This window comes from Enterococcus sp. AZ088, from assembly GCF_051714845.1.
Lineage (GTDB): Bacteria > Bacillota > Bacilli > Lactobacillales > Enterococcaceae > Enterococcus > Enterococcus faecalis.
On the sequence record NZ_JBIOSQ010000001.1, the window covers coordinates 1,621,847 to 1,737,189 of the forward strand.

116 protein-coding genes, 1 other RNA gene and 1 pseudogene (2 of these 118 running past the window's edge) are annotated in these 115,343 nt (G+C 36.3%); 30 read left to right on the forward strand and 88 right to left on the reverse strand.

Annotated features, from left to right (window positions below; all coding sequences use genetic code 11):
* Nucleotides 1-125, reverse strand: a pseudogene (locus tag IGL17_RS07950) (bacterial Ig-like domain-containing protein); it reaches 2,535 nt to the left of the window's first position.
* Nucleotides 126-352: 227 nt separating this feature from the next.
* On the opposite strand from IGL17_RS07950, the gene IGL17_RS07955 reads away from it, so the two are divergent.
* On the forward strand, nucleotides 353-1,810 hold the full coding sequence (locus IGL17_RS07955; protein WP_010710266.1) for a helix-turn-helix domain-containing protein: 1,458 nt from the start codon (nucleotides 353-355) through the stop codon (nucleotides 1,808-1,810).
* A gap of 108 nt (nucleotides 1,811-1,918) precedes the next feature.
* Nucleotides 1,919-3,841, forward strand: coding sequence for an FUSC family protein (locus IGL17_RS07960; protein WP_010828828.1), 1,923 nt, complete (start codon nucleotides 1,919-1,921; stop codon nucleotides 3,839-3,841).
* A 184-nt stretch (nucleotides 3,842-4,025) separates the two neighbouring features.
* On the opposite strand, the gene larE is transcribed toward IGL17_RS07960, so the two are convergent.
* The 5 genes from larE to IGL17_RS07985 form a co-directional block, all read right to left on the reverse strand.
* Nucleotides 4,026-4,862 carry an ATP-dependent sacrificial sulfur transferase LarE gene (gene larE / locus IGL17_RS07965; RefSeq protein WP_002374609.1) on the reverse strand — a complete coding sequence of 279 codons (837 nt, stop codon included), beginning with the start codon at nucleotides 4,860-4,862 and terminating at the stop codon, nucleotides 4,026-4,028.
* 105 nt (nucleotides 4,863-4,967) lie between these two features.
* On the reverse strand, nucleotides 4,968-5,681 hold the full coding sequence (locus tag IGL17_RS07970) for an ABC transporter ATP-binding protein (protein ID WP_016618295.1): 714 nt from the start codon (nucleotides 5,679-5,681) through the stop codon (nucleotides 4,968-4,970).
* 1 nt (nucleotide 5,682) lies between these two features.
* Complete coding sequence (locus tag IGL17_RS07975) at nucleotides 5,683-6,468, reverse strand: energy-coupling factor transporter transmembrane component T family protein (protein ID WP_016618294.1); 786 nt, start codon at nucleotides 6,466-6,468, stop codon at nucleotides 5,683-5,685.
* Complete coding sequence (gene cbiM, locus IGL17_RS07980; protein ID WP_010717638.1) at nucleotides 6,468-7,454, reverse strand: cobalt transporter CbiM; 987 nt, start codon at nucleotides 7,452-7,454, stop codon at nucleotides 6,468-6,470. Before cbiM ends, IGL17_RS07975 begins: the two co-directional genes overlap by 1 nt.
* 18 nt (nucleotides 7,455-7,472) lie before the next feature.
* Nucleotides 7,473-8,129: a Crp/Fnr family transcriptional regulator gene (locus tag IGL17_RS07985; RefSeq protein WP_002361998.1), complete on the reverse strand. Its 657-nt coding sequence runs from the start codon at nucleotides 8,127-8,129 to the stop codon at nucleotides 7,473-7,475.
* A gap of 159 nt (nucleotides 8,130-8,288) precedes the next feature.
* On the opposite strand from IGL17_RS07985, the gene larA reads away from it, so the two are divergent.
* The 4 genes from larA to larD are packed head-to-tail and all read left to right on the forward strand — an operon-like array spanning nucleotide 8,289 to nucleotide 12,340.
* Nucleotides 8,289-9,563: a nickel-dependent lactate racemase gene (larA, locus tag IGL17_RS07990; protein WP_033624263.1), complete on the forward strand. Its 1,275-nt coding sequence runs from the start codon at nucleotides 8,289-8,291 to the stop codon at nucleotides 9,561-9,563.
* Between the two features lie 37 nt (nucleotides 9,564-9,600).
* A complete protein-coding gene (gene larB / locus IGL17_RS07995) occupies nucleotides 9,601-10,344 on the forward strand; it encodes a nickel pincer cofactor biosynthesis protein LarB (RefSeq protein WP_002362000.1) in 744 nt (247 codons plus the stop codon).
* Nucleotides 10,341-11,615 carry a nickel pincer cofactor biosynthesis protein LarC gene (gene larC / locus IGL17_RS08000; RefSeq protein ID WP_016618292.1) on the forward strand — a complete coding sequence of 425 codons (1,275 nt, stop codon included), beginning with the start codon at nucleotides 10,341-10,343 and terminating at the stop codon, nucleotides 11,613-11,615. Before larB ends, larC begins: the two co-directional genes overlap by 4 nt.
* A 14-nt stretch (nucleotides 11,616-11,629) precedes the next feature.
* A complete protein-coding gene (gene larD / locus IGL17_RS08005; RefSeq protein ID WP_002357197.1) occupies nucleotides 11,630-12,340 on the forward strand; it encodes a D/L-lactic acid transporter LarD in 711 nt (236 codons plus the stop codon).
* Nucleotides 12,341-12,542: 202 nt separating this feature from the next.
* Here the strand turns inward: larD and IGL17_RS08010 are convergent, their stop codons facing one another.
* The 4 genes from IGL17_RS08010 to IGL17_RS08025 are packed head-to-tail and all read right to left on the reverse strand — an operon-like array spanning nucleotide 12,543 to nucleotide 15,215.
* The gene (locus IGL17_RS08010) at nucleotides 12,543-13,412 is read right to left on the reverse strand and encodes a PTS system mannose/fructose/sorbose family transporter subunit IID (RefSeq protein WP_002419912.1); all 870 of its coding nucleotides are present in this window, start codon (nucleotides 13,410-13,412) and stop codon (nucleotides 12,543-12,545) included.
* Nucleotides 13,387-14,238, reverse strand: coding sequence for a PTS mannose/fructose/sorbose/N-acetylgalactosamine transporter subunit IIC (locus tag IGL17_RS08015; RefSeq protein WP_438760134.1), 852 nt, complete (start codon nucleotides 14,236-14,238; stop codon nucleotides 13,387-13,389). The genes IGL17_RS08010 and IGL17_RS08015 overlap by 26 nt, the downstream gene beginning before the upstream one ends.
* A 33-nt stretch (nucleotides 14,239-14,271) precedes the next feature.
* Nucleotides 14,272-14,769 (reverse strand): PTS system mannose/fructose/N-acetylgalactosamine-transporter subunit IIB, encoded by a 498-nt coding sequence (locus tag IGL17_RS08020; protein WP_002357192.1) that lies wholly within the window; start codon nucleotides 14,767-14,769, stop codon nucleotides 14,272-14,274.
* A 14-nt stretch (nucleotides 14,770-14,783) separates the two neighbouring features.
* A complete protein-coding gene (locus IGL17_RS08025) occupies nucleotides 14,784-15,215 on the reverse strand; it encodes a PTS sugar transporter subunit IIA (protein ID WP_016618290.1) in 432 nt (143 codons plus the stop codon).
* Between the two features lie 581 nt (nucleotides 15,216-15,796).
* Between IGL17_RS08025 and IGL17_RS08030 the strand changes: the two genes are divergently transcribed.
* The gene (locus IGL17_RS08030; RefSeq protein WP_002369241.1) at nucleotides 15,797-16,084 is read left to right on the forward strand and encodes a hypothetical protein; all 288 of its coding nucleotides are present in this window, start codon (nucleotides 15,797-15,799) and stop codon (nucleotides 16,082-16,084) included.
* A 245-nt stretch (nucleotides 16,085-16,329) separates the two neighbouring features.
* On the opposite strand, the gene lacB is transcribed toward IGL17_RS08030, so the two are convergent.
* Entirely contained in the window at nucleotides 16,330-16,845 is a 516-nt protein-coding gene (lacB, locus tag IGL17_RS08035; protein WP_002357189.1) for a galactose-6-phosphate isomerase subunit LacB, read from the reverse strand.
* 25 nt (nucleotides 16,846-16,870) lie between these two features.
* Entirely contained in the window at nucleotides 16,871-17,299 is a 429-nt protein-coding gene (gene lacA, locus IGL17_RS08040; RefSeq protein WP_002357188.1) for a galactose-6-phosphate isomerase subunit LacA, read from the reverse strand.
* A 222-nt stretch (nucleotides 17,300-17,521) separates the two neighbouring features.
* Between lacA and IGL17_RS08045 the strand changes: the two genes are divergently transcribed.
* The 3 genes from IGL17_RS08045 to IGL17_RS08055 all read left to right on the forward strand — a co-directional run bounded on the left by IGL17_RS08045 (nucleotide 17,522) and on the right by IGL17_RS08055 (nucleotide 19,818).
* The gene (locus tag IGL17_RS08045) at nucleotides 17,522-18,016 is read left to right on the forward strand and encodes a PTS sugar transporter subunit IIA (protein WP_016618289.1); all 495 of its coding nucleotides are present in this window, start codon (nucleotides 17,522-17,524) and stop codon (nucleotides 18,014-18,016) included.
* Between the two features lies 1 nt (nucleotide 18,017).
* Nucleotides 18,018-18,320 (forward strand): PTS fructose transporter subunit IIB, encoded by a 303-nt coding sequence (locus IGL17_RS08050; RefSeq protein ID WP_002357185.1) that lies wholly within the window; start codon nucleotides 18,018-18,020, stop codon nucleotides 18,318-18,320.
* A gap of 94 nt (nucleotides 18,321-18,414) precedes the next feature.
* Entirely contained in the window at nucleotides 18,415-19,818 is a 1,404-nt protein-coding gene (locus tag IGL17_RS08055; RefSeq protein ID WP_002357183.1) for a PTS galactitol transporter subunit IIC, read from the forward strand.
* A 40-nt stretch (nucleotides 19,819-19,858) separates the two neighbouring features.
* On the opposite strand, the gene IGL17_RS08060 is transcribed toward IGL17_RS08055, so the two are convergent.
* The 4 genes from IGL17_RS08060 to IGL17_RS08075 form a co-directional block, all read right to left on the reverse strand.
* Entirely contained in the window at nucleotides 19,859-20,611 is a 753-nt protein-coding gene (locus IGL17_RS08060; RefSeq protein ID WP_002369238.1) for a DeoR/GlpR family DNA-binding transcription regulator, read from the reverse strand.
* Between the two features lie 335 nt (nucleotides 20,612-20,946).
* Nucleotides 20,947-21,939 carry a DUF4767 domain-containing protein gene (locus IGL17_RS08065; protein ID WP_078126745.1) on the reverse strand — a complete coding sequence of 331 codons (993 nt, stop codon included), beginning with the start codon at nucleotides 21,937-21,939 and terminating at the stop codon, nucleotides 20,947-20,949.
* 90 nt (nucleotides 21,940-22,029) lie between these two features.
* Nucleotides 22,030-22,608 carry a bis(5'-nucleosyl)-tetraphosphatase (symmetrical) YqeK gene (gene yqeK, locus IGL17_RS08070; RefSeq protein ID WP_016618287.1) on the reverse strand — a complete coding sequence of 193 codons (579 nt, stop codon included), beginning with the start codon at nucleotides 22,606-22,608 and terminating at the stop codon, nucleotides 22,030-22,032.
* A gap of 105 nt (nucleotides 22,609-22,713) precedes the next feature.
* A protein-coding gene (locus IGL17_RS08075; RefSeq protein ID WP_202255328.1) for an IS3 family transposase occupies nucleotides 22,714-23,858 on the reverse strand; the annotation gives its coding sequence in 2 pieces (ribosomal slippage) (nucleotides 22,714-23,585 and nucleotides 23,585-23,858; 1,146 coding nt in all).
* A gap of 255 nt (nucleotides 23,859-24,113) precedes the next feature.
* Between IGL17_RS08075 and IGL17_RS08080 the strand changes: the two genes are divergently transcribed.
* Complete coding sequence (locus tag IGL17_RS08080; RefSeq protein ID WP_016618469.1) at nucleotides 24,114-25,019, forward strand: polysaccharide deacetylase family protein; 906 nt, start codon at nucleotides 24,114-24,116, stop codon at nucleotides 25,017-25,019.
* A 251-nt stretch (nucleotides 25,020-25,270) separates the two neighbouring features.
* Here IGL17_RS08080 and IGL17_RS08085 read toward each other — a convergent pair whose 3' ends face one another.
* The 5 genes from IGL17_RS08085 to IGL17_RS08105 form a co-directional block, all read right to left on the reverse strand.
* Nucleotides 25,271-25,612: a hypothetical protein gene (locus tag IGL17_RS08085; RefSeq protein ID WP_438760138.1), complete on the reverse strand. Its 342-nt coding sequence runs from the start codon at nucleotides 25,610-25,612 to the stop codon at nucleotides 25,271-25,273.
* 1,012 nt (nucleotides 25,613-26,624) lie between these two features.
* Complete coding sequence (gene rplS, locus IGL17_RS08090) at nucleotides 26,625-26,972, reverse strand: 50S ribosomal protein L19 (RefSeq protein ID WP_002357176.1); 348 nt, start codon at nucleotides 26,970-26,972, stop codon at nucleotides 26,625-26,627.
* A gap of 143 nt (nucleotides 26,973-27,115) precedes the next feature.
* The gene (gene trmD / locus IGL17_RS08095; RefSeq protein ID WP_002381776.1) at nucleotides 27,116-27,856 is read right to left on the reverse strand and encodes a tRNA (guanosine(37)-N1)-methyltransferase TrmD; all 741 of its coding nucleotides are present in this window, start codon (nucleotides 27,854-27,856) and stop codon (nucleotides 27,116-27,118) included.
* The gene (rimM, locus tag IGL17_RS08100) at nucleotides 27,846-28,370 is read right to left on the reverse strand and encodes a ribosome maturation factor RimM (RefSeq protein WP_002360070.1); all 525 of its coding nucleotides are present in this window, start codon (nucleotides 28,368-28,370) and stop codon (nucleotides 27,846-27,848) included. The genes trmD and rimM overlap by 11 nt, the downstream gene beginning before the upstream one ends.
* Nucleotides 28,371-28,477: 107 nt before the next feature.
* A complete protein-coding gene (locus IGL17_RS08105) occupies nucleotides 28,478-29,839 on the reverse strand; it encodes an Nramp family divalent metal transporter (protein ID WP_002360069.1) in 1,362 nt (453 codons plus the stop codon).
* A 195-nt stretch (nucleotides 29,840-30,034) separates the two neighbouring features.
* On the opposite strand from IGL17_RS08105, the gene IGL17_RS08110 reads away from it, so the two are divergent.
* The 3 genes from IGL17_RS08110 (at nucleotide 30,035) to IGL17_RS08120 (ending at nucleotide 33,142) form a co-directional block, all read left to right on the forward strand.
* The gene (locus tag IGL17_RS08110) at nucleotides 30,035-30,409 is read left to right on the forward strand and encodes a VOC family protein (protein ID WP_002381774.1); all 375 of its coding nucleotides are present in this window, start codon (nucleotides 30,035-30,037) and stop codon (nucleotides 30,407-30,409) included.
* 221 nt (nucleotides 30,410-30,630) lie between these two features.
* The gene (locus IGL17_RS08115) at nucleotides 30,631-31,239 is read left to right on the forward strand and encodes a TVP38/TMEM64 family protein (protein ID WP_002383106.1); all 609 of its coding nucleotides are present in this window, start codon (nucleotides 30,631-30,633) and stop codon (nucleotides 31,237-31,239) included.
* A 100-nt stretch (nucleotides 31,240-31,339) separates the two neighbouring features.
* Nucleotides 31,340-33,142: a glycerophosphoryl diester phosphodiesterase membrane domain-containing protein gene (locus tag IGL17_RS08120; RefSeq protein WP_002364138.1), complete on the forward strand. Its 1,803-nt coding sequence runs from the start codon at nucleotides 31,340-31,342 to the stop codon at nucleotides 33,140-33,142.
* A 45-nt stretch (nucleotides 33,143-33,187) separates the two neighbouring features.
* On the opposite strand, the gene IGL17_RS08125 is transcribed toward IGL17_RS08120, so the two are convergent.
* The 5 genes from IGL17_RS08125 to IGL17_RS08145 form a co-directional block, all read right to left on the reverse strand.
* A complete protein-coding gene (locus IGL17_RS08125) occupies nucleotides 33,188-33,874 on the reverse strand; it encodes a Bax inhibitor-1/YccA family protein (protein ID WP_002357165.1) in 687 nt (228 codons plus the stop codon).
* Nucleotides 33,867-34,352 carry a MaoC/PaaZ C-terminal domain-containing protein gene (locus IGL17_RS08130; protein WP_002357164.1) on the reverse strand — a complete coding sequence of 162 codons (486 nt, stop codon included), beginning with the start codon at nucleotides 34,350-34,352 and terminating at the stop codon, nucleotides 33,867-33,869. Before IGL17_RS08130 ends, IGL17_RS08125 begins: the two co-directional genes overlap by 8 nt.
* A 197-nt stretch (nucleotides 34,353-34,549) precedes the next feature.
* A complete protein-coding gene (murC, locus tag IGL17_RS08135) occupies nucleotides 34,550-35,887 on the reverse strand; it encodes a UDP-N-acetylmuramate--L-alanine ligase (RefSeq protein WP_002357163.1) in 1,338 nt (445 codons plus the stop codon).
* Nucleotides 35,888-36,041: 154 nt separating this feature from the next.
* On the reverse strand, nucleotides 36,042-36,995 hold the full coding sequence (locus tag IGL17_RS08140; RefSeq protein WP_002360064.1) for a hypothetical protein: 954 nt from the start codon (nucleotides 36,993-36,995) through the stop codon (nucleotides 36,042-36,044).
* 117 nt (nucleotides 36,996-37,112) lie between these two features.
* The gene (locus IGL17_RS08145; protein WP_016618464.1) at nucleotides 37,113-38,072 is read right to left on the reverse strand and encodes an aromatic acid exporter family protein; all 960 of its coding nucleotides are present in this window, start codon (nucleotides 38,070-38,072) and stop codon (nucleotides 37,113-37,115) included.
* Nucleotides 38,073-38,174: 102 nt separating this feature from the next.
* Between IGL17_RS08145 and IGL17_RS08150 the strand changes: the two genes are divergently transcribed.
* Nucleotides 38,175-38,786: an FUSC family protein gene (locus IGL17_RS08150; RefSeq protein ID WP_010713300.1), complete on the forward strand. Its 612-nt coding sequence runs from the start codon at nucleotides 38,175-38,177 to the stop codon at nucleotides 38,784-38,786.
* A 40-nt stretch (nucleotides 38,787-38,826) separates the two neighbouring features.
* On the opposite strand, the gene IGL17_RS08155 is transcribed toward IGL17_RS08150, so the two are convergent.
* Both IGL17_RS08155 and yidD read right to left on the reverse strand, forming a co-directional pair.
* Complete coding sequence (locus IGL17_RS08155) at nucleotides 38,827-39,708, reverse strand: ROK family protein (RefSeq protein WP_002365792.1); 882 nt, start codon at nucleotides 39,706-39,708, stop codon at nucleotides 38,827-38,829.
* Nucleotides 39,709-39,710: 2 nt separating this feature from the next.
* A complete protein-coding gene (gene yidD, locus IGL17_RS08160; protein ID WP_002357157.1) occupies nucleotides 39,711-40,013 on the reverse strand; it encodes a membrane protein insertion efficiency factor YidD in 303 nt (100 codons plus the stop codon).
* Nucleotides 40,014-40,190: 177 nt separating this feature from the next.
* Here yidD and IGL17_RS08165 point away from each other — a divergent pair, with 177 nt between their 5' ends.
* A complete protein-coding gene (locus IGL17_RS08165; RefSeq protein ID WP_002362024.1) occupies nucleotides 40,191-40,343 on the forward strand; it encodes an SPJ_0845 family protein in 153 nt (50 codons plus the stop codon).
* Between the two features lie 16 nt (nucleotides 40,344-40,359).
* On the opposite strand, the gene yihA is transcribed toward IGL17_RS08165, so the two are convergent.
* Complete coding sequence (gene yihA, locus IGL17_RS08170) at nucleotides 40,360-40,941, reverse strand: ribosome biogenesis GTP-binding protein YihA/YsxC (RefSeq protein WP_002357155.1); 582 nt, start codon at nucleotides 40,939-40,941, stop codon at nucleotides 40,360-40,362.
* Between the two features lie 97 nt (nucleotides 40,942-41,038).
* Complete coding sequence (clpX, locus tag IGL17_RS08175; RefSeq protein ID WP_002357154.1) at nucleotides 41,039-42,292, reverse strand: ATP-dependent Clp protease ATP-binding subunit ClpX; 1,254 nt, start codon at nucleotides 42,290-42,292, stop codon at nucleotides 41,039-41,041.
* 191 nt (nucleotides 42,293-42,483) lie between these two features.
* Here clpX and IGL17_RS08180 point away from each other — a divergent pair, with 191 nt between their 5' ends.
* A complete protein-coding gene (locus IGL17_RS08180; protein ID WP_002357153.1) occupies nucleotides 42,484-43,512 on the forward strand; it encodes a lactonase family protein in 1,029 nt (342 codons plus the stop codon).
* A gap of 215 nt (nucleotides 43,513-43,727) precedes the next feature.
* Here the strand turns inward: IGL17_RS08180 and IGL17_RS08185 are convergent, their stop codons facing one another.
* The 3 genes from IGL17_RS08185 to rihC are packed head-to-tail and all read right to left on the reverse strand — an operon-like array spanning nucleotide 43,728 to nucleotide 46,571.
* Nucleotides 43,728-44,216 carry a GNAT family N-acetyltransferase gene (locus IGL17_RS08185; RefSeq protein ID WP_010707402.1) on the reverse strand — a complete coding sequence of 163 codons (489 nt, stop codon included), beginning with the start codon at nucleotides 44,214-44,216 and terminating at the stop codon, nucleotides 43,728-43,730.
* A gap of 11 nt (nucleotides 44,217-44,227) precedes the next feature.
* Complete coding sequence (gene dcuC / locus IGL17_RS08190) at nucleotides 44,228-45,601, reverse strand: C4-dicarboxylate transporter DcuC (RefSeq protein ID WP_002360057.1); 1,374 nt, start codon at nucleotides 45,599-45,601, stop codon at nucleotides 44,228-44,230.
* A 16-nt stretch (nucleotides 45,602-45,617) separates the two neighbouring features.
* Nucleotides 45,618-46,571 (reverse strand): ribonucleoside hydrolase RihC, encoded by a 954-nt coding sequence (gene rihC, locus IGL17_RS08195; protein ID WP_002383111.1) that lies wholly within the window; start codon nucleotides 46,569-46,571, stop codon nucleotides 45,618-45,620.
* 146 nt (nucleotides 46,572-46,717) lie between these two features.
* On the opposite strand from rihC, the gene IGL17_RS08200 reads away from it, so the two are divergent.
* Complete coding sequence (locus tag IGL17_RS08200; protein ID WP_010819456.1) at nucleotides 46,718-48,631, forward strand: PfkB family carbohydrate kinase; 1,914 nt, start codon at nucleotides 46,718-46,720, stop codon at nucleotides 48,629-48,631.
* Between the two features lie 118 nt (nucleotides 48,632-48,749).
* Nucleotides 48,750-50,258 (forward strand): helix-turn-helix domain-containing protein, encoded by a 1,509-nt coding sequence (locus IGL17_RS08205; protein ID WP_016618463.1) that lies wholly within the window; start codon nucleotides 48,750-48,752, stop codon nucleotides 50,256-50,258.
* 314 nt (nucleotides 50,259-50,572) lie between these two features.
* Here IGL17_RS08205 and IGL17_RS08210 read toward each other — a convergent pair whose 3' ends face one another.
* The 7 genes from IGL17_RS08210 to IGL17_RS08240 form a co-directional block, all read right to left on the reverse strand.
* On the reverse strand, nucleotides 50,573-51,418 hold the full coding sequence (locus tag IGL17_RS08210) for a hypothetical protein (RefSeq protein WP_002365799.1): 846 nt from the start codon (nucleotides 51,416-51,418) through the stop codon (nucleotides 50,573-50,575).
* Nucleotides 51,411-51,938, reverse strand: coding sequence for a 5-bromo-4-chloroindolyl phosphate hydrolysis family protein (locus tag IGL17_RS08215; protein ID WP_016616926.1), 528 nt, complete (start codon nucleotides 51,936-51,938; stop codon nucleotides 51,411-51,413). The genes IGL17_RS08210 and IGL17_RS08215 overlap by 8 nt, the downstream gene beginning before the upstream one ends.
* Before the next feature lie 286 nt (nucleotides 51,939-52,224).
* Nucleotides 52,225-52,944 carry an MIP/aquaporin family protein gene (locus tag IGL17_RS08220; RefSeq protein WP_002357140.1) on the reverse strand — a complete coding sequence of 240 codons (720 nt, stop codon included), beginning with the start codon at nucleotides 52,942-52,944 and terminating at the stop codon, nucleotides 52,225-52,227.
* A 7-nt stretch (nucleotides 52,945-52,951) separates the two neighbouring features.
* Nucleotides 52,952-54,781, reverse strand: a complete 1,830-nt coding sequence (gene glpO / locus IGL17_RS08225) for a type 1 glycerol-3-phosphate oxidase (RefSeq protein ID WP_016618462.1) — start codon at nucleotides 54,779-54,781, stop codon at nucleotides 52,952-52,954.
* 20 nt (nucleotides 54,782-54,801) lie between these two features.
* Nucleotides 54,802-56,307, reverse strand: a complete 1,506-nt coding sequence (glpK, locus tag IGL17_RS08230; RefSeq protein WP_002357138.1) for a glycerol kinase GlpK — start codon at nucleotides 56,305-56,307, stop codon at nucleotides 54,802-54,804.
* Between the two features lie 276 nt (nucleotides 56,308-56,583).
* Nucleotides 56,584-58,050: a helix-turn-helix domain-containing protein gene (locus IGL17_RS08235; protein WP_016618460.1), complete on the reverse strand. Its 1,467-nt coding sequence runs from the start codon at nucleotides 58,048-58,050 to the stop codon at nucleotides 56,584-56,586.
* Nucleotides 58,040-59,374, reverse strand: coding sequence for an FAD-dependent oxidoreductase (locus IGL17_RS08240; protein ID WP_002374545.1), 1,335 nt, complete (start codon nucleotides 59,372-59,374; stop codon nucleotides 58,040-58,042). Before IGL17_RS08240 ends, IGL17_RS08235 begins: the two co-directional genes overlap by 11 nt.
* A gap of 179 nt (nucleotides 59,375-59,553) precedes the next feature.
* Here IGL17_RS08240 and IGL17_RS08245 point away from each other — a divergent pair, with 179 nt between their 5' ends.
* Both IGL17_RS08245 and IGL17_RS08250 read left to right on the forward strand, forming a co-directional pair.
* Nucleotides 59,554-59,910, forward strand: a complete 357-nt coding sequence (locus IGL17_RS08245) for a hypothetical protein (RefSeq protein ID WP_002357135.1) — start codon at nucleotides 59,554-59,556, stop codon at nucleotides 59,908-59,910.
* A 33-nt stretch (nucleotides 59,911-59,943) separates the two neighbouring features.
* A complete protein-coding gene (locus IGL17_RS08250) occupies nucleotides 59,944-60,105 on the forward strand; it encodes a hypothetical protein (RefSeq protein WP_002357133.1) in 162 nt (53 codons plus the stop codon).
* 45 nt (nucleotides 60,106-60,150) lie between these two features.
* On the opposite strand, the gene IGL17_RS08255 is transcribed toward IGL17_RS08250, so the two are convergent.
* From IGL17_RS08255 to IGL17_RS08285, 7 genes are all read right to left on the reverse strand, one after another.
* A complete protein-coding gene (locus IGL17_RS08255; RefSeq protein WP_016618459.1) occupies nucleotides 60,151-61,818 on the reverse strand; it encodes an alpha,alpha-phosphotrehalase in 1,668 nt (555 codons plus the stop codon).
* Between the two features lie 14 nt (nucleotides 61,819-61,832).
* Complete coding sequence (locus IGL17_RS08260; protein ID WP_029679873.1) at nucleotides 61,833-63,560, reverse strand: PTS transporter subunit EIIC; 1,728 nt, start codon at nucleotides 63,558-63,560, stop codon at nucleotides 61,833-61,835.
* Between the two features lie 140 nt (nucleotides 63,561-63,700).
* On the reverse strand, nucleotides 63,701-64,390 hold the full coding sequence (locus IGL17_RS08265) for a GntR family transcriptional regulator (RefSeq protein ID WP_002393946.1): 690 nt from the start codon (nucleotides 64,388-64,390) through the stop codon (nucleotides 63,701-63,703).
* A gap of 334 nt (nucleotides 64,391-64,724) precedes the next feature.
* A complete protein-coding gene (locus IGL17_RS08270) occupies nucleotides 64,725-65,165 on the reverse strand; it encodes a hypothetical protein (RefSeq protein ID WP_002385841.1) in 441 nt (146 codons plus the stop codon).
* Nucleotides 65,166-65,234: 69 nt separating this feature from the next.
* A complete protein-coding gene (locus IGL17_RS08275; RefSeq protein WP_078126832.1) occupies nucleotides 65,235-65,771 on the reverse strand; it encodes a GNAT family N-acetyltransferase in 537 nt (178 codons plus the stop codon).
* 69 nt (nucleotides 65,772-65,840) lie between these two features.
* A complete protein-coding gene (locus tag IGL17_RS08280) occupies nucleotides 65,841-68,546 on the reverse strand; it encodes a cation-translocating P-type ATPase (RefSeq protein ID WP_010707395.1) in 2,706 nt (901 codons plus the stop codon).
* A 317-nt stretch (nucleotides 68,547-68,863) separates the two neighbouring features.
* The gene (locus IGL17_RS08285) at nucleotides 68,864-69,514 is read right to left on the reverse strand and encodes a YczE/YyaS/YitT family protein (protein ID WP_002366868.1); all 651 of its coding nucleotides are present in this window, start codon (nucleotides 69,512-69,514) and stop codon (nucleotides 68,864-68,866) included.
* Between the two features lie 88 nt (nucleotides 69,515-69,602).
* Here IGL17_RS08285 and yeiL point away from each other — a divergent pair, with 88 nt between their 5' ends.
* The 3 genes from yeiL (at nucleotide 69,603) to IGL17_RS08300 (ending at nucleotide 72,026) form a co-directional block, all read left to right on the forward strand.
* A complete protein-coding gene (gene yeiL / locus IGL17_RS08290; protein WP_016618456.1) occupies nucleotides 69,603-70,268 on the forward strand; it encodes a transcriptional regulator YeiL in 666 nt (221 codons plus the stop codon).
* 71 nt (nucleotides 70,269-70,339) lie between these two features.
* Nucleotides 70,340-70,735, forward strand: coding sequence for a DUF3224 domain-containing protein (locus IGL17_RS08295; RefSeq protein WP_002362038.1), 396 nt, complete (start codon nucleotides 70,340-70,342; stop codon nucleotides 70,733-70,735).
* A gap of 109 nt (nucleotides 70,736-70,844) precedes the next feature.
* Nucleotides 70,845-72,026, forward strand: a complete 1,182-nt coding sequence (locus tag IGL17_RS08300; protein ID WP_016618455.1) for a multidrug effflux MFS transporter — start codon at nucleotides 70,845-70,847, stop codon at nucleotides 72,024-72,026.
* 36 nt (nucleotides 72,027-72,062) lie between these two features.
* Here the strand turns inward: IGL17_RS08300 and IGL17_RS08305 are convergent, their stop codons facing one another.
* Nucleotides 72,063-73,898: an LTA synthase family protein gene (locus IGL17_RS08305; protein WP_002357120.1), complete on the reverse strand. Its 1,836-nt coding sequence runs from the start codon at nucleotides 73,896-73,898 to the stop codon at nucleotides 72,063-72,065.
* Between the two features lie 208 nt (nucleotides 73,899-74,106).
* Between IGL17_RS08305 and IGL17_RS08310 the strand changes: the two genes are divergently transcribed.
* Nucleotides 74,107-74,256, forward strand: a complete 150-nt coding sequence (locus tag IGL17_RS08310; RefSeq protein WP_002357118.1) for a hypothetical protein — start codon at nucleotides 74,107-74,109, stop codon at nucleotides 74,254-74,256.
* Between the two features lie 150 nt (nucleotides 74,257-74,406).
* A complete protein-coding gene (locus IGL17_RS08315; protein ID WP_016618454.1) occupies nucleotides 74,407-74,766 on the forward strand; it encodes an iron chaperone in 360 nt (119 codons plus the stop codon).
* A 199-nt stretch (nucleotides 74,767-74,965) separates the two neighbouring features.
* Here the strand turns inward: IGL17_RS08315 and IGL17_RS08320 are convergent, their stop codons facing one another.
* The 29 genes from IGL17_RS08320 to IGL17_RS08460 form a co-directional block, all read right to left on the reverse strand.
* On the reverse strand, nucleotides 74,966-75,316 hold the full coding sequence (locus tag IGL17_RS08320) for a DUF2200 domain-containing protein (protein ID WP_002360043.1): 351 nt from the start codon (nucleotides 75,314-75,316) through the stop codon (nucleotides 74,966-74,968).
* A gap of 73 nt (nucleotides 75,317-75,389) precedes the next feature.
* Nucleotides 75,390-76,394: an SIS domain-containing protein gene (locus tag IGL17_RS08325; protein WP_002369188.1), complete on the reverse strand. Its 1,005-nt coding sequence runs from the start codon at nucleotides 76,392-76,394 to the stop codon at nucleotides 75,390-75,392.
* A complete protein-coding gene (locus tag IGL17_RS08330; protein ID WP_016618453.1) occupies nucleotides 76,388-77,464 on the reverse strand; it encodes an SIS domain-containing protein in 1,077 nt (358 codons plus the stop codon). The genes IGL17_RS08325 and IGL17_RS08330 overlap by 7 nt, the downstream gene beginning before the upstream one ends.
* 10 nt (nucleotides 77,465-77,474) lie before the next feature.
* On the reverse strand, nucleotides 77,475-78,308 hold the full coding sequence (locus IGL17_RS08335; RefSeq protein ID WP_002384383.1) for a PTS system mannose/fructose/sorbose family transporter subunit IID: 834 nt from the start codon (nucleotides 78,306-78,308) through the stop codon (nucleotides 77,475-77,477).
* The gene (locus tag IGL17_RS08340) at nucleotides 78,289-79,080 is read right to left on the reverse strand and encodes a PTS mannose/fructose/sorbose/N-acetylgalactosamine transporter subunit IIC (protein WP_002357107.1); all 792 of its coding nucleotides are present in this window, start codon (nucleotides 79,078-79,080) and stop codon (nucleotides 78,289-78,291) included. Before IGL17_RS08340 ends, IGL17_RS08335 begins: the two co-directional genes overlap by 20 nt.
* Nucleotides 79,081-79,095: 15 nt before the next feature.
* Nucleotides 79,096-79,566: a PTS sugar transporter subunit IIB gene (locus IGL17_RS08345; RefSeq protein ID WP_002357106.1), complete on the reverse strand. Its 471-nt coding sequence runs from the start codon at nucleotides 79,564-79,566 to the stop codon at nucleotides 79,096-79,098.
* A gap of 11 nt (nucleotides 79,567-79,577) precedes the next feature.
* The gene (locus tag IGL17_RS08350) at nucleotides 79,578-79,997 is read right to left on the reverse strand and encodes a PTS sugar transporter subunit IIA (RefSeq protein ID WP_002389037.1); all 420 of its coding nucleotides are present in this window, start codon (nucleotides 79,995-79,997) and stop codon (nucleotides 79,578-79,580) included.
* Between the two features lie 71 nt (nucleotides 79,998-80,068).
* A complete protein-coding gene (locus IGL17_RS08355; protein WP_025193376.1) occupies nucleotides 80,069-82,840 on the reverse strand; it encodes a sigma 54-interacting transcriptional regulator in 2,772 nt (923 codons plus the stop codon).
* 143 nt (nucleotides 82,841-82,983) lie between these two features.
* Complete coding sequence (locus IGL17_RS08360) at nucleotides 82,984-83,199, reverse strand: hypothetical protein (RefSeq protein WP_002357102.1); 216 nt, start codon at nucleotides 83,197-83,199, stop codon at nucleotides 82,984-82,986.
* A 211-nt stretch (nucleotides 83,200-83,410) separates the two neighbouring features.
* Nucleotides 83,411-84,772 carry a deoxyguanosinetriphosphate triphosphohydrolase gene (locus IGL17_RS08365; RefSeq protein ID WP_002371997.1) on the reverse strand — a complete coding sequence of 454 codons (1,362 nt, stop codon included), beginning with the start codon at nucleotides 84,770-84,772 and terminating at the stop codon, nucleotides 83,411-83,413.
* Nucleotides 84,773-84,788: 16 nt separating this feature from the next.
* Nucleotides 84,789-85,613, reverse strand: a complete 825-nt coding sequence (locus IGL17_RS08370) for a toll/interleukin-1 receptor domain-containing protein (RefSeq protein ID WP_002400675.1) — start codon at nucleotides 85,611-85,613, stop codon at nucleotides 84,789-84,791.
* A 353-nt stretch (nucleotides 85,614-85,966) separates the two neighbouring features.
* On the reverse strand, nucleotides 85,967-87,265 hold the full coding sequence (eno, locus tag IGL17_RS08375) for a phosphopyruvate hydratase (protein WP_002357098.1): 1,299 nt from the start codon (nucleotides 87,263-87,265) through the stop codon (nucleotides 85,967-85,969).
* A 131-nt stretch (nucleotides 87,266-87,396) separates the two neighbouring features.
* A complete protein-coding gene (gene tpiA / locus IGL17_RS08380; RefSeq protein WP_002362045.1) occupies nucleotides 87,397-88,152 on the reverse strand; it encodes a triose-phosphate isomerase in 756 nt (251 codons plus the stop codon).
* Nucleotides 88,153-88,200: 48 nt separating this feature from the next.
* Nucleotides 88,201-89,394, reverse strand: coding sequence for a phosphoglycerate kinase (locus tag IGL17_RS08385; protein ID WP_002357094.1), 1,194 nt, complete (start codon nucleotides 89,392-89,394; stop codon nucleotides 88,201-88,203).
* Between the two features lie 126 nt (nucleotides 89,395-89,520).
* Nucleotides 89,521-90,522: a type I glyceraldehyde-3-phosphate dehydrogenase gene (gap, locus tag IGL17_RS08390; RefSeq protein ID WP_002357093.1), complete on the reverse strand. Its 1,002-nt coding sequence runs from the start codon at nucleotides 90,520-90,522 to the stop codon at nucleotides 89,521-89,523.
* A 39-nt stretch (nucleotides 90,523-90,561) separates the two neighbouring features.
* On the reverse strand, nucleotides 90,562-91,599 hold the full coding sequence (locus IGL17_RS08395) for a sugar-binding transcriptional regulator (protein WP_002357092.1): 1,038 nt from the start codon (nucleotides 91,597-91,599) through the stop codon (nucleotides 90,562-90,564).
* A 420-nt stretch (nucleotides 91,600-92,019) separates the two neighbouring features.
* Nucleotides 92,020-92,898, reverse strand: coding sequence for a YitT family protein (locus IGL17_RS08400; protein ID WP_002357090.1), 879 nt, complete (start codon nucleotides 92,896-92,898; stop codon nucleotides 92,020-92,022).
* 142 nt (nucleotides 92,899-93,040) lie between these two features.
* Complete coding sequence (locus IGL17_RS08405; protein WP_002364165.1) at nucleotides 93,041-93,610, reverse strand: TIGR01440 family protein; 570 nt, start codon at nucleotides 93,608-93,610, stop codon at nucleotides 93,041-93,043.
* A complete protein-coding gene (locus IGL17_RS08410; protein ID WP_002395212.1) occupies nucleotides 93,607-94,113 on the reverse strand; it encodes an ECF transporter S component in 507 nt (168 codons plus the stop codon). Before IGL17_RS08410 ends, IGL17_RS08405 begins: the two co-directional genes overlap by 4 nt.
* The gene (locus IGL17_RS08415; protein ID WP_016618450.1) at nucleotides 94,097-94,933 is read right to left on the reverse strand and encodes a bifunctional hydroxymethylpyrimidine kinase/phosphomethylpyrimidine kinase; all 837 of its coding nucleotides are present in this window, start codon (nucleotides 94,931-94,933) and stop codon (nucleotides 94,097-94,099) included. Before IGL17_RS08415 ends, IGL17_RS08410 begins: the two co-directional genes overlap by 17 nt.
* 153 nt (nucleotides 94,934-95,086) lie before the next feature.
* Nucleotides 95,087-96,856 (reverse strand): aspartate--tRNA ligase, encoded by a 1,770-nt coding sequence (gene aspS, locus IGL17_RS08420; RefSeq protein WP_002360034.1) that lies wholly within the window; start codon nucleotides 96,854-96,856, stop codon nucleotides 95,087-95,089.
* 17 nt (nucleotides 96,857-96,873) lie between these two features.
* Nucleotides 96,874-98,175: a histidine--tRNA ligase gene (gene hisS, locus IGL17_RS08425; RefSeq protein ID WP_016618449.1), complete on the reverse strand. Its 1,302-nt coding sequence runs from the start codon at nucleotides 98,173-98,175 to the stop codon at nucleotides 96,874-96,876.
* On the reverse strand, nucleotides 98,172-98,393 hold the full coding sequence (locus tag IGL17_RS08430) for a hypothetical protein (protein WP_002383130.1): 222 nt from the start codon (nucleotides 98,391-98,393) through the stop codon (nucleotides 98,172-98,174). Before IGL17_RS08430 ends, hisS begins: the two co-directional genes overlap by 4 nt.
* 139 nt (nucleotides 98,394-98,532) lie before the next feature.
* Nucleotides 98,533-98,979, reverse strand: coding sequence for a D-aminoacyl-tRNA deacylase (gene dtd, locus IGL17_RS08435; RefSeq protein ID WP_002357080.1), 447 nt, complete (start codon nucleotides 98,977-98,979; stop codon nucleotides 98,533-98,535).
* A gap of 23 nt (nucleotides 98,980-99,002) precedes the next feature.
* Nucleotides 99,003-101,216: a RelA/SpoT family protein gene (locus IGL17_RS08440; protein ID WP_002357079.1), complete on the reverse strand. Its 2,214-nt coding sequence runs from the start codon at nucleotides 101,214-101,216 to the stop codon at nucleotides 99,003-99,005.
* Nucleotides 101,217-101,430: 214 nt separating this feature from the next.
* Nucleotides 101,431-102,183: a 16S rRNA (uracil(1498)-N(3))-methyltransferase gene (locus IGL17_RS08445; RefSeq protein WP_025193375.1), complete on the reverse strand. Its 753-nt coding sequence runs from the start codon at nucleotides 102,181-102,183 to the stop codon at nucleotides 101,431-101,433.
* A 1-nt stretch (nucleotide 102,184) separates the two neighbouring features.
* Nucleotides 102,185-103,132 (reverse strand): 50S ribosomal protein L11 methyltransferase, encoded by a 948-nt coding sequence (prmA, locus tag IGL17_RS08450; RefSeq protein ID WP_002357075.1) that lies wholly within the window; start codon nucleotides 103,130-103,132, stop codon nucleotides 102,185-102,187.
* A gap of 15 nt (nucleotides 103,133-103,147) precedes the next feature.
* Entirely contained in the window at nucleotides 103,148-103,633 is a 486-nt protein-coding gene (locus tag IGL17_RS08455) for a DUF3013 family protein (RefSeq protein ID WP_033624275.1), read from the reverse strand.
* A complete protein-coding gene (locus IGL17_RS08460; protein ID WP_002364174.1) occupies nucleotides 103,590-104,267 on the reverse strand; it encodes a DNA-3-methyladenine glycosylase in 678 nt (225 codons plus the stop codon). The genes IGL17_RS08455 and IGL17_RS08460 overlap by 44 nt, the downstream gene beginning before the upstream one ends.
* 128 nt (nucleotides 104,268-104,395) lie before the next feature.
* Between IGL17_RS08460 and IGL17_RS08465 the strand changes: the two genes are divergently transcribed.
* From IGL17_RS08465 to IGL17_RS08480, 4 genes are all read left to right on the forward strand, one after another.
* Entirely contained in the window at nucleotides 104,396-105,673 is a 1,278-nt protein-coding gene (locus IGL17_RS08465; RefSeq protein ID WP_002360030.1) for a replication-associated recombination protein A, read from the forward strand.
* 72 nt (nucleotides 105,674-105,745) lie between these two features.
* A non-coding RNA gene (ssrS, locus tag IGL17_RS08470) (6S RNA) lies at nucleotides 105,746-105,939 on the forward strand.
* A 7-nt stretch (nucleotides 105,940-105,946) separates the two neighbouring features.
* Nucleotides 105,947-106,279 carry a hypothetical protein gene (locus IGL17_RS08475; RefSeq protein ID WP_002357068.1) on the forward strand — a complete coding sequence of 111 codons (333 nt, stop codon included), beginning with the start codon at nucleotides 105,947-105,949 and terminating at the stop codon, nucleotides 106,277-106,279.
* Nucleotides 106,280-106,456: 177 nt separating this feature from the next.
* Complete coding sequence (locus tag IGL17_RS08480; RefSeq protein WP_002357065.1) at nucleotides 106,457-106,930, forward strand: universal stress protein; 474 nt, start codon at nucleotides 106,457-106,459, stop codon at nucleotides 106,928-106,930.
* Between the two features lie 111 nt (nucleotides 106,931-107,041).
* Here IGL17_RS08480 and IGL17_RS08485 read toward each other — a convergent pair whose 3' ends face one another.
* From IGL17_RS08485 to rlmN, 11 genes are all read right to left on the reverse strand, one after another.
* Nucleotides 107,042-108,229, reverse strand: coding sequence for an acetate/propionate family kinase (locus tag IGL17_RS08485; protein ID WP_002357064.1), 1,188 nt, complete (start codon nucleotides 108,227-108,229; stop codon nucleotides 107,042-107,044).
* 24 nt (nucleotides 108,230-108,253) lie between these two features.
* Entirely contained in the window at nucleotides 108,254-109,261 is a 1,008-nt protein-coding gene (locus IGL17_RS08490) for a class I SAM-dependent methyltransferase (RefSeq protein WP_002357063.1), read from the reverse strand.
* A 128-nt stretch (nucleotides 109,262-109,389) separates the two neighbouring features.
* Nucleotides 109,390-109,743 (reverse strand): competence type IV pilus minor pilin ComGG, encoded by a 354-nt coding sequence (comGG, locus tag IGL17_RS08495; protein ID WP_016618446.1) that lies wholly within the window; start codon nucleotides 109,741-109,743, stop codon nucleotides 109,390-109,392.
* Nucleotides 109,743-110,177 carry a competence type IV pilus minor pilin ComGF gene (gene comGF / locus IGL17_RS08500; RefSeq protein ID WP_010707381.1) on the reverse strand — a complete coding sequence of 145 codons (435 nt, stop codon included), beginning with the start codon at nucleotides 110,175-110,177 and terminating at the stop codon, nucleotides 109,743-109,745. The genes comGG and comGF overlap by 1 nt, the downstream gene beginning before the upstream one ends.
* The gene (locus tag IGL17_RS08505) at nucleotides 110,167-110,493 is read right to left on the reverse strand and encodes a type II secretion system protein (protein ID WP_010775953.1); all 327 of its coding nucleotides are present in this window, start codon (nucleotides 110,491-110,493) and stop codon (nucleotides 110,167-110,169) included. Before IGL17_RS08505 ends, comGF begins: the two co-directional genes overlap by 11 nt.
* On the reverse strand, nucleotides 110,459-110,905 hold the full coding sequence (comGD, locus tag IGL17_RS08510) for a competence type IV pilus minor pilin ComGD (protein ID WP_016618445.1): 447 nt from the start codon (nucleotides 110,903-110,905) through the stop codon (nucleotides 110,459-110,461). The genes IGL17_RS08505 and comGD overlap by 35 nt, the downstream gene beginning before the upstream one ends.
* Complete coding sequence (gene comGC, locus IGL17_RS08515) at nucleotides 110,902-111,177, reverse strand: competence type IV pilus major pilin ComGC (protein WP_002356991.1); 276 nt, start codon at nucleotides 111,175-111,177, stop codon at nucleotides 110,902-110,904. Before comGC ends, comGD begins: the two co-directional genes overlap by 4 nt.
* Nucleotides 111,177-112,223 (reverse strand): competence type IV pilus assembly protein ComGB, encoded by a 1,047-nt coding sequence (comGB, locus tag IGL17_RS08520; protein WP_016618444.1) that lies wholly within the window; start codon nucleotides 112,221-112,223, stop codon nucleotides 111,177-111,179. Before comGB ends, comGC begins: the two co-directional genes overlap by 1 nt.
* Nucleotides 112,180-113,148, reverse strand: coding sequence for a competence type IV pilus ATPase ComGA (gene comGA, locus IGL17_RS08525; protein ID WP_002364362.1), 969 nt, complete (start codon nucleotides 113,146-113,148; stop codon nucleotides 112,180-112,182). Before comGA ends, comGB begins: the two co-directional genes overlap by 44 nt.
* A gap of 240 nt (nucleotides 113,149-113,388) precedes the next feature.
* Nucleotides 113,389-114,717, reverse strand: a complete 1,329-nt coding sequence (locus tag IGL17_RS08530) for an APC family permease (RefSeq protein ID WP_010816624.1) — start codon at nucleotides 114,715-114,717, stop codon at nucleotides 113,389-113,391.
* A 289-nt stretch (nucleotides 114,718-115,006) separates the two neighbouring features.
* Nucleotides 115,007-115,343: the 3' portion of a 23S rRNA (adenine(2503)-C(2))-methyltransferase RlmN gene (rlmN, locus tag IGL17_RS08535; protein WP_438760150.1), read on the reverse strand. Its footprint extends 737 nt past the window's final position; 337 of the gene's 1,074 nt are visible here — the last part of the coding sequence; the start codon falls outside the window, past its right edge — the gene reads right to left on this strand; it ends in the stop codon at nucleotides 115,007-115,009.

Sequence of the window (115,343 nt, forward strand, 5' to 3'; positions counted from 1 at the left end):
AAAATGCACGCTCAAAAAACAAGAAATCGATACCAATAGTAGACAAGAGTAAAAGAAATAAGCAATGCTTTTTTTCTTTTGTAGGTTGGCATTTTCATTTTTAATTGTTCGTTGATTTTTTTCATTGCTTACTCACCTTGACCTTTTTTGGAATTAGAAACTAAATAATAATTATTCTAACTACTGCTAGCTTATCAACATTGAAATTGCTTTGCCACACACAATTAATGTATAAGGCTGTACATTAATTGTGATGGCCGCTTCTTATTGCGCTTGTGTTAACATATCAATACAAAAATTTAAAGAAAGTAGACTACAATGAACCTAAATTTTACTTTTGGAGGTCCATAACATGTTTCCATCCTACCTAACGAATGAGCTAGAAATTTTATTTTATATAGTCAAGCGAGCTCATACGTCATTAAATGAAATTTCTTCCAATTTAAAAATTTCAAAAAGAACGGTCAAGGAAAATCTGATAAAAATAAATCAAGAATTCGAGGATACTTATCAAATCCAACATTTTATTGTCTCTAACAATAATGGCATTGTTTGTGTAAATCCAGCGTACCGAAAAAGCGCGGTCGAATACGCCTACACGTTAAAACTTAATCTTTTAAAAAACAATGTACAATTTAATTATTGCGTACAATTGGTCACACATTCTTCCATTGATAAAAACGAATTAATTAAAGTTTTATATATTTCTGAACATTATCTGGTAAAAATCACGAAACAACTGAATAACTTTTTTAAAATTTTTGATATAGTAATCGTTAGTATTAAGGGTATTTATCAATTAACTGGCAATGAATTATCGATTCGAGTGTTTTCTTTCATTTTCCTACAAGATTCCTTTCAAGAATTGGCTTGGCCTTTTTCTAAAATAAGTCTTGAAGAAATAAAAAAAAGTCTACCCGATGAACTTCTTGAACGATCCTATAAAAATGTCCGAATGAAGAAAAGAGCGTTTTATATTTTATATGCGATATTTAAAACTAGAACAAGTGCACAAAACTTCTTAAAGATGCCGCACTCTAAAAACCTGCATTCTTTTTTTATTCTGATCAATCAATACAGTCATGTGACTTTATTTTTTCTTGAACACTCTTTCGCTGACATTCAATGCGAAACAAGAAAAACTGAAATTTTATACTTTAATTTTTTATCTCGCATTTTTATCCCTTATATCTTTTCGGAAAAGCAAACGAAACAAATAGAAAAATTATTTATAGAATCTAACCATCCTTATTGTGTCTTATCAAAAAAATTATTTAAGCAAGTAGCCTACTTACTGACAAATCAGCATGATTATCAATACGTTTACTATCTTTCTATTTTTAATGCTTGGTACTTTTTAACGGAGGGCAATTATTATACTTTTTTAACACTTTATTTACCGCAGCCAGAAATTTGTACTCCGTCAGATGTGGCATACTTTAATCGAATAAAACGAACGGTGGCAAAATTAGTTCACCAAGAAACGCATTTAGAGTTACTCAGTCAACTGCTTTACACATTGTCTGTGTCCGAAAAAAAAGTACAAGTGAGAATCTATTTACAAATTATCAAAGATTTTTATGCAAGTTATTTTATTAAAACACGGTTATCCTCCTTATATAATACAAACGCAATCTCTATTACCGAAGACTTCACAAATGCGGATATCATCATCACAGATTCCTTCGAAAAAGCTACTTCTAATCAAGATATTTTCTACTTAGATTCCATTGAAAATGAAGAAAGTTGGCATGAGCTTACAGAATTTATTCAACAAAAATATATGGCTAAACTTAATGTTGGACTATAATTGTGAGTTTTCTTAAAAAGAGCAAATTTGAAAAAAAAATTTAGAGGTGTATACTAGCAGAGGAATAATTTTTTAGCTTTTAATAAATTTTTAAAGAAGGAATGTTTTGTGAAATTATCTATCAAAAATTTTTTTGAGGTCTTCTTAGAATCGTCTTGGGCGTATAGTCGCCCTATACTAACTTTTGATACAAGACAGAACTGGTTTGCCCTTGTTCTTAGTATCATTATTGCAAATGCTGTTGGTGCTGTTCTAACAATAGTCTTTCCTTTCGCTTTTGTTTTAGTAAATGTTGGTAGCTTTTTGGGCACTGTAATTTGTGTCTTACCACGACATAGCTCTCCACAAAGAAGTGCCATAGATGGTATTTTAATGATTTTTCTTGGTGCCAGTCTGGGGATACTTTTACAGTCGTCAAGTATATTCATTATTTTATTATTCGTCCTTGGTTTGTATTTTTCGGGGATTGTAAGAAACTTTAGTATTGGTCTGTATATTCGATGTCTCTTTGGGACCATTTCTTTACTAGCTGGTGCGCAATTAAAAGGCAATTTGTCTATTGGTCAAACTTTTGAAGGTCTGGGTGCAATAATTTTAGGTATGTCCATCCTTTGTTTAATCTATTGTCTTTATTCTAAGCCGCAAAATAATGAAGCACGAAAATTAGTAGCCGATTTATATGAACAATTATATTTATTAGCACAAGGAAAACCCGCACGCTATGTCCATTTCAGAATAAAAGTACGCGAATCTGTTGAAACGATGCCATGGGTCAATCATCAAAAAACACCATGGATTTATCCCTTGGTTTCACAAGCAGATGCAATTGCAGGCTCGTTAGATTCAACCAATGCAGCTGAAAATCTTCCTGCTTTAAAAGCAATTCAACTCTTTTTAAAAGGAGAACAATTAACCCTACCTCTTCAAGAATTTGCTTCAGCAAACACCGAAATAAAATCAGCAATCCTTTTGATACAAAACAAACAAACCTCTAAAAAAATCTCATTTAAATCTTTCTTACCCACAAAAGAAGGACTTGCAGAAGCCAAAGAGATCCTTCATTCTTATAAAGGCAGCTCTGCTAGATTCGCAATTCGTTTAGCTTTAACAGGTTTAGTGTGTCATTTTTGTTCGCTTATACTTAATTACATGTACCCTTTGCCTTTAGCTAATCACGAATTCTGGGTAGTTATTTCTGGTTGTTTAATGGTTATGCCAGGTTATCATGGTACACTCGGTAAAATCACTTCAAGAACTATTGGTTCTATTTTAGGTGGTTGTTTAGGCATTTTTTTGTCTCAATTAATTGCTAACTTAACAAACCTAAATCCTTTATGGCCAATGCTATTGTCTTGTTTGCTAGTTATATTGTATGAAACCGTCCGTAAATTAAGTCAAGCATTTCTAATGCTAAGTGTGACCACTTGGTTAACTTTCACATTAGGTGGTAGTTCTGCAGGCTATACAAGAGTTTTTGATGTAATTATTGGTGCGCTGATTGCTTTTGTTATGTTTTTTATTTTCCCAACATGGCATAGTCAAGTATTACGTAAAAATATCAACAGTTGGTCAAAAACGATCAGCTCTATTTTGCTAGCGTTAATCAATGAAGAGACCACGTTACCAAGTGATGCTTGGGTACTAGCTTATCGAGTACAACGTAGAGTAAACTATTCTATTCAAGAAATTGTTCTTGAATCTCCTATTTATAGTAACGATGCCTCTGCTGAAAGCTTAATGCAACAAAAACAACTAAATGATCAACTGTTGAAAATGCAAACTGCTATGGAAGAGCTTCTTTTAGAACTTATGAAAACACAATACTACTTAAAAAAATTAACGCCAGTTAGGCCGGACACACTAAACACTGAGTTATTTAACTATTCACAGCAAATACTTTCACTCACGAATCCCAAAAATAATCGACTAATCAACCAGTCCGAACAATCCATTTATTTTCCTCAAATTGAACAATCACTGGTAATCTTAAAAAATTCTACAGCTAATTTCTTTTTAGCAAATATCAAATGATTAAATAGACAAAAAGCCTAGGAAAAATCCAAAGGGAATTTTTCCTAGGCTTAAAAGTTGATAATCTACTGGCAGAGTAATCAATGAAAACAACCGACCTAATCGAGCAGAAAATTTGGTTTTTGTAACGGAATACCCCTGTCCTGACTCCGTTACACCGACTCAATTTTATAAACTTATCTGTCTAACATTCACAAAAAACTTTTTTTTCAGTTTCAGTGAGGATATCATTCATTCGGCCAGATTTAAATCCTTCTAAGTCAAAAGTTACATAATTAAATCCTTGTTTTTTAAGATAATCTGCAATTTTTTCTCTGTTTTCTAATAACAGAGAAAGTTTGTCTTCTGGAATTTCAATCCGTGCTAAATCATGATGTGCTCTGACACGGACAATTGGAAAACCTATTTCCCGTAAATATTTTTCACTAGCAAATACTTGATCAATAGCTGAGCGTGTTAACTTAATGCCATAAGGAATTCTTGAAGCAATGCTACATGAGGCAACTTTACTCCAATTGGAAATACCTGCGTCTTTAGCAAGTTGACGTATTTCAATTTTATATAATTTAGCTTGTTGTAGCGGACTGATGACCCCTTCTTGATCTCTTGCTCTTAATCCAGGACGAAAGTCAGTATTATCATCCATAATCATCCCATCGGCCAGAACATCAAATCCCTCTTTCTGAATAGCCGAACGAATAGTTTTATATAATAATTTTTTACTGTAGAACCAGCTATTAGGGTTATTTGCAACAATTCTATCATCCGCTAATTCGCTCATTTCAAGGCCTAACACATTTGCTCCCAACCCATTAGCTAAATCAACCGCTTTATCAAACTCATCATCAGAAAATAATTCTGAATTTACAACAACCGCAAGTACATTTTCAGCACCTAAAGTGTCCAAAGCTTTTTTTAGCAAGTAAGAGCTATCAATTCCACCTGAATATGCAACAGCCAACTTATCCATTTTTTGTAATTCGCGAACTAAATTTTGTTCTTTCGTTTTCATGACAGACATTTAAACCATCTCCTATTGATTTTCTTTTACATAATTAATTATAGACATCTCCACAATAGAAAAAATCACGATTCATAGTATCAATTATTGTCAATATTTGTACACTTAATACCGTTTTAAATGTTGTAACAAGTTAGCATTGGCTTCTATCTCTTCCTTTGAGTACCTTGTAACAGCCGAATCAAACAATATAATGGAATCAGCTTCCTCGCAAATACTCAAATAGTCATGGGCGGAAAGGATAATTGTTTTACCAAGTTGATGCAGATTTTTTATTATCTTTTTAAATAATTTTTCCGATTCTTTTGTCAACCCAGTAAACGGCTCATCTAATAAATACACGTCTGGATTCATTACTAACAGACTAGCAAAAGCCACTTTTTTCTTTTCTCCTCCCGATAATTGATAAGGCACTTGATTGCTTAAATGGGTAATTTTTAATAAATTCAAACAATCATTAATTCTTTTTGCTGTTTCATGCTCGGATAGTTGGAGCTGTCTAGGGCCAAATGCCAATTCGTCATAAACTGTCGCATTAAATAATTGTGTGTCCGTCTCTTGAAATAATATACCCAAATGAGCATAATACTTCTTTTTATGAATAGGGTCTTTTTTCCAGTCCGTTAATGATTGTTCCATAAAATAAATCGTTCCCTCGGAAGGTTTTAAAAAACCTGCGAGCAAATTTAAAAAAGTGGATTTTCCACTGCCGTTATCTCCCATCAAAACCAGATATTCTCCTCTGGCTATTTCCAAATTACAAGGCGAAAAAACAGGCTTCGTTTGATAGCGATAAACCAAATGATTTACTCGATACATATTAGTTCCTCCCTAAATAAAGCAACCCCCCGAAAAATAAAAGATAGACAATACTAACCAAAAAATCTTTCGTTTTTAATGGTTGCTTTACTCGATAATATTGACCAGTATATCCTCTTGCTTCCATCACCATATCCAACTTTTTCCCATACGTAAAAGATTTTAAAGAAATTAGACTGATTAAATTACTACCCGTACTCAACTGGATATTTCCACCAACTGCTCTAGCTTCTACAGCGGCAAGCAGTTGGATTAAGAGATTTCCAAAGAAAAAGATATATTTAATCGTAATATCTAATTGTAAAAGTATTATATTCGGAAAATGAAAGATTTTTAATGCTGCTATAAATTGATTCATGTTGGTTGTTTCCATATATTGACTAATCGCTATGGCTAAAAAAAACAAATGAACAATAAATAATAAACTAAATTGACCTAAAAAAAAGATCGGTAAATAGATAATCAGCGGCATCAAAATGAGGATAGTAGCTTTTTTGACAATGTTTCGTAGAATAGTTGGTTTTTCAACTAAAAGTAACATGCCTAGGTAGATGCCTAAGAGCCACAAAACAAGAACTTTTTGTGTAGTACTGATTAAAACAATTAGTAAAAAAGTACTGATCAGTTGAATTGCTGGGTGTATATCACTGAGAATAGTCTTATTGCGTTTCCCGCTCACCTGAAATTTATTTAATAAAAAAAGGATTCCTTTTCGATTTTTAAGCATAAAGGTTTCTTTTTTATTAGGTTCAAAGGACGTGGAAGATTCTTTCATCCATTCAGGCATCAACTTTTCCTTCTTCCATTAAATAAACGAAAAATGAGTAAAAAAACGATTATGGCTGTTACGCCACTTAAAATATACCCGAGTGCTAATGGTAGTCCTGGAATAAAGTAATCACTGAAAAGTGCATGAAATGAAAAACCATTCACCATACCTTTTGGTTGTACCGCAGGCAAATGATTCTGTTTTAAATTCTTGACTAATTCAGATAAATCCCATTCACCCCAAGCGGTGGCATGATCAATCAAACCTAATGGACATAAAATTACCATAACCAATAACAGTCTCTTTAATCGCAACAACGGAGTCCTTTTCTTCTTTTCTTCGATAAAAATTGCATCTTTTGACACACTTTTTACAAAATTATAGACACACACGGTGAAGAGACCTTCAACAATTCCTATTACTAACAGATGGACACTCATCATTGCTGGTATAGTTATAGAAAGACCATATGGGTTATAAAGTGGCGTACCATTCGCTTCATGGAATAATAAGGGTTGGATACCTAATAATACAGAAGTAGAAAATGCCGCAACATTTACACCAAGATACCCAGCTAAGAAAAGACCCATTGTTTCAAATTTTTTTACACGCGTAACTAGCTTATAAACTCCATATCCCACGAATGGCATCACAAACGCCATAGAAAAGGCGTTTGCACCAAAAGCTAATATACCACCATCACCAAATAAACAAGCCTGTAATAGTAAAGCCACCGAAACAGACAGCGTCGCGGCCCAAGGTCCCATCAATAATGCGATGAGAACAGCCCCAACAGCGTGCGCAGTTGTTCCACCAGGTACTGGCAAATTAAACATCATTATTAAAAATGACAAGGAGGAGGAAATCCCTAACATGGTCCCTGTATCTTTTTTTAATTTAATTTGAACGTCAACTTTTTTTACCGCGCGGTACCAGACAGGTACCATAATCGCGCCCATCACTGCGCAAGTTTGTGGGCTTAAATAATTTTCTGGAATATGCATGTTCGTCAGACTCCTATCTTATCGATCAATATAATCAGCTAAATAACTTTGATCGTAAATCACAATTTTTTGTTTTTTGATATCGATGACTTTTTCCTCTTTTAAATCATGGATAATTCGGTTTACGCTATTTCTCGTTGAAATCCCGCAAAACCCCGCAATATCCTCATTAGTTACTTGAAAATCAATTAATATTCCTTCCTCTGTCTGTACACCAAACAAATCAATTAATTGGTAAATAAAAGTACAAACAGCCCCTTTCTTACCATTCATTGTCATATTCTGTAAGGAACTAATACTCTCCGATAATTTTGCTCGGTAGTAATCCCGTACATAATCTTGAAGAACAGCATCTTCTCTAACATATTCCCAAAATACAGTCCTTGGTATCCGATAAAAGCTAGCCTCTTCCGACTCAATGCGGATATTAAAAGGAGCAGATGTATAATTTGATACTTCATCACGTAACAATGAAATAATGTCAGGAGACACAATATACGACAGATTAAATTCTCGTCCATCCTTTAAAATAATACTCGTCTTAACGACCCCTTTCTTTAATACATAGGTGTACGCTTCCTCCAATCCATGATAAGCGAGATAAGTATGGCGTTTTTTTTTGATAATCGGCGTCTTCTTTCTATCTAAGAAAGCTGTAAGATAATCTGACTCCATAATTGTCACTCCTTTGACTAAGTTTCTGTTTGATTCGTTAACTATTATAAACACTCTCACCAACCTTTTGTTAGCAAATGTTACCCACAATAAGGACTGTGTGATTTCTAAATTTCATTATACTTAGTCTCGTAAAATATTACTTAGGAGATGATTGCTATGGTAGAAATTAACCTACCTTATGACAAGAAAATGATTACTGCAAGAATTCCCGATAAAAATTTTATTGGGCTTCTCGAATCAAAAGCTGAACATTTTTCAAATCCATATACTGAGAAAGAAACAGTCGAAAAATCGCTGGACAAGCCTATTGGAAGCCTTCCATTAGAAGAATTAGCTAAGGGCAAAAAAGACATTGTCCTCATTAGTTCCGATCACACACGTCCCGTTCCTTCACATATTATCACCCCAATTATTTTGCGTAGAATTCGTTCAGTGAACAAAACAGCTAGAATCCGGATTTTAGTTGCTACAGGCTTTCATCGCCCTTCTACACGAGAAGAACTGATTAGCAAATATGGTAAAGCAATCGTAGAGAATGAAGAAATCGTTATGCATATCTCTACTGATGATTCCTCAATGGTCAAAATCGGTCAACTACCTTCAGGGGGCGATTGTATCATTAATCGCATTGCAGCAGAAGCAGATTTACTGCTGGCCGAAGGGTTTATTGAATCACACTTTTTTGCAGGATTTTCTGGTGGACGTAAATCTGTTTTACCTGGAATTGCTTCTTATAAAACCATCATGGCAAACCATTCTGGAGAATTTATTGATTCCTCCAACTCACGGACAGGAAATCTAACGGATAATCCGATTCATAATGATATGGTCTACGCTGCCGCTAAAGCGAATCTAGCTTTTATTGTTAATGTCGTTTTAGATGGTGACAAAAAAATTATTGGTTCCTTCGCAGGCGATATGGTTGAAGCGCATAAAGTTGGTTGTAACTTTGTAAAAGAAATTGCCCGTGTCAAAAAAATACCTTGCGACATTGCGGTTTCAACGAACGGCGGATTTCCACTTGATCAAAACATTTATCAAGCAGTTAAAGGGATGACCGCTGCAGAAGCAACCAATAAAGACGGCGGTGTCATTATTATGGTCGCTGGGTGTCGTGATGGTCACGGTGGTGAAGGTTTTTATGAAAATATTGCCAATGTTAAAAATCCAAACGAATTTTTAGAAGCAGCCATCCATACACCACGATTAGAAACCGTGCCAGATCAATGGACTTCGCAAATTTTAGCGCGAATTTTAGTTCATCATCATATAATTTTTGTTTCAGATCTTGTTGATCCTGAGCTTATCACTTCAATGCATATGGAAATAGCAAAAACGTTTGATGAAGCATTAGAGCGAGCATTTGAAAGAGAAGGTCTAAATGCAAAAGTGACTGTGATTCGAGATGGCTTGTCTGTCATTGTAGAATAATGATCCTTGAGAAATCAGGAATAAGGAGCGTTGTATTATGCAACCGAAAGAAATTTTAGGAGCTTTTAAAGAGGGAAAATTATCTTTAGAAGAAGCAACAAACAAATTAAATGGCTTTTGCGAATTAGACTTTGCAAAAATTGATACGCAGCGTAAAGAAAGAACTGGTTATCCAGAAGTCGTTTATGGGGAAGGGAAAACAATTGAGCAACTCATCAAAATTATCAATAGCTTAAGAAAAGAAAACAATACAATCTTAGTTACTCGCGTTTCACAACAAAAAGCCCAACCTTTAGAGTCGAACTTTCCTCATGGAACCTACTATGAACTTGCACGTTGTTTCGTTATCAACCAAATGGAGACTACAACAAAAAACTATATTGCGATAGTTACTGCTGGAACGTCAGACATGTCCGTTGCTGAAGAAGCAGCAATCACTGCAGAAACTTTCGGGAATCAAATAAAACGTATCTATGATGTAGGCGTTTCTGGCATTCATCGTTTGTTCGCTCACCTAGATGAGATTCAACAGGCTTCGGCGGTTATTGTGATTGCAGGCATGGAAGGCGCACTGGTGTCCGTGTTAGGCGGACTAGTTAGCGTGCCAGTGATTGCCGTCCCTACTAGCATAGGCTACGGCAGCAATTTCCAAGGGCTGACTGCTCTTTTAGGAATGCTAAATAGTTGTTCCTCTGGCGTTAGTGTAGTCAACATAGATAACGGGTTTGGTGCCGCTTATAATGCAAGTATGATTAATCAAATAAAGGAGTCTTCACTATGAAAAGCTTATTTTTAGAACCATTTTCTGGTCTTAGTGGTGATATGTTAAATGGATTGTTGCTTGACTTAGGCGGGGATTTAAACAAACTGTTAATCGAATTAAAAAAACTTCCCATCGATGGGTTCACCATTCAAGCCCAACGAATTGCTAAAAGTTGTATTTACGGAACAGATTTCGATGTTCTCCTACAACATGGAAAAAAGGATTACGGTATAAAACACAGTCTCTCTCCTCACCACGAAAATGAACATCATGAAATGAAAGAACATGCACATCATCATAGCCATTCTAGAAATTTAAAAGATATTTATACATTAATTGAAAAAAGCGACTTGTCCAATTTTGTAAAAAAACATAGTAAAAATGTTTTCTATGACATTGCAAAAGCTGAAGCTGCTGTTCATCAACAAACAATTGACACTATTCATTTTCATGAAGTCGGAGCAATTGATTCAATTGTTGACATCGTTGGCTTTTTTATCCTATGGGAACAGTTAGAGATTGAACAAGTCTATTCAACGCCAATTACAGATGGAAGTGGTACTATCACAATTGCCCATGGAGTCATGCCAATACCAGTTCCCGCGGTGATGGAATTACGTAAAGAAACGAATTTAATCATTCAACAAGACTTTGAGATAAAAACTGAACTTGTCACACCGACTGGCTTAGCTATTTTTAAAGAACTTAGTCCTCTATTTGTCGCACCAGAACAACGATTAATTGAAAAAATAGGTTACGGATTCGGCAAACGGGAAACAGGCAAGTTCAATGCCCTCAGAGGATCGATCTTTACTGAAACACATAGTAAAAAAAAGAGGACAGAACACCATGACCAAGTTTTAAAAATTGAAACAAATATAGACAATCAAACACCTGAACAGTTAGGTTACGCAATGGATCTATTATTGGAGCATGGTGCTCTAGATGTTTTTTTCACGCCCATTCATATGAAAAAAAACCGAAGTGCCATTCTATTAACGGTTTTAACAACAACAGAGGAAAAAGAATATTTTACAGAACTACTCTTTAAACATACTTCTACAATTGGTATGCGTTTTCAAACAATGGAACGTAGTGTGATGGACCGTTCTTTCAAAATCTTGGAAACACCTTTTGGTAAGGTCCATATTAAAAAAAATCATTATCATGGCCTATTGAAAGAGTCTATTGAATACCAAGATTGTGAACGAATTGCTAAACAATATAATTTTACAATTGAGGAAGTCTATCGCCTCGTCCAAACATTAAATAATAAAACTATTGATTAAAGGAGCTTTATCTTATGTTTCATCATATCTTATCAGAATTTATGGGAACTGCATTAATGATCGTATTTGGGGTAGGTGTTCACTGCGACGATGTCCTAAAACGAACAAAATACGCTGGTTCTGGTCACATGTTTGCAATCACTACTTGGGCTTTTGGAATCTCTGTTGTTCTGTTCGTCTTTGGCGGAGTCTGTATTAATCCAGCAATGGCCCTCGCTCAAGCTATTTTAGGAATGATTCCATGGTCTTACTTCATTCCCTATGTCATCGCTGAAATGTTAGGCGGCATTTGTGGCGCCGTCATTGTTTATATTATGTATGCTGATCATTTCAAGCTATCCGCCGATAGTGTCGATCCGATCGCCATTCGTAATATTTTTTCTACAAATCCGAACCAACGAAATTTACCAAGAAACTATTTTGTTGAAACTTTTGCAACATTCATTTTTTTAACATCTATTTTAGCGATTGCACATTCCTACGAAACACAACTACCCATTGCTGTTGGCTTGCTTGTTTGGGCAATCGGCATGGGGCTAGGTGGTACTACAGGATTCGCAATGAATCAAGCACGTGATTTAGGTCCTCGTATCGCCTATCAACTTTTACCAATCAAAAATAAAACCAATAATGATTGGCAATATGGGTTGATTGTTCCCGGAACTGCACCGTTTTTAGGAGCCATTTTTGCGACACTTTTCGTAAAATTTTTCTTAAAATTCTAATAAATCACTAAATTTCTAAAACAAAAAAATATATAAAATAGAAGCTAGTCTCTAAATTTCTTCTATTTTATATATTTTTATTTTAATCACAAGATTTTTTCTGTGTCTTAGAGAGTAAGAATTTAATTTATTAGCTTTTTCGTCATCGATTTTCTGCAAAAGCCAGTTCACTATAACACTTAGAGTCCTTTTTGGTGATTGTTCAGTAAGTTAATCCTGGATTGAAAACACCTAATAAAACGCCAACGAGAGAAATAACAACTAAAATAAGCATCGTCCAAATAGCGGAAACATGTTTTTTTGACATTAACCACCAACAAAACAAGGTAACAAGTATCGTTAATAATCCTGGATAAATACTGTCAATTTTATCTTGCAGTTTAAGGAAAACTTTTCCGTCAGCACCTATTAATTTAAAAGAAGTAGTCACATTTACCCAAGATGCAAGGACCCCACCGACAACCATACTACCAATAACTCCGATAGCAACTCTAACGGCGGCTCCTTCTTTCCCAACTAAGAAACTTACTGCTTTATCGCCAAAATGATAGCCTCTAAAATACAAAAAGCGTTGGCCGAAATAGGAAATTAACGTCCAAACAATAATATAAAATATGGCACCAATTGGCGAACCGCCCGTGGACATTCCTAAGGAAATTCCTAACAAGATAGGAATCAAGGTACCATCAACTAATGAATCACCAATCCCTGCAATTGGCCCCATTAATCCTGCCCTCATATCATTAATGGTTTCTCCATCAATTTCATTCTTACTTGCTCTAGCCTCTTCCATACTAGCAGTCACACCAACAATGACCGTTCCAAGCATTGGATTTGTGTTAAAAAAAGCTGTATATGCTTGAATGGCTTTCACTTGGTCTTCATGTTTTGGATAAAGTTTTTTGATAATAGGAAGCATTGAAGAAAGATAGCCGAAGGTTTGCATATGCTGTTGTGAAAAACAAGTTAACGCTCCCCAAAACCATAAATGAAAAGAATGCTTTAACGTTTTTTGGTCTAATTTATTTGCTTTCAACTCTTCCATCTCATATGTCCTCCTCTTCGTCATCATTCGTTAGATTTCCTGTTGAATCAACCAGTTTAGTATTGTTTTTAATCAAAGCAATTTTATAAAAAATTACAGCAAAAAGAAGCGCAATAATCGTTATTGAGACTAAATTAAGTTTTAATGAAGCAGCTAATGTGAACCCTACAAAAAAAAGGACAAAATCAATGTTCTTATTAACAATTTGACGTAACAAAATTGCAATTCCCACACACGGAAGCATGCCACCTACAGTAAAAAGCGTTTTCATTGCAAGACCATCCATAGGTAATGCATCTCTCATTGCTGTAACAGCCGTAGCCCCAAAATAGGTTAAAATCACGGTTGGCAAAAAGGAAAAAAGTAGATGAGAAATCCACGGCCAACCAAAATTAATGGCATATAAATGATCAAGCTTGCCTTTTTTTATATCTTTCCAACCAAACGATTGCCAAACTAAATTTAACGCAGCAACAGAATAAAATAATACCGTTCCGATCGTTCCAACTAATGTGCCGACCGATTTAGCCAGGTCGGCTGCAGAGCCGCCAAGTGGATCTAACCCTTTGGTCGAAATCGCCACCATCGCCAAAGGAATCCCGATATATGAAATTGCCCGCACATCAGCAGACACTGTGCCTCCAGGTGTGACCAAAGCAATGTAAACTAATTGCATTGCTACGCCACAAGCGATTCCTAATTTTAAATCTCCTAAAATAATGCCACAAACTAATCCGCCGACTAAAGGACGCCCAATCGTATAATTTCCCACCGCTTGTCCAGCCATACAAGAATTTGAACACAGACAAGCAAATAGGCCTAAAATAGCCGCTTGTATCCAGTTGATTGTCATAATACTACTCTCCTCTTTTCAAAACTTCTAGAATCAGTAACCAAATTTAGCTTTAAAATGCGCCCAAGAACCAATTCGTTGATCAGGTAACAAGGCAAAATCCACTTTGTAACCAGCCTTTTCAATTTCTTCAAAAGCCGCTGCTTCTTCTGCTGTAAAGGATTGGTTATCCCCTAATTTAATTGTCCCTTCGCGATCATTCCCCGGTCCAACATTAATCATTTTTACTTCACTTGGAACAAAATGCCAATCTACCAAAATTTTTTTCATATCCAAAGGGCTCTTTGTAATCAAAAAGTATTTTGACTTAGACGCTAATACTTTATCCTTTACATCAAAAAAATGCGCCATTGTCCAAATAAAGGTTTTTTTATCTTGTGCAGCTGCTTTATATGCTTCCTTTAAAATAGGGTTACTTGCTGCTTTGTCATTCACAGCTATAATGCCATCACAAGGCATTTCTTTAGTCCAACGTAAAGTAATTAAGCCATGAATCATTCGATCATCGATTCGAACAAAAGAAATTGACATGTTCATCTTCTCCTTTAGATATCCTCTTCAGTTACATCGTCTTCAGTTACAGTTAACTCTCTAATACCATGACAAGCATCTGCTACTATCATTTTTTTCAAATCAGATAATTCACTAGTTTCTTTCAATAGAAGCGCATTTAAAGCCATTGGAAAATTCACTCCTCCAACAATCAGAGAATTTTCTAGCATTTTTTGCTTATCTAATACTTTACAAATAGTAGCAAGTGGACTTCCGCCTACAATATCAGCCAAAACGATTAGCCTCGTTTCCTGCGGTAATTTTTCAACCTCACAAAGAAACCGCTTACCAAAATTATCGGTAGATTCACCAGGTTGTAAGCCAAACACTCTGACTGTCTCTATCTCCTCGCTAGCAAACATCCCTAATGAATTTTTTAACCCTCTAGCAAAATCGCCATGACTGACCAGAACTAAATAAGTCATTTCCTCTCTCCTTTCTTAACATTTCTACTTCAAAATTTTTTAAATCACCTCTTTTTAAGAGTCCATAATACAACTTTTATAAAATGAAAATATTTGCTTCGTTCGCCTCACACTCCTTTGATAGCATGAATGTTTAACAACAGTACCTTTCTAAAATTAAAGTCATTCACTAAAAAAGTTCTAATGAATTTGGCTGTTGTAGCTTGATGACAAGGAACAATGACTTTCTTTATCCATAAAAACATTTAGTTGATTACGCTTAAAAAAATAAATAATATAGCAATTTCCAAAAAAATTTACGTTTGAATAGTCCCTTTTCTAAATTTATTGATTCATTTTTTCAACTATTAGGTTAGCAAAGTCCCAACACACATTCCACCCACAATAGGTGTACATAGTTGTACATTATTCGGAGTTAATCAACTCATTTAAGCTATGGTAAAATAACTATATATCACTCCAATTTTCTAATTATATAGGTCATTCCAGGTCATCCTCTTTTGGATACAACAAAATGAACTTATATCGAATCTATGGTTTTATGCTCTTGATAAATTAAAAAGTAAAGTAGGGATATTTATATGTCAGCAAAAGAAAAAACGATGAAATATGGATTGGTAGGCCTCTTTTTAGGGATATTGTTATTAGCTCATCTAGATTTATTAGCTGAAAATCTTAGTTATCTTCTCTTAGGATTATTACTTTTACTTGTTGCATATCTAATCTTGGTAAAAAAATTTTATTTTTTCTCAAACTTGATTCCTAAAAATACTACTGATATAAATTTAGGTAAAAAATATGGTACGGCTTCTGGCATCGGCAGTTTAGTTATCGGCATTATTTTAATAATTCTGGGACTATTTTTATAGAAAAATAATTACTAAAATAAAACAAGCAGTAAAACCATAAAAAGTACACGAGAAAAGAACTCGTGTACTTTTTATGGTTACCTGTATAGCCTTCAATTTGTTCCTTTGTTACTTCTTTTTCTTAATAATGCTCTTTACAGTGCCACATTAAAACAGCAATAAAAATTAATGAAGGGGAATTTAACTCAAATACCAATGATTATTATTTAAGACCGCTTTCTCAAATAACCCTCATTGATTACGTACTAATCGTGATAGACTCCTCGTTGCCATTTATCTAAAAATTCATCGAAAAAGTGCGCATCTTGTTGTTCTGGATGTTGTTTTTCAACTTGATTAATTTTTTCAATTAGTTGTTCGTTGTCTTCTGTTGGATGATAGTGTGCTTCAATAAAGGCAGCAGCGATATCACAGATCAAGAATTCTCCTGTTATTTTCCCACCGAAACCAATAACATTTGCGTTCAATTCCTCTTTCGCATACAACGCTGTAGTCATATCGCGAACTAAAGCAGAACGGATACCCGGCACTTTGTTAACCGCATTGTTAATTCCAACGCCTGTTCCGCAAATACATATACCCAAATCAGCCTGATTGCTCATTACGGCTTCTCCCACTTTTTTTCCGAAAATAGGATAGTGAGTTCGAGTAAAATCATACGTGCCTACATCTAAAATTTCATATCCCTTTGCTTTCAAAAAATCAGAAACTGCTATTTTGGTATCCGTCACAATATGATCACAACCAATGGCAATTCTCATAAAAACGCTTCCTTTCTATTATTTGTTAAGCCATTTTATTTAACATATCTACACGTATTTGATGACGCCCGCCTGCATAATGACCTGTTAAGAATTCTTTTATTATGTTTTTGGCTAGTTCCGTTCCAACAATTTTTGCGCCCACCGTGATCATCCGAGCATTGTTGTGTTCTCGCGCCATATATGCAGAACGCTCATCTGACAATTCAGCGACAATCATTCCTTTAATTTTAGCAGCAGTCATAAAACTACCTGCCCCATAACCATCAAAAACGATTCCTAAACTTTCAGTATCCTTTAAAACTTCATGAGCAACAGCAAGCGTTGCTTCTATAAAGTCTTCCGAAGCACTTTCACTTTTATCGATTACCTCAACTTTTTCTTGCAATAAGTATTGTTTCATTTCTGCTTTTAATTTTATTCCATCTAAATCTGAACCAAGTATGACACGCATTTTGTTTTCCTCCTTACCTCGTGTATCTACTATTAAAATTCTGTCCCTTTCTTTAAACTCAAATCCCCTTCTCGAAAACATAATAAAACAATATCGAACTTTATTCAACATTTATTTTCTTTTTTGTTTATTATTGTTTAATATTGTGTTGACATCTTTTTGAAAGCGTTTTATATTATACTTGTAAATAAATAATAATATATTAAAGAAACGAGGGGTTCTATGGTTATTAAAACATCGATTTTTTCATTAGATACTACCTATATTTCAAACAAAAAAACACAAGAAGAAGTTTTTGAAGAAGTTTATTTAGACTTGTTAAAAAAGAAATTAGTTACACCTGATTTTCTAACTAATTTATTGGAACGAGAACATAACTATCCGACTGGTTTAAGTTTAACACCGATTGATCCTGCACTACCGAATATCGCCATTCCGCATAGCGAAAGTACCTTTGTACGGACGACAAGAATTATCCCGATTAAATTGAAACAATCCTTATCATTTCATAACATGATTATCCCAGATGAAACGCTCTCTGTTTCCTTTCTTTTCATGATTTTAAATGAAAACGGTATTGAACAAACGGGTCTTTTAGCGACTATCATGGATTTTATTAACACGACAGACCGTTCATCACTATTGGCTTTTTTTCAATGTGAAGATAAAGAAGAAGTTTATCGTTTTTTACAAAAAAATTTTAAAGGAGAGATTTAACATGATTAAAATTTTAGCTGCATGTGGGGCTGGGGTAAACTCTAGCCATCAAATCAAATCTGCATTAGAAACAGAATTATCTAAAAGAGGCTACCAAGTTTCTTGCGATGCCGTAATGATTAAAGATATCAATCAAGAGATGCTATCCCATTATGATATTTTCGCCCAAATCGCCAAAACAGATTTAGGTTTCCCAATCACGATTCCTGTAGTTGATGCAGGCGCAATTCTTTATCGAATTCCAGCAATGGCTGAACCTGTTTATCAACAAATGGAAAGTATCATTCACTCTTTAAACAAATGATTTCCTTTTTAGACTAATTACTTACGCTTCATTGTCAACAATAACAAAACTAAGATAAAAATTTTGTTATCTTAGCTTATGAAGGAGAAAATAAATGAATACGATTATTGACCTAGCAAATACAATTTTTAAACCTTTAATTGATTTAGGTGCTGCTCCTTTAATGACTATTGTTTTAACACTGATTGCCCTTTGTTTTAAGGTAAAACCCACTCGCGCATTAGAAGGTGGTCTTAAACTAGGAATTGCTTTAACTGGTATCAGTGCTATTATAGGAATTTTAACTACTGCTTTCTCAGATGCAATGGCCTCTTTCGTAGAACGTACAGGAATTTCTTTAAATATTACCGATGTTGGTTGGGCACCTTTGGCCACCATCACTTGGGGATCTCCTTACACCCTTTACTTTCTTTTAATTATGGTGATTGTCAATGTCATTATGTTAATTCTAAATAAAACGAACACATTAGATGTGGATATTTTCGACATTTGGCATCTATCGATTGTTGGTTTATTTGCTATTTTTTGTGGCGCAAACTTAATAATTGCAACAATCTTAGTTATTTTCATAGGTGTTTTAAAAATTATCAATTCTGACTTAATGAAACCAACGTTTAACGATTTACTTAACGCCCCAGATACCAATCCTATGACTACCACGCATATGAACTATATGATGAACCCAATCATTATGGTTTTTGATAAAATTTTTGATAAGCTTTTCCCTTGGTTAGATAAATACGATTTTGACGCTGCCAAATTGAATAGTAAAATTGGCTTTTGGGGATCAAAATTTGCCATCGGGATTTACTTAGGGATTTTTGTGGGTCTTTTAGCTGGCCAAACACCCACGCAAATTTTTTCTCTATCCTTTACGGCTGCAGTCTGTTTGGAACTATTCTCTTTAATTGGAACTTGGTTTATCGCTGCAGTTGAGCCTTTATCACAAGGTATCACTGATTTTGCTTCGAATAAATTAAAAGGACGTACACTTAATATTGGTTTAGATTGGCCTTTCTTAGCTGGTCGTGCTGAAATCTGGGCAGCAGCTAACGTATTGGCTCCAATTATGCTATTAGAAGCCATTGTCCTACCTGGCAACAAACTTTTACCACTTGGCGGAATTATTGCAATGGGTGTAACCCCTGCTCTACTAGTAGTAACAAGAGGTAAACTCATCCGAATGATTATCATTGGAGCAATCGAATTACCTTTGTTCTTATGGTCTGGTACCCTAATTGCACCGTTCGTTACCGAAACCGCAAAAAAAGTTGGCGCTTTCCCAGCGGGTCTAAATAATAATACTTTAATTTCACATACTACCATGGAAGGGCCAATGGAAAAATTCTTAGGATACTTAGTCGGCAATGCATCACAAGGTCAACTCGAATTTATTTTATACGCATGTCTGGCGCTAGTCGCCTATCTACTGATTTTCATTTGGTATGCAAAACAAATGAAGAAGCGAAATATTATTTATGCTCAAAAAGCTCAATAAGGGGAACTAAAAAGAAGAGGTGCATCTGCACCTCTTCTTTTTAGTAGATCACCCTGACAACTTTTTCCAATACTTTAGATGTGTCAAATTTATCTTTATTTGTAACTACCGCTGTCACTTCTTCTAATTGATAAAAAGAATAAAAATCCTGTTTCTCTACTTTAGAAGTATCCATTAATAAATATTTTTCTATTGAGTTATCTAATGCAATTGCTTGTGTTTGTCCTTCTTCAATAGTGGCTGTCATAATTTTATTATCTTTTAACGCATTGCAACTAAAAAATGCTTTATGGAAATGCATTTCTTCTAATGCTTTATTAGCGATTTCACCAAAAAAAGATTTAGTTAAAAGTCGCATTTCTCCACCAACCAAATAAATGGTCAACGCATTCTTTTTTTTACTTAACGTTTCAAACACAGGCAAACAGTTTGTTACTACTCTTAAATGTTTAAATTCCATTGCCTCGGCCAAAAGTTCAATAGTTGTTCCTGGTCCTAGGAAGATAGTTTCTTCTTCGTGAATTAAACTTAATGCTTTTTGGACAATTTCTTTTTTTTCAACACTATTAATAATTTGTTTATCAGCATGAGACAATTCATGTGGACGATATGTATTTAAACTGCTAGCTCCTCCATGTACTCGTTTTAAACGCCCCGCTGCTTCTAATTCTGTCAAATCTCTACGAACAGTCATATCCGAAACATTTAATCGTTCCATAATTTCAGTAACTTTGATTGCCCCTTTTTGATCTACTAGAGAGACTATCGCATTTAATCTTTCTTCTTTTAGCATTTTCATCGCTCCATTGTTAGTATATCTTTTATTCTACGATAAAATACTTACTATGAATACTAAAACATTTCTCCATTTATTTTAACATGAACGACGATTTTTAAAAAATTGACGATTTAGCCTATCTTTATATAAACAGATATCACTTCAACGATTGATTCAGATCTATTTGAGCCTAGTCAAATAGAGATCTAGCATAAAAACTTCCCAGAAAAACATCCCCTACTCTGAGCACCTCTATCCAAAAAAATAGCACATAGGCAAAGACAGGTTACTTATAAAAAGGTAAGCAACCCGCCTTTGCCTATGTTTAAGTAAACGATGTATTTCCCCTATTACTGATTCAAAGTCCTTAAAACTTTATAATCACTGTTTTTCACGAGTAAAACGCTACTTGGGTTATCGGGATAAGCGGCATTACCATCAAATGATACAACAACAGTATTCGTACCAACTTTCGTGAATTGTGTGTATGAGCCCCCAGCACCGCCCACGTTGGCAAAATGTAATGTCAAAGTGTCGCCTTTTGTTTCTACCTCGCGCCAATTTGCCCGCTGATAGTTATGCCAGTCAATTTGAGTTGAAATTTCGTTTGCCGTGTTTTTATACATTCCTTCGTAAAAATCAATCGCTTCCTCTTTTGAAGACCACGGATTGACTGAAATATTTGGGATTTGTTCTTTAGTAATTGACGGGGCACCTACAATTTTTTCAAACCCAGCCCTCAACTCTGCATTATCTGTTGCTCCAAAATACAGATAGCCATAAGGATCTCCTTGATTTTGCATCGTCACTAAAACTAAGGGATGATTGTTAACGATGGTGAATAAATACAAATGCTTTTGCATTTCTGGTTGCGTTTCTGCATCAGAGTAAACAGCAACTAACGCATATCCATCCTTCACTTGTCCATTTTCAGACCATTCTAAATAAATGGGATGCTGATCAATCGCTGGTTGCATAGTAGCATTTCCTACTAGACCATCAGGCGCTTGGACGCCATTGAAATTGATTGAATTTCCTGGTGTATATTCTTTATACGTTTGGTTCATCCGTTGCCCCCAATCAGCCATAAATTGTTGTAGCTGTGCCTTTTTTTGCGCAGACCACAACTGATTTTCAGCTTTACTAGAAGCAGAAGAATTACTTTGAGTCGTACTAGATTTTGACTCCGTGCTCATTTGACTTGCTTGGCTGTTGTTAACGGTAACAGGTGCTTTCATTTCTGATGTTGCTATCGGCTTGCTTGCAGTGCTATCACCACTTTTGTTGGAAGAACATCCTGATAAAATACTCAATAAAAGACCTATCAAGATTATTTTTTTCATTGGGAATCCCTTCTTTCTGACAAGAATACTGTACTACTTTTCCACTTTTCTCACCAGCAAAACTCGATTAAAAACGACTATGTTTATTTGTTATTTAATTATCAAATTAAGTTGATTGTAAGCATCCCATAACCAAGGATGCACGACTTTAATATCGTGTTTCAAAATATAATCGATATAGAAATATGCGGCATTTTCTAAAGAACAATTTAAAGCTTGTAATAAACCATCTAAGTATGGTGGTTTACCTTCTTGATCCCACTTTATTTTATCAGCGACAAACAAAACTAAATCTATGTCCGAATAGTTTTTCTTCAATGTTGTATGGCATTCAATAGCTGATAAAATTTCATTGTCTTCAATACCAAAATCCATTTTCGCAATAGACTTAGAAATTTTTTGATGAATTATCATTGGAAAGGCCATTTCTGCTTCGTTTAATTCAATCCCATATTTTTGTGCGACACTAATTCTCTGATTATTTGGATAAATCGCAGAGATATCGTGTAAATATCCTGCAATACTTACTTTTTCTGGACAAGTTAAATATTTTTCACCAAGTTGATAGGCATACTCTCCAACTTCCATACAATGATAATACGTCTTCTCACAGTTTTTACTCACTAAATATTGTTTAATTTCATTTTTCAACATCTGTTGATGATCCATTTCCACAGCCCTTTCTCATTCCGATTACTCTTCTAGATAAATAAATTATACTCCTTTCATCGGAACTGACCTAAGATTGTGAGACAGGAATAAAAAAGCATTTTCCTAGACTGCTGATTTCCGATAATCTATCGGCGATTGGTAGTCTAGTTTTTGTTGAATTCGACTTTCATTATAATAAGTAATGTATTTTTTTACAATTTCTATTACAATAGATGTAGGTTCATTTGTGAGCCCATCTAAGTAGAACGTTTCAGACTTTAGTGAGGCATGAAACGATTCGATGCAGGCATTATCTGAAGGTGTCCCTTTGCGGGACATACTCATGGTAATGCCTTTTGTTTTTATTTGATTCTGGTAGTCAAAAGAAGTATAAACAGAGCCCTGATCACTATGCAATAGACAATCCGTTGTTTGGGGCAATTGATCAAGTGTATCCAGAACAAAAGCCGTATCTTGCTTATCACCGATGGTATAGGCGATAATTTCACCATTGTATAAATCCATAATTGAAGACAAATACAATTGCTTTTGACCAAAAGGCAGATAAGTAATATCTGTTACCAATTTCTTTAAAGGAGCGTCTGAAGAAAATTGTCTATTTAGCTTGTTCTCGACAACCGTGTAAGGTTGTCCCACTTTACTGCGTTTCTTCATTTTCACGCGACAATTCCAATGATATTTCTGCATAATCTTTTGTACGGTGTTTTTGTTTACTTTGTATTCCTGATTAATCAACGCAGTAATCTTTCGATAGCCATATCGAAACTTATGCTGGAAGCAAAGTCGACGAACGGCTTCTTCAAGAGGTGTTAACTTTCCCAAGTCTTTTCGATGAGTCCAACGATAATAAGTAGCTCGCGAAACGCCGAAAAGTTGACACAATACAGTAATGGTTATTTTTCCTTTCATTTTTTTAACTAATTCTACAAATATTTCTGGCTCCACGTCCTTTCCAATTCTTTGTACTTTTTTAGCACCTCAATATGCATTTTTAAATAGTTATTTTCATTTCTAAGCTGTTGTTCATTTGATAGAATTTCTGGACCTTTTCCATAAGCATATTGTTTTCCAACGGGTTGAACCAGACGATGATTCTCGCCATTACGGTACCAACGCCACCATGTTTCAATTTGTGTTTTGTTTTTAATGCCTAATTCTTCCATAATCATTTTTACAGGAATATTCTCTTTTTTCATCTGTATAGCCATTTCTTTGATGTGAATCGGATAAGACACTCGATTTCCCATTGAAAAAGCACCTCCTAGTTAAATTCATTTTAACGTGAATTCAACAAGAGGTGCTTTTTTATTTTGTCTCAGTTTATTGGGTCAGTTCACATCCTCTAGCAACCTTTTATTTTTTATTAAATAAACAACTAACTAAATTGAAAAAATTGAAACTTTTTGGTCTTCAAATTCGTCTATAACTAATAGGACGTTCAATTTTGTATAACGTGGAGGTGTATTTTTTAACTTTTTCATTAACCAAAGAGGAGTGAAAGTATGCGACATAAGAAAAGAAAATTCAAAATAAACGAGTATGTATTATTTAGTGCGTTAATCCTCATTGTTCTTGTTTTCATTCAAACGTTCCTATTAACTCAACCCAAGATAACAAGTAAAAATGATGATACTACGCAGACATCGACTAAAAATTCAACTGCAAAAAAAGATTCCCCGACCAAGTTAGAGAAGGAATCAACACACATGACTATTTCATCAAAAAAATATGCTTATTCAGCAGACAAAATCAGAAAATATATAACTGGAGAAGAACCTTACAAAGGTGAAAAATTAGTATTCTTAACCTTTGATGATGGCGTTAATAATCAAATAACCCCACAAGTCCTAGATATATTAAAAAAGTATAACGTCCACGCAACTTTTTTTCTTGTAGGAAATACCCTAACTTCCGAAAATCAAAAGATAGTGAAACGCGAAGTTGCAGAAGGACATTCAATAGGCTTTCATAGTTCAACTCATGATTATGCAACGTTATATCCAAACGGGATTGTCAACACTGAAGAAATACAAGCGGAAATAGCAACCATGAAGAACTCTCTTAAAAAAATATTGGGCGAAACATTTCAAACAACTCTCTGGCGATACCCAGGAGGTCATATGTCATGGGGAGGTACAGAAAAATCTGATGAATTATTCAAACAACTTGGCATCCATTGGATTGACTGGAATGCGATGGTTGGAGATGCGGAGCCGTTAGACAGACAGCCTACTACAGTCATAGAAATGCTTGCTTTCCATCAACATTCACTTGAGGTTTATCCAGATTATAATATTAGAGTAGTCTTAATGCATGATTCAGTAGATAAGGAATTAACAAAACAAGCATTGCCACAATTAATAGAGTTTTATCAAGCAAATGGTTATCAATTTGGCGTGTTATATTAGAGCAACTCGGAACAACTAAAGAAAGCATTTCTGGTCTTAGTCAATGTTGATTTTTTGTTTAATTACACAAAAACGTCTCTATACTTTCTGATGTTGGTAAAAAAACTAACATCAGAAAGTATAGAGACGAAAAAAATAAAAATTTTTAGCCTTCTTTTTTATGACTTAACTATCCTATTTACCACCAAAATCACCATACACATTACCTTCTGCATCAGATATACGTTTACCTTCATCAACTTTTTTAAACTCTATTTTTTTCGTTTTTTTGTCCAATTGACCTGTAATTTCATAGCTCTCTTTATTTTCTTGTATTTTAATATTTTTATATACCTTTTTTTCTGTTCTACTTGTTTTTTTTTTGTATCTTCATTATTGGGATTAACTAAATATTCTTTTTCAAGCGTCATGGTTTTATCCTTGTTGAAAAAAATTGAACCTTTCGTTAGGTCTTCTTCCTTTTCAATAATCGTGGTGAGTATTAAAGGAAACGAACTGGCATTCAAAAGATTGCCGTTTTCTTTTTTGTTATTACTACAACCTACCAAAAACATGAAAAAAATAATACAACTAAAATACCCGATTTTTTTCATGATTACTCCCTCCTATTACATAAAGTTAGAATAGCTATTGTTCATTAATATCGACAATTCTTTGCGCCGGGCTTGAACCATTGGTAACGTAGCCTCCATAAGTACAGATATATCCTCTTATGTTTGGATCTTCTCCGTAGTCTTGCCAACGTTGAAGTTTTAGATTTCCTCTAAATTGACCATCATCATACCAATAGTCATTAGGTATACTTGCACCTTTTCTTATTGTAATGGTTTGGTAAATAAACTTAGTCGTTGTCCTACTTAAAGAATAATTTGTATCAGAAATGAATTATCTCTTGGATCATAAGGTGGCACTTTTTCAAACTCAGGAAGTTTTCTCTGTATTTGTACTTCAGGAGTATTCGCAAAGTAATCTACTATCTTGACAGTTATTAAAAGAATCACTACCCTCAAAACTATAGCAAACATAAAAATTATTCCATTCTAATTCTTCCATAATTATCATGTCCTTTTACAATTAATATACTTATTTTATCGTATATATTTTAAAAGGAAAAGAACACTATTTAAATAGCAAACGATTCTTAATTAAGTTTACTACTATTTTCTTGTATTCTTATAGCACCAACAGTCCTGCTATTTATTGGTTACTTGCTAAAATACTTATCTGTGCTCTTTGTATTTATTTCTTTTTGATTGAATATAAAAAACAAAAATCCTGTAACTATGGCCCTGAATAATTGATTTGCCAATACTATCACCCCATTCTGTTTCTTCTCCAATTTCAACTGATATTGACAAACTAACGTAGTTTTTGTTTCTTGATCCAAGCACTTAACTGAAATTTTGGTTTTCAGTACTCCCTCTTTTTATCTTTCTAAATTTCCTCACACCTTCAATTTTCAAAAGATTTCTGAATCATTGTCCAAAAACCTAATTTTCACACTTATGTGACTTCAAAAAAAAGTCAAAGTGATTTTCCACTTAATTACACACAAAAACACCCTCTTGCTGAGCAAGAGGGTGTTCGTTTGTCGAATAGTAAAGATTAACGACGGATTTCTTTGATACGAGCTGCTTTTCCGTGTAATGCGCGTAAGTAGTAAAGTTTTGCACGACGTACTTTACCGTAGCGAACCACTTCAATTTGAGCAACACGTGGTGTGTGTAATGGGAATGTACGTTCCACACCAACACCATTTGAAACTTTACGTACTGTATAAGTTTCGCTGATTCCAGCACCACGGCGTTTAATTACAACACCTTCGAATAACTGGATACGTTCACGAGTACCTTCGACTACTTTCGCATGAACGCGAACAGTGTCACCAGGGCGGAACGCAGGAATATCCGTACGTAATTGTTCTTGTGTTAATTCTTGAATTAATGGATTCATTTTATCCTTCTCCTTATTCCCAAATATTCTTATGGTCACTTCTGCCACAGCGGAATATTGTAATAGTTAGAGCGCATTGCACTCACCAAATTAGTTTACCACAGACAAAATAAGCTGTAAAGAGAATTTTCTTGAAAGTTCCCTTATTTTTGTTCTTCTTGTTTAATTTCTTCTAATAACTTCAACATTTCAGGCGTCATTTCTACTGATTCCAACATGTCAGGTCGACGCAAAAAGGTCCGTCGTAATGATTCTTTTAGTTGCCATTCTGCAATTAATTTATGGTTCCCATTCGTTAGCACGGCAGGGACTTCCATATCATTGAAAATAGCAGGTCTGGTATATTGTGGATGCTCTAATAGGCCAGTGGAATGTGAATCCGTCTGTGCAGAAAGATTGTTACCTAAGACATCAGGTAATAAACGGACTGTCGCATCAATCATGACCATTGCGCCTAATTCGCCCCCTGTTAAAACGTAATCCCCCAATGAAACTTCATCTGTGACCATCGTGCGAATTCGCTCATCATAGCCTTCATAATGTCCACAAATAAAAACTAAATGTTCTTCTTGTGAAAATTCCTCGGCCATTTTTTGATTAAACGGTTTTCCTGCTGGATCTAATAAGATGACCCGTTTTGGTTGCTGGTTTGTCTCTTCTTCAATTGCTTTTAGGTTATCATAGATCGGTTGTACTTTTAAAAGCATCCCTGCGCCACCGCCATACGGATAATCATCGACCGTTTGGTGTTTGTTATCTGAAAAATCGCGAAAATTAGAGACATTCAATTCTAATAACTGCTTCTCCCGAGCTTTCCCAATAATTGATTCCCCCATTGGTCCTTCAAACATTCTAGGAAAAAGAGTTAATACATCAATTCTCATCGTCAATCAATCCTTCTGGAATGTCCACATCAATCCGTTGATTTTCGACATCGACTTTTGTAACAACGCCTTCAATATACGGTAAAAGCAAATCTTTTTTCTTTGGTCGTTGGACGACCCACACATCATTCGCACCAGGAGATAAAATTTCTTTAATTTTTCCCAGTTCACTACCAGTTTCATCATAAACAGTGGCACCAATGATTTGGTGATAATAAAATTCGTCCTCTGCCAACTCAGCGAGATTGTCTTTTGCAACTTTTAGAATACCGTCACGATATTTTTCAACATCGTTAATATTTGGATGTCCTTCAAAGCTTAAAATGTCAAAATTCTTATGCTTGCGGTGGGACTTCACGACCAATTCAATTGGTGCTTTTTTCTCTTGAAATAGCAGTAACGTTGCCCCTTTTTGATAACGTTCTTCTGGAAAATCCGTTTTCGAAATGACCCGAACTTCTCCTTTGATTCCTTGTGTGTTCACAATTTTTCCTACATTTAAATAATCTGTCACGTGAAAGCCTCTCTTCCTTGTATTTCATCTTTCCTATTCTACCATTTCTTACGCGCAAATTCTATGAAAAAACAAAGGCCAACTTTTCCAGTCAGCCTTTGTTTTTATTAATTCGTTAAACCAGTTAATGTGCCATAAATTAAAAATAAATTCAATAACGTCAAGGCAATTGCAATAATCCAAGCTAAAAATTTCACCCACGCTGGATTCGCAAATTGGCCCATTAATTTTTTATCACTTGTATACATCGTTAAAGGAATAATCGACACTGGCAAAGCAATACTTAGGAAAACTTGCGTATAAAGCAACAAGTCTTCAACAGCCGTTTCGCTACCGCCATAAATAATGACACAGATAATGACTGGCACAATTGCTAACAAACGAGTTAACACTCGTCTTGCCCACAACGGCATTTTTAAATGGATAAAGCCTTCCATTACAATTTGTCCTGACAGCGTACCTGTAATCGTTGAATTTTGACCCGAAGCCAGTAAAGCAATTGCAAAAAGAATACTTAACACTGGGCTAGCAATATTACCAACAATATCTGGATTTTTCAGAGCATCAAATAAATCAACAAATTTACCTAATTCACTGTTGGTTCCATAAAATAATGCTCCTCCTAAAATTAACAACAAACAATTTACGACGAAAGCAACAGTTAATTGAATATTTGAATCCCAAGTAGTGAAACGAATTGCTTTGGCTTTCTCAGCATCATCGTTACGATCAAATTTCCGTGCTTGCGCAATGGAAGAATGCAAATATAAGTTATGAGGCATGACTGTCGCTCCAACGATCCCCAAGGCTAAAAATAACATGGATTTATCTGTCGCTATTTTTGTGTCTGGAATAAAACCTCGTAATACTTCACCAACATTTGGATCTGCTAATGCCACTTCATAAGCAAAAACAAAAAAGATAACTGCAATTAAACAAGAAACAATTGCTTCGATTTTGCGAAAGCCTAACTTTGTCAGTAGCAACAGTAATAAAACATCAAACGTTGTTATCAACACACCAATTAATAATGGAAAACCAAATAATAATTGCAAAGCAACGGCACCACCAATTACCTCAGCGATATCTGTTGCCATTATGGCTAACTCCGTCACCACCCACAAGGCAACGCCCGTTCGTTTACTTGTATGCTCTCTAGTCGCTTGGGCTAAATCCATTCCTGTCACGATTCCTAAGCGCGCAGCCATACTTTGTAGTAACATGGCAACTAAACTAGAAAGCAAAATCACACTAAGTAACGTGTACTTATATTCCGCTCCGCCAGCAATTGACGTAATCCAATTTCCTGGATCCATATAACCAACAGCCACTAAAGCGCCAGGTCCGCTATAGGCTAACAAAGTTCGCCAAAAGCTTGCGTTTTTAGGTACCTCAACGGTATTATTTATCTCTTCTAAACTAGGTCCATTTGCATAATTAAGCATTTTTTCCGTTTTCTTTTCTTTCATCCAACATCCCTCAATCTATCTTGTTCACACATTCACTTTTAGGTACACCTAAAACTAGTTAACATAATTATAGTCTTCTTATTCTTCGTTGTAAACTGTTACATTTTAATTTTTTAAGCACTTTCGCTATAAATCGTTTGGTTTTTACAAAAAAATCCCTTACACTTATTTTATCATAGATCGGAGGTTATGAGGATGAAGTTAGATATGGTCGGTATTATCGTCAACGATATGACACAAGCACTCTCTTTTTACCAAACGCTAGGTTTTAACGTGCTGGGAGAAGCTTCGCCTGATTACACAGAATTACAAAACAATGGCGTCAGGATTTCTTTAAATTCACTACAAATGATTACTGGTGTCTATGGGTTTGCGCCTAGCCAACAAGGCGATAAAATTGAACTTGCTTTTCTTTGTGAAACGGCCGCAGAAGTTGATAACACCGTGAAAAAAATGAGCCAAGCTGGTTACATTGTTTTTAAAGAACCTTGGAATGCACCTTGGGGCCAACGATACGCAATCATTAAAGACGTGGATGCAAATTTAATTTCACTCTTTGCCCCTCTATAATATTACTAAAAAATGCGCCACTTTCGTTTCTTTTACTCTCTTTCGAAAGATCAGTGCAGAATGGGTCTTAAGTAGGATGTCTTTTCTGTCTCTTTTTTTGTATAATAAACTTATCAAATGATGCGTATCTTACAACTTTGTTCGTTTGCAGAAAGAACAAACGATGTTTTTTATTGATAAAAAGTTATATACTAAAAGTACGATGAGTATAACTAAAGGAGATGAGAAATGTGAGTGTTACCCTATCTAGAAAAATTGTTAATATTATTTCCATTTTGGGCATTGTTGCAACCATAATTGCAACCATCTATTTTATCCGATTAGGTGTCTTCAAGGACATCAATGCACTAAGAGGACTAGTAGGGCAATCTGTCATTCTCGGTCCGATTATTTTCATGTTAATTCAGATTATTCAAGTGGTTATTCCGATTATTCCTGGTGGTGTTAGCTGTGCTGCAGGGGTCTTGATTTTCGGGCCAACAATGGGCTTCGTCTATAATTACGTTGGTATTGCACTTGGCTCTATTATCATTTTCTTATTAGGTCGTAATTATGGGAAACCATTCATTATGAGCCTTGTCAGTGATAAAACATATAACAAGTATATCGGTTGGTTAGACAATGAAAAACGTTTTGAACGATTGTTTGCTTTAGCAATTTTCTTCCCAATTGCACCGGATGATGCGCTTTGTTTAATGGCCGGTTTAACAAAAATGTCTGTGAAAAAATTTACTCTGATTATTTTATTAGCAAAACCTGCTTCTATCTATTTATATAGTCTTGCGTTAATTTATGGCGGTACATTTTTAACTAGCTTACTGGGAATGTAAAATAAATAAAAAAGCGAACGGACTAAATCAAAACTCTGCCTGTGTCAGTTTGATTTAGTCCTTTTATTATGGAATTTTGGTAGAAACTGGGGGACTTTTGATGTTTAGTTATTTTAAAAATAGTATTGTGAATACGCTAGATTTTCTTAAAGGGACAACGGCGTATTTTCGCGATGTGCTCTTGATGCACGGATTTATGTTATTCGTTCTATTGCCTTTATTGACAAGTTTGTCCAAATTGGTACTCAAAGAAGGTGGGATTGATTATATTTCCTACGATAACTTAGGGGCAATTGCTACGCAACATCCCTATGTCCTTTTGACTTTTCTACTAATTGGGCTGTTAATTTTACTGGCGCTCTTTTTTGAATTTACCTTTTTATTGCTTAGTGTTTATTTTATTAAGAAAAAGCAACCAATTACTCTAACGCAATTATTGCACGGCACCTTGCTTCAGATCAAAAAAGTTCGAGGAATTACCTTTCTGTTTTTCCTAGCATATTTCTTTTTGATTTTACCATTAAGTGGGTTAACCTTCCGCTCTTATTTATTAACAAGAGTTAAGATTCCAGCCTTTATCTTAGATTTTATTTTTGCAAATCGCGTCATTATTATTATTGGTTTCGTATTGTTAGAACTGATTATCTTATATTTAGCGATTCGACTTGCTTTTGCCCTTCCAGAGTTGATTTTACGTGATGTTGGTTTTCGTGAGTCTTTAAAACGTAGTTGGCAAATTACAAAGCGACGCTTTTTCCAGATTTTAGGACAATTTATTATCATTGGTGGAACTGTTTTAGGGATTTTTACGGCTGGCTATTTCTTGATATTTTTAGGTCAAACCGCCGTCGAAACGTTTAAACCTGAGTGGTCTTTACCTAGCGCTGTCATCGCTATGACACTCCTTCAGGTTATGATGCTCTTAAACTTGGTGTTGTCTAGTGTTGCTATTTTTTACATTATTGTTGATGATATGGAAGATGAAGGGATTTTGCCTGACACGCCAGAATGGTTCACCCCGAAATCAGAGGTTCGGGTAGAATGGACCACCTTCAGAGTCGTTCTTTTTTGTTTGATTGCAATCATCTTCGGAATTGGTGTAGGCACCTATAATACGAATTACCTAAGTCATACACCTGACCGAAAACCGGTTACCATCTCCCATCGTGGTGTCAATGGTAACAATGGCGTTCAAAACACCTTAGACTCTTTAATCGAGACCAATAAGGCAAAACCTGATTATGTTGAAATGGATATTCAAGAAACCAAAGACCATCAATTTATTGTCATGCACGATTTTAATTTACGGGCGTTAACGGGCGTTAATAAACGACCGAATCAATTAACACTTAAAGAATTAACGAATATGAATGTCACAGAAAATGGTCAAACTGCTAAAATGGTTTCTTTCGATGATTATTTAGCCAAAGCCAATCAATTAAAACAACGTTTATTAATTGAAATCAAAACCACGCCTCAAGATAGCCCTGATTTAGTACAGCGTTTTGTCAAACAATACCGCGAAAATATTTTAGAAAACGGTCATATCCTTCATACCTTAACCTATGATACGGCGATGGCCTTAAAGAAAGAAGAACCACGCTTTTATGTAGGCTACGTTATTCCTTTCAACATTGTGGGACCGCCTAAAATGCCAGTTGACTTTTTTACTATGGAATACAGTACAATGAATCGTAACTTTGTAAATGCCGCTCATCATGATGGGAAAAAGGTTTATGCTTGGACAGCAAATGATGAAGATGTTATGACACGAATGATTTTTTATGGCGTCGATGGCATCATTACCGATCAGCTAAGTCTACTGAACGAAACAATGAAAACCGATTTAGAAAATCCAACATACTCCGATAAACTGTTGAATTTCGCTATTGGAATGGGTTAAAAAAAGAGCCAATCTGCTGAGCAGATTGGCTCTTTTACGTTCATGTTAGTTGTTTTTACCAAAAATTCTTAAGAAAGCTAAGAATAAGTTGATGAAGTCAAGATATAATTGTAATGCGAAGAAAACGGCCATCCCAGTACCTGCTTGATCACCTGTTTGCGCATAGACTTGGCGTATACGTTGGTTATCATAAGCAGTAATCCCTGAGAAAATTAGGACCATTAAAATGGAAATAAAGAATTCTACAGCATTACTGTGTAAAAGGAACATATTTAGCAACATCGCAATGATGATTCCGATTAAGGCACTATAAGCGGCATGACCAACTGCTGATAGGTCTTTCTTCGTAAAGACACCTACTAATGACATCGCGCCAAAGGTAGCTGCTGCACTTAAAAATGCGCCGGCCACTGTTCCACCAGTATACATTAATAACGTCACGGATAAAGTGACACCATTTAATAATGCATACGCAACAAATCCTGCAATCGCAATGGTTGGATTCTTCTGTGCTTTTGCGCCTAGATATAAAACTAAGCCAATTTCAACAAGCCAAATCATCCAAAAAGCTAAGCTTGATTGGAATAAAGTAGCTAGAACGGGTAAAAAGACAGTTGTCATTGCATAAGCCATGATTGCGCTAATACCAATTCCTAACGCTAAAAATCCGTAAATTTTGGCATAAAATTTATTCAAACCTGTGCCAGTTTGGATATACTCTTGATTATTCATAAGTTAAAGTCCCTTCTTTCTCTGTTAGTTCATCAATCGTCACTTGGGGTGGTTGAACCATCACCACTGCATCTAACACGCGATTTTCTTGCTCATTAACAGCCTCAACTGAAATGGTAATCACATCTTTCATTTTGTCGACTTTGATTACTTCTAATTGGAAAGTCAATGTTTCGTAATGAAAAACGGGTTCCACAAAGTTCACAGAGAAATTCACAACATGTGAACCTGGTCCTGGTAAATGTTTTGAAATCGCACTAGTGATAATTCCCATCAGCATAATTGATGGTACGATTGGTTTTTCATATTCTGTTTTTTGGGCATAATCATGTTGGATATATAAAGGATTCGCATCATTGGTCAAGCCCAAGTAAAGTAATAAGTCCTTGTCTTCAATTGACTCTGTCAAGGACAACGAATCTCCCTCTTCGATATCTTCGATGGTTTTGCCTAATTTTCTCGGTTTTCCGATATTCAAATTAGTACACCTCCGTTATTGATAAGATAATTGTACCAAAATGTACTTAAAAGGCAAGCTAAAAAGTAGTCCTTAAAGGATGTTTAAACAAAACCAACTTATCTGCCATGCTAGATTTTAAAAACAAACAACGGAACAGGAGCAGCTTCTTATTTTTTGAAGCCAGATACCCCTGTCCCGATTTTGTTTATGTTCTCTTATAAAACGTTTCTAGTTGTGTTACTTAGTAATGTTTCGTAGGCTTGTTCAAATTTCTGAACGTCGCCAGCGCCCATAAAGACCACCACTGCATTTTCAAAATCTAGTAAAGGCGACACATTATCTTCGGTAATTACTTGTCCACCTTTTTGAATTTTTTCACCTAAATCTTCAATGCGTACCTCGCCTTGTGTTTCACGCGCAGAGCCAAAAATATTACATAAGAATACTTCATCTGCTAAATCCAGTGCTTCAGCAAATTCATCCATTAAGGCAATTGTTCGTGTAAATGTATGTGGCTGGAAGACAGCAATAATTTCTTTGTCAGGATATTTTTGACGAGCGCCATCAATCGTTGCTTTAATTTCGGCTGGATGGTGCGCATAATCATCAACAATAATCATGTCACTGACTTTTTTCTCGCTAAAACGACGTTTTACACCTTTAAAACTTAGCATTTCTTCTGCGACTTTTTGCATATCAAGTTTTTCAAAATAAGCCACAGCAATCACACCTAGCGCATTCATGATATTGTGATGGCCAAATGCTGGTAAGACAAAATGACCTACAAAATCATCCTTGTGATAAACATCAAAAGATGAGCCTTCCGTTGTTCGTTGAATATTTCGTGCTTGGATATCATCCTCTTCGCTGACACCATAATAATAAACTGGCACTTCTGATTCTAACTGGCGAAGATACTTATCATCACCATAAGCAAAAATTCCTTTTTTGACTTGATGAGCCATTGTTTGGAACGCTGAAAAAACGTCCTCAATGCTCTTGTAGTAATCTGGATGATCAAAATCGATATTCGTCATAATCGCATAATCTGGTGAATAGGCCAAGAAATGACGGCGATACTCACACGCTTCAAATGCAAAGAAATCAGCATCTGGTTCGCCGTGGCCAGTGCCATCACCTATTAAATAACTAGTTGGATTGATACCACTTAATACATGTGCTAGCAAACCAGTCGTACTTGTTTTCCCATGTGACCCTGTTACAGCAATGCTTGTATAGGGTTCGATAAAACGAGCAATGAAATCGTGGTAACGAATTACTTCTGCGCCTAATTCGATGGCGCGGGCGATTTCCTCATGGGTATCTGGAAAAGCATTTCCAGCAATAACAATCATGTCTTTATCAATATTATCTGCATTAAATGGTAAAATAGGGACACCTGATTTTTCAAGATCCCGTTGTGTAAAGAAATACTCTTCTACGTCTGATCCTTGAACGTTGTAGCCTTTTTGGTGTAAGACCAACGCTAATGAGCTCATGCCAGAACCTTTAATTCCGACAAAATGGTATAATTTGTTCTCTTGATTTCCCATTATAATCCTCTTCTCTGTCACTATATAAAACATACCTTTTTTAAAAAAATTTCAATCATACGAGATTCATTATCGTATAAAACAAAAAAATAATCAACTATTAAAACAGAATAAAAAACTTACATGTTTCAATTCCACATGCAAGTTTCATCTCTTAACTAAAATATTTACTGTTTTCTAATACAGAACTTGAATCTTCTAGCATCCCACTTAATGGTTTATCCAAGATGCCCTTTTTCTTCTCTTCTGTCACAGGTGCTTCCGGCTCCACTTGAGCATTCGCTTTAGCTAATTTTTTCCCATAAGCAGTTTGACTTTTAGCATTTTTCTTTGCGGCATTCAAACGGGAACGCGAACGTAAATCCAACGCATCTTCGCCAAAACGTTCTAAGTCTGGTTTGATTTGTTGATATTGTCGTCTAGTTAAAGGAATCTCAGGTTCTGAGGTTGGAATATTAAACTTCCGCACCGTTGGATCTTCTTCCGTATCTTTCACTTGAAAAGCCGTTGGTTCATCATCAAGAATGACATATGAACGCCGATCTTTTTTCATTGCTTTTAGCAACTCTTCTTCAGTAAAACTAGGTTCCTGTTCCTCAGGAATCACAGAAGCCGGGATATATTTAGGAACAAAATAAGAAGGTGTCGTTTTCTGCACTAATGGTGATGCGGCAGGTCTACTTGGTTTCGCTACGACTTCTTTTTTTTTATACGTTTGTGTCCAGCCATTTCCTTTTGGCGTCCCAAAAAGGCTATTATTTTTTTTCGTTGCTTGTTTATTTTTCGTTGCTTTACTAGCATGTTTTGTGTAGTCTGGCAAATTAGAACGATGACGTGCTAATTGCTCTTGTTGTGCTGCCGTTAATTGTTGTGTTTGTTTATTTGTAGTTGATTGATTCGTTGTTGGTTGTTGGACGGATGGTGTGCTTTGTCTAGTATCTTCGGCAGATGTTGCAGTTCTTCTGCTACCAGACATTGCTTTACCAATCAGATCATCTTGAAATAAGTTACGTTCATTATCTGTTGGTAATTTTACGCCCTGTTCATCATCATATGCTGGAAAACGGAAATGTTTTCTCTTCACTTGAGCATTATCCATTGCGGTCATTCCTTTTATTTTTCTTTCTCATTAGTTTAACACATTCTCAATGAATACTAAAGAACTTGCCTGAATTTTTAAGAGAACAAAAAAAGAAACCTCCGTTTAAAAAGGTTTCTTTTTTGTTTATTTATCTAGTTGTAATTTGGCAAAGTCCGCTTTGACTTGAATGAATGACTGAAACAATTGTAAAAACTGAAAGAGTCGCGCCCGATTTTCAAATTCACTTCTTGTTTGCGGCAATGGTTTTGTGCGATAGGTTTCATAAACGGTCTTAATTCGATTCATAATTTCTTGTCCATCATTATTCTCTGCAAATGTTTCTGCCGTATATTCCAATAATTGTTGAATATAGCGAACTTGTTGCGCATCAACAGTAATATCTTCTAATAATTCCAACATGTTTTTTAGAATATTACTTTGCATTTTTCTCATCGCAAAGTACTCTAAATAATACGTATTGGTAGACAGCAATTGATTCTCGGCATGATTTTTGGCCCACGTCTCGCCTGTGCGAATAAAGGTTTTTAAATCTGCACAATGCATGACCAAATTTCGCTCTCCTGCAGCGTTGTTTAAATGTAGCGCCATTTCCCTTAAAATTTTACGAAACATTGTTTCAATGACTTCTTGGTCTTCTCTTAAACGTTTTTCTGTATCAGGCATATAGGAATTAGCTAATAACGCTAGTCCCACACCAATACTCATTAATAAAAACTCATTTCCAATAATCGCCCAAGAAAGATTTTTTTCGACTAAATAATGAGTTACCAAAACGGAACTCACAACAATCCCATCAGATAATTGAAAATACACAGCTGCTGGAATAAACAATAACAAAAAAATACCAAAAGCAATCGCTGTAAAACCTAAAAAAGTAAAACAAATATACGCTAAAATAGTTGCTAAACCTAAGGATAACAAACGATAAATTCCTGTCATGACAGATGTTTTTTTCGTGCTAGTAACACTTAAAACTGAAATAATCCCTGCCGAAGGGGCATAAAGCAATCCCAGTTTTTCCGCAATAATCATTGCTAATGCAGCGCTAATGGCTGTCTTGACTGTTCGTAAACCAATTTTCATGCATACTCCCCTTAAAAAATAATAATTCTTCACTTTTCTCTAGTAATTTTACCTCTATTTCGGTTATCATTAAAGAGAAAAGTTATTTAGGAGCGAATATTTATGATAGTGGGTCGATTTCGTTTAGGCATGCGAACGTTAAAAACAGCAATTGCTGTCATGCTGTGTATTCTTTTATTTCAATTTTTCCATCGTGGCTCACCTATGATTGCCTGTTTAGCAGCTGTTTTTTCGCTAAGACAAGATTTAAATACCAGTTTGTCTTTTGGAAAATCGCGCATTATTGGAAACACATTGGGTGGCTTTTTAGCTTTGCTTTATGTATTAGCACAAGATTATTTTCCTAATCAACACTTAGTAGAATTACTGCTACTACCACTTTTAGTCATTATCGTCATCGTTGTTTCTGATGGGATTAATAACAATGCTGGAATCATTTCTGCAACTGCGACACTTTTAATGATTTCTTTAAGTATTCCGCAAAGCGATTCCTTTCAATATGCAATGGAACGTGTGTTGGATACATTCATTGGGACCTTTATAGCGATTGGTTTAAACGTCTTTTTACAACCTAAGCCAGCAGAAGAAGCCCATGAAATTTCTGAAGATTTAGCTGAATTAGAAAAGAAAGAAAAAGAACTAGAAGCTTTACGCCAACAAGTTCAAGCGCGGATTGACGCAGAAGAAAGCACTGACGACAAGGCAAATAAATAAAGAAACAGCCGATTGAAGAGAATAACAATCGGCTGTTTCTTTATAGTTCCCAATTCGTTTTTGCTTGAAAGTTGGCGGCTGCGCCAATCAAGTTGGCATCATTTTGATAATGGCAGGTCACGATTTCTGGAACAAAATCTTTTAATTCAAAGGTCTGTAAATGCGTTAGCATCCGGCGATTAATCTCTGCTAATAAGCCTTCTTTAGCAGAAACACCGCCTCCAAGTACAATCATTTCAGGATCATAAGAAAACTGTAAGCCGAATAATCCTTGTGTTAAATAATCATAAAAATTATTGACTTCTTCGCGAGCAACCTCATCCCCTCGTTGTGCCAGTTCAAAAACTTCTTCTCCTGTCACCGCCTGTTTTTCGACTCCAATTCGTTCACAATAGCGCTGAGCCATTTTGACAGCTGTGCCAATTTCACTGAATGTTTGGCCATTACTTAAAAAGTTCAGTCCAAACTCGCCTCCATATAAATGAGCGCCTTTGTACAATTCACCATTGCGAAAAATTGCTCCGCCAATTCCTGTCCCAATAACGACAAAAAGCACTTCTTTTTTCCCTTTCGCCGCGCCTTCATATATCTCAGCTAAACCAGCACAATTCGCATCATTTTCGATAGTCACTGGTAAGCCAAACAACGCTTCTAATTCTTCATAAATGTTAAAATGATGAATATATGGAATGGCGGAAATCCCTAAAATCTGTTGACTTTTTTCGTCAACTACTCCAGGTGAACTAAAAGCAACACCACTAATCGACTCATTTCTTTTGTCTGCATAAACCGAATATAAATGCGCTTTCATTTCTTCCCAAGAGCCAGGTGTTGGAAAGCTCCCTTGATTTGTTAATTCTTTGCCTGTCCAAACGCCGTATTTCACGGAAGAACCGCCAAGATCAAATGCTAAAATTGCCATATTTATCCATCCTTTTCTACTTCTGTTTTCTTATTTCTTCGATACGTATACGGTCCATGATAGGTCTCATCAGGATTTTTCGTCAAGCGAAATTTCAACGGAACATAGTCAATGCCGCCTTTAACAAAAGGATGACATCGTAAAATCCGTGCTACCCCCATCGTTGTTCCTTTGACACTTCCATGTGTATGAATTGCATCAATCATATATTGTGAACACGTTGGGTAATAGCGACAACGTGCAGGCAATCCTGGAGAAATAAATCGTTGATAAAAACGAACACCGCCGATTAACGGATTTTTCATAAAGTGCCTTCTTTCTAACTAATTCTTACTAAAGAATAGCTTGTTTTTTCATGTTTGGCAAGTCTTAGTTACAAGAAATTACACCAGGTGCACCTATGACAAATTCTTACATTTCTGTTGCTATCCAAATGAAAAAAAACGTGCTACACTATAAAAAAAGGAATGGAGGCTTAGTAAATGGGATTAAAATTTGAACGTTCCAATGACTTAGATAAACTCTTCGATTCTTTCGCCGTTGATCCATTAAAGAAAGAAGTACCTCTTGAAGAACTGGCAAAACAACGACAAGAAGCAAAAAAAGAAGAAGCAAAAAAACAAGCAAAAGAGTAATTTTGCTTGTTTTTTTCTATAGAAACTTTTCAATTGCTGTCCAAGCTGCTTCTTTTCCTTCTTTTGTTTCAGAAGAGAAAATAATAAAGTCATCTTGTTTATCAAAATTCAAGGCTTTTTTGATGACACTCTCGTGTTTGTTCCATTTGCCCCGCGGAATTTTGTCTGCCTTAGTTGCCACAATAATAACTGGCAAATCATAGTATTTCAAAAATTCATACATTTGGATATCATCTTGGGTCGGCGGATGACGTAAATCAATTAAAGAAACGACTGCACGTAACTGCTCACGTTGAGTGATATACGTTTCAATCATTTTTCCCCACTTCGCACGTTCTGTTTTAGAAACTTTGGCATAACCATAGCCAGGAACATCCACAAAGTGTAAGGCATCCTCAATTAAATAAAAGTTTAGCGTTTGCGTTTTACCAGGTTTGCCTGAAGTTCTTGCTAAATTTTTACGATTAATCAAGGTATTAATAAAAGATGATTTCCCAACGTTCGAACGTCCAGCTAAAGCAATCTCCGGTAACTGAGATTCAGGATATTGTTTAGGGGATACCGCACTAATCACGATTTCTGCATTATGTACGTTCATTGTTTTCCTCCGTTCTTCTGTTCAGTCTTTCATTCAAAAGCTTAACAAAAACAGCTCTTTCGGAGATCCGCCGAAAGAGCTGTTTTCAGCTTCAATCTTATACAGCTTCTTTATCTTTTTTGTTATAAATAATTGTTGGTTTACCTGTACCTTCAGCGGCCATTTTAGTAATGATAACTTTTTCAATGCTTTCATCTGAAGGAACATCAAACATTACGTCCATCATAATTTCTTCAATGATTGAACGAAGTCCCCGTGCGCCAGTATTACGTTCAATGGCTTTGGCTGCGATGGCTTTTAATGCTTCTGGTTCAAATTCTAATTTAGTGTCATCAAGAGACAATAATTTTTGATATTGTTTCACCAAGGCATTCTTCGGTTCTGTTAAAATTCGAACCAAATCATCATTCGTTAATTTATCAAGCGCAGCCATTACAGGTAAGCGTCCAATAAATTCTGGAATTAAACCAAATTTCAATAAATCTTCTGGAATAATATGTTGCATGATGCTTTCTTCTTCATTTAAAGCAGAATTAGTTTTACCAAAACCAATAGTTTTTTCGCCTAAGCGGTTTTTAACAATGGTTTCAATTCCATCAAATGCTCCACCAACGATGAAGAGAACATTCGTTGTGTCAATTTGGATAAATTCTTGATGTGGATGTTTGCGGCCCCCTTGTGGTGGTACACTTGCAACTGTTCCTTCAAGAATTTTTAGTAAGGCTTGTTGAACACCCTCACCTGAAACATCTCGAGTAATCGAAACATTTTCACTCTTACGGGCAATTTTATCAATCTCATCAATATAGATAATGCCCTTTTCCGCGCGTTCAACATTATAGTCAGCAGATTGTAGTAATTTTAAAAGGATGTTTTCAACATCTTCCCCTACATAACCTGCTTCTGTTAAACTGGTCGCATCAGCGATTGCAAAAGGTACATTTAATGTTTTTGCTAACGTTTGAGCCAAGAAAGTTTTACCTGAACCTGTTGGTCCAATTAAACAAATGTTACTTTTTTGCAATTCAACGTCATCTTGAGTTGCAGCTGTTTCTGATTGATTTACACGTTTATAGTGATTGTAAACAGCAACAGAAAGTGTGCGTTTTGCACGTTCTTGTCCAATAACATATTCATTTAAAACATTTAAAATTTCTTGGGGTTTTGGCACATCCGTTAATTCTCGGACTGCTTCATCATAAAATTCTTCATCAATAATCTCTTTACATAGATCAATACATTCATTACAAATATAGACACCCGGACCAGCAACAATTTTTTTTACTTCTTCTTGTGTTTTCCCACAAAATGAACAACGAACGGTCCCGTTATTATCCGTATTGTCGTACATGTTCGTCACCCCTCTAAAAATCAAAAAATGACTGTCATCACAGTCTCTCATCATAATAGCACAAACCACTTTAAAATGCGAACATCTCAGATAGAAAGTTTTATTGTTCTTAGACTTCTTATGGTATACTACATTATATAAAAGCACTTTCATAAAAAGTGATTGTGTTGAAACAAATTGGAGGAATTGTGATGTTAGAACAAATTTTACTAGGTACCTATACTCGAAGAGCCAGCCAAGGCATTTATAAAATTGCATTAGATACGACACAAGGTCGTTTAACAGAAGCGACACTTTTGTTAGAAGAAACGAGTCCTACCTATCTTGCTCTGAGTCAAAAGGGCGAACTTTTTAGCGTCACTAGTGTTGACGGTGAAGGTGGCACTGCCGCTTATCAACCAGAAATGGACCATTTTAACTTATTGAATAAAGTAACTGAGGAAGGTGCGCCGCCATGTTATGTAGCTGTTGACGAAAACCGACAACTTGTCTATGCAGCAAATTATCACCAAGGTATCGTTCACGTGTATCGTATCTTAGAAGATGGTTCTTTGGAAGATGCTGACAAAGTGATTCATACAGAGCCAACTGGTCCTCATGAAAACCAAAACAATGCCCATGTTCATTACACAGATTTAACGCCTGATCAACGCTTAGTCGTCTGTGATCTAGGAACCGATCGTGTGTATACGTATAATGTTAGCTTAGATGGAAAGCTTTCTGAAATCGCTCAATTCGTGACTGAGCCAGGGACTGGTCCACGTCATTTAGTGTTCCACCCAACAAAATCATTGGCTTACTTATTTGGTGAATTAGATAGCACTGTTTCAGTTCTTTCATATGATGAAACAGATGGTTCTTTCACTGAATTACAAAAAGTTTCTACTTTACCTGCTGATTATGATGCGTTTAATGGTGGCGCTGCGATTCGTATTTCTTCTGATGGCCGTTTCCTTTATGCTTCAAACCGTGGCCATAACTCAATTGCTGTCTATGCTGTTTCAGAAAATGGCGAAGCGATTGAACGAATTCAATTAATTTCAACAGAAGGCGATATTCCGAGAGATTTTGATTTAGATCCTTCTGAAGATTTCATCGTTGTCGCTAATCAAGACTCTGATAACTTAACACTTTATCGTCGGAACCAAGAAACAGGCTTATTAGAAATGATTCAAAAAGATGTTGCTGTTCCCGAATGTGTTTGTGTTTTATTTGTATAATTAAGTTGACTATTTCCTTGGAAAATAACAGGAGGTCGGGACAGAAGTGTTTAACTCCGAGAAATAAGAAGGAATTTCCGAAAATTGTTCTTTAATTTTTGGAGAATTTCGGCTTATTTCCGAAGGAGTTGCTTTTGTTCCCGCCGTTTATCAGTTTTTGAGCGTGGAGCAAAAATCCAAAGTGATTTTTGTCCCACGCTCCCTGTTTTCTTATTTTAAACGATGGATTGGTTCTCCAATTCTTTAACGTATAAATAAAAAGAGCCAAAGTCTAAGCGATTCATTTGTAAAGATTCATGAATTTTTGTGAACCCTTTACTTTCGAAAAATCGAATCATTCTATGGTTTGTATGATTAGTTTGAGCATACATTTTACGTCTTCCTTCCCAGACTGCTCGTTTCTCCAATTCATGGAACAACAAACTGCCATAACCCTTGGCAATATAATTAGGCGAAGTTGCAAAGCGCTTTAACCAAACAAAGTCTTGTTCCTGCTCCATACAGAACGTTGCCATTGAAAAAATCATTTCTTCGTGCACTAGCAAATACAACCGTTTTTTTGTAATGTCTTCTTGGATATCTTCTTGAGAAGGGTAGTCCTTTGTCCACTGTGTAATGCCCACAACATCCATGTATGCCTTTACTTCTGTTAAAAATTGAAGAATAATCGGTAACTCTTTCTCATCAGCCACTCTAATTTTCATTGTTTATTCTCTTAATAAGGTAACAATAGAATCGACAAGACAATCACACTAATAATGCCAATGATGGTCGGTACACTCGTCCGTTTTAAAATTCTGATGGGACTAACTCCTACTGTTGATGCGACAATCATGACAACTGCTGCTACAGGAGAAATCGTTCTAGTTAAATTCGCGATCATCTGCATTGGCAAGGAAATTAAGATGCCATCAATCCCAGCTTTTTCGGCAATTCCAGGGATTAGTTCGATAACCGCATAAAACATTGCCAGTCCACCACCGCTTAAAATTCCAAAAAGGGTCGTTGCACCGCTGAAAATTAAGGTCGTGACAATTCCTGCTGAACTTGATGCTTCGACAGATGCCATAATACTATCAATAATTCCTAACGTTTGAATCGCAGACGTGAACAATGAACCGCCTACGACAAGCATCACAACTTGACTAAACCCTTGCCCCATTCCTTTAAACATCTCGACAGCCGTATCTTGAACCTTTTTAAAAGATTTCAAGCGAAGCGTCTCAACCAATACCGCAATGAAGAAAGAAATAAATGTAAGAACAAAAATATCCATCGTTATTCCTTTAATAAACATTCCTGCGATTCCCACTCCAACAATTAATAATAGCGGTAATATTGGCAATATTGCATAAAATTTAGGAACATCAAATTCTTTTTGTTTGCTTAAGCCCTCTTCATTTAATGAAACATAGGCAGCCTCACCTTCTTTTTTATCGCAGTATTTTTGCCAGAAGTACTGTGCAACCGCAATGATTAATAACGATGGCAGCGAAATTTTGGCATTCCATACAACATAATTTAACACATCATAACCAAGGGTATTTGCGGCGATTACGTTATCCGCGCCTAAAGGTGTTGGCATGATAGTTGCCGTCATTGCAATCACACCTGCAGCAGTTAATGATGAAATCCCCATGCTGGCTAGCATCGGATATAATATAGACATTAAAATAATCGCTAAACTTGATGCACTAGGAACTACTAGTGACATTAAATTTCCAATTAAAAAGACCACAGGGACAAATAACGATTTACGTTTAATCTTCATTAATGGTTTCACCAAAAAGTTGACAGCCATCTGATTGGCCCCGATTGCATTCATATAGCCTGAATAACCAAAAAGAATCATAATTACAATTCCTGCTGAACTCACTTGTGCAATAATTGTATCTTTAAACTTCAAGAAAATATCAAATAATCCAAAACCGGTTCCTTCTCCTGCAGGATAAATGGGATGTCCTAACATCCATGCACATGCAAGTAGAACAAGCGCACCAATAATTAAGCTGAGTGCGGGATGATAATTTTTTACAATCAAATAGGCTACAACAACTAAAACGACCAATACCAATAAACTTTCAATCATACTTATCCTCCTTCAGTTAATTAACCGCTTTCATTTTTTCGACAACCCATTTTTGAAAAGCTTCAACATTTACATCTATACAGGCAACAGCATTCGTGTTTTTATGATACTTCATTTTTAAATCCGCAACAGTAGCTCCCGCAGCTGGACCTTCCAAAGCAACTTCAATGAACGTTTCAGTTGTCTCAAATAATTCTGGTGAAGTTAAATAGGCAATCGCACAGACATCATGCATTTTCAAACCTGTAGTTAAACTGCCGCCTCTATAATGACGGAAAAGACCATAAAACATTTCCCCAACTCTACCAAGCGCTCTGATGGCTGTTACTTCATGATTCGTTAACACAGCTTGACTTGTAACATCTAATCCTACCATTGTTAGCGGGACACCTGATTGGAAAACAATTTGTGCAGCGTGTGGATCGACATACGTATTAAATTCGGCACTTGTATTTGTATTTCCCCTTGCTAATGAGCCACCCATCATGACGATTTCTGCAATATTTTCTTTGACTTCTGGATAGAGGGTCAGTAACAAAGCAATATTCGTTAATGCAGCAATTGGAACAATGGTCAAAGGAACATCACTAGACAGAATTTCTTTTCGCATAGCTTCCACTGCATGAATATCTAAACACGTAGAGATAGGTTGCGGAAACTCAAAGCCATCCATGCCAGTCTCCCCATGAATCTCAGCAGAATCTTCCAATTGAATAAGTAACGGACAATTACACCCCTTGGCTACAGGAACCTTTTTCCCAAAAAAATCGACAAGTTTCAAGGCATTGTTTGTTGTTTTTTCTACATCTACATTCCCTGCAACCGTCGTTATTAAGCGAACTTCTAGGTTAGGATGATTCAGTGCAATCGCTAAAGCTACAGCATCATCAATTCCTGGGTCCGTATCAATAATGATCGGTCTTTTCTTTGTATCCATTTTTCTTCCTCCATTCACATTTAGGAAAAACATTTCCGGAAACGTTTTCTTAATTTGAGATTAACAGCGCTTTCATTAAAAGTCAAGCAGAATTTCTAAATAATAAATAATTAGGCTTTTTCTTGACTTTCTGCTTTTAGAATGCTTACTATAAAAAAGAGTTCAGTGAAAGGACGAAAATGATGAATATTAAAGATATTGCAAAATTAGCTGGCGTTTCCGCTTCAACTGTATCCAAAATTATAAATAATAAAGATCAAACTATTAGTAAAGAAACCCGTGAGCGTGTCTTAAAAATCGTTCGAGATTACAACTACACACCTTACTCAGCAAATCTCGTCACAAATAGTACTACAAAAACCTTCGTGTTATTATTAAATAGCCATGAAACTTTTGAGGCTTGGGTTACGAGCTTTATTGATAAAGCTCAAGAAAATGGCTATAACTGCTTGATTTTAAATAGTCACGGTAGTTTAGAACAAGAACTGAAAAATATTACCTCGCCAACGTTAAAACAAGCCAGTGGCATTATTTGGGACCCAATCAATGAAAACAGTAAACAATACGCGAAATTTATAGAAGAATTAACGATTCCTTACTATTTCGTCAATCACTCAACTAACGAATTACCTTCTCTAGCGGGGCTTTATGAAGAAGCTAGTTATGTTTTAACCCAAGAATTATTACAGAATAACCATAAAAAAATTAGTTATTTCGTCACTAACCCAAAATATAAAGAAGCAATTATTGCAGGCTATAAAAAAGCCTTGTTTGATGTCAATTTACCCTTTAGTAAAGAAAATATTTTAACTACTATCCCTGCTGATTTCAGTAATCAGCTTATCACAGATGGGATTACGGGTATCCTTACTGATGACTATACCCAGGCTGTTTTTTTGGAACAGCTTTTAAAGCAGAGCGGTTTGCGAACCCCCGATAATTACTCTTTACTCGCAATTAAGCGAAAAATTGATCGTTCATTTTTACCTGATCATATTTCTTCCGTCTTATTAGATACAGAGACGTTTGGTAGCCAGTTAGCCTTATTATTGCTTAACAAACGCAAAGAAAAAACAGCCTTGATTAATGACGCTGAAAAATTGGTGCTAGATCACAAAAATACATTAGGCATGTCTAGTGTTAATCCACATAGCAAAATGATTGTAGTAGGTAGTTTAAACGTTGATAATTATCTGTATTCAACAAATTTACCACATAACGGCAAAACAAATTTTTTGTCTAGCTATGCTAAATTCCCCGGCGGAAAAGGATTAAATCAAGCTGTTGGCTTAACCAAACTGGGCCATCAAGCCACCTTAATTGGTTGTTTAGGCTCAGACACAGATGCGAATTACTTATATAAAGAATTAGAAAAATACCACGTTACGACAGATGGTATCACACGTATTCAAGATACTGAGACTGGTCAAGCATATATTTATGTTGAGACAAGCGGCGACTCCATGATTTCAATCTTACCTGGTGCAAACACAGCGCTTACGCCTAAAAAAATCGCACAGCAAAAACACCTATTTATGGATGCCAGTTTTTGTCTCATTCAAACAGAAATTCCTTTGTCTGCTGTAGAAAAAGCTTGTGAAATCGCCCAACATTCAGGGGTGCCGATTATTTTAAAACCAGCTGCTATTCATCATATTCCAGTGAATATACTAGAAAAGGTTGATTTTTTCATTCCCAATGAAGATGAATTATTGGAACTTCAACCAGATACTGGTACATTAGAAGAGAAAGCGGCGTACTTCTTAGAAATGGGCGTAAAAAATGTCATTGTTACTTTAGGAAAAAAAGGCGTGTTATTAAAAACACCCCAAGTGTGCCACTATTTCCCTGCAACAGAAAATATAGCTGTGGATAGCACTGGTGCCAGTGACAGCTTTATCAGCGCGCTCGCCTCCTATCTTTCGAAAGGTTATCCGACTGAAGCAGCCATTCAAATAGCAATTCAGGCTGCAGGATTTTCAGTTTCTAAAGAAGGGGTGATTGATTCTTTAGTTGATCACGTCACTTTGGAAAATTATTTGATAAAAAAAGAACCCGCTCTTTTTGCTCATCGTAACACCTGTGTCGACTGACACAGGTGTTTTCCTGCTGAATATCTTGTTATTTTCTCATAAACCAATGAGAATTGTTCTTTTTTATTACAATTTATTAGGCGAACTATTATAATAAAAGAGAAGTTATTACTAAGGAGTGAGTCTCATCAAAACACAAGATGCCATAAAAACATTTTTACTTTCAAAGAAAACACAAAAAAAATTGGCTGTCTTTTTATACTTAGCAAAACAAACGAACCTTGATTTATCTAGTGTTGCCCGAAAATTCGATCTTTCTACTAAAAATTTATCAATTTATCTTCGTGAAATTCAAGAAGACTTAGCAACCCTTCCTGAAAATACCTTAGAGATTCAGATCCATCACGGAAAAATTTCATTACATACGACTTCCAATGATTTTCTTTCCCACTATTTTTTATTATTTAATTATTACTGTGTCCATTCTACTGACTTCATTCTTTTTCAAGCAATTATCAAAAAAGAAAACAATTCTGTCTGGAAAGTGAGTCAAGAAACTAATTTTAGCTCATCTTACATTTACAAACGGTTAAATAACATTAATAAACTATTTGGTTTGTATGGAATTTCCGTCCATTTTTCCCCCTCCGCGAGTAAAGTGATTACAGGTTCTGAATTTCAAGTCCTATATGCTTTTCTTGATGTCTACTGGACCATCTTTTTAAATACCTTAGCCTTACCACGTTATACCTCTACTTTTTTTGAAGATATACTGACGCAACATATTAAACCAGAAATTCTTGAACGCTTGGAACACGCTTCTCTACTAAAATTAAATTTACTTTTACACATCGCAAAATATCGCTTTCCATATACTTGTGAAGATGATCTCCAAAAAGAATTTGAAGAACATCCTTATTTAAGGCTTTTCTCAGACTCAAAACAAACTATTTTTTGTTCCCAATCAAATTTTTCAGAAGATCAACAGCGGGTTGTAGATATCATTGCACCCATTGCCATTGATAATTTTGATTCAGCAAAACGAGCCAAAGATTTACTGACTGCTCTAAATGAAATTTCTTGCCCAGAATATTTCTACGTTGATTCTTTATTAACCAATTTTTGCGAAGTTTTTCAAATTCCAAAAATGCGTGAATTTGATCGTCATTACTTCTTACTTATTTTATTTAAAAATATTATCTATAACCAATTATTTATTTCACAGCAACCAAATACCGCGATTCTAGATTTTTTAGTCAATAAAAATAGTACTTATCAAAAAGATTTACAGAAAAAAATTTATGCTTTTTATCAAAACTTTTCAGCGCATTCCCCTTATCAGTTAAGATTTAAGGATCAGGAGAACCCAATTTGGACATGTGAATTGTTGTTACGAATTTATAAGCACTATAGTCCCCGCAAAAAAATTAAAATTGGTGTTGCATATTCTCGCGATTTTTACATTGCTAGCTTTATTATGATGAAAATCAAGCAAGCATTTAGTGAGGATATTATTTTTGAACGAACCGATTTTCCTAGTTGTGATATTGTGATTACTGACTATCCCTTATTTGATTTACCAAAAGAAATAGACCGAATTTACATTTTAGAAGAAGAATTAACCCGAGAAGATTGGGAACTAATTTTCAGTAAAATAAGTATCGCCATTTTTGATTTGCAATATTAAAACAAACATCAAGCGCCAACCTGTCTCACCAGCCATAATGAAAACAAGCGACCTACAAACCACTTCTGCCAGTTTTAGTCTGACAGAAAATAGTTTGTAGGTCACTTGTATATTGCTGTTCTTTTCTACGTTACCTTCAAAGACAATCTAGTAAGTGGGTACACGTCGTACTTCAGCCCTTAAAGTGCTACGCTTCCACCGCTGATCAGTTTTTAAGCCTGAGACGAAGATCCAAAGTGTTTTTTGTCTCAGGCTCTTACATTTTTTCAACAAAGGTATTGCTAGGCGCTACTTGAAGCTGAAAACTATTTTCTCTATCGAGATTCCTCATCAGTAGACTCAAATTTAAAACTTTTTTCTATAAAAGCGACTTCTTTTGCGTATGTTTTTACAAAAGAAGAATAGTCTTTGGGATCTTTGACCTTTTCCAATTGGTCAACAGAGACTTCTAATTCAAATCCTGTTCCATCTTTAAAGAGATAATATTTTGAGATGTCTGTATATCCTTGATTCCGTTTTAAAATATAGCCGGTTTGTACATCAGCAATTTTATCAATTGGATATGCTTTGATAAACTCTTTACTTGTATCCAAATAATCAGAAAGACTGTTGACAAGATTGCCAGAAAGGTACATACCTGCCGATGTATAATAGTCTCTTTTTTCATAAAAACTGATATTGCCTAGATATTTTGTATCTGGATACTCCTCTGTAGAAGGTAAAATTAAAAAGTTCTTTCCGCCACTGGTTTCAATATCGGCATCGCCGATAATTTCTATTTGATAGCCTTGATTAAATAAAAGTTTATTTTGTTCTATTGTGACTTTTAGTGGTTTTTCTAAATCAACAGGTCCAGTTGTGGTAAGTCCAGCTTCTTTTAAAGGATAAACATCTTCTGATGAAGCGGAGTAATCCCAATAATCATCTTTCTCCGCAAGATCAATATATACTATAAAGCCAATTGCTACAGCAATGCCTATCCAAATAATTTTTTTGTTCTTTTTTTGTTTTTTCTTTTTTTTCGTCTGTGGTTTTACCACTTTTTTATTGGGGTTAGGAAGTTGCTTTACTGTGTCTGTTCTTGTGACAGGAAAAAACGACCATTTTGGCTTTTGAAAAAGTGCATCATATGTATCATAAAAATTCTTTTGTTTAGCCATTTTTTCTCTCCACTAATTTTTTTGATAAGGAAATTTCCTCAGATGCTTCGGAGACTAATCTTTCATAATCATCTGTGATACTTTCCGACAACACTCGTATGGTACTTAAGATACCATTAGTTGCAAGTGTTATTTCTTCTGTTGACAATTTATCTTCTTTAATGCTTAAAAACCGTTCTGATGCTCGTAAAATCTCTGGTACCTTATGATATAAAAAATCACTAAAATGAGTAATTGCTTCAGGATACTTCACTAAGTGTTTAAAGATGCCTTTAGCGGAAGCAACACCCAGTTCTACTTGTTCAATTTTTTTTAAATTTCGTGACTTATTCGTTAGTTCGTTTAAATAAATAATTTGTTTTTTTAATTCGTCCATAATTCTTTGGTACATCTCTAGGTCACTGTCCGTTAGATGGTGCGTCGTTTGATATTTTTTTAGATTTTTTTTATAACGGAAATACATACGACCATTTCTATAAATAACCCAACCAATGTACCCAGTCCCCACTAACAAAACCATTATCCCTTTCAAATCATTTACTCCTTTTTAAATTAGTATATATTACTGAATAACACACTGTCCAGCTTAAAATTGACAAATAAGTATGAAGTGTTACTCCCCCAATTACTTGTGCACTTTTATTGTATCATATAGAAAAATTGTTCTGTTCCGCATTTGGACAAATTGTCTAAATGTCTAACGAAATCTTTTTTTGTTTAATATGTAGCAAAAAACACTTGCAAGAATTGATTACTTCTCACAAGCGTTTTTTATTGTCTAAAACAACTATTTACATTTCATTTTATTAAATAGTGAATAAATAAATTACTGCAGCTAATGAAGCACCTAAGATAGGTCCCACAATTGGCACCCAAGAATAAGCCCAATCAGAATCACCTTTTGTTTTCACAGGAATAATTTGGTGCGCTAAACGAGGTCCTAAATCACGTGCAGGGTTAATTGCATAACCTGTAGGTCCGCCTAATGATAGACCTAGTCCTAAGACCAAAATCCCAACAAGCATTGGGTTAATGCCAGCCGCTAAGTCGTTTTGAGAAAAGGCTAGTAAGCCAAAAACCAAGACAAATGTGCCGATAATTTCTGTTAAAACATTGGCTGGATAGTTACGGACAGCTGGACCAGTGGCGAAGGTTCCTAAAATAGCACCTTTGTCTTCTGTAATGTTCCAATGGGGTAAATAAGCTAACCAGACAACTAAACCACCAATAAAACCGCCTAGGACTTGAGCTACGATATAAGGTAAAACCATGCCCCATTCAAAGTTTCCAGTAATTGCCATCGCAACTGTTACAGCAGGATTTAAATGCGCTGGACTCATATACCCAGACATGTAAACAGCTAATGTAACAGCAGCGCCCCAACCTAAAGCAATAACGACCCAACCAGAAGCAAAGGCTTTGCTTTTCTTCAAGTTAACTGCGGCACAGACGCCATCCCCTAGTAAAACTAAAATCATCGTTCCGAAAAATTCACCGAATAATTGTGTCATCATCGAAGTTCCCATTTTTTCTTCACCCTACTTTCAAATTTTTTAAATCTGATTCTTCAATTGCTTTTTCTAATGTTTCAATGTGTCGTGCTCTTTCTTCCGCTGTCCATTGATAATGCTGTGCCATTTCTTCAATGACTCCCGCTTTCACTTGGTCCAAACGATCACGCATAAACAATAAGTGGTTGGTCCGTCGCAATAAAAAGTCGACGGGTGTTAAAGCCATTTCTTCTTCCATCGCATAGTTTAAAGAGACAGTTTCTGTTAAGGTTAAACCAGGAATTACTTTGGCATCATCAATCATTTCAAAAACAGTTGGTACGTTGGAGCCATATAAATGAGCTAAGTATAGTGCATCCTTTTCACTTAACCCTTTAGACACGCCATGTTTTGCCAACGCTTCTAATTCTTCGTCTACCGTTGCAGGGTTCAATTTTCCGCCTGAAACTGGATAGTTTTTAGAATCAATTAAGGTGAATTCTTTTTGGTATTCTTCTGCTAAGATGGTTTGAATCATTTTCATCGCACCTTCTGCCATTTTACGATAATCTGTTAATTTCCCACCAGCCAAAGTGAGCAAGCCATCCGCTGATCTTTCCAATGAGCTGCCTCGAGAGACAGCTGAAGGATTGACTTTATTTTCCACCAAACTGTCTTCTAGATGGTTTAGGACTTCTTCAATTTCTCGTTTATCTGTTTGGTTTTTTTGGTATCTGTCAACGACATCAATGACTTCATCAATACTTTTATCTGAAAGTTTGCCATTGTTTCCCCCGTTATAATCTGAGCCACCGTTAGCAGAAATTAAAGGTCGTAAGCCAGCCCAGCTGGCTTCAATATCATCAATTGTCAATTGTACCTCTGGATAACGATTATTGACTACTTCCAATAGGTAATCCACATCACTTTGTTCTACTGTTGGATGTTGAAAGTCTCCATGGTAATCTGTATCCGTCGTCCCAAAATATGTTTTTTCTTCTCTTGGAACAACGAAGACCATGCGGCCATCTTGTTTACCTGTATCAAAATACGTTGGTTGAGGAACATTTAAACGGCTTTTGTCGACAACTAAATGAACCCCTTTGGTTGGACGCATTTGTGGTGTAAATGAATCGTTTTTGTCTAAGCCTCTTAATTTATCTGACCAAGGACCAGTAGTATTAATCACAACATCTGCGTGAATCTCAAACTGTTCGTCAGTTAGTAGGTCCTTTGCTTGAATGCCAGTAATTTTACCTTCATCATTGTATAAAAAGCCCACCGCTTGAACCCGACTCACAGCATGTGCCCCGTCAGCTACTGCTTGTTTAATATTTTCAATAACTAAACGAGCATCATTATTTCGGTAATCTAAATAAACACCGCCACCTTGTAGACCTTCACTTTTTAGTTGTGGCTCACGTGCCAAAACCTCGTCTTTTGTTAACAGATAGTTGGCGTACTTGGTACCTGTTACATCAGCTAACTGATCATATAAATCCATTGCTATTTTGACAGAAAATAGATTAAATGTTGCATTTGGCTCATCATAAATCGGCAATAACATGGGATCCGCTTTAGGGATGTGTGGCGCAATGGATTGAACGACGGCTCGTTCTTTCACTGTATCTGCTACCACCTCCACGTCAAACGTTTTCAAATAGCGGATACCACCATGAACTAATTTGGTTGATCGTGAAGAGGTGCCCTCTGCGAAATCCTGCATTTCAATTAACCCTGTCTTCATTTTAGCGGCACTGGCTTGCAGGGCAACGCCTGCGCCAGTAATGCCACCACCAATAATTAAGACATCTAAGTGTTGTGTTTTTAAAGCGTCGATTGATTGTCGGCGTGTTTCTATTGAGAAAGTCATAGAAAATTCCCCTTTTCCATTTACTTATTTTTACGTTTGAATTGTTGGGTAGCTGCTACTGCTTGTTGCCAACCTTCATATAAATCTTCTCGTTCTTCTTCCGCCATAATGGGTTCAAATTGTTGTCCTTCTTCTTGGAATGCTTTGATTTCTTCTAAGTCTTTCCAGAAGCCAACCGCTAAGCCCGCCAAGAAAGCTGCGCCTAAGGCCGTTGTTTCTAAGTTATGGGCTCTTTGAACAGCAGTGTTTAAAATATCTGCTTGGAATTGCATCAAGAAATCATTGTTTGCTGCTCCACCGTCTACTTTTAAGACAGGAATGTCTATGCCTGTATCTTCTTTCATCGTGTCAATAATGTCACGAACTTGATACGCAACTGCTTGAAGTGTCGCTTTGACAAAATCTTCTCTCGTGGTACCGCGTGTCAATCCAAAGACAGCCCCACGCGCTTGTGAATCCCAATATGGTGCACCCAAACCAGTGAATGCAGGAACCACATAAACTTCATTGTGCCCTGTTGACGCTTTGGCTACTGCTTCAGATTCCGCAGCCGTTTGCAACATTTTTAAGCCATCTCGTAACCATTGAATCGCTGAACCAGCCACGAAGATACTTCCTTCCAAGGCATAATATACTTTGCCGTTAATGCCATAGCCAATAGTGGTAAGCAGATTATTTTTAGAAAGTTGAGGTTCTTCGCCAGTGTTCATGACAATAAATGAGCCTGTTCCATAGGTATTTTTAACCATCCCAGGTTCAAAGGCCATTTGACCAAATAAGGCGGCTTGTTGGTCACCAGCCATCCCAGCGATAGGAACTTCACTTCCGTAAAAATGGTAATTTTTTGTTAGTCCATACACTTCAGAGTTCGAAACGACTTTCGGTAACATCACTCGTGGGATATTTAAAAGATCCAAAATTTCTTGATCCCAATCTAAATCATGGATATTAAACAACATCGTCCGACTTGCATTTGAATAATCAGTGACATGAGTATCTCCCGTTAATTTCCAAACGAGCCAAGTGTCAATTGTTCCAAACATCAATTCGCCGTTTTCTGCACGTTCTTGTGCACCTTCTACATGATCTAAGATCCAACGAACCTTCGTTGCTGAGAAATAAGCATCAATGATTAACCCAGTTTTTTCATGAATCATTTCGCTGTAGCCATCTTCTTTTAGTTGATCGGCAATAGGTGTCGTTTGGCGTGATTGCCAAACAATTGCGTTATAAATGGGTAACCCAGTTGCTTTGTCCCAAACAACGGTTGTTTCCCGTTGGTTTGTAATCCCAATTCCGGCAATATCTGTAGGTTTCACTCCTGACTCAATTAAAGAACCTGCAATAACGGATTGAACAGAATTCCAAATTTCATTGGCATTATGTTCCACCCAACCTGCATTAGGGAAATATTGAGTAAATTCCTTTTGTGAACTACCAATTTTGTTTCCTTTTTTATCAAAAATAATTGCACGAGAACTAGTCGTTCCTTGATCAATCGCCATAATGTATTTTTCTTCTGCCATGATAATTCCTCCTAAACGTTTTTGAAATCGTTTTCTTTATGTCCCTATCTTACAAACAAAAGAATAACTAAACATGTCAAAAACTTTTTTTATTTTAAAAAAATTGAAAGGATTTCTACTAAAACCAACAAAGACAACGCTTTCAATAATACTTTTATTATCTCTAATTTTTCAATAAAAAGAAACATTTTTGTTTAAAAAAGCCTAATTTTCGACTTTTAGTTGTAAAAAGGCTGGTGCGAGGATCAGACAATGTCCGTCACACCAACCTTTTGTTTATTTCTCCCGCAAGGTACGTATTTTCTTTTTTAATTGTTGCACATCATAGGTCGAACTTAATTCTGACAAAACATAGACTTCCGGTGTTCCTTGATAGCTCGTTTGCTGATAATTAGTTACAATTAAATCATATGTTTGCTCAGGCTGATACCTCTCCACCAGCGTGCCATTCATATTTTTAAGACTAAGCATTAATACTTGTGTTAACGCCGCTTGATAAAGAGCATCCATTGCTAAATGAATTCCAATTTTTATTTCACCAATCATTTTAAATTCAATTAATGCCAACACGCTTAAATATTTGACCAGAGAAAGTTCATGCAAACTATCTCCTGGTTGATACGTTTCATCAAAACAAGCTAAAGCTTTTTCTAATAACGTTGTTGAAAAAGAAGCTAATTCCCGACTAGATAATTGCTGTTCTTTTTCCCAGATATGGGCCCGATCAAAAACTTCCAATTCTCCTTTAAAAAAATAGAGTTTTCCATGAATTTGTGAAAAATAGTAAGCCATGGTTTTCTCAAGAGTAGGTTCAAATTTATGGGGCCGATAATACAAGACCACATTTTCCAAGATAAACGTATCAGCTAAAGAAACAGCGGAACGACGTCCCCGAATTAAGGAATATTCATCAAAAGCTGATTCTGGTAAGACCGACATTGTGATTAGAAAAACAAAATGAATCATGCTTTCTCCTTCGTCTAATTCTAATGAATAGCGACTAGAAAAACGGAAAAACAATTGTCGAACTTGCTTAAATAACGGATCTTCTTTAAAATCAATCATTTTCTTTCTCAATTGTTGATATTTTTTTGAAGTAACCGCTAGGCGCTTTTTCGTAATACTCAACCAAAGGCTAACTTTTAACGCATTATGTTCATTAAAAGTAAAACCTAAGCCAGTTTCAATCCCTTCAATTATCCGTTTATTTAACGGGGACATCGTTTTTTTCTGGTGTGTTTCATAGGGAGTAATATACCAATACAACTGAAAGTAAAAGTAACGAATCTGCAATTCTTCTCCCTGTAGTTGTCCATTTTTTATTTGCAAATCAAAGGCGGCTAACAATTGATTGAGTTCCTTAATCTTTCGAAATAAAGAAGACTCACTAATCATAAATTTAGTCGTTAATTGAACAATAGAAAACTCTTTATTACGATATAAATAATCTAAAAGTTGAAATTTAAGAGACTCTTTTACAAATGCTTCAATTAAATGATTCAACGAAAAAAAATCCGATAAGGTGATTGATAGCTGTTGGCCATCATAAGTAAACTGACAATCCTGTCCAAAAGGTTTCAAAAAATAATGTAAATCCTCTAAGTCTTTTTCAAAGGAGGCTTTTGTGACCGCTAAAAATGCTGTTAAATCAGAGACTGAGCAGGTACCGCCTGCTAAGATGGTTTGTTGCACCGTTAATAATTGTCGCATCGCTTTCTTTTCCAATAACGTCTCAACTTTCATCGTTCTCTCTCCAATAAGCCGAAGCACCCATCAAATTTGTAATATCATAAATATTGGTTAAGGAAGGTTGATAAAAATAATCTTTTTGTAATAGGTCTGTCAGTGTCTGACCTGTTTGGATACTTAATGCTAACGTATTTATTTTTTCTAAACAATTGTTTTTTGAACAAAGCTGTGCCCCAAGGACCCGTTGTGTCACTTTATCATAGATTAATTTGCCTAAAATTTCTGTCCCATGTTGTAGAGGCGGCGCTGGCTGTCTAACAATTACGGAAGCAAGTGTTTGCGGAAAAAATAAACCTTCCGTTTCGGTTAGACCTGTACTAGCAAGGTAATAGTCCCCCACTTTTGTTCCCATTGTTCGCAAAGAGCCAATGAATCGGTGTGTTTTTTCTTCTAAATTGTTGGCGACTACTAAGCCAGTTCGTACCGCATTGTTCACTAACGGAGCATAAAAAGTTTCCGCGACTGGTTCATTCATAACTGAAATGCAATCTCCGATGGCAAAAACATTTGGCACTGAAGTTTGTAAATAAGCATCCACCGCGATTGTCTGATCCAGATTTCGTTGAATTTTTTTATCCAAATAGGCTAATTGAGGATGTAAGTTTAAAGCAAAAATCCCACTGTCACAAGAAATTTTCTGTTCGCTTGTTTCAAGAACAATACCATTTGCTGTTTCTTCAATTCCTAGGACCGTTTCTTCAAAATGGAAAATTACTGCTTGTTTTTCCAAAGATTTTTGAACATCTGCAACCATTTCTTTATCAAAATATTTAGGCAATAGATTTTCTAAACTTTCAAAGACATGGACCGTTTTCTTCATTTTCACAAGAAAATCAATAGCTTCCATTCCAATGGGTCCTGCACCAATGACGGCAACTGTCTGGCTCTTTTCCAGTAATGGAACAGCCGCTAAAGCACCTGATAAAAATTTATATTTGAGTAATTTTTCTGTTTGACTACCACGAATTTGCGTGGAAAACTGGCTCGCGCCTGTCGCTAAAATCAATTTATCATAAGAATACCACTGTTGTTCTTCCTTTTGCGCCCAAGCAATCAGTTGGTTCTCAACATCCATTGCCACGACTTCTCTATTTAAAAGCAACTGAATCTTTTGACGACGTAATTCCTCTTCCGTTATGTAACGTGCTTCGTGTAATTCATTGATGGTATGATTAAAATACGCACTTAAGCCACCAGATAAATACCCCACTGTTGCTTGTTTATCAATTAAAGAAATTTCTGCTTGGGGATATTTTTTCCTTGAAGCAATTGCTGCGGAAATACCTGCGAATGATGCACCAATAATCACAATTTTCATTTGTTTCCTCCTCTGTCAGGACCTACTATACTTCTCTCAGTTTATCATGATTAAAAAGAATGCTAAAGCAACAACTATAGTTTTCCCTTAAAATAATTATTTTTGCTGAGCGCATTGCTTTTCAAGCACTTTCATTTTCATTTATAATAAATGTTACTACTGTTTGAGGAGGAGTTTTCATGTCTGCAACAAAAGAGCAATTGGAACTATTTTTATTTTATTTATCTGAAACCCATACAAAAAGTTTATCTTTACATGACTTAGTTACAAGTCGACCACGCCCAGAAGAAGCGCGTATTTTATTAAATATTAACGAGGTTTTCACTTACTATCATAGCGCTCGTGTTCTCTACACAAGTGTTCCTGCTCTTGAAAACAACAAGTCTGAGCCTTTTTTCCAAGCCTTCGAAAATTTTTATTTTGAATTAAAACAACATTTTTTCAATGAAGAAGATGAAACCAATCAATTGAATGAACGTCTAGAGGAAATGAAAATTGCCTTTGAACAATTGACGGATGACTACAATGTTCTATAATAGAAGAGAACAATTCGTTGAGAAGGGGTCCTTATGAAGCAAGAAGAAGTGATTGAACGTTTAAAAGAAGAACTAAATTTGCCATTTTTTAATGGTACGCTAGAAGAAAAGAACTATTCTGAAGCAGATTATCAACAAATCAAGAAAGAGTTAATTCAATACTTTGATGATTATGTGCGAAATGTTGAAAATTAAAAAGAGAAAAAACTTCGTTTAACGCGAAGTTTTTTCTCTTTTTAATTACTTATTTTTTAAAATCATCATAGCTTCAAAAGGTTGTAATTCTAGTTCCTGTATCACTATTTTCCGTGGATAGTTAGCCACTAAGATTCGACTTCCCTCAGTTAAATTAATCCCTGTATCAAAACGAATAGTTTCACTTGTAAAATTCGATACAACCAAAAGGGTTTCATCATCGAATACTCGTTTATAAGCAAATACTTGATTATTTTCTGCTTCAATTAATTCAAAGTTTCCTTTAACAAAAATCGGCATTTCCTTCCGAAATTTAATTAGTTTTTGATACGTATAGAAAACCGAATTTTTATCTGCAAGTGCTCGCTCAACATTTACCTCATCGTGAGTAGGACCCATTAACCAAGGTTTGTGAGTAGAGAAACCATAATATTCTTCATCCGTCCATTGCATAGGAATTCGACAGTTGTCTCGTGATTTTTGTCGTAATGCCGCTAAAGCATACTCTTTTGAATCACCCCGTGCAATCATCATATTGTAGGCATTAATTGATTCACGGTCATCGTATTCTGAAATATTTTGAAAATAAGCATCTTTCATGGCAATTTCTTCCCCTTGATAGACAAAAGTTGTACCATGTAAGCCAAATTCTGTAATTGCTAAATTTTTCGCACTTTCAATCCGAAATTCCTCATCATCTAAAAAGCGTGCCAGCGCACGTGGTTGATCATGGTTCGTCCAGAACAAAGCATTCCAGCCGCCTTCATTGTACATTTTTTGTTGCCAATACGCCATTATTTTTTTTAGTTCAGTTAACTGATAGTCACTTACTGCCCATTTCTCGCCATTTGGATAATCAACTTTCATATGGTGAAAGTTAAAAGCCATTGAAAGTTCTTGGCGTTCAGGTTTCGTATATAAAATAACTTGTTCAGGCGTAGTAGATGATAATTCTCCCACCGTCACTAATTGATACGGTGTAAAAACTTCTTTATTCATTAAATGTAAAAATTCATGAATACGTGGTCCATCCGAATAGTACGTTCGTCCGTCATTTTTCGGTGTCTCTAATGTATCGTTAGGAAAGGATTGGTCTTTAGAAATATTATTAATCACATCTAAACGAAAGCCATCAATTCCTTTTTCCGCCCACCATTTCATCATAGTGATTATTTCTTCTCGTAATTTAGGATTTTCCCAATTCAGATCGGGCATTGTTTTTTCATATAAATGTAAATAATATTGTCCTGAGTTGGGCTCGTATTCCCAGGCAGAACCAGAAAATTTAGATACCCAATTATTTGGCTCTTTTCCATTGACAGGGTCTTTCCAGATATAATAATTTCGATAAGGATTATCTTTGCCCTTCAAAGCTTCTTGAAACCAATAGTGTGCAGAAGAAGTATGATTAACAACTAAATCCATCATTATTCGGATATTTTTTTCATGTGCTTTATTTAATAATTCTTCAAAATCAGCCATTGTCCCAAATTTCGAGTCAATGTTATAGTAATCAGCAATATCATAGCCATTATCTCTTTGCGGAGAGACATACATAGGAGTTAACCAAAGATAGGAAACACCTAAATTTTCCAGATAATCTAATTTTTCAATGATTCCTTTGATATCACCAAATCCATCATTATTCGTATCCTTAAATGAACGTGGATAAATTTGATAAATCGTGCCTGATTTCCAATTTTCGTTTGTCATCTTCTATTCCATCCTTAATTTACTGCATTTTTAAAAACATTTTTCTTTTCTATACCAGTTCCCATCACATCATCATCTTTATAACCAAAAAACCAAACGAGTGCCATAGAAACAGTAATACACAAAATTGTTGTCACCCAAAAAACCAGAAAATTATTTGGATTTCCGTTTACCCATTCTTGTGTAGTAGGATTCAATACTCCTTTAGCTGCAAAGTTTGGAAAACCAATTAGCGAACCAGAAAATCCATACATATGGAGATTTAGAAAGCCCGCCGCTCCTGCACCAACAGCTGCACCAATGGAACTCATAATAAACACACGTGGATATTTTAAGTTTACACCATACATTGCAGGCTCCGTTACACCGCAAAAGGCAGAAATTGCAGCTGGTAAAGTTAATCCTTTAACTGGCGCTTTGCGTGTTTTTAAGAATACCGCCAGCGTTCCTGCTCCTTGAGCAAGCATTGTATAACTAGCCAACATATTTAAACTAGACTCACCAGTTGTAGCAATTTGTAATGAAATGATTGGAACAACTAACCAATGGAGACCAAAAATCACCAAACATTGATAGAATCCACCAATTATTAAACCGGCTATCCCAAGTTGAATAACATTTTGTCCATTACCAATTAAAAATTCAACACCAGAACCAAAAGCAGATGAAATCATTGAGATAACAGGACCAACGCCAATAAAAATGATTGATGCTGTCACAAAAAAAGTAATTAACGGTCTAAAAATTGGCTGAAGTGCAATCGGTAAAACTTTTTTGAGCCACCTTCCTAAAGGTGCAGCTATAGCCGCTGCTACAATGATTGGAAATATAGAGTACGCATAGTTAGGCAACACAATCGGAATACCAAAATAATCAGCATTAAATGTAGGTCCTGTTGCTCCAAACATCTGAAATAACTTACCTGCAGTTACTGTCCATCCTGTTAAAACACCATGAACATCATAATTTGCTATCGCCGTTGCTCCATTCGTTGTTACGCCAGCTGCCGCAATTGCTTGATTTGCGGTCTCGATTGCTCCTTTTGTAAAATTGACTACTGTTGGATGATCCAAACTAACAATATTACGAATGTTTGGTGCAATCATGGCTGCCCCGACTGCCGCTACGACATATGGATCAGCTTTTAGTTGTTTGGCGGCAGAAAAACCGATTAAAACAGGTAAAAAATAAAATGGAACCATTGATAATGTTGAAATTAATAAATACGTTGTACTGTGTGGATCAAGCACATTAATTAATCCATTCCCTTTTGTGAAAATAGCTAGTAAGCCGTTAATTAATCCACCAGCAGCTAATAAACCAATAACAGGAATCATGGATCCTGTTATTGTTCCGATAATTATTTGAAAATAGTGAGAAATAATTTCTTTAAAGCCTTGTGGTTGTTTCTTTGGTAATTTTGCTGATTTATCTGTTTGATTTTTAAAATCTTTTGTAGCTAATTGACTATCTACAGCAGTATAAACATCTTCAACCGCTTGACCAATCACCACGTGATACTGATTTAAATTGGTGTTATAAAAAGCTTTTACTGAAGGAACTTTAGGTGCTGAAAGCTTTTCCAGTTCCTCTTGATTTACTTTCTCGATGTCCTTTAAAGTAAATCGCAGACGTGTAATGCAATGAAATACTTTTTCAATATTATCTTCTCCACCAACGCCAACAATAATTGCCTGTGCCAATTCTTGATAATTTGATTTCACTATCTTCTCCTCCTTCATGAGTTTACTGGCCAAGAAACTCATCATTTAACCGCAAACGTTTACAAAATTATTGTAACCTGTTTAAACAAGTTAGTCAACAACTTGTTTAAACAGGTTGCTAAATAATAAAAAAACAAAAGCCAACTGGCTTTTGTTTTTTAATGGACCACAACTTCTGTAAATACATATTTATCCGGTCTATGTTTAGAAATTGTGTATTCAAACAATTTACCTAACTGTGTATAGGCCGTATTTCTAATGATCACTGCAGTATCATAGCTATGGCTGTGCAATAGTTCTTTATCTTCTTTCGTTAATAGTTCAACTGTAATGACGCGTTTTGATGTTGAAACATGAATATTCAACGTTTTTTCCAAGTATTCATAAATGGAATCTTCTGCTATTTCAGTAGTCAAATTTTGCACAACATCTTTTAGAAAATAATTTTCATCCACAACGATTGGATCTTTTTTTTGCATTCTTAATCGAACAATTCGATAAATTGTTTCTCCCACTTGAAAAGGTAATTTTTTGGTCAATTCTTCCGTCATCACTTCTTCAGAAAAAGACAATACCTTCGTAGACATTTCTAGATGTGTGCGATTAGTAAATTGTTTAAAACTTTCTATTTTATCTAGCGAAACACCTAACGAATGTGGCGTACTTATAATTGAGACACCCTTTCCAGGGATACTAACTGTTAATCCTTGATTCGTTAATTCTTTTAATGCGCGACGGATTGTATTGCGTGAGACTCCATACTCTTTTACTAAAGTATTTTCAGAAGGCATCATTTCATGATAAATACCAGTATCAATTTTATCACGTAGGCTTTCATAAATTTCCATGTACTTAGTTCTTGTCATATCTGCTCACTCTTTCTCCGATGATAATTTCACTTTACTATACTTGAAAGATTTTGACTAGTCTTATTTATGCGCGCAACATTAAACATATTTTAAATGATGCTGCCTAAAAAATACCAATGTTTCAAAATAAAAAAATAACAAAAAAACCACCGGCAGTTTTGCCGATGGAAAAGGAGTATTTACTCAATAAGAGTAAAATGAAAAATAAAAAGGTTGTTGTTGGTATGAATTAATAATACAATACACTTTCTCTTTTGTCCATAAAAAAGACATGAAAAAAATATTAAATTCGTTAGTTATTTTTATTAGTTTTTTATTTTTTCAAAAGAATGTTGCTCATTCGCGTAATGGCAAAGGTTAATTCATCCGTTGCTTGATCCTGCTTTTCCTCTGAAGCATTAAATAAATCTGCATCAATGCCTGTTTCTGGATCTGTTGCTAAAATCATTTCATTGCATCCTGCTACATATTCTGTATAAGCATGTTGAAATTTTTTGTGAATGCCAAGTACTTGTGGTGTTGGTTTTAATGTTCCGACTTTTTTGAGCATTAATTCATATTTTTCAGTACCTTCTTTAAATTTTGCTTGAATTTCTGCAATTCGTTCGGCTGTTAAATCATTCACTTTATTCTTATCGATCGCTTGACGAACTTCTTCGTAATATGGATTCATGACTTCGCCAATATCTTCTGTTGTTTTAACGATATCATTAATTGTTTGAACGTAAAATCCTAAATTTGGTCTCATAACCATCCCTCTTTTCCCTTTTCTCTTTCACTCCATTTTACACTTTTTCTATTCCATCTGACAAGTGGCACTTTTTCAGTCTTTATTCTTTTGATTCTTAACAGAGAAAACATAGTGAGGCATCGTTTTGCCACGGTATGTTTTAATGTATCGATCCCTAACAAGCATCTGGTTTCGAATAGCGACATTCATAGAGGCTAAGTTCGTATCACGAATCGTTGAAATAACTTCTGGAAAATTTAATACATCGAATGCGTACTGTTTTGTCGCTGCGGCAGCTTCAATCGCATACCCTTTGTGCCATTCTTTCACACATAAATGATAACCAATTTCTGGATAGCTCTTACCTTTTACTAATTGATTGGTGAGTCCACACTCGCCGATGACTTCGCCTGTTCGCTTCTTCTCTAACGCCCATAAGCCGTAGCCGTATTCTTGATAGGACTGTAAGTTCCACTTTAGCCAGTTTGCAACCTCTTCATCAGAAAAAGCGTGTTCATAGGCATACATCACATTTTCATCTTGCAAAAATTTTTTCAATTCCATTTCATCTTCCGACTGCCATTCTCTGACAATAAGTCGTTGTGTTTCGAAAATAATTTTCCGTTTCAAGCCCTTTCACTCCTTACATAAAGAAAAATTGACTGGTTTAAGTACCAGCCAATTTTCTTTTCTTATTTATTAAGCACCTTTACCTGCTTTACGTTGGAAGAACTTCACAATTTCCACAATTGGGATGATAGCAAAAGAAGTACCTGCTACAATTGCCCATTGATATGCATCTAAATGTGTAACGCTGAATAAATCATTAAATCCTGGAATAACAATCGTTGCAGCTAATAGCAAGAACGAAACAAGAATCCCATAGTTAAATGATTTGTTGCGGAATAAGCCAACTTTGAAAATTGATTGATAAATCGACTTCACATTAAAGGCATGGAACAATTGAATTAATCCCAAAGTAGCGAAGGCCATGGTTAAAGCATCGCCGTGTTGTAAATCATACAACGCTTGCGCCGATAAGTTTGTGTTAGCTGCGGTATGTGCTGGGAACATAATTGACATTTTGTACACAATCAAAGTCAATGCCCCTTGCGTAATCCCTTGGTAAACAACACTGCTTAAAACGCCGCCAGAGAAGAAGTTCGATTTTTTACCACGAGGTTCATGGCTCATCACATCACGTTCTGCTGGTTCCACACCTAACGCAATCGCTGGGAAAGTATCCGTTACTAAGTTAATCCACAATAAGTGAACAGGTAACAAGGTATCCCAATTGAGCATTGTTGCAATAAACAAGGTTAATACTTCCCCTAAGTTAGCTGAAAGTAAATATTGAATCGTTTTTTGGATATTTGAGAAAACTTTACGTCCTTCTTCTACTGCCACAATAATTGTTGAAAAGTTATCATCGGCAAGGACCATATCTGAAGCACCTTTTGATACTTCTGTTCCGGTAATCCCCATACCAATGCCGATGTCAGCAGCTTTTAAGGCTGGGGCATCATTTACGCCATCACCAGTCATCGCAACCACTTTTCCTTCTTGTTGCCACGCTTTAACAATCCGAACCTTGTGTTCTGGTGAAACACGAGCATAGACAGAGTAGTGTCCCACGACTTGTGCGAATTTTTCATCTGACAATTCATTTAATTCAGCGCCTGTAATGACTGCATCGTCGTCGCCTTCTTTGATGATGCCTAAACGTGCCGCAATTGCTTCTGCTGTATCACGGTGGTCACCCGTAATCATAATTGGACGAATACCCGCTTCTTTCGCGACTTTTACAGCATCTGCAGCTTCTTTTCTTTCTGGGTCAATCATACCGACTAAACCAGCAAATGTTAAATCTTTTTCCACAAGTTCAGAACTCATTTCGGCTGGAATCGTCTCAACATATTTATAAGCCATTCCTAAAACACGTAAGGCTTGTTTCGCTAATGAGGTGTTGGTTTTCAAAATTTCTTGACGTTTTGTTTCATCTAATGGACTTGTTTCTCCATTTGATAAGATTTCCGTACAACGTTTCAATAATTCATCTGGTGCACCTTTGACAGAAACTAGGAAGCCACCTGTTTTTAATTCATGAACAGTAGTCATTAATTTACGATCAGAGTCAAAAGGAATCTCTGCCACACGAGGTTCAGCTGCTACTTTTTCGGTTACGTTAAACGCATGATCTAAACCAAATTGTACTAAGGCAGTTTCTGTTGGGTCACCAATTAATGAACCATCTTGAGCGATTTTTGTATCATTCGTAAAGTTCATGATTTTTAAAGCCATATTATCGGTAGGGATTTCTGTGGAAGCAGATAAAACTTGACCATCTGTATACAACGCTTCAACGGTCATTTGATTTAAGGTTAGTGTACCTGTTTTATCTGAACAGATAATATCTGTACTTCCTAATGTTTCAACGGCTGGTAACTTACGGACAATCGCATTTTTCTTGGCCATTTTTTGGGTCCCTAAAGCCAAAATAATCGTGACAATCGCTGGTAATCCTTCTGGAATTGCCGCTACAGCTAACGAAATTGACGTTAATAACATGTCAATCCATGAACGACCATTCATCATTCCTACCACAAACATCACCGCTGCAATGACTAAAATGGCAATTGTTAACATTTTACCCAATTGGTTTAAGTTTTGTTTTAAAGGCGTTTCCGTTTCTTGTTCGCTTGCTAGCATGCCAGCAATTTTACCGACTTCTGTATTCATTCCTGTGCCAACCACAACGCCAAGACCACGTCCATACGTCACATTACTATTGGAATAAGCCATATTGATTCGGTCACCGATACCAATATCGGTTCCCTCTAAGATGGTTACTTCTTTTTCAACTGGAACAGATTCACCGGTTAACGCTGCTTCTTCAATTTTTAAGCTATTCGCTTCCAATAAACGTAAATCGGCTGGAACGACATCCCCTGCTTCTAATAAAACAATGTCACCTGGCACTAATTCATCACTTTTAACAGTAATGACGTGTCCATCACGGCGAACATTCGCATTTGGTGAAGACATTTCTTTTAATGCTTCAATGGCTTGTTCCGCTTTAGCTTCTTGGATGACCCCAAAGATGGCGTTCAAGATAACAACCACTAAGATGATAATCGAGTCTACCACATCATGGGAAAAGACGGCTGAAATGACCGCTGCCGCTAATAAAACAATAATCATAAAATCTTTGAATTGCTCAAAGAATTTCACGGCAAGTGATTTTTTCTTCCCTTCATCTAGCACATTTTCCCCGTACGTTTCTAAACGCTTTTGAGCCTCCTGTGCACTTAATCCATCAGTTGTTGTGTTCATTTTCTCCAAAACAACTGTGTCGTCTTGTGCGTAAAACGCTTCAGACAATTGTGTTTTCTTTTCTTCTGACATGTTCTTCCTCCTCTATTTTTTGCAGCATCCTTCAAGTACTATTTTACATTTCATCAAAAATAAATGAAAAAAAATAGACTTGTGTATGCTACTTCGTCGAACATACATAAGTCTCACCGTTTAAGACAACACCAGAAATTGCTTTCGGAGTTGGTGATGTTGTCACAGCATAAATACTGTCAGTTACTCCCTCATGAAAAAACTATTTAACATTGATTGGAGAACCAATGTTATGAATAATTACTTAATTAGTATACCGTTTTCCACTCTTTTTTTCAAATAAAAGTTCTGCTCATTTGAAAAAAACTGAAATCCTTTCATTCGGATTCCAGTTTCTTGATTTGTATTCGTAAAATACGCTGTTGTCCCCGCTTTCTCGACCAACTAATAACCCAAGAAAGTAAGAAAAGACTAATCACGGTTCCTTCACGAACAAAAATCGGCAAATGATAACTAATGGACAATCCTAGTGCTAAACTGACACAAAAAATATCAACTAAATAACGATAAACCTGAAAACTATAGCGCGTTCTTTCAGAAATAAGTGTACAAAATTTTTCAATGGGAAATTGCAAAACACCTAGCGCAACTACCTGTCCTGTCCCGATTCCTGCTATGATTGTCCCTAAAATAAATAGAACAATTTTAACCAAATAATTTTGAAAAACAAGCGAACCAAATAATTGATATAAGAAAAAATTAATGACAAAACCAAAGCCAATTAACGCCACCAAAATAATCAAATAGTCCTGAATTTTACGCTGCTGATCTAACAACCAACACGTGCCTAAAAAAGCGAAATTAATAGCTGTGGTAACAGTTCCGACTTTTAAATGAGTAAGTGTTGCAAAGGTCACATTAAATGCATTAAAACTACTAACTCCAATGCCTGCTTGAATTGTCAAACTGATGCCCAATGCACTAATTAAATAAAAAAGAAACGATAGCACAATTTTTTTCTTCCACATTATAAAAACTCCTCTACTCTTGATACGTCTATTATGTGCTACAATAGAAGAAACAAATAGGAGATATCTCCTATTATAAGGAGAAAAAATGCTTAAAACAGCCTACCAACGATCACCGAAACAAGAATTAGCTAAAAATACGCCTTTTTTTAATGAAACTGATTTAAAACACAGTTTTATTATCGATTTTGAAAATCAAGAATTCATTCATCACCAAGCAGAGCCATTAAATTATCTTTTTTATTTAATCAAAGGAAAAGCGAAAATTTTAAAAACAGAACGCAATGGCCGCCAATCCATTGTTCAGTTTTTAACGACAGGTGATTTAATTGGCGATTTAACATTAGTTCAAGCGGAAACGATAACCAAGGACGTTATCGCCTTAGGTGAAACTTGTTGTTTGGCTGTACCTTTAGCTTACGCAGAAACTGTTTTAAAAAACAAGGTACTTTTTATGCAGCAACTCAGCCATTATCTAGGGAAAAAAATGCTCCAACGGGTGGACCACTTTACAACGAATCAGACCTATGAACTAAGTTATCGGCTAGCGGAATTGCTATTGGTTGCCGCTAATCACGAAGATATTTATAAAGAAAAACATACTGAGATTGCCGAATACTTAGGGGTTAGTTATCGCCATCTTATTTATACTTTCAAGCAATTTCGAGAGCGCGGCTTTATTCAAAAACAAGGAACTGCTTATCACATCAACCGCTTAGCGTTACATTCTTTTGTGCAAAAAATGAAGAGTTAAAGTGGTGGATTGTTGACAAATAGTGCGCTTCCCGCTACCCTATTCTTATTAATAAGAAAGAAGGGACAGCAATGGAGCAAGCATCATTTACTGTATCTAGTTGGCAAGAACAACCGATTGACAATCTTAATGAAAATTTCCCAGTGAATCAAGCGAGCGCTACTTATCAATTGTCAGGCGCCTTATCTGGGACAGCTTCTGTGGAATATTTAATGACTTATCAAGGCTCTTCAATGGCTGATGGGCTTGAAGCTGTGGCTCAAGTGGTCGGTTTCCTACATTTCGAAGGAACTTATTTAGGAAAAAAAGGCACCTTTACTGCTTGCGAAAAAGGGACGTTTACACAGGGTCTTTTAGACTGCCCAGGTGAACTATTTCAAGCATCAGGTGAGCTTGCCGGTTTATCTGGTCGCTACACTTATGAATTTAGTCAAGAAGAAGCGCTTCTTCATTTAGACTTTGTATAATAAAAAATTTCAAGGAAAGTTGGTGACATTATTTTACTTATTTTAAATTTGGCGGTTGTAAAAGACAATGGGTGTTTTTGATTAGATTAAACTTTTAAGGAGAAAAATCATGAAAAACACCCGAAACACCGTCCCATCATTACTAATTATTATTTTGCTTGTGGGATTTCCACAAATCAGCGAGTCGATTTTCACACCCATTTTGCCAGCGCTTAGTTCTGCTTTTAACATTCACGATAGCGTGGCACAATTAACCATGAGTATTTATTTTGTTGCCTTTGCCGTTGGCGTTTTATTCTGGGGAATTCTATCCGATACGATTGGACGTCGCCCAGCTATGTTATTAGGAATTTTATGCTATTTAATTGGAAATATTGGCCTTTTTTTGAGTCCGACGTTTCCTTGGCTGTTATTCTTCCGTTTAATTCAAGCATTTGGTGCAAGCGTTGGTTCTGTTATTACCCAATCGATGATGCGGGAAAGCTTTAACGATCTTCAAAGAGGGAAAATTTTTGCTCAAACAAGCGCTGCCCTATCGCTATCTCCTGCCATCGGACCCTTAGTCGGCGGACTTGTTCAAACCTATTTTGGCTATCAGCATGTCTTTAGCACCTTAATTGTCATGGCTGTTCTATTACTTTTCTATAGTTTTTATCGTTTACCAGAAACCTTTCACTTAGGAAATACCTTAACGAAAGCGCCTTTTTGGTCCGTGGCGAAACGCCTTTCCTTCGACTCGAAAGTTTGGTGCTACGGCTTATTGATTGGGGGCATTAATGGTTTATTGTTTAGCTACTATGCAGAAGCTCCGTTTATTTTCATCAATCACTTTGGCTTTAGCAGTGTCCAATATGGCTTTCTTGGTTTAGTTTTAGCTGTGTCTAGTATTCTTGCTGCGGTTCTTATCAATTGGTTGCTAGGATATTGGTCAGCGGAAAAAATTGCCTTTGCTGGTTTGCTGCTAAGTATCTTTGCGGCTTGCTGTTTATTAATAATGACACAATTTGAAACAATCATTGGTCTTATTTTGTTTATTTTTCTCTTTTTCTTAGGGATTAATATTACTTTGCCCAATGCCTTAAGTATGGCCTTAAAAGGCTATGAATCTGTAATTGGTACTGCCAGTGGGATTTTTAGTTTTGCCTATTACTTGTTTGTTAGTTTCTTTACCTATTTGATTAGTTACTTTCACAATGGTACCATTTGGGTCTTACCGCTTTACTTTTTAAGTTTTGCTTGTCTGTTAGCTTTCAGCTATTATGTCATTGTTTATCGTAAAACTTTAAAATAAAAATCAAAAAACACACGAAATATTCGTGTGTTTTTTTTAGCTAAAAAATTGATTTTCTAAACTATATTGCTTCCCTGAAACAATGTCATATTGAATCAGTCGGTATTCCTCATATAGTTGTTCTTGCTTTTTATTCATTTCTACTGTTTTTTTCCATTCCCCACCGAGATAGTAATTCCCCTTTTCAAAAGCAGGCAATTGTTCTTGTACCTCATTTAGCATAGCGTAAAATCCCGATTGCGGTAAGCCACTTTGTTGGAAAAGTGAGGGAGCAAAATAAAATGGACTAATGGTTGCTTGATGCTGATTTTTTTCTGTTAACTGGTTCGCCGTATCATACATTAGAAATTCTGTCTGGTGAAGTGCTGCCCCTTCATTCAACGCTTGAATGTTTTCATCATAAATACTTGGTAAGTGATCTCCCCAAAAAACGACTAATGTGCGTTTGGGCATTTTTTCGATTTCTTGTAGGAAATTTTTCAAAGCTTCGCTACTGTAGGCAATATCTTGCAAGTAATTATTGAGCGCGACTTGATTGCCGTTTCCTTGAGAAAAATAATTGGACGTTGTGTATTTATTTTCATAGGGCATATGTGTTTGCATAGTAACTAAATGAATGAATTGCGGTTGCTCTTTTTCTTTAAGCAGTGTCGTCACTTCCTGATACGCTGCTTGATCTGAAATGTAAGGATTATTTTCTAGTTTATCCGTATAGTTCATTGTTTTTTCATTGATAAATTGATCAAAACCTAAAATTTTATACACATCTTTTCGTTTATACATAGATGTATTGTACGGATGAATAGCCGTTGTTTGGTACTTTTGTTCCTTAAGTAATGAAACAATGGAAGGCAATTCCGTCATCTTAGGAATCATCATTGTATAAGGTGTAGTCATTTGGGCATTCATTAATTCCATCGAAAAACTTGTTAGGGCTTCAAATTCAATATTCGCAGTTCCGCCCCCGTAGTTTTGTGAAAGCATCTGGCCACTGTAAGTTTTATCAGCGATTTGCTGATAATCAGCTAAAGGGTTACCAATAATGGACAAACCTTTCAGATGATCTGGATTTGAAAAACTTTCACTCATGACAAACACAATATTTGGTTGCTCATTGCTCGGCACTGTTTTCGCCTCGGCCAACTTTTGATATTTCTGAGTAATTTCTGAAATAGCTTCTTTTGAATAACCCTTTGGTTGGTCCATAGCCTCTACTTTTAAATTATATAGAAAACCACCAATAAATCCTGTATTGTAGTAATTCATTTTTTGGCTGTAAGGAATCCATAACGCGGTTTTATTATAGGCTTTACGTAACAAATTTTGCGGATTGTTAAAATCACCAATATATGAAAATAGACCAATCGAAAGAACAAGACTTAACACACGAATCGTTTGTTTTTTCTTCGATAAAAAGAAACTTTTATAAAAGGCTTTTCCTAAGAAAAAAAGTGCTACACAACCTAACGCTACCACAAAAATAAACGGCCATAAACCAACCATTTCTTTTAATAAACTAACTTCTGTGATCATTTTTAAGTCGTCTGGGTAAATAGGTTCGACACGATAAAACATCTTTTGATAGTCCGCAAATCCTAAAACACCTATTATGACACTATATAAAAGAGCGCCAACTCCTAATGAGCCTGCCAAACTACATAAAAAAAGTAAAAAAACGCTTAGCACAAAACAACCTAAGAAAAACTTTTCCGTATGCCACGAAAAAGCAAACTTGAAGGCTAAATCAACAGACAAGTTATTCTGACACCATTGCAAATATAAATTACTAAAAATAATTAATAAGATGAACCCGATTCCATACAAAAGGTAGCGGTAGGGCCATCGTCTAAATTTCTCAACTCTCTTTTTCACATCGATCTCCTATTCAAAAACTAGTAATGTATTTATTTTATGCTTCTTGAAAAAGAATGTAAAGAAGTAGCTAGCAAAGAAGTCTAAGGAATGGTAAAGAAAAAATGTTATTTGTTGCAAAAATAATTTTCCAGTGGTATAGTAACAATGGAATTTCGTTATCAGTTATCGTCGCCTTTTTAGAGTACTTTATGAAAGGAGAATAACTATGACTTACAAAGTAAAAAACATTCAATACCGTATTCAATTAGACACAGACAAAAATATTTTCATTGTTTTCGATGCAAAAAATGAAAGTAAAACAGCAACTGGTCACACAATTGAAGAAGCAATTGCACACTTAAAACAATTAAACTAAGGAGTGACAAACATTTCCATGCAAGACCCTTTAGGTAGTTATTTAAGCTAAAAGCCGTTTAGTAAAGAAAAAATACTAGACGGTTTTTTTGTATCCTCTTCGCCTTTTATTTTTTACATAGTATACTGAAACAAACGGAGGTGTTTTTAGATGACCATCATTGCAAACTATATACGCCAGCAATCCCAACATCAAACACAGTTAACAGAAATCTACCAAGCAATTTTAGCGGTTGTTCCTCAGGAGACTACTGAAAAAATCGCTTATGGAATGCCGACCTTTTACTTAAATGACAATTTAGTGCATTTTGCGGCGGCCAAGCAACATTTAGGTTTCTATCCTACGCCATCAGCCATCCAACGTTTCAGCAAAGAATTACGCCCTTTTAAAACCTCGAAAGGTGCCATTCAATTTCCTTACACGCAAGAGTTACCTCTTTCATTAATACAGGAAATAGTTAAATTCCGTGTACAAGAAAACATGAAGAGCGTGGGACAAAAATCACTTTGAATTTTTGTCCCACGCTCAAAAACTGATAAACGGCGGGAACAGAAGCAACTCCTTCGGAAATAAGCCGAAATTCTCCAAAAATTAAAGAACAATTTTCGGAAATTCCTTCTTATTGCTGAGAAACACTATTTGCAAAGCAAATAGATGTTAAACAGTACCTACTTGGTTCTCGGAGTTAAACACTTCTGTCCCGACCTCTTCATGTTCTTAAAATTTTTTCCATCGCTTTTCCCTTGGCCAACTCGTCGATTAACTTATCTAGGTAACGGATTTTTTGCATTAAAGGATCTTCAATTTCTTCCACGCGATAGCCACAAATTACGCCTTTGATCAATTGGGCGTTTTCATTAAAATTGGGTGCTTCTTCAAAAAATGTTTCCATCGTTACTTTTTGAGCCAATTGTTGTTGCAAGCCTTTTTCATCATAACCAGTTAACCAGTAAATAATTTCGTCAACCTCCGCTTGCGTTCGATTTTTACGTTCTGCTTTTTGGATGTATAGCGGGTAAACACTGGCAAAGGTCATTGTATAGATTTTCGGTTTTGTCATTGGTTTTCCTACTTTCTGAAGTATTCTCTCTTCAGTCTACCACAGGCTTGCTGGAAAAAGAGGCTATTTTGTCTTAGTAATCAAATTGACGATAATAACGACGAATCTCTAATGGGTGACAATTTAATTTTTCTACATGCGCATCAATGCGTTGCGTTACCGCATGCATTAGGAGAAATGAAACAACTCGGCCACGATATTTTTCACTAATTCCTGGAAGTTCATACGCTTTCGAATCAATAATTGTATAATTGGCACAGATTTTCGGCAATAATTTTGCTACTCGTTCTGCCAACGGTCGCTGCTCGTCTTCTCCAATAAACAACGTTACTGGCGTAGTTTCATCTACAATTTCTAGCGTTCCATGTAAGAACTCTGCTGCATGAATTGATTTTGAACGAAGCCAACTTTGCTCTTCCCAATAGCACATTGCATAAGAATAGACCGCTCCCCATTGGTTTCCTGCGCCAATAAAATAGTGAATGCTATCATGACGATGTTTTTCCGCAAAAGCTAAGCCAAACGCATCGGCACTTTTTTCGGCTTCAGCTAAACCTGTAGGCAAATATTCTTCCAATTCTTGGTAATAATTTTCGTAATCTGTAAATTCGTTGTTTTTTTGCATTAAACGATCAGCTACCATAAAGAACTTGATTTGCTCAGTTCCTGGAGCTGGATAAGTCACCACATAATCACATAAATCTGCTAAAAGACTGTCTTTTGCATCGATAAAACCAAATAACGTCGCCCCGACCTTTTTGATTTCTTGAACGGCTTGCACCACTTCTTGTGTTGTCCCAGTAACGGAAGACAAGATGACGAATGATTTTTCTGTTAAACGTTTATTGCCTGTTGTGTAATACTCAGCAGCATGTTGAACATAGATTGGTAAATTACTTTTTCCATTCGCATAAGTAACTGCTTGCATGGCTGAAGCATAAGTACCGCCGATTCCTAAATAATAGACCGCATCAAATCCTTTCGTCCAAACTTGATCAACAACTTTTTCAACATCTGAACGCAAGGCTAAGGCACCTCGTATGTCTTTGATTTGTTGTTCTTCATTAAATTTTAACATGGCTGATTTCCCTCTTTCTTTGCTATTTTACTTTTTAGGACACAATCAAAATCATCAAAAATCCGTTGAGATAAATCAATTCCTTTACTTGTAGCTACTTGATACGCCAAATATTGAAATGGAATAACTAATAATAACGGACTAATTTTTTCTTCGACATCACTTGCTAAACCTAACGTATTTGATGCTCTCGTTGAACCCGTTGTAATTGTGTAACATTGGCCAACATAACTGGCTAGATAATTTTTCAAGGCTTGGCTACGTGCTTGAATAGGACTTTGATTCTCAATAAAAAACAAAAGATGTGTAGTATCCGCTTCAAGATAAGGCCCATGCATATAGGCTTCGACTTCAAATCCTTGGGAAGGTAAGCGAACTGTTTCTGTAAACTTCGTCTCAAACTCTTTCGCCGTACCAATATTGGGCCCATAACCAATTGCGATAAATCGTGTCCCCTCTGTTAATTCTTTTTTCGTTTTTTGCCAAAATTGTTCGGTTTTATAAATCACCGAATCGATTTCCTGAATTGCTTTGGCAAGTTTTGCTAATTCTTCTTCAACCTCTACTTTTGTTAATTGATGCTTTTGATAGCCCAGTTTCAAACCAAATAGAAATAAATTTAAAAGTGTTGCCGTATAGCCTTTTGTGACAAAACCAACTGTTTCAAGCCCCATTTTTAAATCCAGGACTTCATCCACAACCTCCGTAATCGGGCTGGTGACATCACTTGTCAAGGCCACTGTTTTTACAGACGTTTGGTTTTTAATTTTTGCAATGGCATCAATTGTTGAAGCACTTTTACCACTTTGCGAAACCGCTACGACCAGATCAAACCGATCATCCACTTTGCCATAATGAGCAAAATTGAACGGCTCTTGGATTTCCACATAAATAGGCGCCACTTCTTCAAGGTAAACTTTAGCCGCCTGACAAGCATTATGTGACGAGCCAGTTGCTAAAATTAGACAGTGCGTGACCTTTGAAACGTCTGTATCAGTTAATTGAAATTGGTTAAGAATCTGAGTTAGGGCTGCTTGCTCCTCATTTATATAATCCAGCATCGTTTTCATATTTTGCCTCCTAAAATAGACCAATTAATGAGCCAAGAATTCCGACAATTGCCATGCCACCTAAAATCGCTAAAGGTTTTACTTCTTTTTTCAATAAATAAAAAACAAAACCAAAGGATGCAAGCGGTAATAATTTAGGCATGATATCGTCAAAGATACTTTGAACCGTGACTGCATTTTTGCCACTTCCGCTGATTGTAATCGGGATAGTTAAATCAATCATGGAGGCGGTCATAGCACCTACCACCATCAAGCCAATTATTGAAGCGCCTAATGTGAGACTTTCCATCATGCCATTTGCTTGAATTTTTTTGAGAAAACCAGTTCCTAATTTATAGCCCCAACGATTCAGTAAATAACGAACAATCACATGGGGGACGTTAAAAATGAGTAAAAATAGAATTGGCCCTAACACATTCCCTTGTAAAGCTAACGAAGTTCCAACACCTGTTGCAATCAAGCGTAAGGTTCCCCAGAAAAAGGAATCACCTAAACCAGCTAAAGGTCCCATTAACGAGGTTTTAATACTATCGATTGTTCCAACTTCAAAATTTTCGTCCAGAACATTTTCTTCTTCCATTGCAGCATTAATTCCTAAAATAAACGTCACGATATGCGGCGTAGTATTAAAGAAAGCAAGATGCCGTTTTAAAGCTGCCGCCATCTCTTCTTTTTGAGGATATAATTTCTTTAAAATAGGGATCATGGCATAGACATAAGCCATATTCATCTGACGTTCATAATTCCATGAAAATTCCATTTGAAATGAACGCCAAAAGACTTGATTAAGTTCTTTTTTTGTAATTAAGTTTTCTGTCTTAGTTTTAGAAGTCTTCGTCATCATCAATTACCTCCCCACTTGTTGTTTGTATTGTTTCATTCTTTCCTTTGGCATAATTCATGATATTCACAACAATTACTGCTGTAATGGCACCCAAAATTGCTACTCCTGTTACAGGTAACTTAAAGTAGGCCATTAAGACAAAGCCTAAAAAGAAATATGGCGCTACTTGTTTGTTAATCAGTAAGCGTGCAAGCATCGCAAATCCTAGCGCTGGAATAATCCCCGTTGCAACAGACAACCCATGTTGAATAAATTCAGGGATCAGATCAAGTAAACCTTTAATGGTGTTGCTGCCCACGGCAAATGAAATAGTTACAATGAGCGCTAGCATGAACGATAAGCCAAAGCCTGCAAGTAAATGCATGCGCTCCACCCCTTTATATGCTCCTTCTTCAGCATACTGATCAGCTTTTTGACTCATGATTGGGATGAGCAAACCCAAATAAATATTTTTAAGAATCAACGTTAACGTTGCGATTGGCAAGCCTAAGACTAAGGCTGTTTCTGTTCCTGCGCCAGCAGTAATAGCAAACGCTGTACCAAGAATCCCACCAGTCACTACATCAGGTGGGATTGATGCGCCCACTGAAAAAGAACCGATGAAAGCTAACTCTAAGGTCGCGCCCATGATTACGCCCGTTTTGACATCACCTAATACAATTCCGACAAATAAACCGGTTACAATTGGTCTTGAAAGCAACGAGGTTCCTAAAGCATATTCCGACTGCGCAATAAAAGCGATGCAACCTAAAAGAATCGCTTGTCCTATCATTTTTATTTCTCCTTTCTACAAGACATTTAATGCTGCTACTTTTTTGTCATTTGGGACTTGTCGAATTTCAACTTCACAACCATTTGCGACCAATTCTTTAACCATTTTTTCTTCATCCGGTGTGATATTAATTGCTTTAGAAATGTTTCGAGTATTTTCCCTTACTTTCATCCCTCCTAAGTTAATTTCTTTTATTTCTGGATAAGCAGTAGCCAATCGATAAGCATCTTCCACACTTTCAACTACAATAAAAAGTTTGTATTTTTCTGTAACACCACTTTTTAGTGCGGCAATCGCATCTTCAATCGTTTTAATGACCAGTTTTACTCCTGCTGGCTTAGCTAGCTTAATGGTTGTTTTTCGAATATCATTTTTAGGTACGTCATCATTTGCGATTAAAATACAATCGGCGCCTAAGCCTTGGGTCCATGAAAAAGCCACTTGACCATGTAACAATCGATGATCGACTCTTAACAATTTAATCATTTCATTTCCTCCTAAAATTCTTCTTCTAAAATTTCTTTACTAGATAACTCATTACAATAACAAAGACTTTCTTGTCCGTTTTCAACGGCACGTTTTACTAAATCAACTAATGAATCAACAGTATTTATTTGGGTATATATTTCAATTAATGTTGCTAAATTTAATCCTGAAATTAAATGCATTGCTTGTTTCCCCACATAATTAAAGAATTCGTTATTCACGCTTCCGCCAAATAGGTCTGTAATCACAATTAATTCATTTTGTTGATTGTTCTTTAAAATGTCTTTGACCGTCTTGGCTAAATCATAAGGTTGTTCCATATAAGCGCAAAGACATTCCACATTCTTTGTTTCACCACAAATTAAAGCTAATGATGTCTGAATCCCTGCAGCGAAATTACCATGTGTTGCCAGAATAATTTTACGTTCCATTTTCTTCACCTCACTTACTTCTTTATATAGCAAAAAGAGTGCCAAAAAAGTGGCACTCCCTCCTTTTTATTTTAAAAATCGCTTTCTGCGTTGTTAAACTCCGTTTTTCCAAACAACACATCATAGACATAAAAAAGCTCCGATTCAGGTATATTGACACTATAAACTTTTTCAATGACACTAAACGCCTCTTTTAACTCTTGCAAGACCGTTCTTTGACACTGCTTTAATTGTTCGGCGCCATTATAATTTTCAATAGGTTCATTCCGGATTAATCGTTCAATTAAACAACTGACATGGACATATACCGCTAATTTACGATCATTTTGAATTGTTTGTTGCCACCGCTCTTCTAATTGAATTAAAAAGACTTCTACTTGTAGAATAATTTTTTCTGTATCTAAAATCGTCACTGATTGAATGACCCGATCTAATGAAAAGTTACGAATCAACTCATGATTTACATAGGACAGCATATCTTTAGTTAATTCTCTCTTTGTCCATTCTAAAAGGGTCGTAATTCCTTTTCCTGCAATCAACTCTTCTAAAGAGATATACGGGAGGTCATTTGAAGACGGGTTGTTTGTACCGATGATGCCGACAATCTCATATTCTGGAAAACTTTCTTTGATCGACTCTGCATTACGTAATTGATTATACTCACAAGGAATAATCTTTAATTGTGCTTCCGCAGGTAAACTTTTTTCAAGTAAATCTCTAATTTTAACGGCTGTGCCAATTCCGGTACTACACGTTGTTAAAATGACACGTTCCGTTTTATTTTCAGGTAATATGATTTCCCATTCATTTGGATGAACCGTTAACGCTTTTTGGGGCAATTCTTCAAAAGAAACTTCGTCTTTAATGGCTTCTCCTATAGACAGAGCCAAGCTTGTTGTCACATTATTCATTAATAAAAAAGGACCTTCTTCTTCTGCCGGAAAATACTGATAAATTTCTTTCAATGAACCCATATCAAAAAGAATTACTAAACCATTCCTCGTTTCTTGACGTTCCATATAGTGAATTAAGTGTTCGGAAATTTTTTTGGGAGTAACATCTAACGGCATGTCAAACGATTGAAAAATTGGCACATCTAACAGCCGATTTGCAACATTTGCAATACTACTTGCTGTGGCATATCCGTGGGCAACAATCACCGCTTTCGGATAGTGACTTTCCTTTACTGAACCCGAATAGTGAAGATAAATGGTGACAATAATTCGATCCATCTGGGATAGTTCAATATCTAATGAACGTTTCACTAAAGTTAACAGTTGTTCAGCGTAGCCATAACTAGTTGCTAATTTAGTTTGAACTTCTGTTAAAAGTTCGTCAATGACTGTTGTAGGTTCTTTTTCTGGAAACCAATCAATACATCTTCGTTGAAACAGATAGGTGCTTAATGCATAGACTAAACTGCCATTAAACCGAATTTGATAAGACGATTCAATCGTTTCCAATAATTGACGGATATTTTGCGTAATAAACAATAACATTTCGTGATTTTTCTCTCGCTTCTTTTCAAATAATAAATCATCGAATAAGCGTTCAATTTCTTTCGAGATGTCGTTATTAGCAGTGGAAAGATGATGATGGTGAGAGACATAAAGACGAAGGATTCGTTCATAACTCTGGATAATTTTTCTTTGCGCAAGCTCTGTTTCCTCTAACAAACTAACCAGATTTGTTTGCTCATCTAAACGAATAGGCAATTCATTTTCATCAGGAGCTAGTCTGATCGATTGATCCAGAAATTCTTTCGGTAGATCGTGCAAAGTGATTGGAATAACACGTTTATCAAGATTGGCGGCAAAGCTGCGTGCAGTAATAATTTTTATATTATTTCTTAATTCACCTACATTGCCTACATAATGGTGGTTTTCTAAAAGTTGGATAACTTGTGGCGTGATAGTAACTGCTTTTTGAATAGCTTGCTGTTCCTCATAAAATGCTCGCATAATTAATTGTTTTCTTTCCGCTTGAGTGCGTTCAGCAAGACTTGGGATTTTAATTTGAATAGGAATTCGTCTTAAAAATGTCGTTAAAAAGGTGCTAGAAATTTCTTCAGTTGTGGCAAAGCACAACCGACACGTAACAGGAATGGGCCGATTGGTTTCACCCATTCGATAAATAATGCCCTGATCTAAAAATGTAAACAACTTTTCCTGCCCTTCAGGACTCAAACGATGAACTTCATCTAAAAATAAAACGCCCCCTTCTGCACTTTGAAAGGCCCCAATTTTATCGGAATCTGCTCCCGTAAAAGCGCCTTTAAGATGCCCAAATAATTGACTAGTTAAAAGCTCTGGATTGTTGGCATATTGCGCACAATTAACTGTCACAAAAGGTGCTGAATCGTCAAGCAGTTCTTTTGAAAGACAAAACTGATAATATAAGGATGCTAAAAAACTTTTACCCGTACCACTTTCACCTGTAATTAAGACAGGCAATCCACCGCCAGGATAAAGCGCTGCCATTTTTAATTGTTCGATGGTCTGGGCTAAACTACCGCGATAACCAATGACCGACTGAAAAAAATCACTTTTGCGATCAAAAACAGGATGTTCATCGATCATTTCTTGGAAACTTTGATAAACAGTTCTTTTTAAAAGATAGTTTTGTTGCTGAAACGCTTCTTTATGAAAAAAGTAAACCGGTCGTGTATTGATCTTAACTAGAATTCCTTCTTCGTTTAACTGATTTAAATAGTGACTAGCTGTATTTCGTTTGATAGAAAATGTCGTTGCAATATTGCTTGCTGTGAAAATTTCACTGACTAAAGATGGTTCAAAAAAAGCTGTTTGATTGCGTAAATAATCAACAATTTGCATTTTTAACATAAAATCACCTCTCATTTATCATAACGTACCTAAAAAAAACGTCAATATTCAAAATTTCTTTTGTTATTTTTCTTTATATAAGGAGCCCATTTTTTATGTTATTTAATCACAGGAACCTGATTCTATCATTGCAGAATAGGCTTTCATTCAGTATACTGTAAATAGAGGAACAAGAAACGAATTGGATAATTAGGCACTGAAAGAACGCACCACCGTTCTGAATGTTTCGAAACACACAACAGGTTATCGAAATGGCCATTGGAGAAAAATTCCTTTTTCTCCGAGGTTAGCGATTGTGACATGTTGCAATCGTTTTTTGTCCTTAAAATGTTGAGAAAAAGAAAAAAGGCACTTTGCATGTCAGCACCACCTGACAAACAAAGCCCTTCATAGACAGCACAACCTATCTATTCCAGCTGCCTTTTTTGCTAGTTACACTAGCTAATTTTAGTGTACCCGATTTTCAGTGAAATTACTAGCATCTTTAAAATTTTTACTGAAACGATCAGCCTGTGCAATGAACTAGTTTTCTTCAGCGGCGGCAACCGCTGAGAAGCTTTTTCTCAAATTTTAAGTGAATAATGTATCATAAACTTTTTTGGCATATCCATCCGTCATATTACATACAAAGTCCACCGCCATTTTCAAACGATAATAGTCTTTTTCTGCTTCTGTAGCGTTCTTTGCTTCTCTTCTATACAACGCTTTCGCGCTTTCCGAAATATTATTAAAGATTCGCTCCTCATACTTATTCATGGAAACTTTTTCGTATTTTAGTACGACTGGAACAAATTCATCTAGTAAACGATTGATGATATTGAAGCCCAATACCTCTTGATCCAAAATTGTTTTTGTTTGAAAAACATAGGCTCTAGAAAAGTTTTTTAATGCCTGAAAGCATTTCACTTCATCACAATCTTCAATGATAATTTCATTATGATAGATACCTCTCATAATTAAGTCATAATGATTAGCAAAATTTTTCGCTACGCTTTGACAAACAGCTCTTTGTGTCTTTCTCAAAAATTCTTGTAAGGTAGCTTCTTCTGTTTTATCTTTTTCTAACATTAAAAATTTTTTTGTTCCTGTTTGCCCATCAACAAACTGCTTTAAATCTTGATAGCTGTATAAACCATAATTATAGGCATCTTCGATATCTGAAAAAGTATAGGCGATATCATCTGAGGCTTCTAGCAAAAAGACTAATGGGTGTCGCTTATTTTGTGTTCCTGTCGCAAATTTAATGGCGTTAAACACTTGTTTTTCCGAGTAAAAATAGCCAACTTTTTTAGACAAAAGCTGTTGCTTATTTAATTGATCTGAAGATGCCGTATATTTGATAACTGTATCTAATGTCGTGGCAGTTAGTTTCATTCCTGCTTTAGAAGTCCCATTATCATGATGCAGTTTTGTTAAAAGTCGGATGGTTTGAGCGTTGCCTTCAAAGTTAAGAAAATCATTTTGTTGTTGCTCCGAAAAATCAGACCAACAAGCATACAAAGGACCATTTTTTTCAAACCAAATACGAATGGCTTCTTCCCCAAAATGTCCAAAGGGGGGATTACCAATATCATGAATTAAAGCAGCTGTTTCTAACAACCGATAGCATTCTGATAATTCCATAACCTCAATGTTTCGTTCGTTCAACTGTGAAATAACTAATCTAAGTATATCCCTGCTATGCATTGCCACTTCTAAGCTATGCGTTAAACGCGTTCTTACAAAATCATTACGTTCTAAAGGAAAAACTTGTGTTTTGTCTTGTAAACGTCTAAATGCATCACTTTTAATTACTCTACGATAGTCACTATCAAAAGATTTACGAAGTTCTGTGGCTAAATCAACTTGCTTATTTAACCAGTCATTTTGATATTGTTTACCATTATCAGAAATACGATATGTACCAACCAACTGACGCCAATTCATTTTCATTTATTACCTCCTCCAATTACTCTACCTTCTCTAAATAAGAGACGTAAATATTTTTACATTTACCAATATCACTGAATTCCCGATTGTTATACGCCTTATCCTTTTTCAATTTAAACCGCACTTTTTCGCCTTCTTGAAAAGTTCCCCACGTAAGAAAAAAGAATAGCCAATGGCTTTCATCCTCTGATAGCGTGTCTAAACCTAAACTTTTAGGCTCAATTAAGCTAGGTAATTTAAAACAGTCATACACCCCTTTTGCTGTGCCATACACAGGACGATGAGTGCTAAGAGTCGTTTCAAAATATCCCTTTTCATCAGGTTTTAAATAACTTGCTTGTCGAATCAGTTGTGTCAGTTTATTTTGGAATGGCTGAATATTTTTCTCAACGTTTAGTTCAAAATCTGGCTCAGCTTGTACATCTGTGTCATGAGATAACTTTTTTAATAAGCAGTTGATTTCATTAGTACTTGTCTTATCATTAAACGCAATCGCCAAACGCTCACTGCTAATAACACCTTTCATATCTTTCATAGAAAAATTATTTAACGCAATTGGATAGTGTTTATCTGATAGCATCCAAGAAGCACCCATTTCGTTTAAACATGGAATACTCTGATAATAATGATCAGATAAAAAATACAGCATGACAGGTTGATTGGTTAGCTCCCTTTTAATCGTGTCAAAAATTAATTCTCCTGGCTGTACACCTGTTTCAATAGCGGAACTATAAAAAATATCCTGTGTTCGAAACCCAAACTTTTTCAACAATTGGATAAACGCATCCACATATTCTTGATCCTTTGAACTATGACTAATAAAAATCTTTTTCCCGTTGCTCACTACTCAACATCCTCCAAGTTAAATTTGTATTTTCATTTTTTTGTGAAATTCTATACTATTTCTTTAAGCGTACAGCGTTATCTGAAACCAGTCAATACTAAAATTATAAAATAACAATTATTTTGTTTTATTAAATTTTTATATAATGTTGTTTTGTTAATGTTTTGTTATTTTTAAACAAGTGATTATAGAGCGATGTACGGTTGAAGTTATTTCTAATCTATTTTTTTCAATATTTTTATAAATATAAAAAAACACGCCTTTCTTTGCAGAAAGGCGTGTTTTTACGTCCGAGTATAAGGAGAATTGGTTCATTAACCAATTGTCCCTTTAAGCGTTATTCATTAAATGAATTATTTGTTTTTTAAGTTGTAGAAAGATTTTAAGCCTTTGTATTCAGCTACATCGCCTAATTGATCTTCAATACGTAATAATTGGTTGTATTTAGCAATACGGTCAGTACGGCTTAATGAACCAGTTTTGATTTGGCCAGCGTTTGTTGCAACAGCGATATCAGAGATTGTTGAATCTTCTGTTTCACCAGAACGGTGAGATACAACTGCAGTGTAGCCAGCTTCTTTAGCCATTTCGATTGCTTCGAATGTTTCAGTTAAAGTACCGATTTGGTTAACTTTGATTAGGATTGAGTTAGCGATACCTTTTTCGATACCTTCAGCTAATTTAGTTGTGTTTGTTACGAATAAATCGTCACCAACTAATTGAACTTTGTCGCCTAATACTTCAGTTAATTTTTTGAATCCGTCCCAGTCGTTTTCGTCTAAGCCGTCTTCGATTGAAATGATTGGGTATTTAGAAACTAATTCTTCGTAGAACGCGATCATTTCTTCAGTTGTTTTTTCGCCTTCGCCTGAGTCAGCTAAAACGTAAACGCCTTTTTCTTTGTCGTAGAATTCTGAAGAAGCAGCATCCATAGCAAGAACAACGTCTTTACCAGGAACATAGCCAGCTTTTTCGATAGCTTCGATGATTACTTCGAAACCTTCTTCGTTTGAACCTAAGTTAGGAGCGAAACCACCTTCGTCACCTACTGAAGTAGCTAAGCCGCGACCTTTTAAGATTGAAGCTAATGCGTGGAATACTTCTGCACCCATACGTAAAGCTTCTTTGAATGTAGGCGCACCTACAGGCATGATCATGAATTCTTGGAAGTCAATACTGTTGTCAGCATGTGATCCACCGTTGATGATGTTCATCATTGGAGTTGGTAATACTTTTGTATTGAATCCGCCTAAGTAATGATATAAAGGCACTTCTAGGTAATCAGCAGCAGCACGAGCTACGGCGATAGACACACCAAGAATAGCGTTAGCACCTAATTTACCTTTGTTAGGAGTTCCATCTAAATCGATCATTGCTTTATCGATAGCCATTTGATCGCGTACATCGTAACCGATGATTGCTTCAGCAATGATGTTGTTTACGTTATCTACAGCTTTAGTAACACCTTTACCTAAGTAACGAGCTTTGTCGCCATCACGTAATTCAACTGCTTCGTATTCACCAGTTGAAGCTCCTGAAGGAACCATTCCACGGCCGAAAGCTCCGCTTTCAGTGTAAACTTCTACTTCGATTGTTGGGTTACCGCGTGAGTCTAAGACTTCGCGTGCGTAAATATCAGTAATAATTGACATGTTTTGTCTCTCCTTTGAGTTTGTATTTATACTAAGGGGATTCCCTCATGTATGATTGTAGTTAATTCTCGCAAACTATGCAAACATTTTTTTGCAAAAGTCATTGAGAAAACGTTACCGTTAGTGATTTCTTATTTTACAGCATCTAATAAAGCTAGGAATGAATCTGCTTCTAAGCTTGCGCCGCCGACTAAAGCACCGTCAACGTTTTCTTTTGCCATATATTCAGCGATGTTTTCTGGTTTAACAGAACCACCGTATTGAATACGAACAGCTTCAGAAACTTCTTTGCCGTATAATTTTTCAACTGTTGAACGAACAACACCACAGATTTCATCTGCAATATTAGCATCTGCAGATTTACCAGTTCCGATTGCCCAGATTGGTTCGTAAGCGATAACCATTGAAGCAACTTGTTCGTTTGATAAACCAACTAAGCCGTTAGTGATTTGACCTTCGATCCATTCCGCTGTTTTACCAGCTTCATACGTTTCTAAAGTTTCACCACAACAGAAGATTGGTGTCATACCATTTGCAAAGATTGCTTTGGCTTTTTTATTGATATCTTCATCTGTTTCGTGGAAATATTCGCGACGTTCAGAGTGTCCGATAATCACATAGTTCACACCTAAATCTGCAATTGCAGCTGGTGAGTTTTCACCAGTGAAGGCACCAGCGTTTTCCCAGTAGCAGTTTTGTGCAGCTAATTTCACTTCAGAATCTTTTAGGTTCCAAGCTAAAGGAGCTAAGAATAATGCTGGAGATCCAATCACAGCGTCAACAACGTCGTTTGATGGAACAGCATTTTTTACTGCTTCTGCAAAGCTTTGTGCTTCGCTTAAAGTTTTGTTCATTTTCCAGTTACCAGCGATAATTGGTTTGCGCATGAAAAGCACATCCTTTTCTTTTTTTAAAAATATTGTCTTTTAAACTGATTATTTATCGTTAATAGAAGCTAAACCTGGTAAAGTTTTGCCTTCTAATAATTCTAAACTTGCTCCGCCACCTGTTGAGATGTGAGAGAATTTGTTTTCGTAGCCTAATTGAATTGCTGCAGCAGCAGAGTCCCCGCCACCGATGATTGTTGTTGCGTCTTCTAAATTAGCAATCGCTTCACAAACACCAATTGTTCCTTTGGCAAAGTTACTCATTTCAAATACGCCCATTGGTCCATTCCAAACAACTGTTTTCGCACCTTGTAATTCGTTAGCGAATAATTCAATTGTTTTTTCACCAATATCCAAGCCTTCTTCATCATCTGGGATTTCAGTTGAAGGAACCGTGTGGAAAGGAGCGTCATTGCTGAACTCTTTAGAGACAACTGTATCAACCGGTAAAACTAATTTGTCGCCAGCTTTTTCCATTAAGCTTTTCGCTAAGTCCACTTTATCTTCTTCAAGTAAAGATAAACCAACACTATAGCCTTGTGCTTTCATGAATGTGTAAGCCATACCGCCACCGATTAAAATTTTATCGGCTTTTTCAATTAGGTTTTCAATGACAGCGATTTTGTCAGAAACTTTAGCGCCACCCAAGATTGCTACGAATGGACGTTTTGGATTTTCAACAGCTTCGCCGATGAATTTAATTTCTTTTTCCATTAAGAAACCAGCAACTGTTGGGATACCAGTTGAAGCAATTCCAACGTTTGAGGCATGTGCACGGTGTGCAGTACCAAAAGCATCATTGACAAATACATCGCCTAAAGAAGCCCAGTATTTACCCAATTCAGCGTCATTGCCGCTTTCTTTTTTGCCGTCAACATCTTCAAAACGAGTGTTTTCAAATACTAAAACGTCGCCATCTTTCATATTGTTAACAGCGTCTTCTAATTCTTTACCACGTGTTTCTGGAACAAAAGTAACTGGTTGACCTAGTAATTCGCTTAAACGTTCAGCCACTGGTTTTAATGATTTGCCAGCTTTGTCTTCTTCTGTTTTTACACGACCTAAATGAGAGAAAAGAATTGCTTTTCCACCATTTTCAATCACGTATTTGATTGTTGGTAAAGCCGCTACGATACGATTATCGTTTGTGATCACGCCATCTTTTAACGGAACGTTAAAGTCAACACGGACAAGGACTTTTTTGTCTTTTAAATCTACATCTTTAATTGTCTTTTTAGCCATGAGTAGACCTCCTGTATTGTCAATTTTAGGATTTTTCTTTTTTAAAAAAAGAAAGCGGAGAAGCGCGTTGCTTCCCCGCTTATTATTTCACAATTGTTCAAATTTCACTAATGATAAGAATGAATCTTATAAGTTAGCGAAGTATTCTAAAGTACGAACTAATTGAGCAGTGTATGACATTTCGTTGTCATACCAAGCAACAGTTTTAACTAATTGTTTGTCGCCAACTGTCATAACTTTTGTTTGAGTTGCATCGAATAATGAACCGTAAGTCATACCTACGATATCAGAAGAAACGATTTCGTCTGTGTTATAACCATAAGATTCGTTAGCAGCTTTTTCCATTACTGCATTTACTTCATCAACAGTAACTTCTTTGTCTAATACAGTAACTAATTCAGTTAATGAACCAGTAGCTACAGGAACACGTTGAGCAGCGCCATCTAATTTACCGTTCAATTCTGGGATTACTAAGCCGATTGCTTTAGCAGCACCAGTTGAGTTAGGTACGATGTTTGCAGCAGCAGCGCGCGCACGACGGAAGTCGCCTTTAGGATGTGGTCCGTCTAATGTCATTTGGTCACCTGTGTAAGCGTGGATAGTTGTCATTAAACCTTCAACAACACCAAAGTTGTCATGTAAAGCTTTAGCCATTGGAGCTAAGCAGTTTGTAGTACAAGAAGCGCCTGAAATTACAGTTTCTTCTCCAGTTAATGTTTCATGGTTTGTGTTGTAAACGATTGTTGGTACATCGTTACCACCAGGAGCTGAAATAACTACACGTTTTGCACCAGCAGTTAAATGTTTTTCAGCAGCTTCTTTAGAAGTAAAGAAACCAGTACATTCTAAAACGATGTCTACGCCTAATTCGCCCCATGGTAATTCTTCAGGGTTACGGTTAGCTAAAACTTTGATTTCTTTGCCGTTAACGTTGAATGAACCTTCGTGAACTTCAACTGTACCGTTGAAACGGCCTTGAGTTGTGTCATATTTTAACAAGTGTGCTAACATTTTAGCATCTGTTAAGTCGTTGATTGCAACTACTTCGATTCCTTCTACATCTTGGATACGACGGAAAGCTAAGCGTCCGATACGTCCAAATCCATTAATACCTACTTTAACTGTCATTAAAGATTTCCTCCTTATGAAAATCAAAAATTTTTTATTTTAAAGGGTTACCCCTTTTAAAATCTCGTTTGCAGCAGCTTCATCTGTGATGAGCCACGTTTGTTTTGGTGCATTTTTCATATATGCGCGAATGGCTTTGGCTTTCGTTTTGCCGCCCGCAATTGCGACGACATAGGGAATTTCTTGTAAGTTTTTTAATTGAAGACCAATTCGTGGAATTTTATAGACCACTTTTCCTTCTTCATCAAAGAAATAACCGAACGATTCTGCCACGGCATTTTTTTGTTTGAGCATAACCATTTCGTCATCAGACATTTTTCGGCGTGCCGCCATGTGCAACGCTCGACCAATACTGTGCACCACACAGTTGGCATGACTAATTAACGTAAGAACTTCTTGAATCGAGGGTTCTTGTAATAAACTATTATACGTTTCACGACTCAATTGTTCTGGGACATATAACGCCCGGTAGTTACCACCCGTTTTGTTGGCCATTACAGCACTAATTGAATTGGCTTGGACAGAAACTGCTTCACCAATCCCTCCTCTGGCTGGAACAAACAAATTATGACGTTTTTCAGTTTCTAGTGATCCCATATTTTCGGCCACCATGGCCATTGTTGTCCCACCCATAACCGCAATTGTATTCTCACCATTTGGTAAGAGTAAATTCAGCGTATTGGTTAAGACATCTCCAAAGTCCGAAAGAACTTTCTTTTGGATATCACTATCTCCTGCAACAACGATACAACGTTGAATGCCAAAGTACTGTGTCATTTCTTTTTCGATTTGGTGCATGCCAAGCAATTGATTCATGACTAATTCTAAACCTTGGTAGACTTCCAAACCGCGTTCTGTTAATGTCATCCCGCTTTTTGAAGGTTCAATCAGGTTGAGTTGCTTTAAAACATCTGTTTCTGTACGCAAGACTCGCTCTGTAATTCCCATCGTTTCTGATAAACTTCTACGTCCAATAGGTTGCATCCAATAAATATTGCGAAGAATTTGGAATCTTTCTTGTAATACATCGAGCATATCTGGAGCAACTGCTTCAATCATTTTAAATTCTTTTAACATGATGCGCTCCTTTTGTGGGTCGAAATATGTCCAAGTAAGACTGAAAACGACCTATGAACTTTAAAAAAATAGAATTGATGTTCGTTTTTCCTACTATTTATTCATAACAGTATTAAAAGTACTTATCAATTACACACTTAGTGTACCAGTTTTTTTGGGTCTTTTCAATAAAAATGATTCTTTTTTCATCGTTTTCTTTCAAATCCAAACAAAGCATTCGTTTGTGGGAAACAATAGCGACTTATTTCCGAATAATTAGATCCAATTAAATCAAAAGCAAAGGAATTCACGAACGTCTTTCAATTAACTTCTTGTTTAAATGGGAATTTCAGGTCCTCACACAAAGCATTTTTTTACTTATTTTTCAAAAAAAGCAACGAAAGAATAGACACAGCCATTCTCTCGTTGCTTCATATCCTTTTATTTGTAATCTTCTTCGTAAAAACGTCCTAAAATTTTAACATTATCTGAGATGCTGACAAAGGCATTCGGATCACTTTCTTTCATGGCTGCTTCTAAACTTGGCAACTCAAAGCGTGTCACAATAGTTAGCAAAACAGTTTGGCGATCGTGGCGATACGCCCCTTCCGCTTCATGAATAATTGTAATACCGCGGCGCATTTTCTTTTGAATCTCATCCACGACTCGATCTGGGTTTTTAGTGACAATCATAACTTGCATTTTCTTTTGCTTAGTATAAACGGCATCTGTGACCTTCCCACTTACAAAAATTGATAACGCACTGTAGAACATGTACTGCCAGCCAAATAAATAACCTGCAACGAAGACAATTAGTGCGTTAAAATAAATTGAAATCGAGCCAACGGAACGCCCCGTTTTTTTCCGAATGGTAATGCTTAGAATATCTAAGCCCCCAGAAGAAACCCCGTTTTTTAAGACAAAACCAATTCCTGATCCAGAAATCGCCCCACCAAAAATAGCACAGATAATTGGATCTTGAGTCATCACCGTTTGCGGAACAATATGCATAAATAATGAAGTTAAAGTCACGGTAATGAAAGTAAAAATTGTAAACTTCTTACCTATTTTCTTCCACGCAATAAAGAATAACGGCACATTTAACAGATACAATGTAATGGAGACAGGCACATTAAAACCGACAATTTTTGTTGAGAGGGTTGTTAAAATTTGTGCCAAGCCTGTTAAGCCACTGGAATAAATATTTCCTGGTTGATAGAAAAAGTTCATGGCAATTGATGCAAGAATAGCATAGACAATCGACACAGAAAATTTTGTTGTATAGTCATGAACTGGCAGTCCGTCATAAATTTTTTTCATAAATAATAGCCTCGTTTCAGGTTTTCAATAAATTACATTTCTTTTCATATTATACGTGGTTTACCGAGAGAAAAAAAGAGATTCCTATAATAATTACGGAAGATTCATCAAATGTTTATAGAAATGAAAAAAGAACGAAATCTTAACGATTTCGTTCTTGGGTTGTTTCATAATGGGCTCTTGGTCCACCAATATATTTAGGACGAGAATATAATGCTGTAACATGAGCCGCACCTAACGTTCGAATGCTCAAGCGAAGAGGAACTTGCACATGTTTTACATGCATACCGATAGATGTATCGCCAATGTCAATCCCTGCTTGAGCAACAATATGCTCCACTTCCACAGGTTCATCAAATTTTTCAAAGGCAGCCACTGAACAAGAACCGCCAGCATGTAATTGTGGTACTACCGAGACAATTTCAAAGCCTTTTTCTTCAGCCACACGACGTTCCATCGCTAAAGCGCGATTAATATGTTCGCATCCTTGGACAGCCAAAGAGATGCCTTTTTTATCTAATTGTTCAATTAAGGTTGAGACAATCCATTGTCCTACTTCGGCACTGGAATTTTTACCAATGACGCCACCTACTACCTCGCTGGTGGTACAACCTAAAACAAATAGGTCCCCTTTTTTTAAATTCCCTGCTGTAATGACTTCTTCTGTAATTGTCACTAACTGTTCTTTTAACATTTTTTCATCGATAGTCATTTGTTCATCCTTCTTTCTTCTAAACGACCATTTTTTGGTAACACACGTTTTAATGTTTGACTAAGAGGCAATGCTACAATCACCCCAAATAAGGATTGAATGATATTCCCTGGTAAAGAGGCAATCCCCGCACCCACGCCGTAAAGCCAGCTAGTCGCTAAAGCATACCCGCTAATCATAAGGAGACTGGCTAAAAGTAATCCTAGCGTTTGCATCTTTTTACTTTTATTAAAGAAGTGACCTGCTAACCAACCTTGTCCGCCATGAATCAATAACGAAAAAACGAACCATTGTGGATAGCCTGACAATAAATCAATTAAACCACCGCTTAAAGCTCCGACTGTCAAGCCACCAATCGGACCAAAAAGTAAACTAGCAATGTAAATCCCTGCATCCGCCAATGTAACAAAGCCATTTGTTGCTGGGACGGGGATAATAAAGACCATTGACACAGCCACTGTTAAAGCGGTAATTACTGCATATAGACTAATTTTTCTTGTCATTATCCGCCACACCTCCTGCTAGTAATCCTTCATGCCACATACTTCCAAAAGCTGCATTTAGCTGGACCCCAGAAACAATGGCTTCATGAACGTATGTTTTTGCTAAATCAACAGCTTCAATTAACGGATATCCTTTAACTAAATTCGCACCAATTGCAGAGGCAAAGGAACAACCAGCGCCATCAATGGTGTGGGCCATTACTTTTTCTTTGACCAATTGAATATGTTGTTGTCCATCATAAAAAAAGTCACGTGCTTCTTGGCCAAGCCAACGATTACCACCTTTAATCACCACCGTTGCCGCTCCTAAAGAGTTTAACTCTTCCGCCGCTTGTTGGACTTCTTCGACGGTTGTTAATTTTCTACCAATGAGTAATTCTGCTTCTTTCAAATTAGGCGTTATAATCGTTGCGAATGGAAAAAGTTTTTCAATCAATAACTGCATGTATCTTTTTTCATAAACTGAAGTCGTTTCTTTAAAAGCCAAGACAGGATCCAACACCACCGGCAGACCTGCGTGCTTTTTCAAAAAGGTTGCAATTTGTAGCATACTTTCTTCACTGTGAATCAAGCCAATCTTGATGCCGTCTAAACTCCCAGTAGGTATGGAAGCGAGTTGCTCTTTCACCAAAGAAGTCTCAAGGTCATGAATCTGAAAATGATTCTTGGGGGCTGTAGCAAGGCAAGTTAAAGTTGATAAGCCAAAGACTTGATGATTTTCAAACGTTTTTAAATCTGTTTGAATCCCGCCACCTGAAAAAGGATCGGAACCGCCAATTGTTAAAATTATTTTTGTCATTTGTTTCGCTCCTTTATACACTCAGTTATCATACAAAGTTTTCTAAAAAGAAAAAACAGCCAATTGGCAGATTTTTAGCTCAGCCACTTTTTAAGTCTTTCGTTATCTTTTTCCTTTCCAAAAAAAGAGTGACCTCATCCGTCAATGAAGTCACTCTTTCTTTGGATTTAACACTTATTCGTCAATGGCTGTTACATCAATGTTTAATTCAAACAATTGTAATGGAGAAACTAAACTTGGTGCGTTGTTCATTGGGTCAATTGCTTTCCCGTTTTTAGGGAAGGCAATCACTTCACGAATATTTTCTTCCCCAGCCAATAGCATTGCTAAGCGGTCTAGCCCTAAAGCAATCCCTCCATGTGGCGGGAAGCCGTAATCTAATGCGTCTAGCAAGAAACCAAATTGGTCTTGTGCTTCTTCTTTTGTAAAACCTAACGTTTCAAACATTTTTTCTTGTAATTCTCGTGTATGGATCCGTAATGAGCCACCGCCTAATTCGTAGCCGTTTAAGACAACATCGTAAGCTTCAGCATACACAGAGGCTGGGTCTGTTGCTAAGCGGGCCACATCCTCTGCTTTTGGTTGTGTAAATGGATGATGAGCAGAAACATAGCGACCAGCTTCTTCATCATATTCAAACAACGGCCAATCCACAATCCACAAGAAATTGAATTTCGATTCATCAATTAAACCTAATTCTTTACCTAAACGTGTACGTACCGCACCTAAAGCAGCGGCTACGATTTCAGGTTTATCGGCACCAAACATTAAAATATCACCGACTTCTGCATTGGTAGCAGCAATTAATTCATCACTAACTTCTGTTAAGAATTTAGCAATCGGTCCTTTTAAGCCATCTTCTTCAACTTTTAACCAAGCTAAGCCTTTTGCACCAAATTGACTCACATACTTACCTAAGTTATCCATATCTTTACGAGAATACTTATCTGCGGCGCCTTTTGCATTCAAAGCCTTCACATGTCCACCATTTTCCAACGCTGCTTGGAAAACTTTGAAGTCTACGTCTTTCACTACATCTGCAACATCAATTAATTCCATAGCAAAACGAGTGTCGGGTTTATCGCTACCATAGCGTGCCATCGCTTCGTCATAGCTCATTCGTGGAAACGGAACAGAAATCTCAATTCCTTTTGTCTCTTTCATCACTTCAGCCAACATATTTTCTGTATATGTTTGAATTTCTTCTGGTGTTAAAAAGGTCGTTTCGATATCGATTTGTGTAAATTCTGGTTGACGGTCGCCTCGTAAATCTTCATCACGGAAACAACGAACGATTTGGTAATAGCGATCGAAGCCTGCCCCCATTAATAATTGTTTAAAGAGTTGTGGTGATTGTGGTAAAGCATAAAAATGACCGGCATGGACACGAGAAGGAACCAAATAATCGCGAGCGCCTTCTGGTGTTGATTTGCCTAAATAAGGAGTTTCAATGTCTAAAAAGTCATGATTATCTAAATAGTGCCGGATTGTTTTCGTTACTTGGTGACGTAATTTAATGTTGTTTGTCATTGATGGACGACGTAAATCTAAATAACGATATTTCATGCGCAATTCGTCATTAACGTTATTGTCATCTTCAATGGTAAATGGCGTTGTTTTCGCAGTATTTAAAATCGTAATGTCAGTCGCCATCACTTCAAACTCGCCAGTTTTCATTTTTGGATTAATCGCTTCTTTATCACGATAAACGACTTGACCTTTAACTTCGATGACGTATTCACTACGACATTTATCAGCAATTTCCCATGCTTCTTTTGACTTTTCTGGGTTAAAGACCACTTGGACGATTCCTTCACGGTCACGTAAATCAATAAAGATAACGCCTCCTAAGTCACGACGTTTTTGAACCCATCCTTTTAATACAACTTCTTTTTCAATAAATTCGGCAGATACATTGCCGCAATAGGTTGTGCGTTTTGCCATTTCTCAATCTCTCCTTTTTATTCTTCAATCATTTTTGTCATCATTTCGTCATACACTTCATCAAATGAATCATGAATAGCACTTAACGGGAAGGCTTTTTCTTCGCGTGTTGCCATTGATTTTACGTTGACAATGCCTTCATTCAATTCATTTTCACCGATTGTTAAAACTAATTTTGCTTGTAATTTATCGGCCGTTTTAAATTGCGCTTTTGGTTTGCGATTCATGTAATCACGATCAGCTGAGAAACCAAAGTTACGAATGCTTTGAACAAGTTGCAAAGCTGCGACGTTGGTTTCTGAACCAATCCCAACCACATATGCGTCTAATTCAGATAACGCTGGAATCACAACTTTTTCAGCTTCCATTGTTAGCAACACTCGTTCAATGCCCATACCAAAACCAAAACCTGGTGTATCTGGGCCGCCTAATTCTTCAACTAAACCATTGTATCGGCCCCCTGCACAAATAGTTGATTGCGCACCCATTTTAGGCGCTTCACTCATAATTTCAAAAATTGTGTGTGTGTAATAATCCAGGCCGCGAACCATATTACTATCAATTTCATAAGGAATTTCTAGTAAATCTAACATATCAGTTACTGCTTCAAAATGTGCTTTAGATGGTTCATTTAAATAATCTAAAATGGAGGGCGCTTCTGCGACAATCACCTTATCTTTTTTATCTTTGCTGTCTAACACCCGCAATGGATTTTCGTGTAAGCGACGTTGTGAATCCTCGCTTAATTCTGCCATATGGGGCTCTAAATAATCAATTAATGCTTGACGGTACGTAGCACGTGTTTCTTTATCCCCTAAGGAATTAATGACTAATTTGATTTGTTGGATGCCTAATTGTTTGAAGAAGTCCAAAGCCATAGCCATAATTTCAACATCCAATGCTGGGTTTTCACTACCAAATGCTTCCACACCAATTTGATGGAATTGACGCAAACGACCAGCTTGTGGGCGTTCATAGCGGAACATCGGCCCCATGTAATAGGTTTTATACGGTTTCGTATATTCCGGACCATATAATTTATTTTCAACGAAGGCCCGAACAATTGGCGCTGTCCCCTCAGGACGTAGCGTCACGTGACGATCTCCTTTATCATAAAAATCATACATTTCTTTTGAAACAATATCTGTAGTATCGCCAACACTGCGAGATATTACTTCATAATGTTCAAAAATCGGGGTTCTGATTTCTTGGTATTGATAATCTTTAAAAATCAAACGAGCTGTTTCTTCCACAAATTGCCATTTTTCAGAAGTTCCTGGCAAAATATCGTTTGTTCCTTTTGGTTTTTGATAACTCATTGTCTTTCTCTCCTTCTATCATTCCACAAAAATGTGTGCGCCATTTTCTTTTTTCTAAAAATGAAAAAGGCCCTTGTATGTTGAACATACAAGGGCGTAAAAGTCTCTTTTACACGGTACCACCTAGTTTTGAAAGATTTTACTCTTTCCTCAACGATTAACGCTCGTAACGGGACGGCTTTTCTTCCGTCCATCTCCAGAATGTCTTTCACTTTCACTGTTGAAGTTGCTCTCAGCCACGGCAACTCTCTCTTCGCAGACAGATGAAACTTACTCGTTCCTTCGTAGATTTTTAATATTATCTATAAACTACTAAAGTTCTCTTAGAAAGTCAAGAGGTTCCGACAGGAAAATCAATTATTTTTCTCGTGTATCGATCACAATGGTCACTGGACCATCATTGGTCAACGACACTTGCATATCCGCGCCAAATTCTCCTGTGGCTACCGCTATTCCTTCTGCTTCTAATTGTTGATTAAATAATTCATACAAAGGAATCGCCACATCTGGACGAGCCGCTTCAATAAAACTGGGACGATTGCCTTTTTTAGTTTTTGCATAGAGGGTAAATTGAGAGATACTCAAAATTGATCCTTCAATCTCTTGAATACTGCGATTCATTTTTCCTTCGTCATCTTCAAAAACACGTAATTTACTGATTTTGCCAACAACATAAGCCACATCTTCTGGCGTGTCTTCTTGATGAATGCCCACCAGCACCATGAAGCCTTGTTTGATTTGTCCCACTATCTGCTCTTCTATCGCAACTTGTGCTTGACTGACTCTTTGAATAACTACTTTCATCTTTTTTGCCTCACTTTTAACACTTACCCATTGGTTCGACGAACACTATAAACATCTGGTACACTTTTAATTTTGTCAACGATGGTTTTTAAATGAGAAAGGTTTTGAATTTTCACAGTGACATGAATCTGGGCCATCTTATCTTTGGATGGACGAGCTTCAACGCCGACTAAATTTTTTGTCATCGAACTAATGACTTGTAAAACATCACTCAGTAAGCCACTACGATCATAGCCGTAAATCTCCAAATCGGCAGCGTATTCTTTGCGACTGTGCTCGGTATCTTCCCACTCAACTTCAATTAGACGTTGTGCTAATTCTTCTTGATGTTGTACGTTAGGACAGTCCGCACGATGAATTGAAACGCCCCGTCCTTTGGTAATGTAACCAACGATTTCATCACCAGGCACTGGATTACAACAGCGGCTTAAACGAATCAATAGGTTGTCCACCCCTTGAATCACGATGCCGCCTTCATGACGAACTTTCATTTTTTCTGATTCTTTTTTAGCTGGCTGATTTAACAACTCTTCTGCTTCTTGGCGTTGACGTTCCAACTCTTGTTCGCGGCGTTCTTTTTCTGTTAAACGATTGCACACTACTTGCGCACTTACTTCGCCATAACCTACTGCCGCAAATAAATCATCTTCCGTTTGAAATTTAAATTTATCTAGCACTTCCGCCATTTTATTCTTCGTTAAAAATTCTTTCGGTGTAAAGCCGATTTCTGTCATGTATTTAATGACAGCATCATGCCCTTTAATAATGTTATCTTCACGGTCTTGTTCTTTAAAGAAACGTTTGATTTTATTTTTGGCTTTACTTGTTTTAACCATTTTCAGCCAGTCGCGACTAGGTCCGAAAGAATTCGGTGATGTTAGGACTTCAATAATATCCCCATTTTTTAGGACATAGTCTAACTGTACCATTTTGCCGTTGACCTTCGCACCGGTTGTTTTATTCCCAATTTCAGTATGAATGCTGTAGGCAAAATCTAGTGGTCCGGAGCCTTTTGGCAGTTCGGTTACATCTCCACTTGGCGTAAAGACATAGACTTTGTCGCTAAAAATGTCTTCTTTCACACCTTGCATAAATTCAGAAGCATCGTAGCTTTCATCTTGTAATTCAATAATTTCATGGAACCAATCGACTTGCTTCGTCAGTTCATCTGTTTCAATTTTTTCCGCTTTGCCTTCTTTATAGGCCCAGTGAGCCGCCACCCCAAATTCGGCGATTTGGTGCATCTCATGGGTCCGAATTTGGACCTCTACTGGATTCCCTTTTGGCCCAATAACTGTCGTATGGATAGATTGATACATATTCGCTTTTGGCATAGCAATATAATCTTTAAAACGACCTGGCATTGGTGTCCAACGCGTATGAATCGCCCCTAACACGGCATAGCAATCTTTAATGGAATCGACAATAACACGAATGGCTAATAAGTCATAGATTTCATTAAATTGTTTCTTTTGGTCCTTCATTTTACGATAGATTGAATAAATATGCTTTGGTCGACCATATATTTCTGCGTAAATTTCTAAATCTTCCGTAGCTAAACGAATATCTTCGACTGCTTCTGCCACATAAGCTTCACGTTCATCGCGTTTGCTTTGCATCAAATTAACAATTCGATAGTATTGGTTGGGGTTAATATAACGTAAGGCCGTATCTTCTAATTCCCATTTAATTCGACTAATCCCTAAGCGATGTGCTAAAGGCGCATAAATTTCTAAAGTTTCTTGTGCAATCCGTCGTTGCTTATCTTCACGTAAATGTTTTAATGTGCGCATATTGTGCAAACGATCGGCTAGTTTCACCATAATAACCCGTAAATCTTGCGCCATTGCCAATAACATTTTCCGATGATTTTCAGCTAATTGTTCTTCATGAGATTTATATTTAATTTTTCCTAGTTTCGTCACGCCATCGACTAACATTGCGATGTCTTCGCCAAATTCTTCTTTTAAATCGTCCAGTGTTACGTCCGTATCTTCGACAACATCATGTAAAAATCCTGTTGCTACAGTATGGGGATCCATATGTAATTCAGCCAGAATGCCTGCCACTTGAATCGGATGGATGATGTAAGGTTCACCTGATTGTCGGACTTGACCTTCGTGTGCTTTTTCAGCATAAGTTAATGCTTTTTGAACCAACTCAACATGTTCTGGTCCCATATAGGTACTTACAATTTTGATGACCGCTGGGCCTGTCAGTATTTCTTCTTTTGGCATGGTATTCACTCCTCTATGAAGGTGACCTTTGGATAAAGAACACTTCGTTCACGTTTTATCTATTTTAATAAAAAAGAAAAGTACCACTTGAAACAGTAGCACTTTCAACAACTCTATTATACTAAATTTCCCTTAAATTTCAATCACTGTCGCTTTTTTACTCTCTGTTTATTCAAAGAGAATGCCTACAAGAATTTTACAGGCGGGCTTTCGTTTAATTTAAAAGTTCCATTTGGTAGCTAACCGCACTTAAAAGATACAACGGTGCTGTTTCTGCTCGTAAAATTCTCGGACCCAACCCGCAAAGTTTCGCCCCAGCCTGCAGAAATTGTTCAATTTCTTGCGGTGCAAAGCCACCTTCAGGTCCAAAGAGCACACACAAACGTGCGCCTGGCTGGCAAGTGGATAATACTTGTGCTAATTGACTTTTTTCTCCTTGTTTTGCTGATTCTTCATACGCAACCAAGACTGTGTCATATGAGTCAAATTGCGCAATGATTTCTTGTGTTTTTTCCACCAAAGAAACACTTGGTGTCTGCTGCCGATGCGATTGCTCCGCCGCTTCTGTGGCAATTTTTTGTAATCTTTTTTCTTTGGCTACTCTTTTTTTGTGGTCCCATTTGACAACGGAAGTTTTCGCAGGAAAGCCGATAAACTGATTGCCACCTAGCTCCGTGCCTTTTTGAACAATCCATTCTAACTTGTCCCCTTTTGGTAACCCACACGCAATCGTCACTTCAATTGGCAATTCTTTGTCCATTTCTTCTTTACTAATTTCTTTAAAGTAAACAGACGTTGGATCAATTTCCACAATCTCAGCTAAAATGGCAGTTTTATTTTGAAATACTAAATAACAACGATCATTCGGCGTCATTCGCATAACTCGCACAATATGATGATAGTTTTCATCTGCGACTTTATACAAATCTTTTTCTTGATAATCTTCTTTCATGAAATACCGTTGCATTTTACTCTTCCTCTGGTTTCTTCAAGATAATCGCATACCAATCGCCTTGATTAAAGAGTTGGTCCACCACAAACCCGACTTTCGTTAGTGCTTCTAAAACCATTGCTTTTTTATCTTCAATAATTCCAGAAATAATGAAGGTACCGTCTTGTTTTAGCAAACGCCAAGCATCTTCAATCATTAACACAATAATATCTGCCAAAATATTTGCGACGATTACATCAGCAGAATGGTCAATCCCTTTTAGTAAATCATTGGCTGACACATGAACATCGGCCGCAATGGGATTTAAATCCATATTTTCTTTTGCCGCTGCAACTGCTACTTCATCTAAATCATATGCGTAGACGTCTTTAGCCCCTAAATAGCGACTTGCAATACTCAAAACACCAGAACCCGTCCCTACATCTAGAACTGTTTCGCCACCACGTAAAACAGTTTCTAAAGCTTGCAAGGTTAAACGAGTCGTTGGATGCGTGCCTGTACCGAAAGCCATGCCCGGATCCAATGTGATAATTTTTTCTGCTTCATCTTGTGCATGATAGGCTTCCCAACTTGGCACAATCGTTAAGAATCGTGTGACACGGACAGGATGATAATATTTTTTCCAAGCAGTTGCCCAGTCGCTTTCTGCTACTTCACTAATTGTCATTTCGTTTTTACCAATGGATAAGCCGTACTCAGGCAAGCGTAAAATATTTTCTTTCATAAATGGTAAAATTTCTGGTAAGAAGGTTGTTTCAGGAAAATAAGCCATCACAATCGCCCCTTCTTTAATGTGGGTGAATTGCTCTTTATCTAAAATTTCCCCATACAGATCACTTTCAAAATTTTCAATGTCCAACGCATCTTCAATGGCCACGCCACTTGCGCCAGCTTCCATCATAATGTTTGAAATTGCTTCAACTGCTTCGCTAGCCGTTTCTACTTTTACTTCTGTCCACTTCATGTTCTCACCTCTAAATTAATAACTTGGATACGCAATCCATTGTTCTTTTTCTGTTTCTGCCACTTTTTTAATCATCGCTTCAAAATCTGCTGGCTCCCAATGCAATTCAAAAACTTCCGCTGTTTCATCTGATAAAAAGTCTAACAAATCACTTTGCCCTTCATCTAAAACCACTTTTAAATAGTGAATGAATCCGTCTAAAACTGCTTTGCGTAGCCCTTTTTTTCCTTCATAAGGAATTGTGACTAAATACTCTTCATCATCAACGACTGACTTTTGCGGATTGTAAAATAACAAGCCATCTTCAAATTCAATAAATGCTTCTTCTGAAAGCGTACCATCAACATCATCAATTGCCACTTGCTCATTGTTTTCTGCATATAAACGAACAATGACTTCGATGGTATGGTTTTTGCGATCCCAATCAAGGCCTACTTCGTAATCTGCTAAGTGTTTTTCAAGTTGTTCCTCTAAGTATGTGAGCATTGTTGCTTTTTTCATTTTCTTCATCCTTCCAGCCAAAATCTATTTGGTCTACTGCTGTTCTTTTTTGTTTAGAAATATATGGATTGCCAGCCACGACGTATCTTAAAGGCAACTCTGTCCAACGACCTTTATTGGGAATTCCAATTCGTGGTAGTGCCTCAATTTTTTTCGGAAATTTTCGTTTTTCTGGCACGAGCCGTAACGAACTAGAAAAAATCGACTGCCCATATAATTGCTTATCAATTCCTAAGGCTGCAACTAATTTACCTGGTCCATTGGTCAATTCCACGCCTTGACGTCCTTGGCGATTTTCAATCATTTTGTCGACACCTTCAACAGGTTCAATCGCGCGGATCATCACCCCTTGTGGTTTGCCTTGTTCTTGTGTCACCATATTTAAAATTAAATGCGTGTGCATAGTATATAAATAAATCGTGCCTGGTTTGTCATACATGGCTTGTAAGCGTGGCGTTTTTCTCAAGCCAAAGCTATGGGCCGCCTCATCATCAGGACCTAAATAAGCTTCTGCATCCACAATGTACCCACCTAAAACGCCTGTTGCTGTTTCGTGCTCTAAGTACATCCCTAACAAGTATTGTGCCACTTCTTCAGTTGTTTTTGTGTTAAAGATATTTATCGTTTCTTTCATTTCTTTCACCACTCCCTATCATACACGAAACCTTCCGCTATATCCATCTAAAACCCAAAAAACCACCAAAAAGCGAATGTACGTTCTTTATGTTATAATAAGATGATTATGAAAAAGGAGGTCCTTTTATGCAACAACCTTTAGCCTATCGAATGCGACCTCGTCACTTAGACGAAGTAGTTGGTCAACAACATTTAGTCGGCCCTGGTAAAATTATTCGTCGGATGGTCGAAGCCAAAATGCTTTCATCGATGATTCTTTATGGGCCGCCTGGTACTGGTAAAACCAGTATTGCCAGCGCAATCGCTGGTTCAACAAATTATGCCTTTCGCATGTTGAACGCGGCCACAGACACCAAAAAAGATTTACAAATCGTTGCTGAAGAAGCCAAAATGAGTGGCACAGTGATTTTACTGCTTGATGAAATTCACCGATTAGATAAAACAAAACAAGATTTTTTGCTCCCTCATTTAGAAAACGGACGAATTATTATGATTGGAGCAACTACCGAAAATCCATATATTACAATTAACCCTGCGATTCGTAGTCGCACGCAAATTTTTGAAGTAAAGCCCTTAACAGAAACAGACATTCAGCAAGCGATTCAAGAAGCCTTAACCGATAGCACACGTGGCTTAGGCGATTATCCCGTCCACTTAGAAGAAAAAGCATTACAACATTTGACACGCGCAACGAACGGTGACTTACGTAGTGCGCTAAATGGACTAGAATTAGCTGTTAAATCAACACCCAAAAATGAACAAGGCGAAATTAAGATTACTTTACCGATTATTGAAGAGTGCGTGCAACGAAAAGCCTTAACCCATGATAAAGATGGCGATGCCCATTATGATGTAATTTCCGCTTTCCAAAAGTCGATTCGAGGAAGCGATGTAGATGCTGCACTTCATTATTTAGGTCGCTTAGTTGAAGCAGGTGATTTACCGATTATTTGTCGTCGTTTAATGGTCATTGCTTACGAGGATATCGGTCTTGGGAATCCTGCGGCCGCCGCTCGGACAGTCACCGCTGTTCAAGCCGCCGAAAAGCTAGGGTTTCCAGAAGCTAGAATTCCTCTAGCCAGTGTCGTCATTGATTTATGTTTATCGCCAAAATCAAATTCTGCAGTCACAGCGATTGATGCTGCTTTGGCAGATATTCGACAAGGCTCTGTGGGAGATGTTCCTGATCATTTGCGTGATGCCCACTATGCTGGAGCCAAAGAATTAAACCGTGGCATTGGTTATCAATACCCACATAATTTTGAAAACGGTTGGGTCAATCAGCAATACTTACCTGACAAATTAAAAGAGGCACGTTATTACGAACCGATTGATATTGGTAAATATGAACAAGCCTTACATCAGCAACTCAAGCGTATCCAAGAATGGAAACAGAAAAAATAACAAAATAATACGCTTTCAAAAAAAGAAACAATCTCGTTGCCGATTTTGAGAGAGTATGCTATTATAAAGATGGTAAATCTGTGATGTACGCGTTGTCCTTTCACTGTGTTGACCGAACATTTTTATTGATATCTAGGGATCCTGCTTGTATCAAAGTTGGTAACATGCCTTTTCTTTTGGTAGTTCAATACTGCGATCGAGGAACCCACCTGCTTATCTTGCGGGTTCAATACTCTAGGACGATTACCGGCATCGACGGATTTTACCATTTTTATGAAGATTTCTAAACAATTTGCTCTGGCAAGTTGTTTTTTTTTGGAGGACAAGATGATTCGTATACTCGTACTATTACTCGCCGTTGTCACAGGCGTAGCCAGTTATTATTTGATGAAGAAAAGTGCAGCTTTTTTACCACTCTTAAAAAAAGAAACTGCAACAGAAAGTCAACAGTTTATCGAACGTTTTGGGCGTTATTACTTGATTATCGCCATTCTAGGTGTTCTAGCGGCTATTTTTAATCGCCCGTTATTGTCAATTGGTTTTATCTTTTTTGTTTTATTACTTTCAACGTTGTTTAGTTTAACTTTTGCAAAAAAAATGTCATAAAAGACGATGAATTTAAAACTTCGTTCAAAAAGATTTTTTTGAACGAAGTTTTTTTTACAAAAAAATGCCAATATTCAGAAAAAAAGAAGCGGTTTCAGTTTCTTTTTTTCTTTGTTTGTTTTACAATTATTATAGAAACAATTAATGATTTTTTTTACGCTGAAAGGAGCGGTTATTATGTTACAACAATATCAAAAAATTATGATAGCAATCGATGGTTCTGACGAAGCAGACTTAGCCTTTAAAAAAGCGGTCAACGTCGCTAAACGAAACGATGCTGAATTACTATTAGCACATGTTGTTGATACGCGCTCTTTCCAATCAGTGTCCTCTTTTGATGGTGCGCTAGCAGAAGAAGCAATGTCAATGGCAAAAGAAACCTTAGACACCTACCAACAACAAGCGGTGGATATGGGACAAACAAAAGTCTCTAGCGTTCTAGCCTATGGTTCTCCTAAGAACATTATTGCCAAAGAATTACCAAAAGAATACAACATTGATTTAATTATGTTAGGAGCAACTGGATTAAATGCCGTTGAGCGTTTATTTATTGGCTCTGTCTCTGAATCAGTTATCCGTAACGCTAGTTGCGATGTTCTCGTTGTACGGACGGATTTAGACAACAAATTACCAAAAAATGAAGAAAAATAAAAAATAAGAAGAAACTGAGCCAACTATCAAAAGTGATAGTTGGCTCAGCTTCTCTTTATTGACCTATTAAGCACACCTTGTGAGAGCGTCTCACAAGGTGTGTTCGTTTAATTATTTTAGACGTTCTACGTCACGGGCAATCATTAACTCTTCGTCAGTTGGTACTAATAGAAGCTTGATTTTTGAATCATCAGTTGAGATAACTGCTTCTTCACCGTGTACATTATTTTTGTCATCATCGATTTCACAACCAAACCAAGTCATGCCATCAATAATATCTTTACGAACGCCAACTGCATTTTCACCGATTCCAGCAGTAAAGACAATCGCATCAACGCCATTCATAACAGTGACATAGCTACCAATGTATTTACGAATACGATCGATAAAAATGTTGTATGCTGTTTGAACTTCAGGTTTATCTAGGTTTGATTGAATATCGCGCATGTCGCTTGATAAACCATTTGTTAAACCTAATAAACCAGATTTTTTGTTTAAAATATCAACCATGTCTTGTACATCAGTCAAGCCAAGTTTTGTCATTAAATAAGGCAATAGTGACGCATCAACATCCCCTGAACGAGTCCCCATTGTAACGCCAGCAAGAGGAGTGAAGCCCATTGATGTATCGACTGATTTACCACCATCAACTGCAGTGATTGAAGCACCATTTCCTAAGTGACAAGTGATAATTTTCAAGTCTTCAATTGGACGACCTAACATTTCTGCGGCACGTTGAGAGACATAACGATGACTTGTTCCATGTGCCCCATATTTACGAGCAGCAAATTTTTCATAGTATTCACGCGGTACACTATATAAATAGTTGTGTTCTGGCATTGTTGTGTGGAACGACGTATCAAAGACTGCCACGCTAATGATTTCTGGTAAGATATGTTTAAATGCTTTAATCCCCATTGCATTCGCTGGGTTGTGTAAAGGTGCTAATTCAGATAAAGCTTCAATTTTTTCTAATACTTCGTCTGTAATAACAACAGAATCTTTAAATTCTTCTCCACCAGCAACTACACGGTGACCAACACCAGTAATTTCATCATAAGAACCTAAAATGTTTAAGTCGATTAATTGGTCTAGTAACATTTTTACTGCCACTTCATGGTTATCAATATCAACAATTACTTCATATTTTTGTCCTTCACCATATTTAATTGTGAAGATAGAATCTTTTAAGCCAATACGTTCAACGATTCCTTTAGCGATCACTTCTTCATTTGGCATTTGGTATAATTGCCATTTTAAACTTGAACTACCTGCATTAATTGCAATTGTTTTAGACATAATTTTCTCCTCTTCGTTACTATTTTATTTTAAATTTGAAGCTTTCCAAGCTTCAAATTGTTTAAAGAACTCCGTTACTTTATTGATATCTTTCAAAGAGGCAAGTTTTGCTAACAAAACTTCCTTCACTTGCTCAGCATCTGCACCCTTGTTTTGAACAAGCAAGATACTTTTACGTGATTGTTCTGACTTAAACAATTCATCAGGTAACTGTATCATTCCTTGTAAATAGACATTTTTTGTCAACCAATTTTTAAAGAATTCACTTTGCTCAGTCTCTAAAATATTTGTCGGGATTAAGAATAAGCCAAACCCTGCTGGCTTCACGTATTTCATAGCTTGCTCCATTAATAAATGATGCGCATAACTATGGCCTTCCTCAGCAGCAGCAGCAAATCCCTTTGCTCGCTCATCATTTGGATAATAGCCAATCGGTAAGTCACTTAATGCTAAATCAACTGGATCCAATAACAAATCTTGCAATCCGTCTTGATGGAACAACTGAATATTGGCTTGTGACCAAGCATTGTTCACAGAAGATACTGCCAAAAGTGTTTCATCGATATCCACACCATAACCAGAAACTTTGTAACCAGCTGTTTCAAGGTTCAGCAGAACCGTTAACAGTAAATTTCCCATTCCTGAAGCAGGATCTAAAATTTTTAATGGCTCTGATTTATTTGTTAATTGTTCTACTAAATAAACAAACAAAAAGCCAATACCGTCTGGCGTCAATTGATGATTTGCTTGAAGCTGCTCTTTTCTCGTTCCTTTTAACAAAAGTAATTGGGACAAGCGTCGCACATCTTCAGGAGCTAAATCAATTTTTTTAATCGTATGATACAGCGTTTCTAATTGTTTCACTGTCTCTGGATTAGGTACTCCGTCAAGTACTCGTACTTGAAAATCATCTAAAATATTTTCACCATTTTCAATATACGCATCTAAAAAAGAAGTATCCAATGACTGTTGCAATAACTGGATTGCTTGTTCCATTGGCTCGAAAGCCTCTTCAATTTTTTCTGGGAACAAATTAGCACCTCTATTCTATTCAAAATGTAACAACTTCCATACCTGTTTTATTTTAACGAAAAAAGAAAGAATAATCAATGCCTTTACTGTCTTTCTTCTAAAATCTAATAATTTGTAGAAAAACAACGCTATTCCAGTATTGTTTCCGCTTTTTTTTGATGAGAAACTCTCTCTTGATATTGGTATTTTCGACCAGATTTGTTTAATAAAACAGTTATTCTTAATTGTTCATTTTTGTACGTATAATCGAGGGTCACTTGCGCGTATACGAGCCTTTCTTCTGTTTTTAACTTTCGTCTATTTTGTTTAACATCTGCAAGAAATAAATGAAGGATACTTTGCCCTGCATAGTATTCCTGGGTAGCTTGCGTAAATTTTTGTGTTAACTGACGTTCTTCTAGTAACAGAAGGGCGAGAAAACTCATCAAATAAACAAAGGCCATGGCCGTGAACAATAAGTTTCCTGAATATTTTTGCCTCATTAAAATTCTCCCTTTATTGGAAAAAAACTATCAAATGTTTTTCCAGAAGTAAAAGTAATTTCCAAAGTAAACGATTGTCCTTCATTTTTAAACTGTCCATTTTTGATACCAATTAACAGCGGTTGGTAACCTTTACCATTGACTCGCTTAATAATTTTATCTTCTTTGATTTGAATTGAAATAGTCTTGTTTGTTTCTGAGTCGAGGAAAGAAATCTCTTGAGCAGAGCCTGTTTGGAAAACGAGCTTTTGACATTCTTTTTCTAATTGAATTAAAAAAATATGCCAGGATTTCGAATCATTGTTTTTCAAATATTGATTTCCGATAAAACTTTGTTGAATCATCAACTGAAACAATTGACACATACAACTTAAAACGACTAGTGCCACTAAACACTCTAACATCGTAAAACCCGCATATTTTTTATTGACCAATCAAAATCGCTCCTCTTGAATCTGTGACTTTTAGTATCCTTCTTCCCTCGTTCTCCATCAAAGAAAATCGGTAAGTTTCTCCTTGATATATCCGCTCTTTGAAACGTAAATCACCCGTCTGCTCTAAAAATAAAATTGCTTCGTATCCTAGACGAGTGCGCGTTAATTCTTGCTCCCGTTGATAATTTTGCTGAATTAATTGTGTAATAGTCAGGGAGAATATCCCTGCTACCACACATACAATACTAAAACTAACGAGACTCTCTAATAAAATAAAACCGCTATAAATAGTTAATTTTCTTCGTATATTTGCCACTCCCCATCTGAAATTGTAAAATAAGTTGCTGTTTCTTTTCAGTCCAAGTAAAAATATATTTCACTAAACGACCATTGTTCCCTGACGAATGAAGAAAACTGAGTTTGCTTGGACCACTCACTGTCATTTTTTCAGGTACAGCTAGCGAAGTCCTTCGAGCTGATTGGTTAAATTTATCAGGAAATGAAAAGCTTTGTTGTTCTTCAAAAAACCAAACTTCTTGTGTTTCCTCTAAAACAATTGCTTGCTGTTGCGCAAAACGAAGTTGTTTTTCTACCGTAGCAAGAAACTGTTCAATTTTTAATGTTTCTTGCCAGCGGTTAATAGCGAGTGTTGGGAGCATAGTCATAAAGCAAACAATCGTTAAACTAGCAAGTGTTTCCATTAATGTGAATCCTGCTGACTTGTTCATTGCTTTTCTGCTGTATATTTATCTAACTGCTCTTTAGTAATGTAGCCTTCGTTGACTAATTCATTTAAGGAAGGCGTCTTATTTTTTTCTAGTGTGTAGAGCTCGATTTGTGATTCTACAATTTTTACGATTGCTTCATTGCCTTTTTTGTCAACTGTTTCTTTATGTTTCGCTAAGTTAGGGACAAAAAGTAAAATCAATACGGAAATAATCAATAAGACAATCAACATTTCTAATAATGTAAACCCCGCGTATTTTTGTTTCTTTTTCATTATAAAACTCCTTCCATATTGCCATAAATAGGCAGCAACATTGCCCCATAAACACCGATAATTAAACAAGCAATTATGATAAAAATAAGTGGTTGAACGAGAGTAATGACTCGTTCAATTTTTTTGAAAAAACCTTGGAAACAGACATTACTATAAACCATCAACTCCTTGCCTAATTTTCCTTTTACTTCTCCTTGTTGAATCATTAAACCCAATGCTTTTGTAAAAAAAGGATAAGCAGCTAATTGTCTATGTAAGGTTTCACCAACTAGCAGTCCTTCACTAATCGCTCCAGCTAATTCTTTCATTAAGGGGTAATTGGTTGTATGGCGCATCAAATCGATGACCTCTTTCATTTCTAATCCTTGCGCAAGCAACTTCCCCCATTCTAGTGCAAAAAAAGCACTGACGTATTCCCGATAAAGGCCACGGATAATGGGCAGTTTCAGATATACGAAGGCCCGCTGAATAGCAGACTGATGCTTCAAATAACGGTTTAAAATGAAGAAACTAAATGAGAGGACAAAAACTAAGGCAACCAGAATGTATGGACTGTAAACAATCAGAAGAATCCCAATATTTTTAGAATAACTATTGGCATCATTTTCCATTAATTGGGGCAATAAAAATTGCCGAATACCAACAATGACGAGAATCAAAAAAACAATCAGGAGCAGCGGATAACTAATTATTTTAAAGAACTGTTGCCGATATTTTTCCGTTTGAAAAAAATGTTCGGAAATCGCTTGTAGTGTCCCTACCAAATCCCCGTGTGCGGTAGCAAACGATAATTGAGCCGAGACCATTGTTGAAAATCCTAATTCTTCGACTAAAGCTTGTAAGGCAATGCCTGAGGAAAAACCTTCAACTAAAAAAGTTATACTGTGCTGAGGTAATGCGTTTGATTTTTTCATGAAGGAAAAACTTTCTTGTATATTAAAACCATTGGCAAGTAAATCCGCTAATAGTTTCAGAAAAAGCTGCTGTTGTTTTTTCGTTAGTTTATTCGATGGCTTGAAAATACGTTTTTTCTGTAATAAACCCATACGCCCACGCCTTTCTTAGATTCTTTTGCCAACTACTCTTTATAACAGCTTCCTTAAAGAAGAAATAATCATAAAGAATTCCCGCTACTTGTTCCTTATTAATCGTGGTTGTCAAAATCTGTTGGTAAATGATACCTTGCAAGCATTCAGCCAATTCATGCTCTGGGCCACCTAATTCTATCAAACGCCGTTGCACCCCCAATAAGTTACGGGCGTGAATTGTCGCAAAAATAGTATGACCCGTTAAGGCGGCTCGAATAACTGCTTGAGCCGTCTCGCCATCACGAATTTCACCAATAATCAAAATATCAGGATGATGGCGCAAGCAAACTTTGATCAAGGCTTCGTACGTTAACTGAATTTTTTCATTTGTTTGCAACTGTAAAAACTGCTTTTCCTCAATTTCAACAGGATCCTCAATCGCTATCACTTGTTGTTCGCCACTTCTTTGTTTAGCCACACGATACATGGTTGTTGTTTTCCCAGAACCAACTGGCCCACTGAATAAATAAAGTCCTCGTTTCTGACAAGATGCTTCAATTTCATTCAGCTGGTGGGGAAAGAAAAAATGTTCAGCTTGTTCACCAAATCGGTGCAAAAAACGAATTACCAAGCTCTCTCGATTCTGAAAATCTCCCACAGATGATAAACGCAAGCGTTGCTTCGTCTCGCCAATTAGATAAGTTGTCGCGCCTAATTGTGCTTTTCGTCTTTCTCCGACATCCATGCCGCCGATAAATTTAAAGTGGAAAATTAACTTTTCGCCTATTTCTGCGGAAACTTGTGTGTAAAGTGTCCGTTGCATCCCTGTCCGAAAAGAGATGGCTATTTCGGTATCATTGGGTAAAAAATAAACGTCTTGCGCCCCATGAAGGACGCCCCATTCAATTAATTGATGAGCTAATTTTTTTACATTTTCAGTCATTCATTTCCTCCTCTCACTAATAAACTACGCATTTATTTTATGATTTCAGCAAAAAAAAGAACCTTCACCATTAAGATGAAGGTTCTTTTTTTGAAGTTTGCGCTGTCCATCTATCTTCCCCAAAATAGTGGAACTCCTAGACACTTAGTATTATACTAAAAAAATCTTGCGTTTAGTTTTCAAAAATTTCTCTGAATCACAAAATTTTTGAGAAAAACTATGATAATCCGATTGGATCGTTTACGTTTTTGGCTTCGTTTTTTGTTTATTAACTAAATAAACTGGAATTCCTAGAAGCGTAATTCCTATACCAATCAATGCTAGAATAGGCTGTGTAATACTCGTTGTAACCAAGATGAAGATACCACCTAGACTTGCGATAATTGGAATAATTGGATAGCCAGGAACTTTATACGGTCGTTTTAATTCAGGTTCTCGTTTTCTTAAAATAAAAACGGCTAAGAAAATTAATAGATTAAACAGCCACATAACAAAAACTAACATATCCGTCAATAAATCGAAGGTCCCGAAAAACATCATGATAATGGCTACAGCTAACTGGAAAATTCCAGCAACGTAAGGAACAACAAAGCGTTTAGACAACTTTTGAAACTGACGACTAAAAGGCATCAGATTATCTAAGGCTAAGGCATAAGGAATCCGAATCCCTGTCATTGTGTAGCCGTTTAACGCACCATATACAGAGATTAAAATCCCAATAGTTACGATTTTGCCGCCAATTGGTCCAAAAATAGCCACAGAAGCATCCGAAGCTGCATTCAAATTCCCAGCGATTTGCTCAATTGGTAATGTTTTTAGAAATACAAAATTAATTAAAGCATAAATTAAAGTAATCAATAACAAACCAAAAATAATGGCTTTAGGCAAGTCTCTTTCTGGTCGCTTCATTTCACCAGCCACGTTACCCACACCTAGCCAGCCATCATAAGCAAACATGGTGGCGACTAAGGCGCCACTAAAAGCAACTAAAAAGCCAGTATTCGCTGTTGTTTCAATGGGAAAAAGCGAAACAGCTACTTGTCCTGGAGTAAATAATCCTACTAAAGAAATCAAGGCAATTGGAATCAGTTTTACCACCAATGTTGTTGATTGGACCAAAGAAGCAATTTTTGTTCCTAATAAATTAATTATCGTGATACTGGTTCCCGCAAGAATGGCAATTGGAATCAATAAATTTGCCGATAAATGAAACAAATTGATTAGTTGTGTACTAAAAATAATGGATAACGCCGAAATGTTGGCAGGATAATAAATGATACTTTGTGCCCACCCTAAAAGAAAACCAGCTAATTTACCATATGTATATTCAATATACTTCACTGCGCCACCTGTTTCAGGGATTGCTGTAGCAAGTTCGGCGCTGGTTAATCCTGCACAAATGGTTAAGGCACCACCTAACACCCAAGCAAAGATAGCTAAACTAGCTGACTGTGCGTGTCCAACGACACTCGCAGCTTTAAAGAAAACACCAGCGCCAATCACCGTACCCATTACCGTGGATAACGCACCAAACGTTGTTATCTCTCTTTTTAATTGCTTTTTCTCCATAGACTCCCTCATTTCATTTAAACTAAACAAGCGTAACAAAATTTCACTTTCTTGAAAAGATAACGAAAATAATAGCTGTTTTCATGAAAAATTCTGTGACGATCTCTTTTCAGTATAGCTATTTCTTTTAGAATTTCAAGTTTGAAAACCACAAAAAGAAAATTTGTCATAAAAGTTTTAGAGCATTCATCTTTTGTTTATAAAAAAGAATTGAAAAACCGACGATTTTTTATTAAATAAACGAAAAATCGAATCAAAAAGAAACCTTTCTGATCCGATTTTAACTATGTTATTGGTTTTTGACTTTTTCTTTTTTCATTTGTTTACTGCGTAATTGTCCGCAAGCCGCATCAATATCTGTTCCGTGTTCTTTACGAATAACACAATTGATGCCATTCTTTTTGAGTACATCATAAAATTTTAAAACCGCTTCTTTAGAGCTTCGGCTATATTGATCGTGTTCACTCACTGGGTTATACGGAATCAGATTAACATAAGAAAGTTTTTTCTTATTCCGTAATAAATCTGCTAATTGTTGAGCATGTTCTGGTCGGTCGTTCACTTGACTCAACATAATATATTCAAATGTAACACGTCGGTTGGTTTTTTCAATGTATTCATCAATT

Excerpts from the sequence above, each read along its gene's own strand:
- IGL17_RS07955 (WP_010710266.1), top strand. The coding sequence starts at position 353 with ATGTTTCCATCCTACCTAACGAATGAGCTAGAAATTTTATTTTATATA.
- larE (WP_002374609.1), bottom strand. The coding sequence starts at position 4,862 with ATGTCTGTCATGAAAACGAAAGAACAAAATTTAGTTCGCGAATTACAA.
- IGL17_RS07970 (WP_016618295.1), bottom strand. The coding sequence starts at position 5,681 with ATGTATCGAGTAAATCATTTGGTTTATCGCTATCAAACGAAGCCTGTT.
- IGL17_RS07975 (WP_016618294.1), bottom strand. The coding sequence starts at position 6,468 with ATGCCTGAATGGATGAAAGAATCTTCCACGTCCTTTGAACCTAATAAA.
- cbiM (WP_010717638.1), bottom strand. The coding sequence starts at position 7,454 with ATGCATATTCCAGAAAATTATTTAAGCCCACAAACTTGCGCAGTGATG.
- IGL17_RS07985 (WP_002361998.1), bottom strand. The coding sequence starts at position 8,129 with ATGGAGTCAGATTATCTTACAGCTTTCTTAGATAGAAAGAAGACGCCG.
- larA (WP_033624263.1), top strand. The coding sequence starts at position 8,289 with ATGGTAGAAATTAACCTACCTTATGACAAGAAAATGATTACTGCAAGA.
- larB (WP_002362000.1), top strand. The coding sequence starts at position 9,601 with ATGCAACCGAAAGAAATTTTAGGAGCTTTTAAAGAGGGAAAATTATCT.
- larC (WP_016618292.1), top strand. The coding sequence starts at position 10,341 with ATGAAAAGCTTATTTTTAGAACCATTTTCTGGTCTTAGTGGTGATATG.
- larD (WP_002357197.1), top strand. The coding sequence starts at position 11,630 with ATGTTTCATCATATCTTATCAGAATTTATGGGAACTGCATTAATGATC.
- IGL17_RS08010 (WP_002419912.1), bottom strand. The coding sequence starts at position 13,412 with ATGATGACGAAGAGGAGGACATATGAGATGGAAGAGTTGAAAGCAAAT.
- IGL17_RS08015 (WP_438760134.1), bottom strand. The coding sequence starts at position 14,238 with ATGACAATCAACTGGATACAAGCGGCTATTTTAGGCCTATTTGCTTGT.
- IGL17_RS08020 (WP_002357192.1), bottom strand. The coding sequence starts at position 14,769 with ATGTCAATTTCTTTTGTTCGAATCGATGATCGAATGATTCATGGCTTA.
- IGL17_RS08025 (WP_016618290.1), bottom strand. The coding sequence starts at position 15,215 with ATGACTTATTTAGTTCTGGTCAGTCATGGCGATTTTGCTAGAGGGTTA.
- IGL17_RS08030 (WP_002369241.1), top strand. The coding sequence starts at position 15,797 with ATGTCAGCAAAAGAAAAAACGATGAAATATGGATTGGTAGGCCTCTTT.
- lacB (WP_002357189.1), bottom strand. The coding sequence starts at position 16,845 with ATGAGAATTGCCATTGGTTGTGATCATATTGTGACGGATACCAAAATA.
- lacA (WP_002357188.1), bottom strand. The coding sequence starts at position 17,299 with ATGCGTGTCATACTTGGTTCAGATTTAGATGGAATAAAATTAAAAGCA.
- IGL17_RS08045 (WP_016618289.1), top strand. The coding sequence starts at position 17,522 with ATGGTTATTAAAACATCGATTTTTTCATTAGATACTACCTATATTTCA.
- IGL17_RS08050 (WP_002357185.1), top strand. The coding sequence starts at position 18,018 with ATGATTAAAATTTTAGCTGCATGTGGGGCTGGGGTAAACTCTAGCCAT.
- IGL17_RS08055 (WP_002357183.1), top strand. The coding sequence starts at position 18,415 with ATGAATACGATTATTGACCTAGCAAATACAATTTTTAAACCTTTAATT.
- IGL17_RS08060 (WP_002369238.1), bottom strand. The coding sequence starts at position 20,611 with ATGCTAAAAGAAGAAAGATTAAATGCGATAGTCTCTCTAGTAGATCAA.
- IGL17_RS08065 (WP_078126745.1), bottom strand. The coding sequence starts at position 21,939 with ATGAAAAAAATAATCTTGATAGGTCTTTTATTGAGTATTTTATCAGGA.
- yqeK (WP_016618287.1), bottom strand. The coding sequence starts at position 22,608 with ATGGATCATCAACAGATGTTGAAAAATGAAATTAAACAATATTTAGTG.
- IGL17_RS08080 (WP_016618469.1), top strand. The coding sequence starts at position 24,114 with ATGCGACATAAGAAAAGAAAATTCAAAATAAACGAGTATGTATTATTT.
- IGL17_RS08085 (WP_438760138.1), bottom strand. The coding sequence starts at position 25,612 with ATGAAAAAAATCGGGTATTTTAGTTGTATTATTTTTTTCATGTTTTTG.
- rplS (WP_002357176.1), bottom strand. The coding sequence starts at position 26,972 with ATGAATCCATTAATTCAAGAATTAACACAAGAACAATTACGTACGGAT.
- trmD (WP_002381776.1), bottom strand. The coding sequence starts at position 27,856 with ATGAGAATTGATGTATTAACTCTTTTTCCTAGAATGTTTGAAGGACCA.
- IGL17_RS08105 (WP_002360069.1), bottom strand. The coding sequence starts at position 29,839 with ATGAAAGAAAAGAAAACGGAAAAAATGCTTAATTATGCAAATGGACCT.
- IGL17_RS08110 (WP_002381774.1), top strand. The coding sequence starts at position 30,035 with ATGAAGTTAGATATGGTCGGTATTATCGTCAACGATATGACACAAGCA.
- IGL17_RS08115 (WP_002383106.1), top strand. The coding sequence starts at position 30,631 with ATGAGAAATGTGAGTGTTACCCTATCTAGAAAAATTGTTAATATTATT.
- IGL17_RS08120 (WP_002364138.1), top strand. The coding sequence starts at position 31,340 with ATGTTTAGTTATTTTAAAAATAGTATTGTGAATACGCTAGATTTTCTT.
- IGL17_RS08125 (WP_002357165.1), bottom strand. The coding sequence starts at position 33,874 with ATGAATAATCAAGAGTATATCCAAACTGGCACAGGTTTGAATAAATTT.
- murC (WP_002357163.1), bottom strand. The coding sequence starts at position 35,887 with ATGGGAAATCAAGAGAACAAATTATACCATTTTGTCGGAATTAAAGGT.
- IGL17_RS08140 (WP_002360064.1), bottom strand. The coding sequence starts at position 36,995 with ATGACCGCAATGGATAATGCTCAAGTGAAGAGAAAACATTTCCGTTTT.
- IGL17_RS08145 (WP_016618464.1), bottom strand. The coding sequence starts at position 38,072 with ATGAAAATTGGTTTACGAACAGTCAAGACAGCCATTAGCGCTGCATTA.
- IGL17_RS08150 (WP_010713300.1), top strand. The coding sequence starts at position 38,175 with ATGATAGTGGGTCGATTTCGTTTAGGCATGCGAACGTTAAAAACAGCA.
- IGL17_RS08155 (WP_002365792.1), bottom strand. The coding sequence starts at position 39,708 with ATGGCAATTTTAGCATTTGATCTTGGCGGTTCTTCCGTGAAATACGGC.
- yidD (WP_002357157.1), bottom strand. The coding sequence starts at position 40,013 with ATGAAAAATCCGTTAATCGGCGGTGTTCGTTTTTATCAACGATTTATT.
- IGL17_RS08165 (WP_002362024.1), top strand. The coding sequence starts at position 40,191 with ATGGGATTAAAATTTGAACGTTCCAATGACTTAGATAAACTCTTCGAT.
- yihA (WP_002357155.1), bottom strand. The coding sequence starts at position 40,941 with ATGAACGTACATAATGCAGAAATCGTGATTAGTGCGGTATCCCCTAAA.
- clpX (WP_002357154.1), bottom strand. The coding sequence starts at position 42,292 with ATGTACGACAATACGGATAATAACGGGACCGTTCGTTGTTCATTTTGT.
- IGL17_RS08180 (WP_002357153.1), top strand. The coding sequence starts at position 42,484 with ATGTTAGAACAAATTTTACTAGGTACCTATACTCGAAGAGCCAGCCAA.
- IGL17_RS08185 (WP_010707402.1), bottom strand. The coding sequence starts at position 44,216 with ATGAAAATTAGAGTGGCTGATGAGAAAGAGTTACCGATTATTCTTCAA.
- dcuC (WP_002360057.1), bottom strand. The coding sequence starts at position 45,601 with ATGATTGAAAGTTTATTGGTATTGGTCGTTTTAGTTGTTGTAGCCTAT.
- rihC (WP_002383111.1), bottom strand. The coding sequence starts at position 46,571 with ATGTTTTTCCTAAATGTGAATGGAGGAAGAAAAATGGATACAAAGAAA.
- IGL17_RS08200 (WP_010819456.1), top strand. The coding sequence starts at position 46,718 with ATGATGAATATTAAAGATATTGCAAAATTAGCTGGCGTTTCCGCTTCA.
- IGL17_RS08210 (WP_002365799.1), bottom strand. The coding sequence starts at position 51,418 with ATGGCTAAACAAAAGAATTTTTATGATACATATGATGCACTTTTTCAA.
- IGL17_RS08215 (WP_016616926.1), bottom strand. The coding sequence starts at position 51,938 with ATGGTTTTGTTAGTGGGGACTGGGTACATTGGTTGGGTTATTTATAGA.
- IGL17_RS08220 (WP_002357140.1), bottom strand. The coding sequence starts at position 52,944 with ATGGGAACTTCGATGATGACACAATTATTCGGTGAATTTTTCGGAACG.
- glpO (WP_016618462.1), bottom strand. The coding sequence starts at position 54,781 with ATGACTTTCTCAATAGAAACACGCCGACAATCAATCGACGCTTTAAAA.
- glpK (WP_002357138.1), bottom strand. The coding sequence starts at position 56,307 with ATGGCAGAAGAAAAATACATTATGGCGATTGATCAAGGAACGACTAGT.
- IGL17_RS08235 (WP_016618460.1), bottom strand. The coding sequence starts at position 58,050 with ATGAAAGTTGAGACGTTATTGGAAAAGAAAGCGATGCGACAATTATTA.
- IGL17_RS08240 (WP_002374545.1), bottom strand. The coding sequence starts at position 59,374 with ATGAAAATTGTGATTATTGGTGCATCATTCGCAGGTATTTCCGCAGCA.
- IGL17_RS08245 (WP_002357135.1), top strand. The coding sequence starts at position 59,554 with ATGTCTGCAACAAAAGAGCAATTGGAACTATTTTTATTTTATTTATCT.
- IGL17_RS08250 (WP_002357133.1), top strand. The coding sequence starts at position 59,944 with ATGAAGCAAGAAGAAGTGATTGAACGTTTAAAAGAAGAACTAAATTTG.
- IGL17_RS08255 (WP_016618459.1), bottom strand. The coding sequence starts at position 61,818 with ATGACAAACGAAAATTGGAAATCAGGCACGATTTATCAAATTTATCCA.
- IGL17_RS08260 (WP_029679873.1), bottom strand. The coding sequence starts at position 63,560 with ATGAAGGAGGAGAAGATAGTGAAATCAAATTATCAAGAATTGGCACAG.
- IGL17_RS08265 (WP_002393946.1), bottom strand. The coding sequence starts at position 64,390 with ATGGAAATTTATGAAAGCCTACGTGATAAAATTGATACTGGTATTTAT.
- IGL17_RS08270 (WP_002385841.1), bottom strand. The coding sequence starts at position 65,165 with ATGGTTATGAGACCAAATTTAGGATTTTACGTTCAAACAATTAATGAT.
- IGL17_RS08280 (WP_010707395.1), bottom strand. The coding sequence starts at position 68,546 with ATGTCAGAAGAAAAGAAAACACAATTGTCTGAAGCGTTTTACGCACAA.
- IGL17_RS08285 (WP_002366868.1), bottom strand. The coding sequence starts at position 69,514 with ATGTGGAAGAAAAAAATTGTGCTATCGTTTCTTTTTTATTTAATTAGT.
- yeiL (WP_016618456.1), top strand. The coding sequence starts at position 69,603 with ATGCTTAAAACAGCCTACCAACGATCACCGAAACAAGAATTAGCTAAA.
- IGL17_RS08295 (WP_002362038.1), top strand. The coding sequence starts at position 70,340 with ATGGAGCAAGCATCATTTACTGTATCTAGTTGGCAAGAACAACCGATT.
- IGL17_RS08300 (WP_016618455.1), top strand. The coding sequence starts at position 70,845 with ATGAAAAACACCCGAAACACCGTCCCATCATTACTAATTATTATTTTG.
- IGL17_RS08310 (WP_002357118.1), top strand. The coding sequence starts at position 74,107 with ATGACTTACAAAGTAAAAAACATTCAATACCGTATTCAATTAGACACA.
- IGL17_RS08315 (WP_016618454.1), top strand. The coding sequence starts at position 74,407 with ATGACCATCATTGCAAACTATATACGCCAGCAATCCCAACATCAAACA.
- IGL17_RS08320 (WP_002360043.1), bottom strand. The coding sequence starts at position 75,316 with ATGACAAAACCGAAAATCTATACAATGACCTTTGCCAGTGTTTACCCG.
- IGL17_RS08325 (WP_002369188.1), bottom strand. The coding sequence starts at position 76,394 with ATGTTAAAATTTAATGAAGAACAACAAATCAAAGACATACGAGGTGCC.
- IGL17_RS08330 (WP_016618453.1), bottom strand. The coding sequence starts at position 77,464 with ATGAAAACGATGCTGGATTATATAAATGAGGAGCAAGCAGCCCTAACT.
- IGL17_RS08335 (WP_002384383.1), bottom strand. The coding sequence starts at position 78,308 with ATGATGACGAAGACTTCTAAAACTAAGACAGAAAACTTAATTACAAAA.
- IGL17_RS08340 (WP_002357107.1), bottom strand. The coding sequence starts at position 79,080 with ATGATAGGACAAGCGATTCTTTTAGGTTGCATCGCTTTTATTGCGCAG.
- IGL17_RS08345 (WP_002357106.1), bottom strand. The coding sequence starts at position 79,566 with ATGATTAAATTGTTAAGAGTCGATCATCGATTGTTACATGGTCAAGTG.
- IGL17_RS08350 (WP_002389037.1), bottom strand. The coding sequence starts at position 79,997 with ATGGAACGTAAAATTATTCTGGCAACACATGGTAATTTCGCTGCAGGG.
- IGL17_RS08355 (WP_025193376.1), bottom strand. The coding sequence starts at position 82,840 with ATGTTAAAAATGCAAATTGTTGATTATTTACGCAATCAAACAGCTTTT.
- IGL17_RS08360 (WP_002357102.1), bottom strand. The coding sequence starts at position 83,199 with ATGCAAAGTGCCTTTTTTCTTTTTCTCAACATTTTAAGGACAAAAAAC.
- IGL17_RS08365 (WP_002371997.1), bottom strand. The coding sequence starts at position 84,772 with ATGAAAATGAATTGGCGTCAGTTGGTTGGTACATATCGTATTTCTGAT.
- eno (WP_002357098.1), bottom strand. The coding sequence starts at position 87,265 with ATGTCAATTATTACTGATATTTACGCACGCGAAGTCTTAGACTCACGC.
- tpiA (WP_002362045.1), bottom strand. The coding sequence starts at position 88,152 with ATGCGCAAACCAATTATCGCTGGTAACTGGAAAATGAACAAAACTTTA.
- IGL17_RS08385 (WP_002357094.1), bottom strand. The coding sequence starts at position 89,394 with ATGGCTAAAAAGACAATTAAAGATGTAGATTTAAAAGACAAAAAAGTC.
- gap (WP_002357093.1), bottom strand. The coding sequence starts at position 90,522 with ATGACAGTTAAAGTAGGTATTAATGGATTTGGACGTATCGGACGCTTA.
- IGL17_RS08395 (WP_002357092.1), bottom strand. The coding sequence starts at position 91,599 with ATGTTAAAAGAATTTAAAATGATTGAAGCAGTTGCTCCAGATATGCTC.
- IGL17_RS08400 (WP_002357090.1), bottom strand. The coding sequence starts at position 92,898 with ATGAAAAAAATTTATGACGGACTGCCAGTTCATGACTATACAACAAAA.
- IGL17_RS08405 (WP_002364165.1), bottom strand. The coding sequence starts at position 93,610 with ATGACTATCGATGAAAAAATGTTAAAAGAACAGTTAGTGACAATTACA.
- IGL17_RS08410 (WP_002395212.1), bottom strand. The coding sequence starts at position 94,113 with ATGACAAGAAAAATTAGTCTATATGCAGTAATTACCGCTTTAACAGTG.
- aspS (WP_002360034.1), bottom strand. The coding sequence starts at position 96,856 with ATGGCAAAACGCACAACCTATTGCGGCAATGTATCTGCCGAATTTATT.
- hisS (WP_016618449.1), bottom strand. The coding sequence starts at position 98,175 with ATGAGTTATCAAAAACCAAAAGGAACAAACGATATTTTGCCAGGAACT.
- dtd (WP_002357080.1), bottom strand. The coding sequence starts at position 98,979 with ATGAAAGTAGTTATTCAAAGAGTCAGTCAAGCACAAGTTGCGATAGAA.
- IGL17_RS08440 (WP_002357079.1), bottom strand. The coding sequence starts at position 101,216 with ATGCCAAAAGAAGAAATACTGACAGGCCCAGCGGTCATCAAAATTGTA.
- IGL17_RS08445 (WP_025193375.1), bottom strand. The coding sequence starts at position 102,183 with ATGCAACGGTATTTCATGAAAGAAGATTATCAAGAAAAAGATTTGTAT.
- prmA (WP_002357075.1), bottom strand. The coding sequence starts at position 103,132 with ATGAAGTGGACAGAAGTAAAAGTAGAAACGGCTAGCGAAGCAGTTGAA.
- IGL17_RS08455 (WP_033624275.1), bottom strand. The coding sequence starts at position 103,633 with ATGAAAAAAGCAACAATGCTCACATACTTAGAGGAACAACTTGAAAAA.
- IGL17_RS08460 (WP_002364174.1), bottom strand. The coding sequence starts at position 104,267 with ATGAAAGAAACGATAAATATCTTTAACACAAAAACAACTGAAGAAGTG.
- IGL17_RS08465 (WP_002360030.1), top strand. The coding sequence starts at position 104,396 with ATGCAACAACCTTTAGCCTATCGAATGCGACCTCGTCACTTAGACGAA.
- IGL17_RS08475 (WP_002357068.1), top strand. The coding sequence starts at position 105,947 with ATGAAGATTTCTAAACAATTTGCTCTGGCAAGTTGTTTTTTTTTGGAG.
- IGL17_RS08480 (WP_002357065.1), top strand. The coding sequence starts at position 106,457 with ATGTTACAACAATATCAAAAAATTATGATAGCAATCGATGGTTCTGAC.
- IGL17_RS08485 (WP_002357064.1), bottom strand. The coding sequence starts at position 108,229 with ATGTCTAAAACAATTGCAATTAATGCAGGTAGTTCAAGTTTAAAATGG.
- comGG (WP_016618446.1), bottom strand. The coding sequence starts at position 109,743 with ATGAGGCAAAAATATTCAGGAAACTTATTGTTCACGGCCATGGCCTTT.
- comGD (WP_016618445.1), bottom strand. The coding sequence starts at position 110,905 with ATGAACAAGTCAGCAGGATTCACATTAATGGAAACACTTGCTAGTTTA.
- comGC (WP_002356991.1), bottom strand. The coding sequence starts at position 111,177 with ATGAAAAAGAAACAAAAATACGCGGGGTTTACATTATTAGAAATGTTG.
- comGB (WP_016618444.1), bottom strand. The coding sequence starts at position 112,223 with ATGGGTTTATTACAGAAAAAACGTATTTTCAAGCCATCGAATAAACTA.
- comGA (WP_002364362.1), bottom strand. The coding sequence starts at position 113,148 with ATGACTGAAAATGTAAAAAAATTAGCTCATCAATTAATTGAATGGGGC.
- IGL17_RS08530 (WP_010816624.1), bottom strand. The coding sequence starts at position 114,717 with ATGGAGAAAAAGCAATTAAAAAGAGAGATAACAACGTTTGGTGCGTTA.